This window comes from Laspinema sp. D2d (assembly GCF_025370755.1).
GTDB lineage: Bacteria > Cyanobacteriota > Cyanobacteriia > Cyanobacteriales > Laspinemataceae > Laspinema.
This window is the reverse complement of record NZ_JAMXFC010000002.1, coordinates 1-115343: the sequence shown is the minus strand read 5'-3', so window position 1 is coordinate 115343 and position 115343 is coordinate 1. Positions and strand designations below refer to the sequence as shown.

Sequence of the window (115343 nt, the reverse complement as noted above, 5' to 3'; positions counted from 1 at the left end):
AAAATTTCTCCTACTTCTCAACCCATTCAACTCCCCAGGTTGGGTTTAAAAAGTCTTAACTCTACCCATTTATTCTAAACTTAATTTATTTAAAATTAGGATGTATATCTTTAATTTATCTGTAAATTTCATTAAATTTATTAACAATTTTATTGTTCTGTATTTTGATTTTTAAAAAACTTAAAGGCAGCTTTAATCGTTTAAATTAGTTTGGCAACTTAAAACCAGCTTGTTGCCTCAATAGTGGCTCTATTTTTCAAAAGAATCTATATCTAAAGGAGGATAATGTAACTTCTTTATTTCTTTAGATAGATTTTCCGTCGGTTTATTTCCAGTGAGGAAACAAGAAAGAACTTGGGGTGGTCATCGATTTTCAGTAGGGGATTTTTGACAAAATAATGTAATTAGGAGTACATTTTTATGAATCTAATTAGCCAAATCGTAGAGCAGGCATTGGCGACGGGTTACCTTAGCCTTGAAGCAGAAGAAGATCTCCGTTTGTTGTTACAACAGACCCAATATGACCTCCAAGATTTTCAGGCGTTTATGGTATTGCAAAAGGAGGCGATGAAAGGTCGCGTTAGGCAAGAGTCTCGGGAGTTATGGCAATCTCATCGGCATCTAACCGCAGCAGTGTAACCTCAACCGAAATAGTCTGAATATCTGGGTTATTGATGTTTTTACCCTGGATGGGGCTTGGGGAGAAAATGGAGTCTAGTCCAGGGGTATCGCATGGGGTGAAAAACCGGGTTTAAGCTAAGCCAGGGGTTGCTAAAGTTGTTCAATTGCTGAAGGGGGCGATTTCAAACGTTTCATCCGATTAGGTTGGGTCTCTACCTGTCCCCTCGAAGCGGGATTGTCGGGACACAGACCCCTATCAGAGGTTTATCCCCTGCATCTTTCCCCCTCCCCAAAATAAAGTCTTGACTTTTCCCGGGAGGATCATGCTATAATTAAAACTGACTGTCCGGGATGTAGCGCAGCTTGGTAGCGCGCCTGCTTTGGGAGCAGGATGTCGCAGGTTCAAATCCTGTCATCCCGATTGCATCTACTTCGTCAATAACATGAACCAGGGGTTTAGAGTCTTCCTCATGAGAGGGCGTAGGTCGTACCCAGGGTGCGATCGCCTTCCAACCGGCAGAAAGAGGAGGATATCTAAAATTACCCCTGGTTTTTTTGGTCGCATTTTGTCGCTACAGAAAAATCAAACGATTGGGATGAGTATCCCGAAGAGGATGATAATAAATTGCCAGCCCTTTATAATAGACTGCATTTATGATAATTGGGCGATCGGCAAATTCCAAAACAGATCTATGTGGTGACAGGAGATTCGAGCAGGAACCCTGTAGAGGAGGCTACCTCCTATCTTAACGGATAACGGAACTCTTCCCTCTTTACAATAGTCCTCGAAACTACCAATTGGGTTGCCCATAGAAACGCTACAGATAGATAACAACCCGGATCCGTTTCCATTCTGTAATTAGGGGAACATCTGTTGTAGATTGAGCCAGGAGCAAGCGATCGCGCAAGCTTGATTATCTAAAGCTTAGGCGATCGCTCCCAAAAAAAGGCGAAAGAACAAACCCAATCCCTCAAAACAATTAACCTAAAACCCATTGAGGTTTGATGTGTTGAATCAAGTTAATCAACTGGTATCGCTATCAGGTGTCAAAATGAAATTATTAGTACGCTGGAGTGCAACTCTCGGTTTAATGGGAAGCGTTCTTCTGGGGCAATTGCTACCCGGAATGAATCGGGCGATCGCATTGCCCGCGCAAGAAATCATGAAAAAACTAGAATCAGTCCTAGTTTTTACGGTTACGAACGCAGAAGGTACGCCCTTAATTGCATCGGTTACCAATGATGAGCAGGAAGCTTCGATCGCCAGCTTCTTTATGAGTCAACGGGATGCCGAACAGTTTGTGCAAAAAATAGAACAACAAAATCCCGATTTAGCAGGCAATACTCAAGTTGTACCCGTTTCTCTGGCTAAGGTTTATGAATTAGAACAAGCCAATGCCAATAATCCCGAGCGCGTAGAATTTGCCTTCATTCCCGTCCAACAAGAGGTGCAATTTGCCGCTGAAGAACTCCAGCAGGAAGGTCAGGAAATTCCGCAATCCAATGGAATGCCTTTATTTAATGGCGTACCGCTCTTTTATGCAACAATTGGCCCACAACAAGGCTATTTGACCATTGAACAAAACGGTCAGCAAATGATTCCCATCTTTTTCAATCGAGAGCAGTTGGAATCGATGTTAACCCGGGTGCGGCAACAACAGCCAGATTTGGCACCCAGCATTGATGTTCGGGTCAGTAATCTGGATAAAGTTATCGAAGAGTTAGAAAATAATAATGACCCCGCAGTAACCAAAATTGTCTTGGTTCCTTCTACGGAAACCCTGGAATATCTCCAGTCAAGACCCCAACCTGAACCGGCCCAACCTGCACCCGCACAACCCTAACTCAGGCAGGGTGTACCCTTGACGAAAAGACCCGGAACGATTGATGCTAGGGGAAACGATCGCAGATAAAGGACTAAACAATCGATGAGCCGTTCATCTGATCGGGCAGTTTCTGGCTTAGAACTGTGGCAGTGGCGTCAGGAAGCGCGCGCCGCTGCCGAAGCTGCCAATGTGCCGGTGGAGGAGCTAGATTGGCTACTACTATCGGTGAGCGATTTGGATAAATTAGCCCTGCGTCTGGACTCCTACAAAGGGCGATCGCAAATTCCCCTCAATCGTCCCTTGGCCCAACTCAAGGAACAGTGGCAACAACGAATTAAGGACCGAGTTCCGGTCCAATATCTCGCCGGGGTGACCCCCTGGCGAAATTTTGCTTTAGGGGTGAGTCCGGGGGTCCTGATTCCCCGCCCGGAAACCGAGTGGGCCATTGATTTAGCGGTGCGATCGGCTCAATCCCTGTCACGCCCGCACCCGGAAACCTGCTTAATGGAGGGAAATTGGGCAGATTTGGGGACTGGCAGTGGGGCGATCGCCCTGGGTCTAGCGGAAGTCTTGCCAAAGGTCACCCTTCATGCGGTGGACCGTTCAGAAGCGGCCCTGGCGATCGCCCGTGAGAATGCATTAAATCTCGGATACGGCGATCGCATTCACTTTTATTACGGATCCTGGTTTGAACCCTTACATCCCTTCCAGGGACTCAACCGACTCCGGGGCATTGTCTCCAACCCCCCCTATATTCCCACCGCCATGCTTGGGGAGTTAGAACCAGAAGTCGCCAACCATGAACCGGCGATCGCCCTGGATGGCGGACCCGATGGATTAGACTGCATTCGCCATCTAATTGCTACCGCACCAACTTATTTATGTCCCGGTGGACTTTTGCTCTTGGAAATGATGGCGGGACAGGCCCCTGACGTCAGGGAGTTACTACAAGACCAAGGCAGTTATACCCAAATTGAGATATTCTCAGATTTAGCAGGGATTGAGCGATTTGCCCGAGCTTACCGCAGTTAACATTGAGGGTCCTAAACGCCACAATGACAGCAGTTTCAGAACAAGTCTTAATTGAGGCAGCCCTGGGGGGCCAGGTCGTGAGTTTTCCCACAGATACGGTCCCGGCATTAGCCGTCCTGCCGAATCGCGCTGAGTCCATTTTTGCCGTGAAACAACGCAGTCTGGATAAACCCCTAATTTTGATGGGGGCCACAGAAGCAGACCTCTGGCCTTTTGTCCGGAGTACAGAAACAGAGTTGCAAATTTGGCAAGAGGTCGCAAACCGACATTGGCCCGGTGCGTTAACATTGGTTTTACCCGCTTCTGCTGCGGTCCCCTCGGTGATGAATCCAGTTGACCCGACTACCATTGGGATTCGAGTTCCTGATCAGGCGATCGCCCGCCGGATTTTGGCTCAAACTGGCCCTTTAGCCACAACCAGCGCTAATCTGAGTGGGGAACCCCCGTTGCGAACAATGGCAGAAATTGATTTGAAGTTTCCCCAAGTGGTCACTTTGGAATGGGAACAGTCGGAACCGAACGCGACGGCCAGTGGGGTCCCTTCTACGGTGGCAAAGTGGATAGGGCCAGGTTGGGAAATTCTTCGTCAAGGTGTCATTCAGTTAGACTCAAACAGCGAGGATAGGGGGAGATAAGCGGGGATGCCATGTCTCTTTTAACCGCAATCAGCGTTCAGGAATTAGGTTGGAATTTCGGGCAAACTATGGACTGGATCTATTGGATCTATGCAATCGGTGCCGTGGGTTTTGGGTTTGGGAGTGGATGGCTGATGCGATCGCGCTACCGTCCCAATCCGAGTACCCCTTTTTCCTCAAGTCAAGATAAAAAGTTAGGAGATTCTAACCTATCGACTCGCCTCAAAGAGACTCAGCTTGATTATCTGCTGACTCGTCAAATGTGTCAGTTTAAAGCCGGTTTTCTGTCGCGAATTTCTCATGAATTGCGATCGCCTCTCAATAGTTTAATCGGCGTTCATCAATTAATTTTAAGCGATTTATGTGATAATCCAGCGGAAGAACGCGAGTTTTTGGTCCAGGCCAATAACTCAGTTCACAAGATGATTCAAATGCTTGATCGCATTATCGAAGTCTCTCGGATTGAAGAAGGTCGCAATCCCCTAAAATTGGAAATCTTGCATCTGGCGGATGTGTTTGAAGAAGTCCATTATTTGACTGAACTCCAAGCCGCAAACCGCAATATTTCCTTGCACATTTCTCAACCTGACCCCAAAATTTGTATTCGGGCGGACCAACGATGTCTGACTCAACTTCTAGTTACCTTTATTGATCTGGCGATTAATCCTCTTGGGAATGGTCGCATCGGCATTTCTGCAAAGGTTTCTCCGGGTTCTGGATCAAGCCAATCAATGCAGAGTACAACCCCGGAGGGTAATGTGATTATCTCCATAGATCTTCCCCTGCCGCCTCATTGTTTTTCTGAACCCCTGGATTTTCTGCAACTCCAAAAAAACCGCAAGGAACGGACTCCGGAAACTGAGGTAGACCTCTCTCCGGGTACAATTTTGATGATGAATCAGAGCATTTTGGAACTCATGGGCGGCCATTTAGAAAGAGTTGAAGCTCCCCCGGTACCGGAGGAGCTTCGAGGCGCAGAGGTTTCCGAAATAACTAGGCTTCAATGCTCGCTTCCACGAGTATTTCACGAGTCATAAGTTCTTCCGTGAAATTTTTGTTATTGTAGAGGACCATTGTCGTGGTTGAGTTTTCCTCAAACCCGATTCGTTCATAGAATCGTTGTTGATGAGTGGTCATCAGATAAACTCGCTCAACGCGATTCATCCGGGGATGGCTTAAGAGCGTTTCAACTAATTTCCGACCTAATCCCACCCCTTGATATTCTGGGTGAATGATTACATCCCAAATCGTAGCGCGATAAATCCCGTCCGAGGTGGCGCGAGCTAACCCAATCAGACGCTCTCCTTCCCAAACCGTAATTACGGGATCACTGTTGGCGATCGCGATGGCTAAATCCTCAATTTTTCGCTCTCTCGCCCAAAAAGCGGTGAGTTCAAATAGCCGTTTAAGCTGTTGGATATCTACATCTTCTTTGCGATCGCGAAATTGAATGTGACTGCAATCCATCGTCGTTTTCCTACTCACTTGATCTCTAGGTTTATTGACAAATCGCTCTTGAAATTGAGTGCTTTCTACTCTTTAACGCTATGGGTCAGGAAGTGACCCCAACTCAGGGTATTAATGGAAAGGTATAAGCTTTTGTGAATGAGAGGGGAGTATCGTTCAGCTCCTGCACTCCACGAAAGTTTCCTGGTTTTTAGGAAAGCTGAAAATAAGTGTCCCACTCCAACAACAAGAACTGGCTGTTTTCTCTCCCCCTCGGCAGTCGCGTTATAAAGTCGAAGCCAAAGGGTTCTACTGTTGATTTCTAAAATCCGATAATTTTTAATCGTATAACTATTTTTATAACATAACTGATAAATTGACTACCTTAATTTCCATTTTTTATATCATAATTTCTTGACATTTTGCACCAAAAGCGGTAACAAATAGTCCGACAGTTGTCTAGGGTGATCAACCCTTCCGGTTCAGGGAATCTCGCGGATTGCACAGGGGTGACGAGTGGGCTATTTCAGACCACTCCCCTACAAAAATTCTGCACTCTGATATCCACCGTCAAAATGCCCTTAAGGCTGGGGCTGCAAAAATAAAGCCCGCACAGGCGGGCTAAAACAGGGTTTTTGGAAACCGATCGCTTAGGACTGGTTTGCCAGCCAACGGGCTGCATCTTTCGCATGGTAGGTGAGAATTAGGTCTGCACCCGCCCGCTTGAAGCCCGTTAAGGTTTCTAGGACCACTCGTTCCTCATCAATCCAGCCATTGAGGGCAGCGGCTTTAACCATCGCATATTCCCCAGAAACGTTATAAGCGGCAACGGGCAGGTTGCTTGCCTGTTTGACGCGCCAGATAATATCCATATAGGCAAGGGCGGGTTTAACCATGAGCATATCGGCCCCTTCCTGGATATCCAGTTCAATTTCGGTGAGGGCCTCGCGACCATTGGCCGGATCCATTTGATAGGTGCGCCGATCGCCAAATTGTGGAGAGGAATCGGCGGCATCTCGGAACGGGCCATAATAGGCGGAGGCATATTTAGCCGCATAAGACAGGATGGGGATATCTTCAAATCCCGCCCGATCTAATCCCGACCGAATTGCCTGAACAAAGCCATCCATCATCCCTGACGGTGCGATGATATCTGCACCCGCATTCGCTTGGGCGATCGCCGTTTTCTTCAACAACTCCAGGGTGGGATCGTTGAGCACCCGCCCCGTTAAGTCGCCCACTTCTAAATACCCACAATGTCCATGACTGGTGTACTCACACAGACAGGTATCCACAATCACCAGGAGTTCGGGAACTGCTGCTTTCACCGCAGCCGTTGCTTTCTGGACAATCCCACAATCATGCCATGCACCAGTTGCCTCGGTATCCTTGTCCTCGGGAATGCCAAACAGGATAATAGCCGGAATGCCCAAATCATAGACTTCTTTAGCTTCTTCAACAATTTTATCCACCGAGAGTTGATAGACTCCGGGCATGGATGAGACTTCCTTGGCGACGGATTCCCCGGGGACTGCAAAGAGGGGATAGATTAAGTCGCTGGTAGTGAGGAGATTTTCTCGCACCATTCGGCGGAGTTGGGGATGCTGACGCAAACGGCGAGGGCGATGAGTTGGAAACATATCTGAATTAAGGAAGGAATACGCGACAGTTTCAAGATTTAAGTCTAGAGTTATCTGGCGATCGCTGGCGCATTTAGTTACGTTTTGTAACATCTTGTTTTCTGGGCGATCGGTGAGTTATTGGGAGTGGAGTCCCGCTATGAGCATCTCCGGGGGTGGTTCAGAAAAAAGCAGGAAAAAAAAGGGCAGACGCGATCGCATCTGCCCTTTTTTAATCCCTTGGACTGGATTAAGCCATTTATGCTTCCACTGCCACGGGTTCTGCCGTTGCTGCCACTGCATAAACGCTGATTTTTTTACCACTCTTGCCCTTGCGTTCAAAAGTGACAACCCCATCAATCAGGGCAAACAAAGTATCGTCACTGCCACGCCCGACATTTTGTCCAGGGTGAAACTTGGTGCCGCGCTGACGAACTAGGATATTTCCGGCGCGGACGACTTGACCCCCGTAGCGCTTGACGCCAAGACGCTGGGCATTAGAGTCACGTCCGTTGCGTGTACTACCCGTACCTTTCTTATGAGCCATAGTTCCTCTGTGTTACTTCAGTCATTTCAGGATTGAATGCTGGGAAGGGGTAGCACCGGGAAGGGCTGAATGGGAGGGTCCGTTGTCCGGACTGCGCCATCGCTGATGCCCCTCCAACTGACTCCTCGATTCCCTCTGTTCTTATTCTGCCTCAGTTGAGGAGGTAGATGAAGCGGGGGTATTATTTTCCGCTGAGGCTAACACCGCCCCATTCAAGCTGATCGAGTTGATCATCAGCCGAGTGATTTCTTGGCGATGTCCGCGTTTTTTGCGGGTTTTCTTTTTGGGTTTCATCTTATAGACGATCACCTTGCGACCCCGGTAATGCTGCATGACGGTCGCTTGGAGGGTCGCACCTTCTACAAAGGGTTGACCGATATGAACCTGATCCTCATGCTGAATCAGTAAGAGATTTTCCAGGGTAATGCTTTCTTCGGCATCTACGGGAAGTAACTCGATGTCGTAGAAACGACCGGGTTCTACTCGTAATTGTTTGCCGCCGGTTTCGATAATTGCGTAAGTCATAGAATTCTGGTGGAGTGTGCCGTACAGGTAGCCGGTTGATCGGTCTATAGATGAGCGATCGCCCCAGCTTTTATCAGGGCTGAACCTGATCCGAGCTTAATATAGACAGCCAATCTTTTATGGTTGCACGATCGCCGATCGCCTGTCAATGAATTGGCCTGGGCGATGGATGCAACAACTTGGAGGGTAGGGTTCCTAGGGTTGCAAACGATTAAGCGGTTGCCTCAACCTCTTCTTCCGCCTCGACTTCCCGAACAGGTTGCTTGATGGTGAGATAGCGGATCACGTCTTCACTCAACCGCATGGCACGTTCTAAGGGGGCTACTTGGCTGCCATCACATTCATAGTTCATTTGAATGTAGATGCCATCGCGATGCTTGCCGATTTCATAGGCAAGACGACGTTTACCCCGGTGTTGAGTCTCAACCGTGGTTACACCATTTTCTTGTAAGATGCCTTGATATTTGGCGATCGCCCCGTCGGTGAGTTCCTCACCGAGGTCGGGACGCAGGATGTACATGGTTTCGTAAATATACCGCATGGAAGGGAATCTCCTTATGGACTAAATGGCTTCTTCGCTCTTGGCGCGATCGCCCGCAGATCTTGTCAAACTGGCTGGTGTTCGGCCATTCTTGTGAAGAAGCAAGGCATGACAAGGTTTAGGGAGTCTCTCCCTTTTCGCCTTGATTTTACGCGCAATTTTTTATCTTATCATATCGATTTCGGATTTCTGCACCCTTGCAAAAAAACTCCGGTGACATTTATGGCAGGCGATCGCCTTGGACAGTCCGGTGATACCAAATCCGGTTATAAAAAGTCGATTTTCTCTTGAGCCCGCCTGTGCGGGCTTGGTTTGTTTAGCCCCACCCTTCAGGGGTTTTTTATAGATCTTTCACAATATGAGTTACAAACGAGGGAGTTAAAACTTGGGAGTGCGCACATCTTGCTTGCTATCGTCGCAACAGCCAGCAAGATGCGCCCACTCCTGTGCTGCTTTTTTATTAGATACCTGAACTCAGCACTCCGGGAACCCCTCTATCCACCCTCTCCCGAATTTGCTATTTCCCTCTTGTAGTCACAACAACCCCAAGGGAGAGTGATAGTTTTTTTATTTAACCGGAGTGGACTAATGAGATATTTTTTTTAGATGTGATGACAAAAGGAGATCTTTTTAACCCAACGACAGGATACCATTTGGGGCGATGAAGAGGGTGCTAAAGAAGTGCTTAAGACTAATTCTAAAACTCCTAAGACTAGGGTCAGAAGAGCCAAACATCACACTACGACAGAGGGCATAAATCAACGTTATGGCACAGCGCTACGTCCGAATCCAAACCCCAGAGGGACGGATTTACTATGGATTACTTCAATTGAGTAGAGGCGTTCAGTTGCTTGATGCGCCCCCCTGGTTAAAGGGACAACCGACTGAGCGGTTCCTAGAACCAGAAACGTATAGGCTTTTAGCGCCTTGCGTTCCGTCAAAAATTGTCGCCGTCGGCAAAAATTATGCAGATCATGCCGCTGAGATGGGAACGCCAGTTCCGAGAGAACCGCTACTCTTTTTGAAACCCCCCACTGCCGTGATTGCCGATGGAGACGAGATCGCCTATCCGCCTCAGTCTGAGCGGGTCGATTATGAGGGCGAATTGGCCCTTGTGATTGGAGAACGGTGCGTCGATTGTACGCCGGAGGAGGCAACCGCAAAAATTTGGGGCTACACGATCGCCAATGATGTGACGGCGAGGGACTTACAAAAACAAGATGGTCAATGGACCCGAGGTAAGGGATTTGATACCTTTTGTCCTCTCGGCCCTTGGATTGTCCGAGAACTCAGTGCAGGAGCCTGTTTACAGACCTTTGTCAATGACGCCCCCGAGCCGGTGCAATCGAGCATCATTGATAATATGGTGTTTCCTCCAGATGTTCTGGTCTCTTATATTTCTCAAGTAATGACTTTACTCCCAGGAGATGTGGTATTGACGGGAACCCCAGAAGGGATAGGGCCATTGCAAGTGGGCGATCGCGTCCGGGTCGAAATCGAAGGCATTGGCAGCTTAGAAAACACCGTTAGGCAACGCCTGACCCCATCGGCTCTCTAGTTAGTCGTCTGCTGCCTCAATTGCTGCACCAGCAGCCATCGGCTGCTGGTCAGTTCTAGGGAACCTGCATATGAACGGCTTCAGAAATCGTCGGAATTTCGGCATAGCGCCCCAACAAGGACTGCACCACAGAGTAAACCACCGCTGCGATCGTTCCCAAAAACAGCATATTAAACAGAGTCTGCACCGCTAAGGCAGGGAGGGCCTTTCCGAGCAGTTCCACTACAAAACCCGTGATAGCTAAAATAATATCGAGCAAAATCGCCTGCATGGTATTAAACCGAATGAAGCGGCTGATATTGTCGTTTCTAACTACAGCAAACAGCAGGACGAAAAAGATAATCAGTCCTGCAAATGGAATGCCATAATACAGGCTCATTAAAGGTTGTAGGGGTCTAAACAGATTGGCGAGAACGGGAAACTCTTGGAACAAAAAAACGCCAAATTGCACCCCCACAATCAAAGGCAGGAGGTAGGGCAAACTTGCAAAAATGCGATCGGGTACGGGGGTAGAACTGTTCCAACTCATCGATTTAATCTCCTGAGTATCAATGATTCATACTTAAATGCTTTCTAAGCTCAGGATAACGCAGCTAGAGGATTTGAGCGTTGAGATTTTAGATTTGAACTCCGCTGTGCCTTGATAACAATACCGGCTCAAGTCACGACATCTGGGGGCTAATAAACAAAGAAACGGGAGGGCGATCGCACCCTCCCGTTTTCAAATTTCACCTTTGATAGGGCATCCGTATCCTAGATTAGCCCTTGTTCAGACCTACTTCTGAATCGAATGAATCCAAACATTGCCATCAGGACCGCACACCTGGTCCATATAGCTGTAGGGATACATCAACCGGCGTCCTTCCGTATGGCTGTAACCCGTCAGTGCATCTCCCCAAGGGTCTTGCACAATAAACCCTTGGCGGTTATAGCCAATAATCGTGATGATATGCCCCGTTGCCGTAAAGTATCCGGCAATCACCACCGGACGGCGATTAATCAGCTCATTCTTCACCTCAGACCAGGTACTGGTCGTGATAAAGCGATGCTTGAACCCATAAGCGCGAACCAGCGCCGATAGAACACTGTGATCCGTTTGGGACCCGACTCCGCCATAGTTGAAACACCATTGCAACAGTTCATCCTCCAACTGACCCCCATGCTTAGACCGGAGGCCATAGTAATGAAACACCATCGCGATCGAGGTTACATTGCAGGTAGACCAATAGTACCGAGGATTATCCCGTTGGGAAAAATACGGCACATTCAGTTCGATTTGATTGGGAACTGGATCAAAGGTACGACCCCCACGCTGCATCAGCAGATGTCCCGGAAACAGATAACCCGTATTTCCAAACCCAGGAAACTCTTCGGTTAATGACGCTTTCAAATGTCCCGATTCGATCGCATAACTTGCCACCCCGTACACTCGTCCCAGGGGTAAAGTCACCTTATCCGTAGCACTCAACCGGGCCGCATCCACAGGTTGTTTCTTTAACGCCGTCGTCTCGCGAATTGTGGCTGTTAACGCATCGGAATCATAAGACACCACCTGATTGCGGTTCTTAATTTGAACGTGCTGCCAATACACATACCCCACATTGCCAAAACCGGGAATCGATTCACTCAAAGTTACCCGAAAATGGCCGGAGGTACAGGCATAGCCCGTAATTCCCAGGGTTTTACCCAGCAGCAACTCAGCTTTTTGTCCCGAAGAGAGATTCGCTGAATCGACAGGTTGCGCCTTAATTAACGTGGTTTTTGTCACCAACATTTGAGCAGGAGTTCCAGAAATCTGGACATCCTCAATATTAAAATTGAAGACTTTACTCCCTTTGCTGAGTTGAACATGACCTTCATAAAAATAGCCAAATTCACCGATGGGTTGAATCGGAGTATCAAGGGTGACCTTGAGATGACCATCTAACAATCCATAGCGGCTGACTTTAACGATCATTCCTGCCTTGACTAAGACTTTTTGTTGGGCGCTTAGACTGGCCGAATCCACAGGGGAAACCTTAAAAAAAGTATCCTGCTGAATTTTTAACGTTAAAGCTTCTCCAACTGTTGCTGGATCGGTGGTGACGGTAATATTAATCACGTCCGACCCAATTAGTTGACCTTTGGTATCGGTTCCTTTGAGGCGTAACCAGCGAGATCCCACGCCACTAAATCCGTTGTTGAGATCAACTTGCCAAGTCCCGGCACTGGGATTTAATTGGACCGGCAGGGAAAATTTATCTTCGGCGGATACGGTGACGGTGGCAATTTTTTGAGGGTCATAAGTGCCTTTGAGAATCACAGGCTTTTCAACTAAAACTTCCGTCGGACCTTGATAGCTGAGGCCAAACCCAGTGCTAATGGCGGCATTGCCCCGATTTAATTGCACAAAATCTGGGAAAAGATAGCCGGTATTGCCAAATTGTGGCAAGTTTTCAGTCAGAGAAATTTTTAAATGACCAGCTTCCATTGCATAGCTAGATACACCATAAATCTCACCGGATTTGAAGGAATATTGTTCTTCCGGGGGAAGTTGACTAGAGTCAATGGGTTGTTTTTTGAAGGGGTTATTTTGGCGGATGGTCAAGGTAATGGCATTGGGATCGTAGTCGATCGCTTTGCCATCTTTTTTGAGACTAACATGGGGATGATACAGATAACCACGGTTCCCAAATCCCGGAATTTCTTCGGAGAGAGAAACTAGAAAATGGCTAGAAATGCAAGCATAGCCGGTGATTAAAAAGGTTTGACCCGCTTGCAGTTCAGTTTGTTCGCGATCGCTCAGTTGCGAGGAGTCTTCGGGTTTGCCTTTTATTTTCGTAGTTTCAAGGAGGGTTAGCAACCCAAAACCTGGGGGGGGTTCGCTGGAGTTACCGCTGTTGAAGGTACAGTTAACCAGGTTGGGAATAAGTTCGATGTGTTTTTCATAAAAGTAGCCCGTTTCACCCACTGGGGCGATTCCTTTGGCTAATTGGACTCGGAAATGACCTTCGCTCAATTCATAGCTTTTAATTTCAACGGTTTCCCCTGCTTTGACTGCTACTTTATGGTTGGCAGTTAAGCTAGAAGATGAGGCGGTGGACACTTTTAAAAAAGTGTCTTGGAGAATTTTAAAAGTGAAGGAATTGCCTAAACTCATCGGTTCTGCTCACAGTAATATCAACAGGAGGAAGACTTCCTGCCTACCCCATAAGACCCTGTTACTTATGAGCGTATATTTTATCCGGAATAATCTTTTACCCTGACTGATCCTGATGAATTTAGGGGATTAATGGGGTGGCTATTAAATCCTCGGGACCAGAAACCGGCTTTTTGGCTGAATTTGCTGCGATTTACCAAAACTATTGAAAAAACCCGCTTTCTAACCTGGTTGGGTTAACAGAAAGCGGGTTTTTTGCCTAAATTTGTGGGAATTTGCCAAAACTATTGAAAAATCCGGTTTTTAGGCTTTATTTTACCCCCAAGGGAGTTAGAAATTAGGAGACTGCTGCCAGAATATCTTGAGCATGAATGCTGGTATTGACTGGCTCATAAAATTGAGCGATTTTGCCCTCGCTGCCGATCGCGTCAGTGACTCGCTTAGAAGAGTTGACACCCGAACAAGGCGATCGCCTTGGTTCGTCGATTCTAATGGATGGCAGCGAGAATATCGGGACCGTGTGTTTCAGTATTCAGATTGTCCCCTTCGTAAACTTGGGAGATCTTACCGATCGCATCAATGATGTAAGTGACCCGCTTAGAATAGGTGCCCTTTTCTACATCATAGGCTTTGGTAATGGAACCATCCGTATCCGCTAATAGGGGAAAGGGAAGACTAAATTTTTGAGTAAATTGTTGATGGGAAGCTTCATCATCTCGGCTGACTCCTAATATGCCGATATCTTTGTTTCTAAATTCGGAGTAAGAGTCGCGAAAACTACAGGCTTCTTTGGTACAGCCCGGAGTATCATCTTTGGGGTAAAAGTACAATACTAGGGTTTTTCCGGCAAAATCAGAGAGTTTGACGAGATTGCCATTGGTATCTCGGGCGGTAAATGCCGGGGCTGCTGTGCCAACAGGTAAGGTCATAAATGCTGTTTTTTCCTAACTTTGATTTCCAATAATTGTATCATCAAAGATGAATTTCGACAACCGAAAAAGAGTGGGGTAAGGGGGAGATTTCCGTACTAAATTATGTGAATAGGGAATGACTCATCACAATGGGAAAGGGTAGGGGAGGCGATCGCCTCTGGGGGAAGCCACTTCCTTAGTTGCCCCGGGGACTTTGGCGAATTTTTTATCAGGTTCGGGTGATTTTGTCAATCCGAATGAGACCCCGACAAGGAGTCCAATGAGGCGTGAGAGGGAAATCCGGTGGAGAGTTAATGCCGGAAGAAGCTCAACTTCAGGGCTAGAGAGGGTAAGATCGGAGTTAATCTAACCCGATCTAGGCTCTAGTCTTCCGAATCGCCATGACTGCCGTTCAACCCCAAAAAACCCACCGAATTGAATATCCCGAACGCACCTTAAAACGGGCGGCCAGGGGGATGAAGTGTTTGCCCTTTAAACTAGAATTATTTGTGACCATGCGCGATCGCAGTGTGCCTTTATTGGCAATCGTCGATTCAGTCGGCGTCCAAAATAACTATACGCGATCGCCTCAGAACGAACGCAGCGTGGAAAACGGCCTCTTGTGGCTGATTCAACTGGGTGTATTGCGTCGAGAAGTTGATGGGCAAGGGATTACCGATAGTTTCCGCCTGACGCCCTTGGGACGGCAACTGGTGGCGGGATGGGAACAGTCCCCGGGAGAAATTCCACCCCCATCCTGGAGCGATCGCCTTTATAATTTCCTCAATCGTTGGGTGCGATTTCCACTCTTTTAGCAAAACCACTGAGAAAGTTCTGCCATTATGAAAGCCATTATGGTTGTGGGGACCACATCCCACGCCGGGAAATCTGCGATCGCGACGGCCCTATGCCGAATCCTCTATCGTCGAGGGATGCGCGTCGCCCCTTTTAAAGGACAAAACATGGCCTTAAACGCCTACGTTACCCTCAAAGGCGGAGAAATCGGCTACGCGCAAGCGGTCCAAGCCTGGGCTGCGGGAATTTCCCCAGAAGTGGAAATGAACCCGATTTTATTAAAACCCCAAGGGGACATGACTTCCCAAGTTATTCTCCGAGGAAAAGCCGAGGGCCGAGTTGGTGCAGCGGAATACTATGAAAAGTTTTTTGATCGCGGCTGGAGTGCGATCGTTGAATCTTTAAATTCCCTTGCCAAAGAGTTTGATATCATCGTCTGCGAAGGGGCCGGAAGTCCAGCAGAAATCAACCTCAAACATCGAGATTTAACCAATATGCGCGTTGCCAAACATCTTAACGCGCCGACTATCCTAGTGGTCGATATTGACCGAGGCGGTGCCTTTGCTCATGTGGTGGGCACCTTAGCCTTATTAGACCCAGAAGAACGGGCTTTAATTCGTGGGGTGGTGATTAATAAGTTTAGAGGACAGCGATCGCTTCTGGACTCAGGAATTACCTGGTTAGAGGAATATACCGGCATTCCTGTACTCGGGGTAATTCCTTGGATCTCAGAAATGTTTCCCGCAGAAGACTCCCTAAGTTTATTAAATCCTCCCACCCACAAAGAAGAAAGCGAAATTACCATCGCAGTGATTCGCTTACCGCGAATTTCTAACTTTACAGATTTCGACCCCTTAGAAGCCGAACCGAGTGTAACGGTCAAATATATCAATCCCAAGCAATCTTTGGGCTATCCTGATGCAGTGATTATCCCCGGTTCTAAAACAACAATTGCAGATTTGCTCGTTCTAAAACAAACAGGGATGGCGGAGGAACTACAAAACTATGTAGCTGGGGGCGGCACTGTTTTAGGCATTTGTGGGGGATACCAAATGCTAGGCCAAGTAGTGGCAGACCCCGAAGGCGTTGAAGGGGTCGAAGGACGATTTGAAGGGTTGAATCTCTTGCCCATTAAAACCGTAATTACTAACCATAAAATCTCCCGACAACGGGTCGTTAATTCTAATTATCCCACCCCCGGTTTACCCGTTACGGGTTATGAAATTCATCAGGGTCGGACGCAACCGAGTGAACGGTTCAATGGCGCATTATCTCCCGATATTAAACCCCTATTTGATGATTTGAATTTGGGGCTGGTGGATAAAGAGCAATCGGTTTGGGGTTGCTACTTGCATGGGTTGTTTGATAATGGACCTTGGCGGCGGGCTTGGTTAAATCGCCTCCGCAATCAAAGAGGGTTAAAATCTTTACCCACTGGGATTGCTAACTACCGAGACCAACGAGAAGAAATTATTGATGCTTTAGCAACGATTGTCGAAGCGCATTTAGATTTAACCCCCTTGTTATAACGAGCAAATCCCTAGGTGTTCAAAGGGAAAAGAGAGAATGAGTCTGGGGCCGATCGCCTGGAGAAAAACCCAATGAAGAGTTACCCTTCACCGCCGCTAAAATTATGAGTGTAAATGTTATTTTTTTACCCGATCGCATTACCGTAAAAGCTGAGGTCGGAGAACCCCTATTAGAAGTGGCGAAACGGGCGGGAATTATGATTCCCACCGGATGTTTAATGGGGTCTTGTCATGCTTGTGAAGTCGAAATTGATGGCGATCGCACCGTTTGTTCCTGTATTTCCGGTGTGCCTGGGGGTAAAGAACAAGTCACCATTAATGTCTATATTGATCCCACCTGGTAAAGCATAAATCTCACCCGGTGCAATTCTCATCCTTCATCCCTTTCCCGCAATGGGAGAGGGACTTTAATTTTGCTCCCCCTCTCAACCCATCACAGAAGGGTTGGTATCATCAGAACAGAATTGTGGTATGCTGTTGCCTATCTAAATTGGATATTAGAAAAATATCAAACTCTTAGAGTGCGTCAAGCCTGCGTTTTTCCTCTGCTGTGCGGCTTCACTATGCCTACTTGTTTCATATCTTGCCGTTTAGGGAACAACATCCAGTTTAAATGCAGTAGCAGCTTAAATTGACTCAGAATCCCCCCTTTTGAGTTAACGGGTTAAAGATTTTAAATTTTAGAAAATTCTAGCTTATCTTAAAAGAAACACCCCAGGCGATTCCGATGCCTTGAACGGCGATCGCCCTTCTGTGCCGCCCCTTCAGTCTTCTGTCAAGTTACTATGCTGCAACCTAATTATTCATCCTTCTATTCCCCAGACTTAGAACAAGCAATCAACCGAGCGCCCATGCTTGTTTCTCCCGATACCCGCCTGATTGATGTCATTACCCAAATGGCTCATGCTAGGGCGAGTTGCGCCCTGACTGATGTGACTGCATCAATGGCATTCAGTCCCCTGGATGACGTAGGAGACGGCTGTGTATTGGTGATGGAGGGTGAGCAATTACGGGGAATTTTTAGTGAACGGGATGTGGTGCATCTGTGTGCTGCTGGGGTGAAAATTGTAGATATCACCATTGCCGAAGTCATGACGAAGGAGGTTATTACCTTACTTCAGTCCGAGTTTCGGGACCTGTTTCAAGTCCTCTCCCTGATGCAGAAACATGGGATTCGTCACTTGCCGATTGTTAATGAACGGGGCCAAGTGTTAGGTCTTTTAAGTCATGGTAGTATCCGAAAAGTGCTACAGCCGGTCAATCTCCTCAAAGCGCGATCAGTCTTAGAAGTGATGACTCGCGGGGTTGTGACGGCTCCTCCGACGGCATCTTTACTCTCCCTGGCGGAACTGATGTCCCGGAATAAGGTTAGCTGTGTGGTGATTACCCAGATGCCAGGCACCGTGATCCCTGACCTCCCCGAGGGTCCCCTTCACGGGGTCCCGATTTCTCCCCCAGGATCGGACCCTGAATCCCAGACTCGTGGGGAACCCGGACCCCTAGCTATTGGGATGGTTACAGAACGGGACCTGGTGCAATTTCATGCCCTGGATCTGGATTTAAACAGTACCTCAGCGGCGATCGTCATGAGTCAGCCCTTATTTTCCCTCAAAGCCAACGACTCACTCTGGAACGCTCATCAGATGATGAAACAGTGGTCTGTACGCCGGTTGGTCGTTGTCTCTGAACAAAGGGAACTGTTAGGAATTGTCACCCAATCTACCCTCCTGCAAGCCTTTGATCCAATGGAAATGTATCGGGTGATTGAGATGTTACAGCAATCTGTTGAAGAACAGCTTGTTGAACTCACCGAAACGAACGAACTCTTGCAAAAAGAAATTGTAGAACGTCAACAAGCTCAGGAAGAATTAAATCAGGCCCTTGCTAAAGAAAAGGAACTGAATGAACTGAAATCAAGCTTCACGTCAATGGTGACTCACGAATTTAGAAATCCCCTCACTTCGATTTTATGCGCCTCCCAACTCTTAGAAAGATTTGCCGATAAAATAACGGAAGAACAACGGTTTAATTATCTGCAAATGATTCAGAGAACCGCTGAATATATGGACCAAATGATTGATGATTTGTTAGTTTTGGGTCGGGTAGAAAATAAACAATTGGAGTATGAACCCCATCCCCTTGATTTAGTCAAATTATGTCAAGATTTGGTCGAAGAACGGCAATTTAGCGATACCCAAAGTCATTCTATTATTTTTCAGGCCGTCGGAGCGACTCACGATGCCTGTCTCGATGAAAAGCTCCTGCGCTACATTCTGGGCAATTTGCTCACCAATGCTTGCAAATATTCTCCTTCTAATAGCCCTATTTATTTTGATTTAATTTGTCAAGACAATCAGGCTATTTTTAAAATTCGCGATAGTGGGATCGGGATTCCCCTAGAGGACCAAAAACGCTTGTTCCAGTCCTTTCAGCGAGCGAGAAATGTGGGTACAATCCCGGGAACGGGACTGGGACTAACGATTGTAAAAAACTGCGTAGAAGCGCATCACGGTGAGATTACCCTAGAGAGTGAAGTTAATGTAGGAACGACCTTTACGGTAACGTTACCCTTAACTCCAGAATCAGTGGGTGATTGAGGGAGAATGTAGAAAGTTCCGGGTTTGATTACGGTTGAGCATAGTCGGCGATCGCATACTCCCGAAATCGTTCTAAATCCGCTTGAATCGTCGATTCTACCACGCGACCTAAAAACAAATTATCCATAATCTGTCCCAGAATTCCAGGAATGGCATAGGCGACGGTAAGCTTAACTACACTGCCTTCTTGATGGCGATCGTAAAAGCGAATTGCCCCGCGATTGGGCAATCCATCCACCGATTCCCACTGAATAATCTGGTTGGGAACAATTTTCAAAATTCGAGACAACCAACTAAATTCAAATCCCCCAGAGGCTAACTTCCACCGCGATAAATCTGGATCTTCCTCTAAAATTTGCACCGATTCAATCCATTTCATCCAGCGCGGCATCTGTTCTAAATCAGACCAGAGACCCCAGACATGATCAATCGGAGTATTGACTTCTACTAAAACGCTATGCTCTAGCCAATTTGTCATAAGAATTTAAAAGTTTAAATTAATAGTTTATCGGTTGAACTCGTTTTCTAAAACCAGTAGGGTGGGCTTTGGTCCACCCTACTTCTACAGTTTAGCGTTTCTTTCAATTAACCGATCGCCAACGGTTTAGGACTCGCCGTTAATTCATTCACTCGCCCTAAAATTGCTTTAGCTGCCTGCCGTCCCGAAAGGGTCGCCCCTTCCATACTGTCAATATAATCCTGTTGGGTATAGCTTCCCGCGAGGAAGAAATTCCCTACGGGAGTCTGTTGCGCGGGCCGATAGGGGTCCATCCCTGGGGCTTCCCGATAGAGGGATTGCGCCAACTTGACCACACTGTACCAGGTCATATTCAAGTCTCGGGACGAGGGGAAGAGTTTATGCACCTGATCAAGCACATGATGGGCGATCGCCTCGTTACTCTGCTTGATAAATGGATCTCCCGGGGTCAATACCAATTGCATCAATGAACCCTCCCCTTGGCGATAATAATCCGAAGGCGAAGTCAGGGCTAAATCTGCAAAACAAGAGAAGTCTGCATCGGGGGTATAAAGCAGATTGTCAATGCCTGCCGCTTCCTCCAACTGTTGACGCTTCGCCGCATCATGCATTTCCGTTACCCACCCATCAAAGCGCAATTGCACCGTAGCAACGGGCACCGCGTCGAGTTTGTAGATATTATCGAACTCCGGCCATTTGCGCCATGCCGGGGGTAAAACTTTCTGAATGCCAGGGATATCACAGGCGAAGACATACGCATCCGCAGTGATGGTTTCTTCCGTTTCCCCTTGCGCCACAATCAATCCCGTGACTTCTGTTTCCCCACTCTCTTCAGAAAAGAGAATTTCCCGGACCCGTCGCCGGGTATGGATTTTAGCGCCTCTAGCTTCTAAATATTTAAGAATCGGTTGATGAAGATAGGTATCTGGGGACCCTTCTAACATCCGCAGAACTGAAGCTTCTGTTTTTGCCGCAAAAAACTGGAAAATGGTCAGCATACAGCGGGCGGAAATGTTTTCCGTGTCGATAAAACCCAGCGCATAGGCGATCGGGTTCCACATCCGCTTGAGACTGCCATTAGAACCGCCATGTTTGCGGAACCAGTCGGCGAAGCTGATGCGATCGAGGGCGCGAATGGTGTTCATTGCCCCATCGAAGTCTACTAAACCCCGGACAATCGGGCTAGTCCCCAGGGCGATCGCATTGGTGAGTTTATCTTGTACCGAGAGTTGAGAGGTGGTGAAAAAGGCTTTTAACCCGTTGAAGGGTGCGCCAGTAATAAACCGAAAATCCAATTCCCCGGTTTTGCCACCCTCATTGACAAAGATATGAGTATGGTCCTTCAGGCGCAAGCTGTCGATTGCACCAACTTTTTTCATTAAGTCGAAGAGGTTGTAATAGCAGCCGAAAAAGACGTGCAATCCCATTTCCACGTGATTGCCTTCCGCATCTACCCAGCTACCGACTTTCCCGCCTACAAAGGGACGAGACTCAAAAATTTCTACTTCGTGACCCGCATCAACTAACTCAATGGCGGTGGACATTCCGGCTAGTCCCGCCCCTGCGATCGCTACCCGCATTCTGCCTATCCTGTTAATGGTTCTTTACAGATTGTAATATAAGTGGCGATCGCTGCACTATCCTCCCTCCGATTGCGATGTGACACAGGAAAGAAAAAGCCCCCCTTCCCAAGAGGGGTTGGGGGGATCCTTACAAAGGTACATTTTTTACGTTCAGGGTGATTTACCTAAGAGTAAGGGGACTTCCGGTCCCCTCCCCTTGGCAAGGGGAGGGTTAGGGTGGGGTCCACCCAGTTCGCAAAAAAACCACTTTTGATACCAGAATTGGCGATGAAACCCTGATTAGGTAAAGGATTAAACCTCTTTCCTCTAATCCAGGGTAAAGAGGACCCCACCCACCCCTCCCCTTGCCAAGGGGAGGGCTAAGAGAACCTAAAACTTGTTGAAAAATTTACCGCGTAAAAAACCTACCTTTGTAAGTTGGGGGGATCTCCCTAGTCCTATTAAACTTCCCTAATGGCGGGCGGAACCTTCTTGACGCGCAGCTTGTTGGACGGCGGCGGAGACTGCGGTAACGACCCGATCATCAAACACTGAGGGAATGATATTTTCCCGGCTGAGATCCGAGGGTTTGACTAAGGAAGCGATCGCCTTAGCGGCTTCCAAATACATGGTTTCGGTAATCGTATGGGCCCGACAATCAAGCGCCCCCCGGAAGATGCCGGGAAATGCTAAAACGTTGTTAATTTGGTTCGGATAATCGCTGCGTCCCGTGGCAATGACGGCGACATCATCCATGATTAATTCGGGTTGAATTTCTGGGATGGGATTTGCCATTGCAAAGACAATCGGATCCGGTGCCATTGATCGCACCATTTCCGGAGTTAATACCCCTGGGGCACTGACGCCGATAAACATATCCGTTCCTTTAATGGCATCGGCTAAACTGCCGCCTTTTTCTACTGCAAATTCGCGTTTTTCTTCGTTTAAATCGGTGCGATCGTGACTGAGGATGCCTTTGGAATCACATAAGGTCATATAGCGGGCACCGGCTTGGCGTAATAAACGGGCGATCGCCACCCCAGCGGCCCCAGCCCCATTCATCACAATCCGGATATCTTCCATCGCTTTCCCTACTAATTTCAAGGCATTGATAGAGGCGGCAAGGGTCACGATCGCCGTTCCATGTTGGTCATCATGAAACACTGGAATATCCAATTCTCGGCGCAAGCGGGCTTCAATCTCGAAACAGCGAGGGGAACTAATATCTTCTAAATTTACCCCCCCAAATACTGTAGCAATCCGTTTGACGGTTTCTACAATTTCATCACTATCTTGGGTGTCCAAACAGATGGGAAACGCATCAATTCCCGCAAAAGCTTTAAATAACATCGCTTTGCCTTCCATGACGGGGAGTGCGCCGCCAGGACCGAGATTGCCTAAGCCTAATACTGCCGAACCATCAGTGACGATCGCCACCGTATTTTGCTTGATGGTCAGATTATAGAGTTGTTCGGGATTGTTAGCAATTTCCATACAAATTCGCCCCACTCCTGGGGTGTATGCCATCGCTAAATCGGCTTGAGTTTTGAGAGCAATTTTATTTTCGATGCTAATTTTTCCGCCACGATGCAGATTAAAGGTGCGATCGTAAACGTTGAGCACTTTAATGTCTGAGATTCCCTTGATTTTTTGAACAATCTCTTCGGCGTGTTCGGTACTAGAAGCATCCACGGTAATATCCCGAGTCGTATGAGCACGGGTTTGTTCAATCAAGTCGATTTGGCCGAGATTCCCCCCCACGGAGGCGATCGCCTGGGTCACGGTAGCCAGGGTCCCGGCTCGGTTGAGAAGTTGCAAACGAATCGTTACACTAAAGCTAGAATTCGGTGTTAATGCTACCATCTTACTGCTGTTGTCCTCCAACAATTCACCAAACCTATTAGACGCTCTATCGCGCCTATCGGTTTTTTCTATTCAGGCTAATATCTTACCCTGATTTGCTCCTTGATGACGTCAGCAAAACTCTAAATTATGGGTTAATTTTGATAATTCTCCCACCCCAGTTTTTCTCAGGTTTTAAGATAAATTATTAAGTATTTCTAAGGAGCAATAATAAATGTTAAATTTGTGAGGCAAATTTTCCGGGCGATCGGGAGTGCATCCTTGACGAAAGTCTGCAATCACCTCGGGTAAAACTCTTCTAGTGGCGATCGGCAATTTTAAAGCAGCGGTCCCCCCTTAAATCGCTCAGAAAAAACCCTCTGAATTGCCTCACTAGGCTGAGAAATCATCCCCTCCAACCCGCCCTTCTTCATCCTCCCGGGATACCACGGGAGCAACAACGGTTGCCGGTAGCCACAGAGTAAATTGGGAACCCTGTCCTAACTCGCTTTCGACCTTAATATCTCCCCCCATCATTTGACAGAATTTCTGGGTAATCGTCAACCCTAAACCTGTCCCTCCATATTTACGAGTTGTCGAGGCATCGGCTTGAGTAAACGGTTTAAATACTTGTTCTAACTGTTCCCGAGTCATGCCAATCCCAGTATCTTTGACGCGGAAGAAAATCCATTCTTGACCTTCCACTTCATAAGGGGAACGGGATTTTACAGAAGAATTTTCCCCTTTTAAGGGTTTTTCTAAGGTACGCCTCACTCGGAGTTCAATTTGACCTTGTTTGGTAAATTTAGCGGCATTGCTCATTAAATTAAGAAGCATTTGCCGCACTTTGGTAATATCAGCATGAAAAGGGCCGATATCTTCCGGGCATTCAATGGACAACTGATTGCCATTTTTATCTACCAGGGGTTGAATCGTCGTAACGACTTCCCAAATGAGCGTATCAATGGCAAAGGTTTCTAATTCCAAACTCATGCGACCGGCTTCAATCTTGGAGAGGTCGAGAATATCACTAATTAATGACAGTAACTGTTTTCCAGCCCCGTGAATTTTTTGCAGGTCAGGAATGAAATCTGATTGACCCAAATCTTCGGCATCTTCTTGGAGAATTTCGCTGTAGCCGATGATGGCATTAAGGGGGGTTCGCAGTTCGTGGCTCATATTCGCCAGAAAGGCACTTTTAGCGAGATTTGCTGCTTCTGCGGCTTCTTTCGCCTTACGGAATTCGTCGGCGCGTTTGCGTTCAGTGTTGTCACTGACCATTGTCAGCAGACAGGGTTCTCCTTCCAGATCAATGGGTTCAATAGAGAGCAGTGCATCGCGAATTTCTCCTGATTTGGTGCGAAACTGGAGTTCTAGGTCACGGATTGAACCAAATTGCTCGATTTTACTGAGCATTTGGTTGAAGTAATCGCCTTGATGTATCCAGACATCCAGTTCTTCCCAGGTTTTGCCGATCGCCTCTGCTGGAGCATAACCCAGCAGGTGCAAAAAGGTGTGATTCACGTCCACAAACCGGCCCTCAGCCCGGGTACTGATGCTGATCCCCAGGGGACTGGCTTGAAAGGCTTTCGAGAAGCGTTCCTCACTGGCGCGTAAGGCGGCTTCAGCCCGAATCCGAGGGGTAATATCTTGAACGGTGGCTGTAATCCGAAATAGACTAATTTCGCACTGTTCATGAACGATGCGATCTTCCCCATCCCGGCGCATGAGTCGATATTCCAGGGAGTAGGGTTGCTCTTCAGTAATGGCTTTTTTAAAGGCTTTGCGCACTTCTGAGCGATCGCTGGGATGCACATATTTAAGAAACTGTTCGTGACTCGGGGTGAAACTGTGGGGTTCTTCTCCTAGAATCCGATATATTTCATCAGACCAGTGGAGTTCTTTGCGATCGCGGTCTAAATCCCAGTTGCCTACCTGAGCGATCCGTTGGGCATTATTCAGCCTTTCTTCCCCTTGCCGTAGCAACTCTTCCGCTTGTCTCCTTCTCGCCATGACTGCCGCAAAAATCAGGGCTGTCGCCGCCACCACTCCCATGAAGACTTGCAGGGAGAAAATGGCTTGTTCGGCGTTACTGGCGTGTTTGAGAAAGGGTCCACTTTTTCGGGCGATTCCCCAAATTGCCATACTCGCCACTAAGAGATTCGCCAGGACTGTCCCACGCAATTCAAAGCGCAGGGCCACCCACATCACCACAGGAAAGGGTAAATATTCTAGGGGATAGTCAGCGATATAAACCCGGGTTCGCGAACAAAACACCACCCAACTGATGGAAAGGAGCAAGATTGAGAGAAAGATGATTTCTAAAATTTTGGCCGCTAATACCCACCGTCGGGATTTGATATGGCTCGGGCGGAATCGGATCCAGGTGAAGAAGATTGGGGCAATTAACAATACTCCCATTCCATCTTCTAACCACCACATTTCCCACTGAGAAGCTGCATCCGTCCAGGTTTCCAGTCCAGCGAGGGTGAGGATCATGACACCGAGGCTGGCGTTAATTAGGGTCGAGAGGATTGCGCCGATGCCGATTAAACAGCCTACATCTCGCAGCCGTTCTAGGGCCGGATCAAACTCCACCTTTTGCAAGAGGCGCGTCCCTACGATCGCTTGCACAACACAGGCGATCGCCCCAAGGGCTGCTACCCAGTACGGTACTCCCTGGGATTGTGCATATAAAAACGCCCCGATTGCCACTCCGGGCCAAACTTTCACCCCCCATAACACCAGTCCAGCCAAGGCAACTCCAGCAGGGGGCCCAAATGGTAAGAGATTTTCCTCCAATCCGGGAATCCAAATCGCTAACATTGCCGCGATCCAGTAACTTGCAGCCAGGATGCCTATTGGGGTTAAGTATTGCCAGAACCGTCCCTGGGTCGGAATCATAAGTGTTCGATTCAAGGGGTAAGTGGGGAGTTGAAAAAAACAAATGCTAATTGACGAGAACTATTGATGAAAGCCACCACACTGGAGTGGGCGGAGAGAAAGTGCATCGCTGGGTTTAAACCGCCCCCTTCAAGGTTATGATAGCCGATTTAGGTAATAGAATTCAGATTATTCTATAGCGCCTCTTGCAGGAGTCTGACCCAAGAATTGAGCGGTGGGAGCAAGATGCTCCCTACTGCTAATCCGGAGCAAGATGCTCCCACTCCGTTTGGGAATAGTTCAATTCATTTAGACTCGCTATATTCAGCCTAACAAACCTTAATTCTCTCAGTCAAAGACTGTCAACCCTTCTCGACTCCGGGGCACTCCTCGATTTGCCTGACTCATTCGGTCCCTTGCTCCCCAGCCTCAATAGGGTCCCGATCAGGGTTCTCCTTTGATTCAGGCAAAGCTGATGCTGATATTTGATTATTTTGTTGCTTTGGGAAGGTTGTCTTGTTAAGGGATTTCGGGTTCATCGGTGACTAGGAAACGGGCAAAATTTTCTTTAGATTTATCCCCTAAATTTTGATTTTTAAAATTTCACTCCCTCTCTCATTCAATTTCTCATCTCTACTCAGAAAATTGAGCCGATTAGAGGGGATTTAGACAATGGCCTGTAATAGGTTTGAGTTGAAGAGTGTCCGGGGATCATCGGAGGCAAATCACGCCATGAGCCGATCGATATCACCAGAGCCAACGGGATGCGATCGCAGTCAAAGCCTGAAGCCAAGGTCATATTAGAAGAGACTATCCCCTATTTTACCTCATTCCTAATGAATACCCACTCTTTGATTCCTCCCACCAATTTTTCCGAACTATTCTTTCAAATTTATTGGTCAGGAAGACTCACCCCAGAACACCGACAATATCTCAGAGCGACCCTTTTACAAGAAAGTCTCAGCGACGAAGAACAGAGTGCAATTAATCGTCTCATCTACGCGGTCCGCCGGGGATGGTTACAATTAACGGACTAACTCACCTTGACCGATTTCGGAGTCGGCTGGATCTGCCCATTTAGGGCATCAGATCCGCGTAAACACCCGATATAAATCTAAATAGAGAAAAACCCCTTTTTATCCCCGATGATCAGTTTTACCTTCCGATGTTCCTTTTCACCTGTTAGTGCATTGGGATCGGAGTATCCTAAGACTTGGTAAACCATTAGATCTCCCGGATAAAAAACCCGATGTCTCGCCCCTAATAAAGTGACTCCAACGCGGAAATATTTTCAAGAATCCGAGTTGATAACCTTTACTAAACCGGCTCTTTAAGGAACAACATCTGTAACCACATCACCCCCCGTCATGATAATACTTTGATCCTGAAGTTTACCCACCGCCTTGGGTCCCGTGACTGTAAACGGTGGGTTAGCTTGGCGATAAAAAACATTGCCTTCAGCTTGGAACTCTTCCGTGGGAATTACCCAAGTCATGCGATCGGCTTTGAACTCGGTTGAGGGGCGATCGCGGACTCCGGTGACATTCCCAACTAGAGAAATGATGGAAGAGGCAAGTTCCAGGGTGCCGCGATCGCCCATTAAGGTCAAGGTTTGTTTCGGATGGACGATGGTGACCCGACGTTCGCTGGTAACGCTTTGAGCGTCAATATTCCACCGCATCAAGTCGCTGCTGATTGTCAGTGGGGGTTCACTCAAGGTAATCTGAACTTGTTGTTCTAGGGTCACCACATTCGTTTGCAGGTTCAGTTCCCCGCGATCGCCAATTGCCTTATCACTGGCGGGACACTCTTGGGGACTGGGACACAGATGACGGTCAATTTGCACCGGGCGATCGCTGATAATTTGGTCCGTCTCCATCTGCCATACCACCGCCTCAGAACGCATCTGTAAGGCGGGATTTTTCTGGGTTGTAGCCACGACATTGCCTACAAGTTCCATGCGTTGGGCTTGGCTTTTGAGCCTTGCTTCATTGGCGGTAATTTGTAGGTCCGGATGGGTGCCGCTAACGTTATTCCTAACGATTAGTAAATCTTGTGCGGGTAACCATTCTAATTCCTGCGCCTGGATGACGGCTTTATTTTGAAGTTCAGTGGCAATAATCTGGTCCTGGAGAACAATTTTCGAGCCATCACCATGCACCTCGCCCGTTTTTGACTCAATTTTATAAACCAGCTGACCTTCCTGGAACAGTTCTCCGGTTGGTGTCTCTAAATAGGTAATTTTCTGTTCATCATTATACCGAGCGGAGGGCGATCGCACTTTCCATACGATTTCACCCTCAGCATTGGCTTGTTCTAGGGTGACATCGTTAAAGGTTAATGCTTGATCTTGCCCTTCTTCTCCCTCGGTTACCTCTGGAGTCTTACCCTTTTGAAAAAAGGCACAACTCGGTAAACTCAGTCCCAGGAAGGCGTATAAAAGCAAAAGGAAAAAACCAGAATTTTTCACTTTTTAATAAGTAGTGTTGATGTCTGAATCCCCCAGGATTTAGCGGTCTTCCACATCATCCATCATGCCAATACTAGAAAGAGGCCGGTAGGTATAGTTCGGTTGTCTGGGGGTTTTTTGGATATCTTCTTTGATGGATTCTAGGTCAATGTAGCGATCGGCTACGTTAATCAAACTATCGCTCGTCATGGACCGTAGGCTAACCACTTCCACTCTCACCCCGCGATAGCTCACCGCATCTACAGAATAAGCAAGGTCGCCATCGCCACTGACTAATACAGCGGTGTCATAAGACCCTACTAAGGCCATCATATCTACGGCAATTTCTACATCCAAATTTGCTTTTTTAGAGCCATCGGGAAGCTGCACTAAATCTTTCGAGATCACGCGATATCCATTGCGCCGCATCCATAATAAAAATCCCTGTTGTTTTTCATTGGTGCGATCAACGCCGGTATAGAAAAAAGAGCGTAGGAGTCGGGAACCGGCTGTTAAGCGACAGAGTAGCTTGGTATAGTCGATTTCAATTCCCAACTGCAAAGCGGCATAAAACAAATTGGAACCATCAATAAAAATGGCAACTCGACCGCGATTTTCTAAAACCTGTTCCGGGGTAAATATGTTGTTGTTTTCTGGATGATGATGCAACATGGTTGTTATTCCTCAGTTTTTTTTATCGGGAAATTGATTTTTCATATGATCTATGATAGAGGGAATCGCCCGGTTGTTACCTGAATCCGGTGAACATCAGGCCATTGATGATATACCGGAACGATGCCCTAACGCCCCGATAATCCTTGCTTTGCCAATGGGGTAGGGATCCCTCTGCAACCCCACCCCCTATACTCGATAATTCTACTCGCTCTTTTTGGGTAAACATTGGCGATCGCCCCAGTCTAAGAAGACGCCGGATTGCTCAACTCTAGGCGAGCAAAGACGGGTTTGGCTTCTCCCAGCACGCGATCGCTGCTGAGAACCCCCCAACTTGAATGAGTCGGAAAGTTCAGCGCACTCGCGATCGAGGTTTGGTCATTAAAATCAATCGAATACCCCAGTTGCTGATAAATCGCAGTGCTGATATTCGGAATGATCGGAGAGAGTAAGTACGCTGAGAGCCTCACGGATTCTAAAACAGCATAGAGCACTTGCTCAACTGCCTGCTGTTCCCCCTGCTTATAGAGTTTCCACGGTGCCTGCTCGTCGATGTACTTGTTACACCCTCGCACCAAGGACAGAATCTCTTCGCATCCTTGGCTAAATTGCAAGCCCTCGTATGCACGGGTAACGCGATCACCTAACGTTACTCCCGCTGCTTTTAACCCATTGTTATCGCCAATTTCCTCGGGATTGACTTTCGGCACCTGACCTTGACAATATTTTTTGACCATGCCCAGGGTCCTATTCAATAAATTCCCCAGATCGTTGGCAAGATCTGCATTGAGAATATTAATAAATCGAGTTTCGTTAAAATCCCCGTCCCGCCCAAATTCAATTTCTTTCAAAAAGTAGTAACGGAGTGCATCGGATCCATACCGCTCCACTAAATCTAACGGGTCAATAATATTACCCAAAGTTTTGCTAATTTTCTGCCCGTCTTTCGTTAAAAACCCATGTCCAAACACCCCACCGGAAATGGGAACCCCTGCTGACATTAGCATAGCAGGCCAGTACACTGCATGAAACCGCAAAATATCTTTACCAATCAAGTGCAGATTAATCGGTGACCATTGGGATAAGGCATTCTCCAAGGTCGGTTCTTCATCGGGTTCTAGCAGGGCCGTCACATATCCCAATAGGGCATCAAACCACACATAAAGGGTCTGTTTTGGATCCACGGGGACCGGAAACCCCCAAGCGACATTGACCCGAGAAATGGAGAAATCTTGTAATCCTTGTTGGACAAAGCTTAAGACTTCGTTGCGTCGAATTTCAGGTCGAATAAAATCCGGACGCTCTTGATAAAGGGCCTCTAGTTGGGGTTGGTATTTGGAAAGGCGAAAAAAGTAATTCTGCTCATCGCGCCATTCAACTTCCCGATTGGGATGCATCGGACAGCGATTGTCTTCTAGCAACTCCCGTTTGTCTTTAAATTCTTCGCAAGCTACACAGTACCACCCCGTTTGCTGGCTTAAATAGATATCATCATTGTCCCAGACGCGCTGGAAAAATTCCTTGACGATCGCTCCATGACGGGGATTGGTGGTCCGACTAAACCTGTCGTAGGCAATGTTCAGCTTTTGCCATAATTGGTCAAATCCGGCTGCAATTGTATCGCAGTGTTCTTGGGGCGATCGCCCCGATGCTTCGGCAGTCCGCTCTATTTTTTGCCCATGTTCATCGGTTCCCGTAATCAGCAGGACTGATTTCCCCCGAAGTCGCTCAAACCTCGCTACAACATCAGCGGCGATCGTGGTATAGGCACTGCCAATGTGAGGCAAATCGTTTACATAGTAAAGCGGTGTTGTAATAGCAAATGTGTTCTTACTGGTCTTGGTAGAGTTCATGGATTCGGTTAAAAACGACCCCCATTCTTTTATTTCGATGGTAACATGAGGGACGGCAAACTTACATTCTACTCGACATTTCACAAAATTTTTAGCAAGAGTCGGCAGTTTAACAGGGAGTTATGCCTCTAAGATATAAAGATTTTATAAAAATTGTTTACCTTTATTGCCTATATTTTTAAAGATTTTCTATAGATTATCCTGAAAGGACACCCCCAGGGAAGGCGATTCGGGAATAAGTTTTCTGGCGATCGGCGGTTTTGAACGGCTACAGTCTCCCCCGTTTTTTTATCAAAAAACGACAACGATTGATCCCGCCAACCCCTGGGGTGCTGCCGTCTTTCTCTCCAGTTTTAGAACCCCTGACCTAACGGGCTTGATCCCCGGTAATCAGACCATTCTCCCATGCCACCCTATTAAGCCAGAGGAGAGGTTTTAACGGCAGCCGGACCCAAACCCTGAAGGCGTTGTTTCTCCTCTAGGGCGTGAAACTAGAGGGAGGCTTTGGACACTTCATGAGCACCGCAAGCGGAGAATTGCGCTGCTGGGGAACCCAATCCCCCTGATTTTTACTTTATAATTGTTTACAAAATCTCTCAGAAATGTAAAGCTGCGGGGAAGTTCTGAAATTTCCCACGCCGGTTAATTGATTGCGCCGCTGAAAATGTCCTTAGAACATAGGCCACTGCAAATTTCCCACGGGTTTCTCACGGCTTTTGGCACCCGCACCTTTGTCTACTACCGGGATCGCATTCCCCAAGAAGGTGCCGCGTTGATCGTGAGCAATCATCGCAGTTTTATGGATGCCCCCTTATTAATGGCAGGGACCGGACGCTCGATCCACTTTGCCTGCCATCATTATATGGGGCAAGTCCCGCTGTTACGAGAATTTGTGACGGAGTTGGGCTGCTTGGTCTTAGAGTCATACGGACCCCAACAGCATCGCTTTTTTCGTCAAGGGAGCAAGCTACTACAACAACAAGCGGCGATCGGGGTTTTTCCAGAAGGGGCAACGCCAATGGTCCGGTTAACGCCGCCGTCGGAAGTTGGGGAGTTTCATCGGGGGTTCGCCCATTTAGCCCTGAGTGCCAAGGTGTCGGAACTGGCGATCGTGCCGGTAGCGATCGCCTCAATGGAAGAACAAGTCCTTTCGGGTCTCCCCATTCGGATGTTGAGTCTATTTGACCGCACAGAACCTCATTTTCAACAAGACGGATTCCACCCCCTGGTGATTTATCGTCGCGTTAATCTCCTCGTCGGTCGCCCCTATTGGATGACCCCGGCGCAAAAACAGGGCTATCCCGGTAAATCGGGAAAACGGTTGGTGAATGAAATTACCGATCGCTGCCGGGAAGAAATTGCGGGTTTACTCCATCAAGGCTGTTATTAAACGGGGTTGAAAAGGAAGAATTTTAGGGAAGAAAGATATGGGTTCACTGATGCAGAATTTTAACGAGCGGTTTCATTTTTCAACCCCCTCGACTCACCAACCTGAGTTACCGTTGTTCGTTTATTTACCGGGGATGGATGGGACGGGAGAACTCCTGCGATCGCAAATTAATAAAGGTCTCTCTAACGCCTTTAATATCCAGTGTCTAGCCATGCCTGCCCATGATTTATCATCGTGGAATCAATTAACGGAAAAAGTCGTGGGTTTATTGCGCGCTCAATTTCGGCGCAGTCGCCCCGATACGGTTTATCTCTGTGGGGAGTCCTTTGGCGGTTGCTTGGCCCTGAAAGTTGCCCTCAATGCCCCAGAACTGTTTGATCGCCTAATTTTAGTCAATCCCGCCTCTTGTTTTATGGGCCGCGCTTGGCTCCATTTTGGCTCCCACCTGACCGGATGGTTACCACCCCCCATTTACGCCTTATCGGTCATGGGTTTATTACCCTTTTTAGCCGCCCTCGGTCGCATGGCGCGTTCCGAACGGAATGATTTGTTAGCAGCAATGCAGTCGGTTCCCCAGCCGACTAGCACTTGGCGAGTTAATTTACTCCGAGAGTTTGAAATGGACTCTCATGAGTTAAGTCGCATCCGGCAACCTGTCTTGGCGATCGCCGCTACGGGCGATCGGCTATTACCCTCCGCTGCCGAAGCGACCCGCTTAACCTATTCCATTCCCAAAGCTAAACAAGTTTTATTACCCGATAGCGGTCATGCTTGTTTACTGGAAACTGATGTCAATCTTTACAAACTTCTTAAAGACCATGATTTTTTAACCCATCCCACACCCATCAGTGCCGTCGCCTAAGACTAGGAATCGGCCTCTTGACTTACAATCTAAAACTATGTTATTGTGATTAATCTGGGTCACTAGCTCAATGGTAGAGCATCGGACTCTTAATCCGTTGGTTCGGGGTTCGAGCCCCCGGTGACCCATTTTTAATCGCCCTATCCACCCCAATGATCTCTAAACCTGAAACGGGTGGAACTCAAGGCTGTACTTACCACTCGAAACGGCTTGTAAAAAACCGGCATCTTCAAGGGTGCCGGTTTTTTAATCAATAGACCTCTTACAAAATTCTAAAAAGCCCCCCTTTTTTAAGGCCCCCCTTTTTAAGGGGGGTTGGGGGGATCAATCCTTTTTTTGCGAAAGATCCAATTTTCCGGTTCATTGCCGCAACTTCACCTAAATCGGTAAAAAATCGCACCCATAAACCAGAGAGTTTGACCTAGAATAAATCGAAAAAATTTTGAACCCAGGGTTTTACTAAAACTGCACAAACCGAAAGGGCTTAGTTACTTTTGAAGGATTATCAAATCCCTCATTGAACTAAACCGTTTAAGAATTAATCAATAACTTCCAGCCATCCCCGCTTAATCGCATGAGATAGGCGATGGAGGGCGGCCCGGTCTTCTTCATTTAGTCGGGTTACTAATCCAACATTAATAAGTTGGGTATGTTCATACCGGGTAATATAACCGGCTTTCCAAGCTTGAAAAAATACGTCTGAAATTCTGGATTGATAAAGCATAGCGTGAACTGGTATCACGACCAATAAAAAGTGATACTTTAAGTATTAACTAAAACTAGGGAATATCCAGTGATCTAAAGAAAAATAGGCTGTGATATTAATCGGGATTTTCCGTGATTTATATCACAACTCCACTCAACTTGTCAATGGCAAAAGAGGCGCGATCGCCGCCCCCTCTTTTGACTCATAAAATTCACTAATTTAGTGCAGGATTAATGAACGCCCCCGAGAGACTAAAAGCGTTGATCCCCGACTCAGCGAGACTGAATTGTGAGGACTTGGGGTGGGGTAGCATCTGGGGGATAAATCAAATCCACCTCGACCAGACGGCGATCGCCTGGGGGCATTTCTAAGGTTGCCAACGCTTCTCCAATTTGTCCGCGACGCTGCACCAAATGCCAATAGCGAGTAGTTGGCACTCCCAAATCATTGGTATAGCGAACGCGCACCGTTCCTCGGAAAAATACCTGGGGTCCTGGGGGTTCTAAAAACCGTAATCCTTGTTGGGTTAAAGTCTCTTCTTTCAATGCTGTCTGTAAACTCACCGTCACGGTTTCTGTATCATTCGTTTCATTAATCAGGGGTAAACGTAAACGGTATTCTAAGGCATAATTCCCATGAGCAAAATAGGCCGTATCGGGGTACCGGACTAACATCGGGGCACTTTGGGATTGATCCGTTCCCATTTGTCCTCCGGGTAAGGTCCCGATCGCATAAGAAAAGCTTTCTCCCGATCCAGGAATACTCAAAGCTTGAATATCCGGGCGATCGACCAATTGACCCATCCAACTAGACCCCTGGGACACGCCAGCAACTCGACCGTAGATTCTTTGGCCCTCGGTTTGGTCTGGGGGAGTGGGAGTGCGATCGCGCGGCGTTGCCACATCTGCGGTTTCTAAAAGCTGCTGCCATTCCTCCAGAGTCGGGGCGCGCTCATTGCCATTAGCATCCTCCCGCGCATACATCGCCAAACTCGCCACATAGACTCGCCCACTACTGGATAACCGCATTAAGGTCGAACGACCATTTAGAGGCGGTTCTAAGGTGCGAACGGGAATCGGCAGATTCTTCAAAATCTGACTCGACTGGGGCGGAATCACCAGTTGCGCGGGCCAAATATCTTGGCGCTGTCCCCGCAAGATTTCATTGGTCACCCGCCCCCCGGGTCCCGCGAAAACTTCCCCCCGAGGATTGGCAACTAAGGGCGGTAATTGAACAAACGGCGCATCGGGTTGGGAGAGATAACTTGCTCCCTGGAGGATATTCAGGATAACAGGTTCATTGGTGGGATTATGGACCAGAATTCCCACATACATGGGGGTTAAATCAGCGAGTTCTCGATCGCCAAATACATGATGAGCAAAGATGTCAAAGCGACCTTGAAAAGGGAAGTTGAGATGGGCAGAGGGAAACGCTTTGCGATCGGGCGGGAAGGTGGAGAGTAAAATGCCTTCGCTGCCGATTTTTTCGGGACTATTGCTATTAAACATCGGCACATTATCCAGACCGCCCGGTAAAGGCCGAACTTCCTGGGGTTGGACAATTTCCTGGGGTTCCGGTGCTGGTTGAGCTTGAGCAATCAGCAGACTTGACAAGAGAGCGAGGATATGCATGGAGTGAAATATTAAAGGGGATGCGATCGGTTTTCTATTGTAGGGGAGAACCGTGGTACACAAGCACATCACCCATCGTCCTCGGGTTTCGCGATCGGGTTTCTTTAAAAAATTGATAAAGCAGTTGGATGCACAGGTTTTGGAAAGTGACACACTAGAAGCAGCAATTCTGGAAAACTGACAAGCATTGGGATGTATGAAAAATCAGATCGGATTAAGCATTCAAGACTTGTTGAATCAGCAGCGATCGCAAATTCTTTCCCTAGCTGAAAAGCATGGAGCCTATAACGTGCGGGTATTTGGTTCAGTAGCGCGAGGTGAAGCGACGGAAGATAGCGATATTGATTTTTTAGTGGATTATGATTTAGAAAAAATCACTCCTTGGTTTCCAGGGGGGCTATTGCTTGATTTAGAACAGCTATTGAATCGCAAGGTTGATATCGTTACCGTGGATATGTTGAAAGAGCGGATTCGCGATCGCATTTTGCTTGAGGCTGTCAGGCTATGAAGCGAGAGACTGAACGACTACAAGATATTTGGGAGGCGATCTCAGCCATTGAACGATATGCGAATCAAGGACGGCAAGCATTTGATGAACAAGAACTCATTCAAGTGTGGATAGTTCATCATCTGCAAATTATTGGAGAAGCAGCAAATAGCCTATCTAGTGAATTGAGAAACCAATATTCTCAAATCCCGTGGTCCCAGATTATCGCCTTTAGAAATATTCTGGTGCATGAGTATTTCCGTATATCGCTTAATTTAGTCTGGGCCATTGTTCAGAATAATTTGCCTCCGTTGAAGGTGACGGTGGAAAGAATGTTGCAGGAATTGGGGCAAGAGTGAGGAGAGAATGCAGCGGTTAAAGGTACAGTTTAGGGTAGTGCTCTATTTTATTTTTTGGAGTTCCCTTTACTGTACCAATACTCTCTAAATTCTTGATAAAATATTCCCAAAAAAAGTCAGGAGTCAAAGGTTTTAAAAACTTTTGACTCCTGATGCTTGCAGATTATATCCTGACTTTTTCTACCCGATCGCTACTGACTTAGAAATCATCAATGAAGGAGCTGAGTCGTTGGAGTAAGGGGTCCACGGGTTTGGGGGGGGCGACGGGTTCTGGTTCTGATTCCGGTTCTGGGTGGGGTTCCGGTATAGGTTCCAGATAGGCGTGTTGAGGGGGTTGATAATTTCCCCGTTGATTGAGGGCGATCGCCAACTGTCCCACCTGCAAGCTTAATTGTTGCAACTGCTGTTCCAGTGCATCCAATCGACTCGCCTCCCTCGCCGCTACCCGTTCCTCTAAGGACCTCAATTGCCCTTGTAACTCCGCAATGGTGTCCGAGGCATCTGCTGATTTCCGCGTCGGTTTCACCGATTCGGGGACATACAAATAATGCCATAGGGCTTCTTTACACAAGTCGCCGAAACTCTTGTGCGGTTGGTTTTGTAACTCTTTCTGCACAACCGCTAACAAGGTTTGGTCGGCTACCTCATCGGTAAATCCGACCCGTTTCTTCGTCTTGCTTAACCAAAAAACCATTAACTTCCAGCCTTAGAGGAGCGAGTGTACGAAGAGGAGGCAAGTTGAGCCTCTCCATACAAATATTGTCCCACAGCATTCGCCGGACGTGAAGGCTGGGCCAGATGAACTTTCAAACCCGCTTGTTCAACTAACGGTTTGAGGGCATCAGAGAAAAATTCTCCGCCACCGCCGGTCAAAATCACGTCAGTGACCCGTTCCGGTAACCATTTAATCAACAAGTCAGACAGTTCGCGGGCAAATAATTCGCGCAGGTTGGGCAGAAAATCATCCAAATTCGTCGGTTTGGATGCCCCACGAGGACGGAAGAACCGTTGACCCCTGGGTTTATTCACGGCATCGATTAAGGACAAGGATTGACTATCAACGCTGATCGGCGCTTGGCTATATGCCTTTTCAACTTCGGTGCCGACTCGCTTGTAAAACTCGCTCATGGCAAAGGGTTCGCTCTTGGAGGCCCCGCGTGCGAACCGGAAATTATCGACCATTAAAAAATCAGCAGTTTGATGTCCGATATCCACGATCGCCACCGAAGTTTTGGCAAAATCTGGGGACACGCCTTTTTTATCCACTTTCTCTTGAGCTTCGCACCAGATCAAGCTGCCATATCCTTCCGGCATCACCCAAACTTTGGTGATATTCAGGGTCACTTGCTCACCGCGATAGCTCATCACATGAGGCGAAGTCAGCAAATTGGTAATTTCCTCTTTTTCCCGCTCAAACTCTTCTTGAGAATGATAGGGCAGACCCAGGACAACCACTAAATCATCTTTTAATCCAAAGTAAGCGGCGCTGGCAAGCACTTTCACCAGGGCATTTTCCACTTTCCGTTCTCCAACCCCGAGATTTGCGCCAAAGTCAGCCGCCAACTGACCGATCGCATAACCCCGCCCTTGATACTCCAACCACATATCCAACAAGGGATCTGTAGGCCGGGATTCAAATTCCCCACCGCGCACCTTCTCTACAGGGACCTGGGCCACATTAGACGGAATAAATACCACTTGGTTGGGGTCCCGGCTGACACAAGCTTTAGTCGCCGTCCGGCCCAAATCAACGCTCAGAATGGAAGTTCTAAAGGAATTACTAGACGCTTTGCTAGTAACTACCGTATTTGTAGGCTGTTGGATCGTCATTAAATTTTATAACCTCCCCTAAATTTACCAGTATCTTGCCACCAAACCCCTAAGATATCAGGATTTTGCTGTTTTTAAATCTTAAGACTATCTAGCAGTTCCTTCAATCACCGCGATACAGTCAATCTCAACGAGTACATCTTTAGGTAAACGTGACACTTGGACTGTGGCACGCGCCGGTGCCGTGGCTTCATCGAAATATTTAGCATAAACGGCATTCATGGCAGCAAAATCATTCATATCTGCCAAAAAAACGGTGGTTTTTACCACATCCTGAAAGGTTGCACCGGCAGCAGTAAGGATAGCATTTAGATTTGCCATCACTTGGATAGTCTGTTTAACCACATCACCCGCCCCGACTAGGGTTTCGGTCTGAGGGTCTAGGCAGATTTGACCCGCAACAAAGATGAACTGACCCGTGGCGACGATCGCTTGATTGTAAGGTCCAACGGGTGCGGGTGCTTGGTCTGTCTGAATGATTGTTTTAGTCATTGAGATTAGATTTTCAAGAACGGGTGATACCCGAACGGTTTATCTGGCTTGTGAATGGGAATGGAAAACACATTTTTAATCCGGTGTTCAGGGATATTTGACCGAGATTAACGATCGCATTCTCCCTGAGTCTTACGGTTGTGCTGCCGGTTCACTTCAACCCCTTCAGGACTGAACATTAAGTTCTCAGGAACGGCGCGATCGCCTCCTTCTTCCTGACTCCCAACTCCCTTGGGCTACTTTTTGTTCCCTCTGTTGATTGTCATCCCCTACTATTGAAGCTGATCGCCAGAACAGAGGGACTTCAAAAAACAGCCTTCCATAGTTTACCCCAAGGGGGACGGGTGGAATCGCGATCTATTTTAGCAGGAGCAGCAAAGGGAAGTCGCGGAGGCGATCGCCAATGGACAGAACCCCTTTAAATCTGAGTATAATGAACCGAACAATCCCGGCCCTGGTCCTTGGCTCGATAGAGGGCGCGATCGGCTTCATGAATTAAAGTTTCCAACGATGACTCAACTCCCGGGGTCACCGTAGCCATTCCCACACTCAAGGTAATGTATCCACAGGTGGGAGATCCCTGGTGGGGAATTTGTAACGCCTTCACTGCCTCGCGGATGGTTTCCCCCACGCAGATTGACCCATTCGCATCGGTATCCGGTAAAATGACTGCAAATTCTTCTCCGCCATAGCGCGCCACAAAATCTAAGGGCCTTTTGCTGGCTTTTTGAATGGCAACAGCAACTTGTTTGAGAGATTCATCCCCTGCTTGATGACCGTAGGTGTCATTATAGGGTTTAAAAAAATCGATATCGCATAGAATCAATGAGAGTGGGGTGCGATCGCGCTCCATTTGTCGCCATTCTCGTTCTAAATATTCATTAAAATGACGCCGATTGGATAACAGGGTTAATCCATCCCGAGTTGCCAATTGCCGTAACTGTTGGTTGGCTTCTTTAAGCTGTTCATACAGTTGGGATTGTTGGGTAGCAATTCCCACCTGAGTTGCCAATTGACTGAGTAACTTAATTTCGGACTGTTGCCATCGGCGAGGTGCGGCACAATGGTGAGCAATTAGTAATCCCCATAACCCGCTACTTTGGACAATGGGTACCATTAACAATGCCTTGACTTCCACCTCAGTTAAAAAATTAACCTGAGACTCGCTCACCCAAGCTTGAGTAATATCCTCAACCTGATAAATTCCCCCCAACTGTTCCGGGGGTAAATCTTGTTCTCCTAATAAGGGATCGCGAATCGTTAGCCCTAAAATCGAGCAGTATTCTGAATTAACGGATTCCGATACCATCACCCCGGTGCAATCGGAACCTAAACGACAAATTGCCACGCGATCGCACTGTAAAAATTGCCTCACCTGAACCACCGTCGTTTGTAAAATCTCTTTCAAATCCAGAGACTGTCGGATTCGCTCTTGCATCGCCGAGATTAATCGTTCTCGTTCCGCTTGTTCTCTTAAGGATGCTTCAATATGAACTCGATAAGTAATATCCCGAACGATCGCCTGTTGAACTTTCAGACCCTCTCCCCATTGGACTACACTACAACTAATATCCGCCCAAAGCGTTTCCCCATCTTTTTGGCGGAGTTGGGTATTCGGCAACCATCCGCCCCCAGTTTTGGCCGTTAAGGCAAACACTGCGCTCACTCTTTCTCGTTCTTGAGGGGGCAAAATTTGACTGGCATGGAGGGTGATTAATTCTTCTTTCGTATAGCCCAATAATTCCTCAGCTTTTTTATTGGATTCTAAAAAATTTCCCTCTAAATCTGTGAGTAATATGGCATCTCCTGCATCTTTCATTAAGGAGCGATATTTGGCTTCAGATTCGGCGAGAGCAGCTTGGGCTTTTTTCTGTTCAGTGATATCCAAGGCAGTTCCAAAGAGCCGAATGGGTTTTCCCGTTGTGTTAAATACGGCTTCGGCTCTGGCTTCAATATACCGAAGTGTGCGATCGCTTTGCCAAATTCTCAGTTCAACTTCATTGGCACTCCCTTGTTCAAGGACTTCTCGAATGAGCTTGCGCCAAGTTTTTCTATCTTGGTGATGGAGTTGCTTCACCAATTGAAGATAGCTTAATCCGGAATTTAAGGGTTGGTCAAAAATTCTTAAAAATTCTTCTGAAACCGTAACTTTTTTAGATTTTACCTCATATTCCCAGCTTCCCACATGAGCAACTCTTTGGGCGCGGGCGAGATTAGCTTCACTCTTCTGGAGGGATTCAATCAATTGATTTTTTTCTCGATCTGCATTTTTACGCGCCGTAATGTCTCGGACAATTGCCAAAACTTCATCATCTCCACTAGCAATCAGTCGCGCTTCATAGACGGAAAGTTCACCTCTGATTTCTAGTTGATACTCAAACACTTGAATTTCCCCGGTTTCCAAGGTTTGTCGAATATATTTCATGGAGTTTTCAGCAATTTGTGGTGGCATGACATCCACCACTTTTAAGCCTTGAAAAATTTGCGGCTTGATTAAGTTACTAAAATTAGCAGGTTTAAAATCTAAGTAGGTTCCATCTCCTTTCACACGAAACATTAAATCAGGGATAGTATTGAGTAAAGCTCGATTGGTAGTTTCACTTTTAATTAAAGATTCTTCGGCCCGCTTACGTTCGGTGATATCATGGGTAATTCCTAAAATCTGATAAATCTCTCCTTTTTCATTGAGCAAGGGAATGTACGCGATCGCCGCGCTCAATTGAGTATTATTTAACAGGATGGTGCATTCTCCTTTTTGAGGCATTTTTGTCTCAATGGCTTGCTGGAGTAGCGGGAGGTAGTTATCGGTAATTGCCGGTGGAAATAACTCTTGATCTCGGCGATTCAAAATCTGTTCTTCGCGATACCCACTGATTCGGATACCCTGATGATTAATAAATTGAATGCGGCGATCAGCATCATAAATGACAAAGGTATCTGGGAAGTTATCCACAGCTTTTCTGAACCGTCTTTCACTTTGTTTTAAGGCTATTTCAGCTTTTTTGCATTCAGTAATATTGATATAGGCGATCGCCACTCCATAATTGTCTAACGGAATCGGTACAGTTATCATATTTAACCAGTCTACTTCTCCCTCCCATGAGGCAATTTCAACGTGTAAATTTTGGATAACTCGATTATCATCATTTTTAATTAAAGCCAGTTTTTTAGAAAACTCTTTGAGATTCACTGGAGTTTGTTCGATTAAACTGAGGGGGTAATCTCTCTGAATCCTGATTTCCTCCGGAGAAGTTATAACCCCAGCATCTAAATAATTTAAGGCAGCCGGATTTGATTCAGTAATATTACCCTCGGAGTCTGTAAATGAAATTCCAATCGGTAAAATATCAAAGATAGTTTTATATTTTTCTTCCTGTTGTGTCAGCAACTTATCAATAGAGGAAGCTTGGCAAAGATTCTCAATAGTTGCCACAAATAGTTTTGGATTTCCTACCCCATCTCGGATCAGGGATAAGTTTTGTTTGACCCAGATTTCTGTTCCATTTTTACCAATTAATCTTTTTTTTATTTCATATCCCTCTCTTTTGCTGGCAATACACTCTTGCCTAAGAGCATCCTCTACTTGAAAATCTTCGGGGTGAGTAATCTGGCTATATTCCAGATGCAAGAGTTCTTCTTCCTCGTACCCCACCATAGTTTGTAAAAAAGGGTTGGTTTGCAAGAATTTTCCAGTCAAATCCCAAAGCGCTAACCCAATCGCCGAGCGTTCAACTATGATTTTGAAATATTCATTGTGAATGGATTCACCCGGGCTGACGGCATCAGGGGTTTGACTAAATTGGCGATCAAGGTTCATAACCCTACCCTTTATTTACTGCAAATTTTATTGCTCTTTAATAGGCTAAGTTCTACTATTAAATCTGGTGCAAGTTTACATTTTTCAAAAATCTATTCCAGGCTAAGGCTTGACTGAAAATACCCTAAAAGATTATTGTTAGGCTTTTTTAGTAATTTAAAGTTAACCTTAAAAGAACAATTAAGTTTTTGTGATGCAAAAATTTAATTGTTCTTTTAATAGATTTTTCAAATCCATTTATAAAAAAGGGATAGGTGATCCACAAAGAGTTTCTCATAGACAAGGGCGACCTATTTATTGCGAATAAACAACCCGTGATGGTTGAGTAGGGGAAGGGTGCAGGGTGAGCTTGATCGAGACTATTTTCTCTAGGATTCTAGCTCGGTGTTCTCATGACAAGGGAGGAGGAAACGGAAATAGAGTGAAACCGGCTGTCCTTCACTATCATGCCATTCCGGTTGAGCAGGGATTAAAAACTCTATTCTAAGTCAAGGTTGAGGGCGCATTGGTAGTTGGGAGTGGCAAAGGGTAGTGCAAATTGAACAATGGGGATTACCCGAGGGTTGATGATGACATTAATAAAAATCTGTATCACTTGGATTGATATAGCTTTGGGAGTTTGGAAATATTTCGTCTTTAAAGAAAAATAACAACAGAGCGATCGCAGCGTTAAGATTTTGAATAGCCCCCAACTGAGGGTTTGAGGAAGTTCTGGAAACTGAAGAGGAAAGATCATCAGGGCGATCCTCTGGATGGTTGGTTCATCGAGTCACGCGATGTCCTCAATCCCGTTGGACTGACTCTTTCTATTAAACGGCAAGGCGATCGCATCGGTTTGAAGGGACCCGGGGGAGTGGGAAACGAACTCTGATTTCCGTCAAATTCCCAGCAATTCAGACATTAGGATAGACTAAATCCATTGCAAAGCCCTGATCAGCGGCGCATCGCCTCTACATTGAGAGTTCGGTGTTATAGATTGCGGAAGTCCAGGGACAAAAAATAGACTTCTTACCGATCCCAATGAGGCAAGAAGTCTATCCGGGGAAATGAGGCGGATTTAATCGAATACGCGCTTATAAAGGGGGTGACGATCGCCTTAAATCCGGGGTCGAATCCCGTAGTTTCGATATCGCCAATAATCTTTAAGGATGCGATCGTGGTCAAAACAGAGATTGCTGGGAATGCGCCAAGACTCAAAACAGTCTAAATTTTTGGCATCATCTGCCGCCTGGGGTTCCCCCGTCGCCGTGGCTAAAAAAACCACACTCAGGGTATGCTGACGCGGGTCCCGATTTGGGTCAGAATACACATGAAATTGTTCAATCAGTTCGACATCTAAACCAATTTCTTCTTTTGCCTCACGGATCGCCGCCGTTTCTACAGATTCCCCATAATCCACAAAACCACCGGGAATCGCCCAACCTAAAGGGTCATTGCGACGCTCAATCAGGATAATGGGACGTCCGGGGCGATCGCCTAACTCAATAATGATGTCAACCGTCGGAGTGGGATTGCGATAGGTCATGGTTAGATTTTCCAGTTGAAAGGGTTAGAGTTGGGGGTTTAGCTTCGTGATCCGGAATTAGGGGGGATCAGGGCTGATTTGTCATCAAGTTTTGATAGGGCGATCGCCGCGATTGGTGACCCGTCCCATGATAAAGTTGAGAGTCGTTAGCCCAGTGAACGATTGGGCGACAACGCTTAAGTTATTTTCCAATGGTAAATACACCATGCCCTTCCCCAGATCTAGCGGTATTCTACTCCACCCCACCTCGTTTCCCAGTCGGTTTGGTATCGGTGACCTTGGCGAAGCGGCTTATCGCTTCGTTGACTTCTTAGCAGAGAGTTACCAACTTTACTGGCAGATTTTGCCGCTAGGACCTACGGGGTTTGGCAATTCTCCCTATTTGTCCTATTCCGCGATGGCAGGAAACCCCATGTTGATCAGTCCCGATCGCCTGCGGGATGACCAACTGCTGGCAGACTGGGATTTTAATCACCTGCCTGAGTTTCCCGCCGATTGGGTCGATTTTGACCAGGCGATCGCCATCAAAATGCCCCTGTTACAACAAGCTTGCCAAACCTTCAAAACTCAGGCTTCTGTCGAGCAACAACAGGAATTTCAAGAATTTTGCCATGAAAAAGCCTATTGGCTTGATGATTATGCCTTATTCATGGCAATTAAAGGCGCAATGGATGGCAAAAGCTGGTATCAGTGGGAACCTGACATCGCCAATAGGCAAACCGAGGCCCTCGACAAATGGCGGCGACAGTTAACCGCAGAAATCTTTTTCCAAAAATTCCTGCAATATCAATTTTTCCGGCAATGGTCCGACCTCAAACGCTACGCCAACGAACGCGGCATCCAAATTATCGGCGATATTCCCATCTATGTCGCTCACGATAGCGCCGATGTTTGGGCCAATCCCAACATCTTTTGTCTGGATGTCAAAACCGGAGAACCCGCAGGAATGGCCGGAGTCCCGCCCGATTATTTCAGCGCCACGGGGCAATTATGGGGTAACCCCGTCTACCTGTGGAAGCGCCTGGAAAAACAGGATTTTGATTGGTGGGTCAAACGTTTCCAATCCATGTTGAGTTATGTGGATATCATTCGCATTGACCATTTTCGGGGCCTAGAGTCCTTCTGGTGCGTGCGCCAAGGGGAAACCACCGCCATGAACGGCAAGTGGATTGCGGCACCGGGTTCGGCCTTACTGAAGACGGTGAGAGAACGGTTAGGGAGTCTGCCGATTATTGCCGAAGATTTAGGGGTAATTACGCCCGAAGTGGAAGCCCTGCGAGACGAGTTCGAGTTTCCCGGGATGAAGATTTTACACTTTGCCTTTGGATCTGGACCGGGGAATCCCTATTTGCCGATTAACTATTACTCGCGCAACTGTGTGGTTTATACCGGAACTCACGATAATGATACAACCGTGGGATGGTTTGAAAAACTCTCAGACCATGAACGGTGGGGTCTTTTATCCTATTTGGGACCCGTTTCAGAGGAAGGCATTCACTGGCAACTGATTCGAGTGGCATTGTCCTCCGTAGCGAATCAAGCCCTGATTCCCTTGCAGGATTTGTTGGGACTCGGCAGCGATGCCCGGATGAATACCCCGGGATTGGCAGAAGGCAATTGGGGATGGCGTTATCGCGGGGAAGTGCTGACATGGGACTTACGCGATCGCCTGAAAATGCTGACCGAAACCTATGGTCGTAGGTGCTACTAAAGAGTTAACCCTCAAGGTCGAACCCCAGAAGTGGAGGCTCCAAAAGACAAGAAACCGGGTTTCTGGCCTAGAGGGGTTGCCTTCTGGCTCCAAATTTTCGGAACAACCCCGGTTTCTAATCCCTACTCTCCCCATTCTCTAGGGTTCGGCTTGAACAATCACCTCTTCGGCAACCCCGGGTTCGCCCATCAGTTTCGCTTGCTCATCATTGACGGCCACGAGGACCCCGCCAGCATTGCCCGCTAAGACCACCAGTTGTTGTTTCGCTTCCCAAGTGCGTTCGGTTCCTTGTTGTAACGTCCCTTCAAATGCCGTTTTACCGTCCGCGATAATTTGAACCCAGGAACTGTCCTGAACAATCAGCCCAACCCTTACTGGAGCGTTAGAAGGGGATTGATTGGCCCCAGGTTTTTGAGTTCCGGGGGTTGAGGCGGTGGGTTTTTCAGGCTTGGGGGCTTCAGAACTCGCTACAGCCTGAGCCGTTTCCGGTGGTTGTCCGTTGGATTCCTGCATAGCTGTCGTTTCGACAAATCCTGATAACCCTTTGACTGCACCAATAATCAAAAGGATATAAATCAGGTACAGATGAATCGGTCGCACTTTAGGCATGGGTAAATAATACCACCGGGCTATTTTCTGCTTGCGCCAGGTTGAAAGAATGGGAAAGGTTTTCGCAAACTCAACGCCATTTAAACCCAAAGCTTCCGCAAACCGCAAGAGCAAACCCTGAACATAAATGGGTTCGGGGAGCTTATAGAGTTGCCCTTCTTCAATTGATCGCAACAGAGCCACTCGAATCATCGTTTTCGCCGCGACTTGTTCAAGGGTCATCGATTGAGACTCCCGCACTTGCCGTAAATAAGCACCCATCTCGGCCAGCTTGACCGATGGATCCTGCTGTGGTTTCAGGATAGCTTTAGGTTTATGCTTCTTCATCGGGTCGGTTCCTGAGTATCTGCTGGCAAATTTACGGATTTTAGGGAGACTTGACTTTGTAAGAAACATATCTCAGAGGGGTTCAAGGGGCGGTAGTAGCCGTGGGGCAAGGGAGCTTCCCCCGGTGGATTGAGATGAATCGAGCCGATCGCGCTGCGGTGTAAATGAATGACCGGGTATCCTAACAAGTCAGCTACCCGGCGAATTTGGCGATTTCTGCCTTCACAGAGAATCACTTCGAGCAGGGTTTGGGACTGTTCGGGGCGATCGAGGATGCGAACGGAAGCGGGTCGGGTTTTTTTGCCGTCTAGGACGACGCCGCGACGCCATGCTTCCAAGGTGGATTCCCGAGGTTCTCCAGCAACGGTCACCTGGTAGGTTTTGGGAATGCTATGGCGAGGATGGGTGAGTTGGAAGGTGAGTTCTCCGTCATTGGTGAGCAGTAATGCGCCAGTAGAGTCAAAGTCCAACCGTCCAACGGGATGGATGCCTTGGGCTTGCTGTAAGTCCCTAGGCAGGAGGTCGAGTACCGTGGTCCGACCTTGGGGGTCGGCACAGGTGGAAACAACGCCGGTGGGTTTGTTTAACAGCAAGTACAGGGGAGTGGGCCGATCGCCGGGGTTGACGGGGATGCCATCGACTTGGATGCGATCGCGTTGCGGATCGGCTTTCTGCCCGAGGTGGGCAATTTCGCCATTCAGTTTGACCCGTCCCTGTTCAATCATTTTTTCCGCTTGACGGCGTGAGGCAATGCCCCATTCAGATAGGATTTTTTGCAGTCTAGCATCCATGTTTTGGACGGCTGCGCTTGCTCGCTTTTTTCTAATAAGTTTTTAGGGGTTGAGTCCACCTGACAAGTTGCCAGACTGAACTATGTACAAATATTACAGGATCGGGGAGAATACAAGCACTCAGAACGGAAGAATAGGGGTTAGAAGCACTCAAATGCCCCAGTTGCCCGGTTGGGGGTGGTTCTGGATGCCCCAAGATTTCACGGATGCTTGCTGACCTCCCTGATTGTAGGGCCTTGCACCTGGGGAATTACATTGAGAATATTTATGCGCGAAAAAGAAATTATAAAATTAGCTTCTGTGTCTAGCGATCGCCCGGAATTATCCCCACCCGCAGAGGGTTTACTCGTGACTCAACCCCTGCGCCCCTCTACATCTCGCCTCGGTTGGGTCCTCTCCCGTGCGGTGCAATTGTGGTTGCGATCGCAGGTGGAATCCGTCAGGGAACTAGAGGTGCAGATTCAGGGAGGCGATCGCCAAATCCTCCAAGGAGTGATTCCCCAGGTTTCTCTGTGCGGGTCTGATGCCATCTACCAAGGTCTACACCTGAGTACCCTACAACTCCAGGGAAGCGGCATTCAAATCAATCTGAGGGACATTTTGCGGGGGAAATCCTTGCGTCTCCAAGACCCAGTACCCGTGGTTGTGCGGTTACATCTAACGGAAGCGGACCTCAATGCCTCCATGCGATCGGCTTTACTCGCGGATGCCTTCACTCCCTTATTCTTCCCCCAATTCGCCTCCGCCTTCTCCTGGAAGTCTGAACCGACCCTCACCTGGGAGGGCGCTGCCATTCTATCCTCAGAGCAAACCCTCACCTTCCGGGGGAATTTCAAAACCCCGTCCCAAGCGGCCCAACCCTTTCTCCTCCGAACGGGATTACAACGAGGCAACCCCTCAGAATTGCACTTTCTCAATCCAACGATTCAAATGCTTTTAGACTCAGGGGTAATCCCATTAGAAACCGTTATCTTACCCCTAGGGTCCGATGTGGCCCTTTCGGAACTCGCCTTTACCGAAAGTGGCTTAATCTGTCAGGGGCAATTAACCGTTCTGCCATAACGATTCCAGCATCAGGAAGACCCGTTTACTGCCCTGAAACCCCAACCCATTGCGATAACAAGGGCAACAGCAGCGTAATAAAGTAATAAACAAAAGGAGCGGTAAAAATATAACTATCCACCCGGTCTAGGATTCCCCCGTGACCGGGAATCAGCTTACCGGAATCTTTTACTCCCGCATCCCGCTTCATCAAGGATTCGATTAAATCTCCCATCAAGCTGGCAATCCCGAGGAGTAACCCGAATGCGACCCCAGTCCCTGCCCAGAACGGCCAATTGAGATACTTTGCCCCCAGGGTTGCCAAAATGACACTCCCCAGGATCCCAAATACTGCCCCTTCCACGGTCTTTTTCGGACTGATATCAGAAAAATGAGTGCGTCCCAACCACTTGCCCCCGACATAAGCGGCAGAATCCGCCATAGAAATACAAATAAACGAAAGTAAGGTCACACTCAACCCGGTGGGGAGGTCTGAGAAATGAGGCCAGGTTTGGGGCCAATAGCCACCGAAAGGGAGATTACTGGCTGCCTCCGACCCTAATGTGCGTAAGCGTAGCCAAAAACTGGGTAAATAACCGATATAAAATAGGCCAAGAATGGAGGCGGCTAAATCGGCGATCGTTGCCATTTTTGGCTTAAACAGGAGATAGAAACAAATACAAGTTCCGGCGATCGGCAAGAGGGCATCAGTCAACTGGGAATCTAAGGTGGAAAGCACGACTAACGCCAGACTTAGAAATAAACTCGTTTTTGCAGCGGGGTAAATCCCTTTAGCCCGGACCAGTTCCAAATATTCCCAATGAGCAATACAAACCAGAATAGAGAAACCCACCGTAAAGTACCAACCTCCTAGGAAGGTCGTACCTAGCGCTAGGATGAGAGCCACAATGGTACTGAGAATTCGAGACAAAGGCATAGAACAATTTTATAGTTAATCTAGTATTAGCAAAATAGGTGGCTTGCATCATTCACTGAACTCCTCCGTCGGGTCAGCATTTCCTGATATGGGAGAACCCATCCACCAATCTTTCCCGTTGGTTCACGGGGGAGAGGGTCATCAGTTTTTCAAGCTGCCAGAGGTCTAATTCAAGAGACTCCGGGAAACGGGGCTGAATTTCAATCCAGCTTTTCTCCACTTAGGATAAAGATCGGGTCAACGGCTACAAAACTTTGATGAGTTCCTCTTCCTTCTAAGCGGTTGAAGGAGGACTGAACAACCTCCACATTACGGACTTGTAACTCAGCAAAGCTTTCAGAAATGGCATACAAATTTTCCAGACTCGCCGCCGTGGCGACGACTCGCCCTTCGGGGAGTAAGTAGGACCAGACTTTTTCCAAGATGGTTTTAATGGGCCGCCCTCCTTCAATACAGACGCGATTCGGGGCATGGGGTAACTGAGAGAGACATTCCGGCGCACTGCCTTCGATGACTTCTACATTTTGAACCCCAAAGCGATCGCAGTTGGCACGAATTAAGGCGGCAACTTCCTCATCTCTTTCTACCGCTAAAATTCGACCGTTTGGACAGAGTAATCCCGCTTCCACAGGAATAGTGCCGGTTCCCGCCCCAATATCCCATAAGACAGATTCAGATTGTAGACGGAGGTGGGAGAGTAAAAGCAATCTAGTTTCTCGTTTGCTCATCGGAATTCCCGGCAACCGCTCGAATAAATCATCCGCAATACCCGGAGTAATATAAGGCCAAACTGGAGGATTCATAATCCAATTTAATGTAATACTTATAGTAATTTAAACAAATTTTTGAGTTTAATTTCATAAAAATTAAATTTAATAAAATATCAAACTCCAGTTTTATGAAAATAAACGTTTATTTTGTTTTGAAACATTATTCGCTTGAATAATTTTAATTAAAACAATCTTTTTAGTAGGCTAACTTGTAAAATCAGAGGATTAAATCATAAATTCAATCGTAATAGGTTTAACCAATTCTTAGATTATTTTTATCAAAGTTATCCAGTTTTAACCACTTTGAGGGTAGTTAGAGTGGGATCACTACATCCAGTGAGGATACCTCCCTGGGTGAGCACTTGTTGCAAATAGGCAACTGCCTCTAAGGTAATCATCTCTCCGGGCATCAAAATTGGGATTCCCGGGGGATATGGACATACTAACTCAGCACTGACCCTCGCGATCGCCTGGGTAATAGGGATTGCTTCAACGTCGGCGAAAAACGCATCCCTCGGGGATAGGGAAAGGGCGGGCGAGGGAGGCATCGGTTGAAGGGAACGCGATCGCTGGTTGTGGCAATAATCGTGGGAGAGAGTCACTAAACCTTGCACGAGTTGGTCAATATCTGCTGAAGTATTTCCCAAGCTGATAATAAAGGTTAAATGGTCCGGGGAGGGTAACTCGCAGGTGACCCCGAAACGGTCCTGAAGTATTTCATCGACTTCATACCCACTCAGTCCCCACTCCCAAACCCCCACCGTCAGACGGGTGCGATCGCCTGCGACAAATCCCGGAATTCTCGGTTCAGGCGGCGTTAACACCGATAAACCGGGGATTTGGGCAATCTCCTCCCGGACACGACGGCCCAGGGCTAGGGTTTGGGTCATTAACTCTTGACCCTGTAGCGCCATTTGTTGCCGCGCTGCATCTAAGGACGCCAGGAGTAAATAACTGGGACTGGTGGATTGCATTAACTGCAAACTTTGACTCAAGCGATTGACATCAATGCGATCGCCTTGGATATGCAGCATGGATGCCTGGGTCATGGCCCCGAGGACTTTGTGAATCGATTGCACGGATAGGTCTGCCCCTGCAACTAGGGCCGGAGTGGGTAAATCGGGATGGAAGGCAAAATGAGGACCATGCGCTTCATCCACCAACAGGGGAATTCCGAATGGGTGAGTCACCTGGGCGATCGCCTGAATATCCCCGCATACTCCCTGATAGGTGGGATACACCATCATCACTGCTTTGGCATCAGGATGGGCCGCTAATGCCTCGGCAACGGATGCTGGCGTGATACTCAGGGCTAAACCCCAGATTGGATCAAATTCAGGGGCAATAAAAACTGGCAATGCCCCGGATAAAATCAAGCCAGAAATTACCGATTGATGGACATTTCTAGGCAATATAATTTTCTCTCCGGGGCGGACTGTTGCCAGGATTGCTGCAATAATTCCAGCGGTGGAACCATTGACTAAAAACCAAGTTTTGGATGCACCAAAGGCATCGGCTGCCAGGTCTTGGGCAGCCGCGATCGCCCCGGTCGGGGCAAATAAATTATCAAGGTCCGGCAGTTCCGGTAAATCGGCTAAAAATACCGATGTTCCTAACAGATTGCTCAGAGATTGGGGAATTCCTCGCCCCCGTTTGTGTCCCGGTGCATAGAACGGCGCATCCGTTTTTTTCGCACAGCGGGCGAGGGTTTCTAATAGAGGGGCTTGATGGTGATCTGGGAACATGAATTAGAATAAGGGACGCGATCCGTGAACCAGAAAGTCAATTTTTTCAGTGAAATATGCCTCTTGATAGTTAAGTTCTTGGGCTATCTCCAAACCATTTTGAAAAGCTTGGATAGCCTGGGGATAGGCATTTTGGCGCTGATAAACTTGACCGATGCGATCATAAGTATGCATTATCCCATATAAGTTGTAGGCGCGACGCTCAACGATTAATAAAGCTTCATAAACTTGTAAGGCGGCATCAAATTGTTCGAGGGTAGTGTAGAGATTGGCGAGGCGTTCTAGGGCATCGCTGGCGATGTAAAATTGTTGTTGAGTCCAGGCGAAGGTATAGGCTTGTTCGTAGCTGGCGATCGCCGCTTGCAGTTGTCCGAGACGTTCATAATCCGTCGCGATCGCCAGCTTGAGTTCAGGGATTTTGCGAATATCTTCGGGATTATTATAAAGGGTAACCAATCGTTGTCGAGTGGCGATCGCCCCTTGGGAATCATTCGCCTGGGTGTAGATAAATGCCAGTTGTTCGAGGTAAGATAATTCTTGGAGGCGATCGCGTCGTTGTACTGCAAAGGAGAGTAATCCTTGATAAGGTGTTGACGCATTGACATAATCCAGTTTTTCCAAATAGAGGCGACCCATAGTTGTGAGGATGGATTCTTCTGCGGAGGCATCGTTGCGATCGCGGGCATCGATGAGCAATTGCTGATAAACGGTGAGGGCTAAATCCCGCGATCGCACCGTTTCAAATCCCGTTGCTAATCCTTGTAAAAGCGGCAATTCACAAACTTGAGGAGTGAGACAATACTCTTGATAAATGACCTTGAGTCTAGCATCAATTGCTTGCAGTGCCGTAATTTCTTGTTGTTCCCAGGCAGTCGCCCCCACCCGAGTTAAAGCCCGCACTTCCGGCAAAGGTCCAAAATAGCGCCATAACCGCAATTCTCGATACCAAATTGTAAAAGCTTCAGGCTTATTTCCCTCCCCTAACTTAGCGGAGGCTTCTGCATCTAAACCATTTAACGCCAATTCTAATTCCTGAAGTTGTTCCGGGGTTAAGGATTGATTTTTCTTCGGGGGATTGGGTACTAACGGGTCAGGGATGAGAACTTCCAAAGGATTTGGAGGCAACAAGGGGGGTGCAGAATTTTCCGGTTGGCCCAGGACGGTTAAAGCATTAATTCCGAAAAAAGTCAAGCATAAAATCCAGAAAAATAGCCCCAAATAAGCTGAGTTTGGGTGTAATCGGATTGGGCCGAGTGAGTAATAATTTCCTCCACATTTTCCTCCCGTTATAATTTTCATTTCGTTTCTTTTTGAACTCATTCAACTGGTTAACCGTTCAATTTAATCGCTTTACATAAACGGGGTACGGGACTGATTTAAAATATAGGAACCCTCGCAATTTGGCCGCCAATTTGTTAAATTGACAGTTGGACTGTTTAGATTTTCAAGGGTTGGAGGCGATCGTGAACTGGCGCAAATTTCAAATTTTCCCCTGGGTGATGGCATTGGTACTGGTGCTATCGACTGTATTAACCGCCTGTGCCTTGCCACGAGTCAACGCCCAAGAGCGAATATTTCTCGACTTGTCCCTAGAATTTTTGGATGAGTATGAACTGCCGAAAGGTCCATTTCAGGATACGCCCGTTGGTGGATTATCCGGTATCACCTACGATCGCCAACGCGATCGCTTCTACGTCATCTCCGACGATCGCGGATATTATGCCCCCGCCCGCTTCTATACCCTTAAACTAAATTTGGATTCTAACAGTTCCGATTCGCCCAAAATCGCCAGCGTCGAAATTGAATCCGTCACCTTTCTCAAAGGGGAAGACGGCAACCCCTATGCGATCGGTGAAATTGATGCAGAAGGCATCGCCTTTGCCTCCCCCAATAGTGTTTATATTGCCAGCGAAGGGATTGCACGCAAAGGGTTGGCACCCTTTATCCACGAAATCAACCTAGAAACCGGGCAATTTGTCCGGGATATCACCCTTCCCAAACGCTACACCCCGGATAGTGCGGAAAACCAAACCCAAGGTATCCAAGATAATTTAGGATTAGAGTCCCTCACCCTCAATCCCAGAGGATTTGGCGATGCCACCGTCGATCCCTATCGCCTCTTTACCGCCACTGAAGCACCCCTCATTCAAGATTTGGATGAAGTCGATGCTGAGTTACCTCCTAAAAACCGTTTACTTCATTATCTAATCTCCGATGGACCCCCACTCTTAATTTCTGAAAATCTTTACACCCTGGATGAGAGTGTTCGTTGGAGTCTTTACAAAGGGTTACCGGAATTATTAGCCTTAGAACAGGGAGGGCATTTGCTCAGTTTAGAGCGCAATTTTGGGTTTCTGGGTTTTGGTGCAAAACTCTTTGAAATTCAAACCGGCAGCGCTACAGATACTTCCCGAATTGCCAGTTTAAAAGGTGAATTGAAGAAGGTTGAACCCATTAAGAAGCGATTGCTTTTAAACTTACAAGATTTAGGAATTGAGTTAGACAATCTGGAAGGGATGACCCTTGGACCCCGGTTCTCCGACGGCAGTCAAAGTTTAATCCTGATCAGTGATGATAATTTTACTCCGGATCAAGTGAATCAGATTTTATTGTTTCGGTTAAAACTCTAGGGGTTTTTCCCGGAGTTTCAGGGATGTGTGTCAGCTTTATTCGGTAGAGTTCAGAAATAGCAATTTTATGAATCTGACACACTTACTCTCTGGAGAATTTACAAGCATTGAACTCAAAAAATTAATGCCCTCAGTGATCTGAAGGCATTAATAATTAATTAATATTAAGTGTTCACCGGAAGAAACATGAAAGTTGAAACCTTTAGACTCAGTTATCTCCGGATATTTCGGGATAAGCCTGCAAAAGTCGGTTCAGAAAAATAAGCCAGTTTTTTTGAGTTCCTCGGTGAACTTAGTCTATCATTTTAATCCATCCGCGTTTTACGGCGTGTAAGAGGCGATTAATGAGTCTATAGTCGGAGTCATTCAGTTCAGAATAACTTAACAACGCCAATTTTAACTGTTGACGATTTATCTCCGTCATTTCATGACGTTGCCAAACCGAAAAAAATAACTCAGAAACCTCTGATTTAGGTAAAATATCTGAATAATAAATCTTAGCCTTTTTCTCGGCATAAGAGAAGCTGGGTTTAACTAAAGATTGAGGGAAAGTTTGAAGACTTGCAAGAGCTTGCATAGACGATTCCTTGTTTTGATGAGTATTAAATTGCCCTTTTTCTAATCGGTTAAGAATTGGATGGGGGCGAATTTAGAGCAGGGAATTTAAGGGGGCAAGCCCTTGGGGATCACATGAAGCCGTCTGAAAATCTAAGTCATTTGGCTGCACTTTCCGCGAAAATCTTCGATTTTAACTTGATCCCTGCCCAGGTGATTAACATTGCTCCACTATGCCAAGGATAGTCTGATAGGTCTAAAAAAAACCTCTATCTAAAGAGGTAAGTTAAGGAAATGTAGAGGGGATAGGCGGGGCGGAGTCAGTAAGGAGGGTATGAAAAACTGTACTTGGGATTGAGAAGAAATTTTTATGAGCTTTGTAGCAATAAATGAGGTAACTTGCGTTAGTCCAAAAAGCTCTATGTATGAGTGCCTCAATCTTTTAAAATTTATAATATCTTGGAGATTAGAGGTTACAAGAGAGGAACGGAGGGAATCCCTCTAAGTTAGGACAATGACTCCCAGGGTTAAGGTAGAGAAGGGGAAAATCCCCTAGGCATGGGGTAAGTACCGACGCCCTTTGATTACAAGATGTAACGATTTCGGGGATTGTAGCGTAAGTCACTGCGGAAATTTGGTGAATCTTTGTTAAGTTGATAGAGCAAAAACCTTCTCCTATTTTTTTCTTGTATGCAAAGCTGTGAAACTTGTAAGCATCGAAGCACCAAAGATTGTCCAGTTCAGACTAAAGCGCTGATTGTGGGAGAAACGAGCCAACTGACGACGCAAGGATTCTGCGATCGCTATTCCCCGATCTTGGCAAACTAACCCCTCCTGTTCATCAGTTGGTTCTGAATCTCCCGTGAAACCAGCACTCCAGGTTTAAACTATCCAATCCAACGTCGCCATAGCTGCTTAATCCATCGCCGCATCCACCGGATCATACGCCCCAGAGGACTCAATGATCGGTGTACTGGGGGGGATGTCGGAACTCTCTGGGGTAAAGGCTCCTCTATCGCAAACTCCGGAACCCTATCTGTAAAAACATCTGTAGTGACATCTGTGAAAACATCTGTAGAGGTATCAGGAGGTTCTGGGGTGATTGTAGGCGGAGGCACAGGTTGCAATTCTAAAGCGTGCTCATAACTTCTGAGGGCTTCTTCCTGTCGCCCTAACTGTTTAAACGCAACTCCCCGATATTTCCATCCTTGCCAATTCTCTGGATCCAGGGAAATAGCGCGATCGTAGCTGGTAACTGCTTCTTCATAGCATCCTAATTCCGCTAAAGCATTGCCGCGATCTAACCAAGCTTCTGCATCATTGGGATACCGTTCTACTAGGCGATCGCAGGCGGCGAGTTTGGGATGATCCAAGGGAACTACCGGCTGACTCGGGACTGATTCGGGGACAATTTCCTTCGCTTTCTCCACAATCGGAGTTTCCACAGGTTCTGGCGTGGGCGGTTTGGGACTGGGGGGCCTCTCTTGCAACTTTGCCATCGCCGTTCGTCGCAACCGCTTCGTTTCGCGCCAGGTGGGTTTGAGGGCTAAGACGCGATCGTAACAGGCAACGGCTTCTTCATAGCGTTCTAACGCCGCTAATGCTTCCCCTTGGTTATGCCATCCTTGACAATAGTCCGGAGAAATTGCGATCGCCCGTTGGTAACTCGCCACAGCCTCCTCATAGCGTCCTAACTCCACCAAAGCATTCCCGAGGTTGTTCCATCCTTGGTAATAATCCGCCTTCAGGGCGATCGCCTTCTCATAACTTGTCACCGCCTCTTGATGACGTCCCAAACACTTCAGGGTCATCCCCCGATTATTCCAGGCATCGGCATAGTCCTCATCAATGGCGATCGCCTTCTCATAGCTCTCTAGGGCCTCTTGATAGCGTCCTAACTGATAAAGAGAACCAGCGCGATCGTACCAGGCTTTCGGATTATTCATCTGGATGACAATCAGACCCTCGTCCTCATTCTCCTCTGGTGAGCGAATAGAAGAATTAAAATTGTCTTGTGCTTCTGGCCCTGTCATTAACTAACTCTCTCCCTTCGTAAACCCTATCCAGTTGAAACACCCTGATGAGAGCCCTTATCCTGAGCGATCGCCTTTAATTAATGACCTGATAATCCGCAATTTTCCACTGACCATTGACCCGTTGTAAATTGTATCGGATTAAATTTGTGGCAAAACTAGCGCGATCGCGATCGGCTCGTCCATTTTCATATAACGTGTAATCTTCCGTAACCCTGGCTTCTAAGGTTGCCCGATTCCCTTCTGCAACCAACCGCTCTATTGATTCTACTCGCTGCACTCCATATTGATAGAACGCATTATTACTTTCTAACCAAGTCACAGAATTAAGAGAATCTGCATAAAGAATTCCCGTTGTCAAATTTCCCAATAATTCCCGATCAAATGGAGGCGCAAAAATCTTACCTTTAGCTGTTAACCAGTCCCGCAGCAATGCCCCAGCTTGCCTCTCGTCCAGTCCCCCTGTCTCTGATGACGGCTTGGGTACCGGATTGGGTGCCGGATTCGGTGCAGGGGTCGGACGAATACACCCCGCTTCTTCTAAATTGACCCCTTGTAACTGTGCATCTTGACGCTGCCAACCGCAAGTATTTGCCCCTGTCAAGACAGCATCCTTGAGATTGGCTCCTCGAATATCAACCTCCCGTAAATTCGCCTGACTAAAATTAGCCGCTTCTAAGTCGGCAGCAATCAGAATCGCTTTGGATAAATTCGCACTGCGAAAATTGGCATACCGCAAGTCCGCATTTCGGAGATTGGCCCCCTCTAAATTGGCTTCAGACAAATCGGCACCCCGCAAGCTAACCCGTTCTAATTGAGCATCGCGCAAATCGCATCCCGCACAGCGATTGGTGTCCAGCAGTTGCTGTAGGTGTGCTGGGTTAGCGGCAGCAACAGGTAAAGCCAACCCCAAGGGGACGAACAGAACCGTGATTATTCCTACATTTTTGATCAGCATAGACGAATGATAAGAGTAGTAACAGTTACCAGGGTTGAGGGCATAAGGGTTCCCGTATCAATAGGAGCCGGTAACATTTCCCCCCGAAAATCGAGCAACTGAACAATGACGAGATAGGCGATCGCCAGCAAAATGGAAATCGCACCCGTAATGATAGCTATAACTTTAGACCGATCCATTGTATTTTTTCCTCTTACTCCTTAAAACCATTCTATTTCGGAGTTGCGGCAGCACCTGAAAAAGCCTGAAAGTAACCGTTTGTAGCTACGAGCGTAATTGTGACTGCAAACGGTCAGCCCCACCCCCCACACTCTGACGAAAAACTGCCCAAACCTCCCTGATTCAGGTCCCATGTTGTGTTGATAGTCCCGACTTCAGTGCTCCTCTCCCACCCTTACAAGGGTAGGTTTTTTAGGGTCATGGTGATTCGCCTTAGATTAGCTGCACTTCCGGTTCCCTCCCCAAGACACAGGGGAGGGGACCGGAAGTAAAAAACCTACTCTTGTAAGACTCTCCCAAGCCCCAGACTTGGACGAAAAACTGCCCAAACAGCTCTAGTCGATGCTCCCATCGGTCCTAAAATCCAGTGTAATTGGGAGAATCTTGCCCCTGAAAGGATGTAAAATGAGGCAAAATTGGGTAAATTCGGGACAAGATAGAACTAAATTTAGGTTGCACGAAATTGGGAAACGGACATGGATTCTGTCGTTGATTGGCCTGCCGAACCGATAACCACTGAGCGAGTACCAGCGATCGAGACCTTTCAATTGCGAAAGGCTTACCGTACTGGGTTTTGGATGAACAAACAAATCGAAACCCTCAAAAACTGCACCCTAACCGTGTATGAGGGCGAAACCTTTGGGTTGCTCGGCCCAAATGGGGCCGGGAAAACGACTATCCTTAAAATTTTACTGGGCATTTTGCGTCCGAGTGGGGGTCGCGGGTTATTATTGGGGCAGCCTTTGGGCGATCGCGCTGTTCGAGAACGTATCGGTTATCTCCCAGAAAACCCCTATTTTTATAAATATCTAACCGGCTGGGAATTTTTGGCTTTTACGGCGAACTTATTCCAAATTCCCCCCAGTGAGCAACGCCAACGCATTCCCGATCTATTGGATCTCGTCGGCATCGCCAAATCTGCTGCGCGTAATAAGATCCTGGGTCACTACTCTAAAGGGATGTTACAGCGCATTGGCATGGCCCAGGCACTGATCAATAATCCCGATATTGTGTTTTTAGATGAACCCATGTCGGGATTAGACCCCTTGGGACGATATCAGATGCGGGAAATTATTGTTTCTTTGAAAGAACAAGGGAAAACAATTTTTTTTAATAGTCACATCCTCGCCGATGTGGAAAAAATTTGCGATCGCGTTGCCATCCTCGCCCAAGGTGAATTAATTTGCTGCGGTTCCCTCAAGGAATTATTGGGGACTTCTGACCTTTATTTTGTCAAAGGGATAGGGGGAAATTTAGAAGTGCTTAAACAGTGGTTACCGGACTTGGACTTAGAAGACGATCGCTGGCAAGGGCATTTAAAAGGGTCACCCCAGGATTTCCTCGCCAGCTTGCAACTCATGGGGGGTAAGCTGATTACCATTGACCTAACAGGTGCTTCACTCGAAGAGTTTTTTGTCCAACAACTGCGCGATCGGGGGATTACCGTCAGTCAATAAATTCACCCTGAAGTTCCTCCCTGTGAAAGAGGGCTTGGGCTGATTTCTCATGTTATTCCTAAACAGAAATCAACAGAACTCCTATTTTTAGGAAGAAATCACTCATGGCTGACTTAATAGAAACCGCCCAGGAACTCGGGCAATTCAATACCCTGATGACTTTAGTTGAATCCGCAGATCTCCTCGATTTGCTCAAGAGTCCCGGACCCTATACTGTTTTTGCACCCACGGACGAAGCCTTTGCCGCACTGCCTTCTAATACCCTCGCCAATTTGAGGGAGGATATCCCCAAACTGAAGAAAATCCTTTGCTATCACGTTTTAAATGGAGATGTGCGGACAGATAATCTGGAGGAGTTAGCTTCAGCAGAAACGGTGGAAGGTTCCGTAGTGGGGGTTGATACCTCTGACGGGATCCAAATCAACGATGCTAAAGTCTTGAGTGCCGATCGCCTCACGGACAATGGGGTGATTCATGCGATCGACAAGGTACTCATTCCCAGTCTGGTTTCGGTCTAAGATAGTCGCTAAAAATCCACACCCTAAAGGGTAGAAGCTCCTCGGACAAAGCCCGCCTGCGCGGGCTACTCTATAAAAACGACTTTTCCTACCTGGATTTGGTATCGGAGGCGATCGCATCTAAGAAGCCCACCCCCTCAACTCTCTCCATCCACGATAGGGGCGACGCCTCCTGCCTCGCCCCCATCATTTAACCCAAAATGCACCCACTGCGAGGGGGAACATTTAAACTCATCTGGTCATCCTGCCAAGACACTTGAGCTTTCCCATATAACAATTTCTCAGGATGAGAGTTCAATCCAGAGACATCCACAGTCTGCTCACAGGCATTCGTGCCGACATTGACGGCGACAATCAGTTCTTCCCCCGGTAACTGCCTTGCGAAGACATAGAGGGTTCCTTGAGCGCATAACACCTTGTAAGTGCCGGTCCGCAAAGCTGGATGAGCATGACGCAGCGTAATCAGTTGGCGGTGATAGTCGAATACTTCCCGGTCCCAATCTTCTTCCTTGGGAAAACCACGACGAGAGTCAGGGTCCAGACGACCCGCCAAACCGACTTCATCTCCATAGTAAATACTCGGAGCACCGGGGAAGGTTATTAACAGCAGAGTTGCCAACTCCACAGAAGGTTTATCATCTCCGGCAATAGAAAGCAGACGTGCCGTATCATGAGAAGCTAGAAGGTTAAGCTGAGTCAGTTGGATTTCCCAGGGGTACATTTCCAACAACTGCTGCATTTTTTCCGCATACTCTCCAGCAAACATGGGAGGGGTGGTTTGGTAGTCCCGGTCCTTGACTTGACTCAAATCAACGCGATCGCCCGCAGTAAAGGCAATGGTAGGTCCGGTAAATAAATAGTTCATCACCCCATCGAACTGAGTCCCATCCAACCAGGGACGAGCATCATGCCAGACTTCGCCGACAATGTAGGCATCGGGATTAATTGCTTTGACGCGATCGCGAAACTCCTGCCAAAACCCTTCCGTTTTCACCTCAAACGGCACATCCAACCGCCAGCCATCAATCCCAAACTTAATCCAATATTCTGCAATCTCCATAATGTATTCCCGCACCTCTGGATTGTCGTGGTTGAACACCGGCAAAGCCCGATTATCCGCCCATCCATCATAATTAGCGGGAAAATCGCCATTGTAAGGAGACAGGGGCCATCCGTGAATTTTAAACCAATCGACCCAGGGAGAATAAGGGCCATTTTCCAAAACATCATGAAAAAAGAAAAAGCCCCGGCTAGAGTGGTTAAAAACCCCATCTAGCACTACTTTAATATTGCGTTGATGCGCCTCTAACAACAATTCTCGAAACGCCCCAGTTTTCCCCAACATCGGATCTACCTGATAGTAATCATGGGTGTGATAACGGTGGTTACTCGCCGATTGAAAAATGGGGGTAAAATAAATAGCATTAATCCCCAAGTCTTGCAAATAGTCCAGTTTGTCTACAACGCCCCAGAGATTTCCTCCTTTATACCCTTGCAGGGTCGGAATAGCGTGCCAATCTTCCCAACGACTGTGCTTCAAGAGTAGCTCACGAGGCTGAGTACCTCGGGCGAATCGGTCCGGAAAAATTTGATAAAAAACCGCGTGTTTTACCCAATCGGGTGTTTGAATTTCCATAGATTTTCTTATGCCTCCACCGACAATGCTACAATCGTGGGCGGACAAAGGGATCTAACCTCCGGTAGAAAATCTCCTCCACAATATTGTAGGAGGTTAAGAAACGTAAAAGTTAATGAAATTTTTAGAAAAGTGACCCATACGATTCAAAAACTCGACGCAGTTCAGTCCGACAATTGTCAAGATTTAGTCCATATATCTGACCAATGGGCAATAATCGATCCCCACAGACCCAGCCCTGGCGGACAATTTACAGAAATAGGCACTGAAAGCTGAGGAAACGCTCGCTAAATACCGGACAAAGCCGCCACAAGAAGGAGACCCTGAGTATCCTGTTTGTTTTGGTGGGCTGGTTTGATGGCATCGGTAGGTAGTTCCAGGCAGAAGCAGGTCCGAAGTGTTCTACAATACTCCGTGCGGGTTTAAACCGCACGGAGTTTAGCGGTCTGGCTAGAACTTGTCCTCATCCCATAAATTTAGGAGAAATTATAACGATGACTGGTGAAATTTTCACGACTGCCTTTTTAGCCTTTGCTTTAGTCATGGTCGGTTTAGTCCTCGGGTTCGCCTTACTCAAAATTCAAGGCGCAGAAGAATAAGCCCCCAACACCGAACCCTATCCATAAAACAAGCGATCGCCTTCTTCAATATTCAGGAAGGCGATCGCTTATTTTATCCTTGAACCTCTCGAAACCCACACCCTAAAGGGTGGGGAGGAAAGCGGACAAAGCCCGCCTGGGGGGGCTAATCTATAAATCAGTGCGCGCTTGACACTTCAACCGGGGGACTATCTGGATCCGATCGCAAACTGTCTGCGGTGCTTTTGATAAAACTAGCTAGAGGCACTGCAATCAGAACCCCTAACACTCCTCCCAACTTCGCACCAATTAAAAGCGAAATTAGCACCCAGACTGGATTAAGACCCGTAAATCCCCCCAATAATCGCGGTGCCACGCCACTTTCGATGCTTTGCTCGATCGCCACGGACACGATTAAAACTTTCACCCCCAGCCAAAAATTATTAAACGCAACTAAGATACTCACCAAACTAATACTTAAACCGGCCCCAAACGGAATCAGGCTCAACACGCCCACCACTAAACCAAATAACAGACCAAACGGGACTCGCAAGACCAAAAATGCCAAAGTCATGGAAACTCCCATTAAAGACGCTACCGTGACTTGACCGACAAAATAATTATGGAAATTTTGGCCTAGGGAGAACCGCATCTCCTTCGCCAGACGAGGGGGTAACCATTGTAATAGGCCCTCCCAAAGGCTACGTCCGCGCCAGAGCATATAGAACGTTAAGATGACCGTCACTACGACATCAAATATGCGACCCACCGTATCCACGGCAAAACCCAGGACTTGACCCGTGAGGTTTTGCAACTGACTCGACAGGCGTTCCGTCAGTTGAGTGCTCAATCCACTGAGATCTACCGGCCAATTTCGGGCGATCGCCATTTCTTGCAGGGTCTGGAGTTGCGCGGCCCCAGATTTAATCCAAACGGGCAATCGGTTCGCTAACTCCGTCAATTGTTCTAAGGCGATCGGCACCAATGTGATCCCCAACCCTACCAACGTCAGTAAGGTCAATAGAAACACGAGAATCACAGCCGGGGTATGTTTGGCCCCATATCGCTCTAGGAGATTCACCGGATAATCCAAAATAAACGCCAGCAACGAGGCTGCAAGCAGGATACTGATGATCTTGTCAAAATAATCAAACGCCACCAGCAACAGCCAACTGTTGAGGAAAATTAAGGGGAAGGCGAATCCCAAAGTCAACCATCGAGGCATTGTTTCACTGATTTTCATAATGAGAACACTTAAAACAGGGGACAGCTAGACCCCAAAGAAGGCATCTTTTTAGTATCGTAGATGAGTGACCAGAGGGTTTGCTGAAAACACTCGGAGGCGTTTGTAGCGCCCACCCTATTCTCGAATTCTACCGAATCCTCTCAGACTGGTTGTAAAGTATCGTAAATTTCTACAATAGAAATGCCATATCCTGAGTTGATCGTAGACCCAACCCTAGGCGATCGCAATTGACGGAGGAACCCAACAGCGTGAACATAGACACAATCCAAGAGATTTTTGAGAAAGGCGGCGTATCGATGTGGCCCTTGTGGGTTCTATCCATCCTAGCAGTCGCCACAATATTAGAGCGCAGTTGGTTTTGGGCGACCGTCGTCAGCAAAGAAAAAGAAACTGCCAATCGCGTCCTGGAAGCCGCCCGATATGATTGGCGAGTCGCCCAGGAAGTTGCTAGACAAGCCAGCAAGCGCCCCATCGGACGATTTCTCCATTCCCCCTTGCGATTGCAAAATGCCGATCCTGAAGTATTTCGGCTGGCACTAGAGGCCGGGGCAGAGGAGGAAATTGCTATTATGCGCCGGGGTGATAAAGTATTAGAAGCCGTGATTGCGATCTCGCCTTTGCTCGGCTTGCTTGGTACCGTCCTAGGGTTAATTGAATCCCTCGGTTCAATCCGCCTGGGAGATATCGGAACCGGAGCCACCGCCGGGGTCACTACCGGCATCGGTGCAGCCCTAATCAGTACCGCATTTGGGCTGATTATCGCCATTACGAGTTTAGCCTTCTATCGTCTATTTCAAGCCTTAGTCGTCAACCAGGTCAAAATTTTCCGCAAATGCGGGAATGAACTGGAGTTGCTCTATCGCCAATATTGGAGCCAAATCCACCATAATCGCAGTGGTGCGCCAGAAACTCCCGCCGCCTGGGCCAGCAGAACGGTTCAAGACAGTGGGTTCACCGTTAAACCTGAAGGGTCTGTTAATCATAGTAAAGGCTACCCAGAAATCGGGGATCAGCCCCAGGATAGAGCCAACAAGATTGATGGCTTGAATTCCTCCGATCAGTCAAATTAGGTTAGATTAAGCGGGGGGAGTTCCTACCGCTTGCCATTCACCCCTTTGAATTTCTGGGAGGCGATCGCCCGATGAAGATTAACTATGAGTCCCAAATGGAAGAAGCTCGCATCGAGTTGATTCCGCTCATCGACGTCATTTTTTGTATTTTGACCTTTTTCCTCCTAGCCGCCTTGCAACTCACCCGCCAACAGGCGGTGAATGTAGACTTGCCCCAAGCAGAGACGGGGACGGTACAGATGCAAGAATTGAAGCTATTTGTCAGCGTAGACCAACTCGGACAAAGCTACGTGGATAAACAGCCTGTAACGCGGGAGCAACTGTATCAGTTATTGTTGACTTATAAAAGAGCCAGACCCGAGGGGTTGATTGTGCTTTCGGCGTCAAAAATGGCAAGTTATAATGACGTGATGCAGGTGCTAGATTTGCTGAGGTCTGTAGGAGGCGATCGGGTTGCCCTAGCCACCATCCCCAGTTCCAGCGACCTATTCCAGCTACCTGGTGGCGATCGGCCCGCTAATGGTTCAGCAGTGCCAAATCTGCTAGTTCCTGAAACAGGAGCGGAAAATGCGCCAGGGATGGGCGGAACGGGAGATGAGAATTAAGTTGGTTAAAAGTTTTTTGTACCCACTGATCCGTTCCTACTGAGGAGCTAATACAGATTTATCATTTTTTTAAAGAATGAGTGGTTGTGATCAAATTATTTTGTAGGTTTAAAATAAAAACGTAAGTAGTCATGCAAGAAAATAGCATATTCTGCTCCCCTGCAACTCTTGTTGTTGAGCAAAGGGCAAAGAATAGGGTGAAATTATTTTTGTCTCCCTGCTTAATTCTTTAAATTTAAAAATTAACAGAACTATAAGAGGCTTTACAATAATGAATAACAATACCCCGGAATTACGAGAGAAAATTCGTCAGCAATTTGACAGTGGCCCTTATCCTAGGCAACCTGTCGAAGCCTCGCCCAAAAACGATTATAATTGTCTATTTATTCATAATATTATTACAGCCTTTTATTTGAGGTATAAAAAAGTAGTCAGCCCCAAGAACAAAGTCATATTAGATGCGGGATGTGGCACCGGCTATAAAGCTTTAGCTTTGGCAGAAGCCAATCCGGGAGCTAGAATTATTGGAATAGATTTATCCCAGGAATCGGTAAAGCTGGCAAAACAACGCTTAGAGTATCACGGATTTAAAGATGCTGAATTTTATGTTATGCCCATAGAAGATTTGCCTAGTTTAGGGGTAAATTTTGACTATATTAATAATGACGAAGTTTTATATCTGTTTCCGGACCCAGCAATGGGGCTAAAGGCAATGAAGTCCGTCCTTAAGCCAGAAGGAATTATTCGGAGCAATCTCCACAGTTTTTTAGGTCGGTATTACTATTATCGTGCTCAAGACATTTTTAAAATGATGGGATTGATGGATGGCAATCCTGGAGACTTGGAGATTTCTATAGTACGCGATACTATGAGGTCCTTAAAAGATGACGTAGATATTAAAAGAAGTACCTGGCAGGAAAAGAAGCATGACGAGCCCGAGTATTATATGATGAACTATTTATTTCAAGGGGACAAAGGTTACACCATTCCTCAGATGTTTGCAGCCTTAAGAGCAGCCGAGCTAGAGTTTGTCAGTATGGTGAACTGGCGGGGTTGGCAGTTGCAGGACCTGTTCATCAATCCTGACGATTTACCTCCTTTTATGGCCATGAGTTTACCTGAGCTTTCCCCAGAAGAGGAATTGCAGTTGTTTGAACTCTTGCATCCTTGTCACCGATTACTGGATTTTTGGTGCACTCATCCTAAGACCGAGGACAGTAGCCCCTCAGTCGCAGAATGGACAGATACAGACTGGGAAAATGCCTGGGTGGAGCTGCACCCCCAGCTCAAAACCCCTCAAATTCGAGAAGATCTGCTGCAATCTATCGCCAATCGAGTCCCCTTTCAAATCAGCGGGTATATTACGCTCAACACCATTCGCCCTATAGGTTTGGAGAGTAGTCTATCCGCTTGTCTATTGCCTCTGTGGGAAAGAAGGCAGTCGATTAAGTCATTGACAGAACGATGGATTCAAATCAGGCCAGTGGATCCGGTCACCCTGGAGCCAGTCACAGAAATTATTGCCTTCGAGGAAGTTAAAACCCTTGTGAGAAATATGGAAGCTTTTCTCTATCTGCTTTTGGAGCGTTCTGCTTAAAAATGTCAAAAAATTTTTCTGGGGGTGATATGAACAACTCAGAAGGTGGGTAAGTTATCTCCAGGAGTTAGAAATCACCCATTCCACTCAGCAAGGAGACCTCAGACTATGAAGACCGAATTTAAAACTAAATTCCTGCAACACCTTAACCAAAAAAATAGAGAAGAAGGTTTCACCCTCATCGAACTTCTGGTCGTTGTTATCATTATCGGGATTCTGGCTGCTGTCGCTCTGCCCTCTCTACTGAGCCAAGCCAACAAAGCCAAGCAAGTTGAAGCCCGCAACAACATTGGTGCGATGAATCGTGCACAACAAGCCTATCACCTGGAAAATAACAACCTATTCGCTACCACGGTCGCTCCCCTAGGAATTGGTATTAAAGATAGTGCCAACTATACCTACACTATTACGGGTGGTGGTGCAGCATCGGCAATTCAAGTTGCCTCTATCAATGCTGCCACTACTGGAAAATCCCTCAAAGGCTATAAAGGTTTAGCATATACGGCAAGCGGGGTAAGTTCCACAGAAGTCCTGACCCTAGCACGCTTGTGCGAAGCGGCTGCTCCTGGAACTCCAGCTGGAGACCCGACTTCTACTGGATGTGCAACTGGTGACAAGGATCTGGGTGCAGGCGGCTAAGATTATTTTACGGTCTAGTAGCATCTTTATAATGTAGCTAGACGGTTAAAAACTTTCCTCTATAAGGGAGCTTTAGGCATTCTTCTGCCTCAGATCGTAAATCTTTTTAATAGGAGTGGGTAGTCGATAATACTGCTCACTCTAACTTATTTTTAGGGTAACCAGAGGAACAAAGTTCAAGTGTTAGAGGTTTCACAGCGTAAATATAGTTTGTAATTTTATGGTTACTCCATCCATCGATTGGGAGCAACAAGCGAATCAGGAACGGCTTGAAGGCAATTATACTAAAGCGATCGCCCTTTATGAACGCGCCATTGAAACTCAGCCGGAACAGATGTCGCTGTACTGGCACCTGGGTATTGTGTTTCTGTTGCAGGGACAGGAAGAAGAAGCACATACCACTTGGTTAATGGGTATGGCGGAGGGTTCGGAGGAACAGATCGATCTGTGGACCTCTGAACTGGTGCAGTTGCTGGAAATCGAAGCAATCCGGCTCGAAGCACAGAAAAATGAGTCCGCAGTTTGGTTGATTCGTCAACACATTTGGGAAATTACCCCCTCAAATATTCACAATGTGTTAAATCTGATGCAACTGGCAATTGCTGCCGAGACGTTAAGCGATGAGGAGCTTCAGAACTGGGAAATTATAGAACTGTTACAAACACAGGCAGCAGGTAGTATTAATAGCGATTTGCTCTTACAAGTATTGCAAAAGTTGCTAAACTTTGCGCCTCTACACCCTTCATCGATAGCATTTGCTAACGCTTGTCTCCCCCACCTTGATCGCATTTCTGGTTTTCGAGATGTCTTGTTAGAGACTGCGATGACACTTGCCTACTCCCATAAGCAACCTGATCATGCCATATCTCTAGCTAAATTAGCTTTAAAAGGGAACCCTCAGTATCCCGCTGAAATTTTGGGAAATCTAGCGGGTTTTTATGATTATGCCCATAATTATTCTCTAGCTATAGAAACAGCAAAACAGTGTTATGAGAGCATGGAGGCATTGCCGGACAAAGTTTTTGCGACCTACTTGCTCATCAAAACTTACATGGGTAGGGGGGGATATTGGAATGAAGCGGTTACTGCTCTCGATCAGCAGGAACAACTCCTGCTAGAACTGCTCCAACAACCGCCTTCGGTACTCGATCCAGTTAGAGCAAGGCGTTTGCTGACTTCCACATTTTTTTATCCCTATTTGCGGGATGATCCCGAGAAAAATAGACAGATTCAGAATCCGATCGCAGAATTATGCCAGTCTTATCTTCAAAGGGATTCACCTGAACGAGTAGATAAATATTATCAGCATTCCCAACAGCGCCGGGTAGAAGCAGGAGCAAAAGAGAAACGACTGAAAATCGGGTACATCTCTCATTGCTTAAGAAGTCATTCCGTAGGATGGCTAGCTCGATGGTTATTTCAACATCACGATCGCGATAAATTTGATATTTATGGCTATTTCATCAACTACCAGCCCCTCGGGGATTCTTTACAAGACTGGTATGTTTCTCAGATGACCCGCGCCTATCAAGTCGGGAGCAATAGCATAGAAATAACGGACCAAATTGCCAGGGATGAAATTGATATTTTAATTGAACTGGATAGTTTAACCCTGGATTCTACTTTTACAATAATGGCACTTAAACCCGCGCCGATCCAAGTGAGTTGGCTGGGATGGGATGCTGTTGGACTTCCGGCTATTGATTATTATATTGCTGACCCTTATGTTTTACCTGAGCAGGCTCAAAACTACTATCAGGAAAAAATATGGCGCTTACCTCAAACTTACATTGCCGTAGATGGTTTTGAGGTAGGAGTCCCGACTTTAAGACGCGGTCGCCTGGAAATTCCAACTGATGCAGTGGTGTATTTTAGCGGGCAAACTGCTTACAAGCGTCATCCCCATACAGTGCGGCTACAAATGAAGATTCTTAAAGCTGTGCCGAATAGCTACTTTTTGATTAAAACCCGAGCCGATGAAGAAGCGGTGAAAAACTTTTTTACCCAGTTAGCAGATGAAGAGGGCGTCGAAAGCGATCGCCTCCGCTTTTTGCCGACTGATTCCTCGGAGGAAATTCACCGGGCGAATCTGGGTATTGCTGATGTGGTACTCGATACCTATCCTTATAATGGCGCGACTACGACATTGGAAACCCTATGGATGGGGGTTCCTCTGGTGACGCAAGTGGGAAAGCAATTTTCGGCTCGTAACAGCTATACCATGATGATCAATGCTGGCGTAACCGAAGGGATTGCTTGGACAGATCAAGAGTATGTGGAATGGGGAATTCGTCTGGGGAGCGATCGCCAACTCCGCGAAGAGATCTCTTGGCGACTCCTGCGATCGCGCCAAAGTGCTCCCCTGTGGAACGCCAAGCAGTTTACCCTGGAGATGGAAAACGCCTACGAACAAATGTGGCAAAAATATGTCGATGGGACACCTTAGTTCCTGATCAAATCTAGGTCGAATTGTCCTGACCCTTACCCCCTCTTTTGCTTCGCGGATTTATAGAATTAAATAGTAGCACTATGAAGCAGAGTTGCCGGGGTAGCTAATCGCGTTAAAAGCGCATCGGTGAGTTCTAATCAGCATTACTTGAGCGATGGAAAATCTAACGAATTTGGAACAAACGGCTTACTCTAGCTGGATGCAAGGAGACTATAACGAGGCCGCCCAACTGTACGAACAGGCAATGATAGTGAATCCAGAAAAACTGGAACATTGCTGGTATTTGGGCCTGATGTTACTGTTGCAAGAAAAAGAAGAAGAAGCCCATACCACTTGGCTCTTAGGCATGATGGAAGGTTCCGACGAACAGACCGAAGAGTGGACATCGGAATTACTATCTATACTGCGCACAGAAGCGTTAAGACTCGAAGAATTAGAACAGGTGTCAGCGGCTTGGTTGATTCGCCAGCACATCCGGGAAATTGCCCCGACTGATATTCATAATCTATTGAATCTCATCAAACTGGCGATCGGGCAAGAAATGTTAACCGATGAGGAATTAGAAAAATGGCAATTGACTTCATTGATCGAAGCGATGCCTCCCGGCAATTTAGATCCTAATTTGTTGGTAAAAATATCACAACTCTTATTTGATTTTGCCCCTCTCCACCCTTATTCTCGCGAATTTGTGGGAGTTTGTTTGCCTCATTTAGAGGGTAATTCGGACTTTCGCGATCTGGTTTTAGTGACAGCGGTTAAGATTGGGTTATCAATGGGGGAAACAGACATTGCCATCCCTCTAGCCGAATTATGTCTAAGGATTAATGCTCCGCATCCCGAAGAAATTTTCGGACATCTGGCGAGTTTTTATGAAAAAGAACGCAACTATTCAAAAGCCCTAGAAGCTGCTAACCAGCGTTATGCTCTTTGCAAATCGGTGCCGGATAAAATTTCTGCGAACGATCAGGTCATCAAAGCATTACTGGTTGAGGGAAAGTGGGAAGACGCTTATCCCCGGATGAAAGAGCAGGAGTCTATGTTCGTTTCTTTCCTTCAACAACTGCCACAATTTCTCGATGCAGTCACAGCATCCCGTTTGCTGACGGCAACCTTTTATTTTTCTTATTTTTGGGATGAACCTAGGCGAACTAGGCCCATTCAGAATCAGGTGGCTGAGTTATTCCAAAGTTGTGCGCAAACTTATGCTCTCTCCAAAGGATATCAGCCCCCTCAACGCCCAGATCGAGAATCAACCAATACTAAGTCTTTGAAGATTGGATATCTATCCAATAGTCTGAGAAAACATTCCGTCGGTTGGATGGCACGATGGTTATTTCAGTATCATGATCATGAGCGGTTTGAAATTTATGGCTATTTTGTAGATTATCAGCCTGGAGATTCGCTCCAAGACTGGTATCTTTCTAAAGTTGACTGGGCCTATAAATTAGGAGCAAACAGTCAGGATATTGCTGCTCAAATTGTTGCTGATGAAATTGATATCTTAATAGACCTGGATAGCTTAACTCTACAGACGACTTATCAGGTGATGGCACTTAAACCGGCACCTATTCAAGTTACCTGGTTAGGGTTGGATGCTTCGGGACTTCCAGCAATTGATTACTATCTGGCAGATCCTTATGTGTTACCAGACTCTGCTGAGGATTATTATAGTGAAAAAATATGGCGCTTTCCTCAAACTTATATTGCAGTAGATGGGTTTGAGGTAGGAGTACCCACTAGACGACGGCAGGATTTGGATATTCCTGCGGATGCAGTCGTCTATTATAGTGGTCAAACCAGTTCTAAGCGCCACCCAGAAACAGCGCGATCGCAACTGAAAATTATTAAGGAAGTATCAAATAGCTACTTCCTAATTAAAACTTGGCCGGATGTAGATACTATAAAAGACTTTTTTAGAGAACTAGCAGATGCAGAAGGAGTGGAACGCGATCGCCTCCGATTTTTGCCAAATGAACCTGAACAAACTCACCGCGCTAACTTAGGTATCGTGGATGTGGTACTCGATACCTATCCCTATAGCGGTGCCACCACCACCTTTGAAACCCTGTGGATGGGAATCCCCATCGTGACAAGAGTGGGCGAACAATGGGCGGCTCGCAATAGCTACACGATGATGATGAATGCTGGAGTCACAGAGGGCATTGCCTGGACGGAGGAAGAATACATCAACTGGGGAATTCGTCTAGGCAAAGATTCCGAACTCCGAAAACAAATTCATTGGCGACTGATGAACTCCAGAAAAACTGCTCCTTTATGGAACGCCGAGAACTTTACCCGCCAGATGGAAGATGCCTATCAGCAAATGTGGGAAAACTATTTACAAAGTATTCGGGTTTGATAGGAATAGCTATAAAGAATTACAAACTTTTCTGATCCCCCAATAAATTAAGCCAGTCTCCAGTGATATGATTCCGAATATTTTTTATGATCGGAAGAGAATCCAAACCCTGATTGGCCAAATCAGGAAGCTGTGCCAGACTTTCAACGATATTATTTGCAAAATTATAGGATGGGTCATTCTTGCCATAGTGCAGCGTCAAATGCTCCAATAATTGCAGACTAAAGTCTGGAAAATCCAGCATATCCGCTAGGCAAGCTAATTTAAAAAGTTTTTCCGGTGTTTTGAAAGGGGTCGTGATATCTTCTTGAAGTAAATCTCGCAAGTAAAAAGCGTCTCCCCAAAGTAGTTGACCAGAGTTAGCCGTTGAGGTAATCGGCGATCGCGCCCGAACTCGACAACCCCCTTTCAAAGTAAACAGAGTAAAACCTTGACTTCTGAGATAACTATCTACTTCAGCAAAAAGCGGTTGATTGACATAAACTTCAGAAAACCACACTTCTGCTTGAACCGCCAAAACGCTTTTAGAGATAATCTGAGATGCGCCTTCCAATATCTCCAGTTCGGCACCTTGGACATCTAGGGTAATAAAATCTATTTCCTCAATGGCTTCGGATTGACAAAATTTATCGAGAGTAGTGGTTTCAATTTCTATGGAAAAATCTAAACTCGCAACTTCTGGAAGCTGGTGGAATGATTGTAAGTAAGATTCTTTGGGTAAATACAGGGAACTACACATGGGATTCTTGGTAACGTACAGTGTTGCTTCACCCACTGATTTTCCCAATACCAAGGGAATATGTTGCTCATTCCAATTAACTTGACGAGATTCTAAATCAGCATTGGCTTCATCACAAGCATCAGCATCAGCGTCAAATCCATAAATGCTCAGATTGGGGGCAAATATGCTCCATCCTAAGTTTCCATAGTCATCTTCCGGGCTTAATTTCCGAGATCCCACGTTACAGACTGTCATGTAAATTCGGTCTAAATGACAACTTTTCTTTAAGCTTTCAATCACTAAAGACATGAAGTAAAATCCTTTAATTGTAAGATACTTTGACGGTCAAGTTAATCAATCTTAATAAAATTGATTAACTTTTCTTTCGGGAACAGCAATTATATTCAGATTATCTTGACAATCTTCCTCGGCTATGATCGGAACTAACTCGGGTAAGTAGGGCCGATAAAGAAATAATTTATACCCCCGGCTTTTGAGATAGCTGGCAACAGGGAGGTTACTTCCTTTCGCCCCGGCGATGTTTTCATAAAGAATTACCGGGGCAAACTCCGATAAGATACGGTCACTGCCCACTAAAACGGCGAGTTCGTGACCTTCAGCATCAATTTTCATAAAATCAACTTGGGTCAGATTTTCTCGCTCGATTAGACTATCCAAAGTAAAGCAGGCAACTTCTTGATAAGAGCCGGTTTCTATTTCATCACCTATATTTTCCGCTACGATTTCGTTTAATTCACTCGACTCACTCAATGATAACCTGACTGTTCCGTTGCGATCGCTCGCTGCACCTGCACAAATTGTAACGGAGGAAAGATTGTTAACTCTACAACTTTCTTCTAAGCATTGAATACAACCCCCAAACGGTTCGATCGCAAGTACACGACCCTCTGAACCGACCTGGTGTGCAGCGCTAAAGGTATAAACTCCCACATTAGCGCCCACATCAATAACTGTCATCCCTGGTTTAATTTGACTACGCCAAAACTCCATTTCTTTCTCAAACCAGTCTCCCTGTGCAATCAACATACTGGTAACCATGCTCCGACCAGTCGGTTCAACCGCCAAGAGCAATTTTGTTTCAAAAGGTAGATAAGTAAATGGGCTTTCTATGGGCAAGTTAGTCCATTTTAATTCTAAGCTATCTATATTATAAACGCTAATAAGATAACATAAATTTTTCCAAAACTTAGCTGCTTCTATTTCTTGTGCCTCTCGCAAAATTAAATATAAAGTTTGAATTAATTCTGGAGAAAAGAAAAAAGGAATTTTTTCTTGAAGTTTGTTTACAAAACATAAACTTTTGGTGTTAAAAAATAATTGACGTTCAAAATTTATTTTTTGCAAGATATAAAATAATAATTTTTGAACACCTATTTCTAATAACTCAATTCTTTTTTTTGTATAGGTAATGACGACATCTCGACGACCGATTGATTCCATTTCCAATCGTTCAATTACTTCTTCTAACAACCAAAGCGTTTGAATATAGCCATTATTACATTGTAAAACTTCACTCAACCGATCATTCCTGGTGCAGTCAACTGATAATAAAGGGGATGGTAAGTAAGCAATACTGGGAGCAATTGTTTTCAAATCAACATAAGCAGATTGCATGGCCTCATCGAAAGTAGAGAGGGCCAAAGGAATCCCTGCATTTACTTCTCCATTCAAGGTAAACAGCAAGGCGAGGTGTGCCGCACAAAGAGGGTCATCTCCCTCCATCTCTGTCCCCTGAACTAGGGATTCATAGGCAATTTCGACATACATTTCTTTTAGAGATAAATCCTTGGATTGCTCTGCCTCTATTAAGGCTAAAACCGCAATATTATTTAGTTCTCTAGCCGATGTTGGATTTTCCCATGATGTATTCTTAATGCTTGCCTCGATATCGGGATTAGACAAAAATTCTGGTTTGATATTAGGAGAAACTTGTTTTACATATTCCCAATAATTAGTATAAAAACTAGAATTCTTCATAAAAATAACGCTCCAGCTACTAGCAAGTTTGAGTATCGAAGGGAATCTTGTCATTCCCGTTTATATTTATATTATCGCAGCATCCACGCGCCATCTTCTCCCCTGACAACTCGCCGATCGCTCAGGCTCTCTAAAGGGTATGGGAGGAGATTTTCGGCTTGAATCCGCACCGTGGTCTCCTTATTCTCATTTTTCATCAATATTTTACCATGAACACGAGGTAATAGTGCTTTCCACTCGGTTTCGGTTAATTCTGTAACCACAGAAATATCAGGGCCATCCTCTATGTCTAATTCTTCTTCCATCAAAAGACTCATAATTACTCCTGATACTGCGGCATCTACCTCTTCCTCTGTAATATTATTAGTATCTATCAGAAGAGTCATCACACTTTTGTCGGGGTGAGTGGCGATCGCCCGAATAACACTCGCCAATTCCTCAAGCAGAGGCTCTTCCGGCTGACTCCAGTCTGGAAAAATAATTAAGTTAACCGCTCTTAATCTCAGATTGTTAGTAAATTCAATCTCTTCTTTTTCTGAAAGATGCCCTGAACGGAACATCAATTCTATCAATTCAAGCAATTCCTGGGCTTCAGCAAAATCTGGCACAGCACGAATCACTTCACTGATTGATTGTTTTGCTAAAGCAATGTTATTCACCTTTAGGGCTATTTGCGCCACATACCACCCAATCCGCCAGTGATTACAACCTAAGTTAATGGCTTTGATAAATTCTGTAAGGGCAGCATCATACTTTCCTTGCCATTGGTATCTCAATCCCCACCAGAACATTAGGTAACCATCATTTTTGTAATAATCTTGATATTGGGAAATTCCGCCTTCTCCAGTTGCCAACAATGTGGAAGAGTTAGCAATTTTGCGATCTGCCTCAAATAACTCTTCAATGTTGTCCGAAGTCTGACTGACTTTAAATTCAGGAGCCGTATCGCCCAAAGATTCAATAAAACATTCTGCTCCAGAAAGTTGTTTGGCCTTTCCTGTCACATCTTCAAGAGAAATGAGTTGGTCAACTTGACGATAGCCCATCATCACCCCCCAAGGGCGATCGCTCTTAGGAAATTCTATCAGTTTTTCGTAGATGGGATTAAGTTTCTTCGCTGCATTTTCTGCCCCAAAAATTTGTTTAGCATATTCCCGTGCATTACCTCCCAAGCGCGCCCGTTCTTCAGGATGATGATATAAATATTCAATAGCCTGTTTGTACTCTAATTCACTGTGGACAATTAAGCCCGTATAGTCATTAGACACCAATCGTTTTATGCCCCCGTATGGGAAGACGACAGGGGGAACTCCAGCGAACATGGCTTCTTGCAAATTTAACTCTGCAGCTGCATAAGTATCCTCGCCAACGGGATAGCCGTAAATATCTAAATTCTCTAATACGGATTTGATATCTTCAACAAACCCCCTAAATTCAAATCGGTCCGCAGCGCCTAAAAGTCCTGCTTGCTGCTTGAAATAACTTTGGAAAGGACCCCCACAAACAATAAACCGGACATTTGGAATATTGATCGCTGCACTCATCGGGACATAATTGGGGTGCATTTTGGCTAAGTTAACAGTGCCAATGTAGCCGACATTAAAGCTGTCGTGAGGTTGGGGTTGCAAGTTAGACAATCGCTCAAAATCTGTTCCATCATAAACCATACCAATTTTGTGCAATCTAACTTCCGTTGGAAGACTGTGAAACACAGGTAACTCATAGGAGTAGGGATTGCAGGCAATGGCAAAATCTGAGAACCCGACCAACTTTTCCGTGATGACTTGGGGCGGGCGATCGCCTGCAATATGAAACCACATAAGTAGGCGCATTTCGGGTAGTGGTGACCGCAGAAATTCATAAAGCTGAGGATTATTCCAAAAATGAATTTGGACGATATCTGCGGTTTCTATTTCCTGCACAAGCGTTTCCCTGTCAGGCGCATTAATTACCATCATTCCCGCTTTGGTGACCTTTTCAAGGGCATCCGGCATACCAGGAGCTAATGAAATGACGCTATGCTTAAACTGCCCACTCTCAGAGGAATACTTAGCTGTTGCCATCATAGACAATGCGGCCCCGCCAATGCCCAATGATTGAATGATATGAAGAATTTTAATAGGTTTCATAATTCAGTATTTTCATGAATAGGCTTGCGATATACCCGAAGAGTAGAAAAAACCCCAGGGATAATGGGAAGTTGAGCTTGAGTTTGGGTGGGATCCGTGGGATATAATAACGGAATATCTATCACTTCACACCCATAAGTATTTTCCATTAATTCCTGACAGGCTTGCCTAATTCCCGGTTCTTTCTCCAATCCGTGATGAAAAAAGATGGCATCTCGATTTTCATCATTGAGCGGTGGTAAATAGTCGTGAAACACTAAGAGTCCTCCAGGTGCCAGAAGTGGATAATAATCCAAAACATCTTTTCGTACTCCTTCGTAGCTATGATCACCATCAATAAAAATGACTATGGGTAGGTTGCTGTCTCGCTCGAAGATAGCCTGTAATTCAGGAGCAGCTTGATGGGAGAACATCGGCAGATGGGTCACATCTAGTTCCAAGTTTTTAAGAACTTCGTATAGCTGAGGTTGTCCTCCAGGTTCTACCGCAAATCCGTGAAATGGGTTAGCAATCCGTTTAAAAGCTCGCCATGTTAGAAATAGAGAACTTCCCGCAAAAGATCCGATCTCTACAAACCGTGAAAGCGAGGAGACTTTGGGTATCAAATTTCGCAAAACGTAATATAACTGAAAGCGTTCATTACATGACATTTGGCTGTTCAGACCATGATTAACCGGATCGTCTTCTATAAATTCCTGAACTAATTCGGGGGGGAATAGGGGATTGATGGGAAATTTTTCTCGACAGTTACACCAGACTCCGGTTCCGTCAATCGGATGAAAATCAAACTTAATTTTACGTTCTTTTTCAAATTCGTGAATCGCTTGACGACACCCCGGCCAATGACCATAATCGTCAACCTGAATAATACCTTCATTGACGATGCGATCGTATAAATTATCCAAAATGCTTTTGGTCGATTCATACCAATCGCCATCCATGTGTAACAGGGAAATCATGCCAATGGCATTGCGGACTGTTGGTAAAGTATTTTGAAAATAACCTTTGACGGTTTGAACAATATCCAAAACCCCTAGTTTATGGCAAATCTCCACAACGCTGGTTTCTGGAGCTGCACAAGTGCCAGTTCCCCAGCCGGTGGCGTCGGCAGGAATGCCATTGAACTGATCGGCATCTGTAGGGACTGGCATTCCATCAAAAGAATCAAAAGCATACAGCCAACGACGTTGCTTTGTATAACGTTTGATAACACTGGCTAGTAAACCCGTGGACCCTCCCCCAGCAACGCCACACTCCACAAAATTACCGGGAATATTTTGCAAACAAATGTATTTTGCCAGAGAAAATAGAGAATATAACCGAGCTTCGCTCAACATCGTATAGGGACGAACAACTTGGAATAACTCCTGAAATTCTGCATCTTCGATCTCTCCCGACACCAGTTGCGGGTATTGCTCTACAAGTTTATCCAAAAGTTCCCGAGCTTCAGTATTTCTACGGAAATATCGAAGTTCTTCATACAGGCATTCTAGGGCGGATGCCAGTTGGTTTACTCGGAGAAAATAAAGGGAACGCAAATAATCCTGGCCGATTGTAGGTTGCTTTAAAGCTTTAGCTTGGTTCAGTAAATGAAATGCTTCTTCATGGCGATCGCCATTTAGTGCTTGGCTGGCTTTTTTTAGGAAATCACCCACAACCCCAGGCCAAATTTCGCCTAGCAATAACTGGGCTTTTTTGTGGTCAGGTATTAGAGTTAATAACTGATTCAGCGTATCTACCGCCGCTTTCGGACGTCCCAAGCGTAACAACGCGATAGCCTTCCCATAATTAAGGTGGGGAATATCTGGGTGAACGGCGATCGCCTTCTCAAATCTATCCAAGGCTTCTGCATTATTGCCATCATTCAGGCTGGCGATCGCTTGTTGAATCAGGGTAAGTTGACCCTGATTATGATTCACTTGAATTTGTCCGCTAAACATAGTTTTTTCGGTAAACTCATCGGCTTGATGGTCGCGAATTATAAAATGAGGGTGCTTAAGGGGAAACACCATCGCCTCTGTGGGCAAATTTCCTAGGGTGTTACTACCTTGGGTGTGAGTGGCTTCTGCTGTAAAGCCGATATTAGAAACTAAATTAACATTCGGGAGAATTGTTAATCCTCCTTGGGCCCAACAACAAAATTGCCAAGGATAATCCCAGGTATCTATTTCGCGATCGTAAACATTTTGAAAAATATGTGACCAGCAACGACTTGCGTGCTGGTCTTGCAGAATATCTTCAAGCCAATTTCCCTCTCGAACTTTCGGCCAAAGTGTCATTTTGTTATCATAATGCTGCCATGCTCGACGCCATGTTGCCCAACCCCAAGAATGTGCATATCGAGAAAAGTAGTAACTGTCATCTTTATGTGGGTGTTCAAACTGAAAATTATCTCCGGAAATCGCCATAATTTTCTCGTTATCCCGGTATATTTGTAATAATTCCCAACAGAAAGGAAAGAAACTTGGATGAGGAAGACAGTCATCTTCTAAAATAATGGCTTCTTCAACCAGAGTAAATACCCAATCTAGTCCGCTAAAAATTCTTTCCCGACACCCTAGATTTTTCTCAGCATAATTAGTCAAAACTTCGCAATCCCAGTCAACCCGATTTATTATTCCCCTTACCTCTATACATTTTTCTGCTTCTCCGGGACGATCTCGGCGAGGGCCATCAGCAATGACTAATAACTGATGAGGTTTGGCTTGCCGAATTAATTCAAATACTCTCTCAGTCGTTTTAGGTCGATTGAATATAATAAAACAAACTGCTTTGGGTGAATAATTTTTTTTCATTTTTATAAATGTAAATTATTTGAATTTTCCGTATTATTACAAGCCTTATGTGCTTGGTGATTAACAGTAATTTTTACCCTAATTTTTTAGTTAATTAATCCTTGAATTTATATTTTTTCTAAATCCTCTGATGTAAGTATCGGGATATTTTTAGGGATTGCATTGTTCTCTTGATGTTCATCCAATAAAATGCAACCCCTTATTTGATTCCACAAAACTGACCATTCTTTTTCGCTTAGTTCTCCTAGGGGAGCAATTACTAACTCCTCTATCTGTTCTAAATTGTGTTCCATAAATATTTTCATAATTACACTCGATAAAGCTAGATTAGCAGATTCTTCAGAAATATTTCTAGTATCAAGCAACAAGGCTTTATTTAAAGGATTGGGTTGACTAGCAATTTTAATAAGTATAGATTCAATTTTTTGCAAAAGTACATCCTCGGGTTGCGACCAATCTATACAAATTATTAAATTATTTTTTCTTAACTCAAATCGATTAATTAATTCTTTTTCTATATATTTTTTGATGCCAATTTCAATAATTTTCCATAAATTTTCGATACTATTTTCTATGGAAAAATTACTGCAAACTCGTTCTCTTGCTGCTTTACCTAGCTGGGATGCTAATTCAGGATCTTCTACTAATTTAATCATGCAATCAGCCATCGAGTCTATATCAGCTTCTTCAACTAAAAAGCCTGTCTTTCCATCGATCACTACTTCTGGAATGCCTCCACTCCGAGTTGCAACGACTGGTAAACCCGAGGCTCCGGCCTCTATAAACACCACCCCTAATGCTTCACATTCTCCATCAGATTTAGTCATGGAATGCTGGATAAAACCCCTCGCATTTCGCATGATTTCTGCTACTTCTGTCGGTGTCTTAATTCCTACAAAATTAATAAAAGGAGAGAGTTTAAGTGCTCTTGTTATTTGCTTACAAGTCTCTAGTAAAGGGCCAGTACCCACTACAATCAAACGAGCATCCGGGTGACGTTCTATCACTTTTTTAAAAGCTAAGATACTCAAGGGAGGTGCTTTGAGATCGACTAAGCGCGAGACGGCTAGAAAAATGGGGGGTGATGTGGCTGGATTCGCATCGCAAAATAGTGAGGTGTCGACACCATACGGATTAACGATCAGCTTGTCTTGAGGCGCACCCATCTCTAGCAACTGTTTTTGAATGAAAACCGTTGGTGCTATAACCGCTGCTGCTTTTTCAAACAGTTCTAAAAAGCGCGTTCCCATGCGCTCAAGTACATCATCAATCTGAGTATCGCCCCCATGAGTATGGACGACTAGGGGCAATCCCGCTTCTTCACAAACGTCGATAAGTCCTACGCCTACCGGAGCATATTCTGCTAGGACAGCTTCTACCTGATTATCCCGCAGGAATTGTTTTAGGCTCAACATATCCTGCAATGGTGGGGAACTTCTGTGAAGTACAATTACTTTCGCCGGTAAGCGTTCGATATGGGCGTGAATGAAGGTTTCAGAGTAGGCGTTTTCATTGGGATGAACAATACATATCACTGGCTCTTTTCGCTCGCTGAAGATAGAATCTATACTTTTGGGTTTGCGAGTAGTTTGACCCATTTTAAACATTCCTTAATAAAATATAATAGATAATATATTTGCCTAAAAATGAAGAGGTTTTCATATAAATTTATATCAAATATTAGTGGTTATTTTAGTAAAAACTTTAGTTGCTTTTGTCAGTTAATTAAAAAATAATTGACCTTTAATTAATGTTGTATTGACTGTTTAAAAGGAGCTTATAAAAAGTTTAACCGTACTAGAAAACACCGATGAGTTGATTGCTCCGATGGAAATCCCTACAAAAAGCAAACGAATTTTCTTCATCCGTCGTTAGCGTAGCATGTTATATTTTCTTTTTGGTATTTTTCCTCTGAATAACCCATTACTAATCCTATGCTTAGGTAAGAAGTTTATTTTTAGTCCAGTGCCGAATCTAAAAGTCAGCTTACCCTCTGGGCCTAAAAAAGCGATCGCCCCTCTACTAACTTTCCTTTGAAAATCCCCCATGTTCTTCTACAACGGCACTTTGCAAGACTTTAGCACCATCGAACTCTCAATTACTGACCCGGCTCTCCTATATGGGGCCACTGTTTTCACGACTCTACGGGTTTATGAGCAATCCTTGGATTCTCCCCTGACTGGATGGCGGGCGCACTGTCGGCGGTTGAAATCTTCTCTGGAACCCTTCCAGTGGCCTGAGCCGGATTGGGAGCGGGTGCGGGAGGGGGCGGAGTTAATGATGGCTTGGTGGCCAGTTTTGCGGATTGCGATTTTCCCGGATGGGAGAGAATTAATTCTAGGGCGAATTTTACCACAGGAGTTGGCGATTCGTCAAGAGGTTGGGGTGAAGGCTTGGGTGGCGGCGGATTCTTTGTTTATGCGATCGCTCCCTACTCATAAAACGGGCAACTATCTCTCCTCGTGGTTGGCGTTGCAAGCTGCTCAACGGGAGGGGTGTCAGGAGGCGATTCTCGTTGATGGTCAGGGGAATTGGTTGGAAACGAGTACGGGGAATCTGTGGGGATGGCGGGAGGGGCGGTGGTGGACGCCGCCTATTGAGGTAGGGATTTTACCCGGGGTGATGCGATCGCAACTTCTGAACTGCCTAGATGCTCAAGGTCATCCCGCTATCCTTGAACCCTGGACAGCCGACGTGGTGAGCGGGTTTGAAGCCTTAGCTTATAGTAATAGTGTGGTAGAAGTCATCCCGATCGCTGAAGTCTTCTCAGAAAACCAAACCCGCCTTTATCCCTCATCCCATCATGGGTTCAGCCAATTGCGTCAGCTTTTTCTATAGCAGTTGCCCCGCAAATTCTGATAATACGTTAACATTAGTTAACAGAGTAGAATAAAAATACCCCAAACACCCCCCAATCCAGAACTAGGAGGACCGCTGGTGAATAAAAAATGGAGAAACGCCGGACTATACGCAATGCTGGCGATCGTTGTCATCTTCTTGGCAACAACATTTTTTGAAAATCAAACATCAAACGAGGAAACCTGGCGCTACAGTCAGTTTATCCAGGAAGTTCAAAACAACCGCATTGATAAGGTAGTCATTACCTCCGATCGCTCCCGAGCCCGAGTCACCGCTCAGGATGGGAAAAAGGTTGTAGTCAATTTACCCAACGACCCGGAACTGCTCAATATCCTCACTGAGCACCGAGTCAATATTGAAGTCTCCCCCCAAGGCGATGAAGGCTTCTGGTTTAAGGCGCTCAGTAGCTTATTCTTCCCTGTTCTCCTCTTAGTGGGCTTAGTCTTCTTGCTCCGTCGTGCTCAAAATGGCCCTGGTTCGCAAGCGATGAACTTTGGCAAATCGAAAGCGCGGGTGCAAATGGAACCCCAAACTCAAGTCACCTTCGGGGATGTCGCCGGGATTGAGCAAGCCAAGCTAGAACTGAGCGAAGTCGTAGACTTCCTGAAAAATGCCGATCGCTTTACGGCGGTTGGTGCCAAGATTCCCAAAGGTGTTTTATTAGTCGGCCCTCCGGGAACCGGCAAAACCCTCCTGGCAAAAGCAGTGGCGGGTGAAGCTGGCGTCCCCTTCTTCTCCATTTCTGGCTCAGAATTCGTGGAAATGTTTGTGGGGGTCGGTGCCTCTCGCGTTCGCGACTTGTTTGAACAAGCCAAATCCAATGCTCCCTGTATCGTCTTTATCGATGAAATTGATGCCGTAGGTCGTCAACGGGGTGCGGGTTTAGGCGGTGGCAATGATGAGCGCGAACAAACCTTGAACCAACTCTTAACCGAAATGGATGGGTTTGAAGGCAACACCGGCATCATTATTATTGCCGCTACCAACCGTCCCGATGTCCTTGATGCGGCGTTATTGCGTCCGGGTCGTTTCGATCGCCAAGTGGTGGTCGATCGCCCTGACTATGCGGGTCGTCGGGAAATCCTCAACGTCCATGCTCGCGGTAAGACCCTCGCGAAAGATGTGGACCTAGACAAAATCGCCCGTCGGACTCCCGGTTTTACAGGTGCTGACCTGTCTAACCTGCTCAACGAAGCCGCGATTCTGGCTGCACGACGCAATTTGACCGAAATTTCGATGGATGAAATCAATGATGCCATCGATCGCGTCCTGGCTGGACCCGAGAAAAAAGACCGGGTAATGAGTGAAAAACGCAAAACCCTGGTTGCCTATCACGAAGCAGGTCATGCTTTAGTCGGTGCCTTGATGCCGGATTATGACCCTGTGCAAAAAATCAGCATTATTCCTCGGGGACGTGCGGGGGGGTTAACCTGGTTTACTCCTAGTGAAGAACGCATGGATTCGGGTCTGTACAGCCGGTCCTATCTGCAAAATCAAATGGCAGTGGCCCTGGGTGGTCGGATTGCTGAAGAAATTGTCTTCGGTGAGGAAGAAGTTACCACGGGTGCCTCCAACGACTTGCAACAGGTGGCACGAGTGGCACGGCAAATGGTGACTCGCTTTGGGATGAGCGATCGCCTGGGTCCAGTGGCCCTCGGTCGTCAGCAAGGCAATATGTTCCTGGGTCGCGATATCATGGCGGAACGTGATTTCTCTGAAGAAACCGCCGCAGCTATTGATGATGAAGTCCGCAACCTGGTGGAACAAGCCTACGGACGTGCTAAAGAGGTGCTGGTTTCCAACCGTGAGGTATTGGATGAACTCTCCCAACTCTTGATAGAGAAGGAAACCGTTGATGCCGACGAATTGCAAGAGTTGTTAGCCAACAGCGATGTGAAAATGGCGGCGATCGCCTAATCAGCGCACCCTTACAGGCAACTCGGCGAGGTATAAATAGTGGGCGGCCTGTAGGGGCGCTTCGCGAAGCGCCCCTAGAAAAGGACCCCAAAACGGGGTGTCTACGATCACTGTTGCACCACCTCCCAAATGGATGAAAAAAACCCGGTTTCTGAACCCGCACCAAAGGGCCAAGAAACCGGGTTTTTGCGATCGCTCTTGCCAAATTGTCCCAAATTGCGGAAAGAAACCGGATTTCTGAAGCCCTGCACCAGGACGAACAACCAGTTGTGCAAATGGCACAATCCTTTTCTGGTGGGGAGAGATTATCTCCCTAGAACCAGGATGATCAGGAAGTAGACGCTCTTGAAAGTGACACCACAATGAGAGACGCCAATCTGGGGGTTTGGTTATTCTCCGTTATAGAAAGTCAATCTAAAACGGAAGGAAGTCAATCATGCGTTTATCTACCTCAGTCTTGGTGTTCAGTCTAGTTGTTTCTACGGTTGCTGTGCAATTCTCTGGATTTGCTGCTGCTGCGCTGCAAAGGGGTGAGTCCGATCGCACTGCTGAGATTTTAATCTCTGCTGAGTCCCGCTGTGGTCTTCATGATGGTCGTCGCTGCGACGATCGCTCGTAGTCTAATTGTTATCGTCGAGATTTGGTCAATTTTATGGCCCGATCGCCTGGTCAAAATTGAGGTTTGGTCTATTTTGAAGAGAAATTCTTATTCCTTTATGGATCTGGCTGTCCTAAAGGGTGCAATACAGAAATGGCCGCATAATTAACAATAAAACGTTAATCTACCGCCTCACTTGAATACAGTTTACCGAATTCCCCAGATCCGAATGGTGCGATCGCCACTGCCGGAAGCGAGTCTACCCCCATCCGGACTAAAAACAATAGATTCGACCCATCGCGAATGTCCGGATAAGGTTTCTACCAGTTCTCCACTGGCTAAATTCCAAAGTTTAATTCGACCCGTTAACGTACCTCCAGCAATGGTGTTGCCATCGGGACTAAAGGCTACAGAAAACATGGTTCCCGCATGACCCGAAAAGGAACTAATTTCTTGCCCTTTATTCAAATCCCATAATTTAATGGTATTGTCTGCACTACCGGAAGCCAGCATCTTGCCATTGGGACTAAACGCTACAGAAAATACAGTTCCTACATGGCCCGAAAGTTGCTGCTTTTCGGTTTGAGCTAATCCAAATTCTGTGGGTTCAGTGCCGATCGCCCATAATTTAATTGAACCATCCTGGGAGGCACTAGCTAAGGTTTTTCCATCGGGACTGAACACTACAGAAAAGACTGTTCCTAAATGACCATTTAACGTGCCAATGGCTTCCCCTGATTCCAGATTCCACAGTTGAATATTCCCCTCTTCCGAACCACTGGCTAAAAGTTGACTATCTGGACTAATCGCAATGGAAGAAACGCCCAAAGATGTACCGGCGATGGTATAGAGTAATTCTCCCGTCGCTAAATTCCAAATTTTAATCGTTCCCCCATACCCATTACTACTACTGGCTAGGAGCGTTCCATTGGGGGCGATCGCCACTGATGAAACCATTTCTCCGGCATCAGAATGTCCAGTTAAGGTGCGAATTAAAGTGCCCGTTTCTAAGTTCCAAATCTTAATCGTGCCATCAAAACTTCCCGAGGCGATCGCCCGTCCATCGGGACTCACGGCTACCGATCGCACGTCTTGGGAATGTCCCGTTAACGTATTGGACAACTTGATATCATTAACCGCAATGGTTCGGGATAATTGTCGGTTGCCCGATGCAGAAGCCGGTAATATTTTCCCAGCTTCTGCCTTACCTGGGGCCGAATTGTCCGGGGAATTAACCGAGGCGATCGCCTCGGGCAAGCCTCCATCCGTCCCCATCCCTCCAGAAGTCGCTCCCGTAGCCTCTGAGAGCGATAAAACGTTCTGGGTGACTGCCAAAGTTGCTTGATCGGCGACTGCCCCCGCATTCCCTACCTTAGAGAGCCCAAACTGATACAAATTCACTTGAGTGACCGCAACCACCCCAAACAGCACCACTCCGCCCCCCAGGACCAATTGCATTTTCCACTGTTCCAGCTTATTTAACAGTCGGTTTGCGGGCTTCAACACCGTAAAACGGCCCCGGGATTTCCCTCGCGAATGCAACATCAAATCCAGTTCGGCTAACCGTTGCAAAATCACCTCGGTACTTTGGGGGCGTTTTCCCGGTAACCGCGCCATCAATTCATCGATAAAATCTGCTAATTTCGGGGAAATATGAGGGGCTGCTTGTCGCCAGCGTAATTCATCATTGAGCGGGTCATAAAAATCCAGGGGATGTTTCCCGGTCAGTAACTGCACAAATGTCCGCCCTAACCCAAAGAAATCCGACTGGGGAACCGGCTTGCCATTTTCCTGTTCGGGCGGTGCATATCCTTTAGAAGAAATCACCGTTCCCTGTTGTCCTACCGCCATTTTCGCCAGATAGGTTCCGCTGACTTCCCGGGCGGAACCAAAGTCAATTAAGGTTAATTGTTCAGTCCCAAAGGCTTTGATTTGCGCGGGGTCGCGCAGCATAATATTGGCCGGTTTAATATCGCGGTGAAAATACTGCTGATTGTGAACTTGATGTAAGATTTCTGTAAGCTGCAATAACCATCCGACTGCCTGTTGTTGGGTGATGGGTTCCTGGTTCCGAGTGGCTAACCAGTCCTCCAAATTCTCCCCCTGGATTTTTTCCATCACCAGGCAATGGACGGGGGTCTTGCTATATCGAGGGATAAAGGTAAAATAACCTCCCGGTTCCACGGCGGGAATCCCGGGGTGTCTGAGGCGTTGTAAAACCGCTGCTTCTTGTTTAAATAAAGTAATCGCCTTGGGATTTTGTTCCGTTAGCACTTTCAAGACCTTGGCAAACCCGCGATCGTCTACTTCAAAGGTTTGTCCAAAGCCGCCGGTCCCCAGTAGTTTCACGATCCGATAACGTCCTGCCACAACAAGTTCTGAACCGCATTGGCGACAAATGCGATTGTTAGCATTTAAGGGGTCTGCGGGTCTGGGACAGTAGGGGTTGATACAGTAGCTCATGGATGGCTACGGGCTTGCAATATCCCGGCTATAGGCTGATTAGGGATGCCTGGGCTTTTTAATATTAGACTTAATTTTAGGGCGTTCATATCATCCCGATGAATTAATTGAGCGGGAATCTTGACAACAAACGGCGGTCCCAGGTTGGTAAATGGTGTTATTTGCCCTAGGGGAACTGGGTAGAGTGGAAGAAGGGGGTTGAACGGGCAGATTGCCAGAAAATTTACCCGATCGCGAGGGAATGCTCTGTGCGGTACGCTCCTTCCATTAGGATAACAAGGAGCGCTGAGGAAAGGGAAACGCGTTTGATAAAGCAAGAATCACAGGTAGAGGACCGCAAGGATTTTGAGAGTAAGGGTTTTGAATTCTCCTAAGAGGCCAGATTGTAGAAACGTCAAAGGATGATGTCTGAAAAGTCCTGGTTAAAATTATTACAACACTATCGTGCGATCGCCGTGATTCGTGCGACCACCTTTGAATTGGGGTATGAAATGGCCCGGGCGGTTGCCAGAGGCGGGATTCACCTGATTGAAATTACCTGGAATAGCGATCGCCCTGAGGACCTGATCGATATCCTGCGATCGGATTTACCCGAATGTACGATTGGCACGGGTACTCTGTTAAATCAGGGGGATCTCAATCGGGCGATCGCTGCCGGTGCTCAATTCCTGTTTACCCCCCATACTGAACCCACCCTAATTCAAGTCGCTGCGGCTTCTGGAATTCCCATTATCCCCGGGGCCCTTTCTCCTACCGAAATCGTCACCGCTTGGCACGCTGGGGCCAATTGCGTGAAAGTGTTTCCCATTTCCGCAGTAGGTGGACCCCACTATATCCAAAGTCTCCACGGTCCCCTCGGTCATATTCCCTTAATTCCCACCGGCGGAGTCAATCTCCAGAATGCCCTCCATTTTCTCAAAGCCGGGGCGATCGCCGTCGGACTCTCCGGGGATTTATTTCCCAAACAGCTACTCGCTGAACAAGATTGGGATGCCATCTCGGACCAAGCCCGAATCTTGACCTTTTCTATCCAAAACTTTAATAATAATGAGATCAGCCCCTCCGGAAATTAACCCGTTCGGGATTGTAGCTAACTCCTAAATAAAAGTACCCATCCTACAACTGACGTACTCATTAACACAATACGCCATTTTCAACAACTCCGTTGTTGATATAAATTGACTTCCACAGTGAGGAACTATGAAAAAAAACATCAGATGCATCCGCCTGAGTCCCGTTCGTTTGTTGGGCGCAATCAGTGCCTTGACCCTCTCTGCGTTCTGTGGCTTTTCTCAACCCCAAGTCGCTCAAGCCGTAGAGCATGACCGGATTGCTAGAATGATGCTCGATTTGCAATCCTCCCCGGACCGCTGGATTCAAATCGACCTCACGGAACAAAAATTAATGGCATGGGAAGGCAATAAAGTCGTCTATGCCGTCAGTGTTTCCACAGGAACCGAAAACCATGCCACCCCTCCGGGAACCTTTGCCGTTCAAACCAAGTATGAAGTCACTCGGATGCAAGGGGAGGACTACGATGTTCCTGACGTTCCATTTACCATGTACTACTATGGCGGGTATGCCATTCATGGTGCCTATTGGCATAACAATTTTGGCACACCCATGAGTCACGGTTGTACCAATGTCGCCGTCAATCACGCGGAATGGTTATTTAATTGGGCCGAGGTGGGAACCCCGATTGTAGTTCATCATTAAAGGGAAGATTTATTTCTCATTAATCCGGAAACCACAGCAAGTCGTTACTACAAACTCAGAAAATCCTTCTTCAGTTCGTAGTAACGACTTCAGTCGTTCTCCCTAAACCTTGTTTTTAAGGGTTCTTCTGTAACCACAGAAAATTTCTCCACTTAGTTTATTTCTGCTTCAACACCACAAGGGTAATATCATCAAATATTTTTTGATCTTCAATAAATTCACGTAAGTTTTCAATCACAATTTTGCGAACCTCTTCCGCAGAATACTGCCAATTTTGAGAAACCACGTCGCAGAGTCGCTCTAACCCATACTGTTCCCGAGCCATATTAGAGGCTTCGGTAATTCCATCGGTATAGAGAACCACTCCATCTCCCGGATTTAATTTAACTTCAGCTTGAGTAATAAAATCAGCGATTTCTGTCACTAAACCAATTGGAAATCCTAAATCAAGCGTATCAATTCGCTCAATCTCTCCATGAGCGCGAACGATGATAATCTCTTCATGTTGTCCGCTAATCTGCAACACCCCATCCGCATAATCTAATAACACTAACGTTAGATTTTTATCAGAATTCATCCGCTCCACATTATCATAAATAGTGCGATTAATGGTACTGAGAAATTTAATATAATCCGTTTCATTATTGGCGAGAAGGGTTCGCACAGCGGTTTGCACCATCACCATCACCATCCCGGATTCTAATCCATGTCCGGTGACATCACCAATACCAATTTTGATGCGTCCGTCATAATTAAGAACATCATAATAATCTCCCCCAACTTCATCAGCCGGTTCCATAAACCCCGCAATTTCTAAATTAGAAATTTGCTGCAATTCTTCCGGGCGAGGAAGCATTTTCTGTTGGAGTTGCCGAGTGATGTCGAGTTCGGCACTCATGCGGAGATTGTCTGATTCCAGCCTCTCGTTCAGGGCGCTGATTTCCTCATTTGCAGAAGCGAGTTGGGCGGTGCGTTCGATGACTTTATCTTCGAGATTGCGGTACAGTTGAGCATTTTCAAGTGAAATAGCAGCTTGGGAGGAAATCACCTGCAAAAGTTCAATTCGTTCTGGGGTAAAAGCACCTGTGGCTAAATTATTTTCCAGGTAAATCACTCCGCTTAGTTTTCCCTGATTGATAATAGGTGTGCAGAGAATAGATTGGGTTTGCTGTTCTTCAATGTAGGGTTCATGAATGAAAATTCCCTGATGGCAAGCATCAGCCAGGATAACAGTTTCTTGAGTACGAGAGACATATTGAATGATAGAAGCAGGGATGAGAGGATTATTTTCCAAGGCGAGAGATTCGAGAATTTGAACCTCGCCATCGGATAATTTAGCGGCTTCTATCTTGAGTTGATTATTGCTAGATAAAACTAAAACTCCTTTTTGAGCACCCGCATTTTCAATCGCTAAATAAAGTAATTGAGCCAGGAGCCTATCTAGGTTAATTTCACTGGAAATGGCTTGATAGGATTTGATGACTGTAGAAACATCTAAGACTTGAGTGGTCGTATTTGAGGTTGAAATTTTATCGATGCTTCCTATGGTTGTTATCCCATCTGTGGGGGGTTTTACCAAGTTAGAGAGCAAATCGGGATACGCTTTTTCAAGCTGATTGACTTTAGCGATCGCCCCCCATTTTTGATAAGCATATCGAGCATCTATTAAGTAAGGCTTTGCTAATTTGGCTTTACCTTTCCCTAGATAAAATTGGGCTGCCAGTTCGTTGGCTAGGGCTTCAATTGGGAGTAATTCCTGTTCATGGGCTGATTCAATAGCGCGATCATAAAGTTCCACTGCCTCCCAGTCGTTTCCAGAAATTCGAGCCATTTCTGCCGAAACCAGTAAAAATTTATGTAAAAAGTTTTCTGGACAGTTTTCTGCCCAGTGCTTGAGTTCTTGATGGTTCTGATTAATGCTGGACCAATTGCTTTCTCTTTCGCTTAAGTTTAGAGTAGTGTGAAGCTTTAATAAGGTTAAGCATTCCCAAAATTTATGTTCAAAAATCAAGAGTAACCCTGCATGAGAATCAATATATTTTGAGGCTTCAGTTAAATGTTCTTTAGCTTCAAGATATTGTCCATCTAGGTAGAAGATTTGACTTAGATTTACTCCCCAAATATGTCTACCCGATCGGGTAACGCTTTTCGAGGAATTTTGTTGAAATGTTTGTTCGTTAAATTGAGAGTCGCTAAGGCTTGTCAAATCTTGGGTCAACCCCTGCAAAGCCCGAGCCATTTGTTGATAAAAAACTAATAAGTCTTCAAAAATTCTATAATTATTTTTTCCTACAAAGCTAATATAGTTGATTATTTTACTTTCATATTCGGTTAAACTGATTCCTTGAATAAAATAAATAACCGCAAGATGGAGAGCAGTAAAAGTTGTAAATACTATCTCTCCAAATTGAATTCCTAAAAAATAAGCTTTTTCTAAAAGGGTCAAACTGGTATTCAAAGGTTTGCTCCAATTATTAATATAAGCTCCCACGTTATTATATATTTTATGTTTGTAGGGAGAATTATAACCTTCAATCATTTCAAGGGCCAATTGCCCAAACTCGTAACCCGTTTGAATTTCATTAAAAGCTGCAATTAAAACCACGCCATAGGCACTATAGACAAATGCCGATATATCAGATTTACCAAACTCAATCGCTAAGTTGGTTGATGTTAAAACTATTAAAGGAAATAAGTTTGGGTTGGGTGAGCTTTGGATAATCGGAGAACATAAATTACTCATTAAAGTTAAAATAGCTTTTGATTTTTCACTGTTAAGCTCCGGCTGATGTATTAAATTTTTAATTAAATTTTTCTGACAATAGTTTTTGATTTTCTCTTGTTCTCGATTCAACATTTTTTTAATTTCTAAATCTGAATCAGGCAGGGAAATTCCCAACATACTTAATCCATGCATTCCAACTTTAATTGCGTTAAAATTTTGTCCTAAATTGGTATAAATAATAACTTGAATGTTGTAAATTGCTGCCCGATCTAAAACGTTATTGGCATTATTTAATATTTCTTGAAAATTGACTTCTGCTTGTTCAAACTGGGTCAAGAAATACTGACATTCAGCTTGATTTTTGTAAATTTCTAGGGTTAAGTGATAATGAGAGTCCCAACAGGGTTCGGGTAGCAGCCTTTTGGCGGTTGTAAAATATTTTAAAGCTGTTTCGTAAGCGGCGGCTCCTTTGGCTTTTTGACCCGCCTGAAGGTTCAACTCGATTAGTTGTAAGCCCTCTTGCCTTCCCCTGATCAAGGGTTGGCTAATATTCAAATGGTTGACTATCTCAAAAAGATGTTCGTCTCGTTCCCTGGAAGGGATATGCTCTAAGAGAAGTTGCCCAATTTTCAAGTGAATTTCTTGTTGGCGTTCTTCAGAAATTAGGGTATGGGCGGCTTCTAGGACGCGATCGTGTAAGAATTTGCACTCAATATTTAACGAGGTAGAGGGGTCGAAGTTGCGATCGCTGACTAACCATTGATAAATCTCACTCTGGGGAACGATTAATCCCTCTTGAATCACTCCGAACAAATCTGCGGCAGTTTCGGCTAGGGACTTTTCATAAACCCAAGACAATAGGGTGAGATTAAATCGGCTGCCGATACAAGCGGCTAACTGAATTAATTCCTGCCCGGTTGGGTCTAAATTATAAATTTTCTTGACCATTAAATCGACAACGTTAGCAGAAATTTGGGCTGATTTAATATCTTCTATCTGCCACTGCCATGCTCTAATCTGCTTATTGAATTCTAATTTTCCTTCATCGTACAGGGATTGCAAGAGTTGGTTGACAAAAAAAGGATTCCCGTTGGTTTTTTCTAGCACTAACTCAGCCAAGGGCTGAACAGGATCCGGGTCACTTTGGAGGGTGTCACCAATTAACTGAGCGATCGCCTCTCCAGTCAAGGGTTCCAAAACGATTGAATTAATCCGGGTTCCAGTGGATTCAATATCATCTAGGGTCAGCCTCAACGGATGCCCTAAGTTCACCTCATTATCCCGATAAGCCCCAATCACTAAAAAATATTCCTGATCGGAATGACTCATCAGTTCTTTCAGCAAATTCAAAGAAGCCGTATCAGCCCATTGCCAATCATCAATAAACAAGACCAGGGGATGTTCTTCATGACAAAAAACTTCGATTAATTGTTTAAAGACTAAGTTAAATCGATTTTGCGCTTCTGTAGGGGGTAAGGAAACAACTAGCGTTTGAGGGCCAACGATCGCTTCTAGTTCTGGAATTACATCAATGATTACCCGTAAGTTAGAACCGATGATAGTTTGTAGTTTTTCCTGCCACTGGCGGAGGATTTCTTCACTTTCCGTTAACAATTGTCGCATCAAATCAGAAAACCCTTGGAGAAAGGCAGCATAAGGAATATTGCGCTGGAAGAGGTCGAATTTTCCGGCAATAAAATACCCCTGCGATCGCACAATCGGTTTATGCACTTCTGCCACTAAAGCTGACTTCCCCAGTCCGGAATATCCCGACACCATCACCAGTTCCTTACCCCCTTGACTGACTCGTTCAAAGGCATTCAGCAAGGCATCAATTTCTCGGTCCCTTCCGTACAAGTGTTGAGGGATTTGAAACCGATTCACCACATCTTGACTCCCCAGAACAAAGGGTGTGATTGTTCCCCTCTGTTCTAGCTGACTCAAGCAACTTTCTAAGTCCGCTTTGATCCCCGATGCACTTTGATAGCGTCGTTCTGCCATCTTCTCTAATAATTTAAAAATTAGATCAGAAAGAACTAAGGGAATCTCCGGATTCACTTCCCGAGGGGGTAACGGCAATTTAGCTAGATGAGCATGAACCCATTCCATTGGATCGGTACATTCAAAAGGTAGGCAATCGGTCAAAAGTTGATATAAAGTCACCCCCAAGGAATAAAAGTCCGTGCGATAATCCAGCCTTCGATTCATCCGCCCAGTCTGTTCTGGGGACATATAAGCCAGAGTACCTTCTAATTGCCCTAAATTGGCAATCCCCTGCGTTTCTTTGGACAGCCGGGAGGCAATTGAAAAATCGGTGATTTTAACCTGCCCCGTTTCTAAATTAACAATAATATTTTGAGGCTTAATATCTTTATGAATAATTGACAATTCATGTAATTCTTCAATACCTTGAGCAATTTGAATCGCTACTTTTAGGCGATCAATTAAAGATAACCCTCGCTGCATAATCACTTCCAGGGCATTGTTACCCCCAAAATCTTGTTGAACAATGATTAAGCGATTTTGATGTTTCTCTAAACGCCGGTATTCTACCAGATGAGGACAATTCAGACCGTGAGCCAGATGATATTCATGGTTAAATTGAGCCAGTTCCCGGGGGGACGGATATTCTGGCCCTAGTACCTTCAAAATCACTCGCTCTTGATCGACCTCTGAATCGGCACGATAAACCCAGGTTTCAATAGTTTGATACAGTTGCTCTACAATCTGGTATCCTGGAATAGAAATCATTAGATTTTTTGGATAAATAAAGGATTTAGAAGTTGGTTTTTAGCGAAATCTCAAACAAAAATCTAGGCTTAAATAAAACGGGAAATCTCAGATTTAGTAGATGAAAATTTACAAAAATTTTTCTATACTTTAGCCTATGGATACTTCGGTGTCAAGTGCAATTGATAGAGCGGGGTTAAGCGAAATCTGACCGATCGCGACCCTAAATTATTTGAACAATTCCTCCACGTTTTAGGCTCTGGTAATGCGCACTGGGGAGCAAAAAGCTCCCACTCATGCCGCACGAATTGTCTTTTTTCTGCAAGACTCTATCCTGTATTGGAAAAGGCTGGCGGAGATTTTTTGGGGATTTTATGGGTTTTGTACAAAACAAAACCCAATTGAGGGATGACTTAATATTTTAACTCAATTGAACCACCGCTTCATCCTCCAATAGGAGTTGATTTGTAAATAAATCTTCCACGGTAATTCTCAAAAAACGCTGTTCATCGACTTGAAATAACACCTTGACCCGATCGCTCCCCGGATGTCCTGGAGGATTGAGTTTGGCAATACTTCTGGCCCCCTCTTTATCATTCAGAGGTTGTACGGCGATTTTGCCAGTTTCCAAGCGCTTGGTTACGAGGCGATCGCCATCAAAATAGACCTCAGTTCCTCCCGTATCTGCCCCTAATTCTCCAATAATTAACTCAATACTCGGCTGATTCTCCAAAGATGCCCCAAGCATTAATTCCACGGGTTCACTCATGGGATAGGGTTGTCCTTCGCGAACTAAGGGATGCCAATTATGGCATTGATTGCGCCGGTCCCAATAGCGAATACCATAACTGTGATAGAGGAAATCTTTGATTTCTATCCCTTGACTCAGTTGCAAAGCACCTTGAGCAACCGCTTCAAAGGGGCGATCGCACCGAATCTTACTCTCATCAAAATATTGCTTGACCCAGTTCTGCACCGCTGGAATCAGTGCCGTTCCCCCCACCAACAATACGGCATCAATATCAGCCCAATCCAATCCCTGCCGTCGCGCTTGCTGAATCACCTGATTCATGGCATCATCTAAAGATTCAAAAAACTCATGCTTTGCCAGAATTTCCTCAAAACCACTGCGGTCTAATTCTAAAGAATAAGTCTCCAAAGTTTCATCATTAAAATAGACCTCTTTGGCTTGTTTTTGTAAAGACAGTTGAATTTTTAATCGTTCCGCCAAGCGCGTCGTTAGGGGTGTTTTTGCCATGCCCTGAGTTTCGGCAAAATAATCGACTAACCAATTATCCAAATCAGTGCCGCCTAAGTTCTTCCCCGCTTTGGCTAAAACCCGAGCAGTTTTAACTTTTTGTCCTGAACTTTCAGCAAACAGTTTATCCCCCCATTTGAGCAGAAATCCTAGGGGTTGTTTCCCGGCAGTTTTATCGAGTTGAACTAAGGATAAATCCAGAGTTCCACCCCCAAAATCTACAACCAGCAAATTTTCATCATCGGTGAGTCCATATCCCAAGGCAGCAGCGGTGGGTTCATCGATGATTCGGACTTGTTCAACTTGCAGGGATTGGCAGACTTGTCCTAACCAATGGCGATAGGCTTCAAAGCTATCCACGGGAACGGTTAAGATTAAAGAGTCTACCGGAAGCGGGATTTGTCGTAGGGAGTTAACAAGTCCCGTAAGGAACCATTCCCCGACTTTCTCAAAGGTGACGATTTCGCCATCCAATTCGGGGAGGAACCCCTGGATATCGGTCCCGATGCCGCGTTTAAAGCTGCGGAAGAACCGGGGGTCCGTTTTGAGGTCCAGTCCCTTGTCGCGAACTTGTTGCGCGATCGCCACTTGTTGTCTTGTGGCATTCTCGACATACAGTAAGCTAGGAATTAAGGGTGGATTTTGACCCAATTGCCAGGATAATCCCGGCAGTTTTAGGGTTTCCGGTTGCTGGGTTGCAGAATTCCAGCGCGAGATGACCGTGTTACTTGTTCCAAAATCAATTGCGATCGCCATTGGGCTATAGGTTTCAGGGACAGTTCAAAATGTTTTAGCTAATATCCTATCGAACCACAGGACTGGGTGATTCTCTGGGTAAATTCACAGAGGGGTGATTTCTTAGGGTTGCAGAATCAGTCCTGGAGTCTCTACAATCCTCAATAATTTATCCCCAATCCACGATCCCTAATCTGACCCATTCTTCAGAGTAAGGCTCAGTTTAGAGCATAAAACCGGGGCTTTGGGACAACCGGATTCAGGCGGCCCACAATTAAGGTAATCCAACCCAGTCTTTCAGGGGGAACACTGACTCTAACAAGGTTTGCGTCGGCAGACCCAAAACCCTCTCTCAAAAATTGTTAAAAGATAATGCGAATTGTAAACTATCCGGAATGCTGGCGAGCGCTTACCCCATTTTGGGCAATAATATTAATAGGGAGTTAAAATGCCCGTTAAATCTGTAAATTTAGGGGGATTAAGTTGACCTTCCCTCTCTACTCGGCGGGGGGGTTATAGTCTACTTACTGCTGTAAAATGAAGAACCTGAACTCAAATCAGGAGGGGCAGTAAAATCATGAAACCTTGAGCGGGAGGGTTGCTTTAAGGATGAACGCTTTATGAGGTAGCAGTTTATAAGCCGCTCAGGACTGGATACCCGGGATGTAGCGGCACTTCATTGGACTCAGCCCCCTACTAACTCTCGTTAAATACTAAATTTAAAAATTTTTATGTAAATAAAAATTAACCAATTACTTAAAATTAAATCTTTATTTTTTAATTAAAAAAGGAAAGTCAGAGACTATGTTCGCCAACTTAAAGCTCCGAAATCAGATGGTATTGGGATATGGCCTGCCGATCGCCATTGCCATCACGGGATTTATGATCGTAACTTATGAATCTGCCCAAAAAGTCAGTCGGTCTTTTGAAAATGTGGAATTGATTCAAGCCCGACTCATCACCTTAAATGATATCACCAATACCGCCCTAGGGCTGGTGAGGGAGGCCCGAGGGTATCTCGTCAAAGGGGATGTAGAATATCTCAATCGATATTATACCACACTCAGTGAATTTGATAGCCTGGTCGATGAAGCTAAAGAACTCTATGTACTTCCCGAAGATCGAGAACTGATTCTGGAGATGATAGAGCTAACGAGAAGCTACATCACGTTTTTCACCGAGGTTAGAAACCTTTACGATGCTGGAAAAAAGGATGAGGCACTCGCCCTATGGTCCACCCAAAAAGGCACACAATTAGTCACTCGATTTAAAGAACTCACCGATGAGTTTGAAACCAAGCAAAAAACTTTGTTATTATCAGAAAATGAAGAGTCCAGCCGCACCTTACAAGCCTTAGTGATGTGGATTACTCTAGGCTGTGTCTTATTAGTAGGGATTGCCGTCATCGTAGCCCTGATCATTTCCTCCAGCATTGCCCGAATCATCCGCCAAGAAACCAATGCGATCGCCTCCGCATCTACCCAAATTGCCTCCACCGTGGAGCAACATGAACGCACCCTCTCTCAACAAGCCACTTCAGTTAATGAAACCAGTGCCACGATGACCGAATTAGGCTCCTCTTCCACCCTCACCGCCGAGCAAGCCCAATTCTCGGAAAACAATGCCAATCAAGTCTTGCAGCTTGCAGAATCTTCAGTGCAAGGCGCTCAAGATGTCTTAACCCTTGCCGATCGCGGCATTCAAGCCGTAGAGCGTACTCAGGAAGGAATGCAAGTTTTAACCGCCAAAGTAGAAGCAATAGCCCTCCAAATTCTCCGATTGAGTGAACAAACCAACCAAATTAGTAACATTACCAGTCTCGTCAGTGACCTGGCTGGGCAAACTAATATGTTGGCCCTCAATGCTGCTGTAGAAGCCGTTCGGGCTGGGGAAAATGGCAAAGGATTTAGTGTAATTGCTACCGAAATTCGTAAATTAGCCGACCAAAGTAAAACCTCCGCCCAGAAAATTAGTACCCTCATCGTTAATATAGAAGCCGCGATTGATTCAACGGTCAGCGTCACTGAAGATGGCAAAAGAAAAGCCCAGGAAAGTATCACCCTTTCTCGGGAAACTGCCGAAGCCTTTTCTAAGGTCGCCGAAGCGATTAATGATGTAATTTTGATTAATCAAGAAGCGTCCCTTAATGCCATTAATGATGTAGTTCTCAACTCCCGCCAAATTTCCCTGACCACCAAACAGCAAGCCGTCGCCATTAACCAGGTGGTCACCGCCATGAACGACCTCAATCAAGGGGCCACAGAAACCGTTAACGGTATCAACCAAACTAAAATTGGGATTCATAAATTAAATGAAACCGCCCAAAATTTGAATGCCCTCGTCTAAGTAGTATTTCGGATCAATTACCTCATTTTCTTCCTGGGAATAACAGAAATTTTTCGAGGAAGACAGTCTACATTCAAAATATTTTCTTGCTAAGTAAGTCCACCTATTGGGTTAAATTTATGGTTCCTCCTCTTTACTTCAAAAGGACCCGAATCCCCGTCTAAACTCCAATCGATCGGCTAGAATACTTTTAGGATAAGAGATTGGAGCCATTGGCTGAAGGAGACTGCCCCCATGTTCAAAGATTTGAAGTTAAGAGGCCGCATTTTTTTGGGCTTTTCAATTCCGGTCTTCTTAATTGTGGGATTTAGTGGGTTGGTGTATTCCATAATGACTGAAATATCTGAAAAATTTGATGAGGTAAATAGAGCGCAACGGGTTTTAGCTTACACCGATGAGATGGTTTTGAGTACGGCCATGATGGCGCGGCAAGTTCGCGGATATTTACTCATACAGAGCGAAGAGAGTTTATTAGAATTTCGGAATCAAAAAGAGCGGTATGAAGAGGCCGCTAGGATAGTAGAACCTCTCATCAAAGAGCCGGAACAAAAAGAGATTTATAGAGCGATGATTCTGGCGGGGCAAGACTATTATCAAATGTCTCTGAGAACTCTGGAATTAAAAAATGACAAGAGACATGATGAAGCGGTCAATCTTTACTTGAAAGAGTCTAAAACTTTGGTGGGAGGGCTGGATAACCTAGGATCAACCTTTAATGATAACGAGCAAAAAATCCTGGATAATTATACAGCGCAAGCCCAGGAAATTATCCGCTTTTTAATTGGCTCGGCAATTGTAACTACGTTATTATCTTTGTTGTTAGGGGCGATGGCTGCTTCTTTGATTTGGTCAACGATCGCCAAAACTAATCAAACCATTAATGAAAATGTTAATGCGATTGTTACCTCGTCGAGCGAAATTTCTGCCACTGTGGAACAACAAGAGCGCAGTGCCAGCTATCAAGCTTGTTCTGCCAATCAAACAACGAGCACCATGCATCAACTGGGCGTTTCTTCGGCGCAAACCGTCGAACAAGCTGAGTCTGCTGTACAAAATGCCCGTCAAATCTTAGGATTAGCCGAATCATCCGTGGTGGGTGCGCGAGATGTCTTATCCTTAGCCGAGTCTTCAGCCCAGGGGTCCCGCCAGGTCCTCACCTTAGCCGAAGGTGGAAACAAAACCGTAGACCGGACTTTAGAGGGAATGTCTATATTAAAAGAAAAAGTCGCAGCGATCGCCGAGCAAATCTGGCGGTTGAGCGAACAAACCAATCAAATTGGCTCCATTACTAATCTCGTCAGTGATTTAGCCAATCAAACCAATATGCTCTCTCTAAATGCCGCCGTAGAAGCAGTCCGCGCGGGAGAACATGGTAAAGGATTTGGGGTGGTTGCCGCCGAAATTCGCAAACTTGCTGACCAAAGTAAAAAATCTGCAGAGAAGATTAATCAGCTTATTTTTGCAATTCAGAGTGCGATTAATTCTACGGTGATGGCGACCGATGAAGGACGCAAAACTGCCGAAACTGGCATTGAATTGTCCCGAGATACCGCCGAGGCTTTTATTAAGGTTACTGAGGCGATCGAGGAAATCGTTTTAAAATCTTCCGAGGGGGTTGTTCAAGCGATTAATGAAGTAGTGTTACAAAATCAACAAATTTCCCTAGCCGCGATTAATGAAGTGGTAGTCAACAATCAACAAATTTCGTTAACTGCTAAACAGCAAGCCGTCGCTATTCAAGAAGTAGTTGAAGCCATGAATAACCTTAACCAAGGTGCAGTTCAAACCGCCAGTGGCATCACCCAAACCAAAGTTGGGATTCAAAAGCTCAATGAAGCGGCCCATAGTCTCAAAACCATTGTCTAATTCTAGGGGCAATTGGTAAATTGCCCCTAAAATTTAGTGCAATCGGCGATCGTTGCCTTATCCGGGAGGCCAACCTAGAGACCGTCCCGCGAGAAGATGTAGGTGTAAATGATTCACCGTCTGACCCCCCTCTTCACCGCAATTAATGACCACCCGATAGCCATTTTTGAGTTCCAGTTGTTCGGCAACGCGCTTGACGGTTAAGAGCAAATGACCCATCAAAGCATGATGATTTGACTCAGCATCGGATAATTTGGCGATCGGGTCCTTGGGAATCACCAAGACATGGACCGGCGCTTGAGGATTCACATCTCGGAAGGCGAGGCACAAGTTATCCTCATAAACGATATCAGCCGGGATTTCCCGACGGATGATTTTACTAAAAATTGTCTCAGACATAAAGGGTTGTTTGTTGTAAGTGCCGCTAGTTGCCATCTTACGGGAACAGGCGATCGCTGACAATTTCCACCGGCATAAAAAAAAGGCCCCTAACCAGTAGGGGCGCTTAATAGAGGAGAGTTGAATCGAAACTTGAGGATTAGCTGATAGCGAGTGCGGTAAAAATCGTCAAGGCCACAAGCAATATAGAGGCTGCACCGTAAGCAATGTAGCGCTTTTGTTGCTCCGGAGACGGATACTCGGCTTGATACATTTTCGGTTCAGTGGCAAAGTTGTTTAAGATTCCTTTTTCGTCAGAGGTGGTGTACATTTCAGTTCCTCGCTGGCGTATGTAAATAAATGTAACGTAATTTTAAGAAGTCTTCCCGTAACTTGAGTCAGACCACTAAGTGTGGTAGCAGACCCACTGTTTATCAACCCTTGCAGATTAGCTGATAGCCACAGCGGTAAAAATCGTCAAGGCTACGAGGACAACTGAGGCCACACCGTAAGCAAGGTAACGCTTTTGCTGATCTGGAGAGGGATACTCAGCGTGGTACATTTTAGGTTCGGTGGCAAAGTTGTTCAGGATTCCGTTTTCATCAGTGCTAGTGTACATTTCGTTTTTCCTCGCTGTCTTTATGTAAATAAATGTAACGCAATGTTAAGAAGTGTTGCAGTGACTTGACGCACAAGGTTAGGTGATGCTAATCACATCTAGCCGGAAACGCGGTCCCAAACTCTAAATTGTTACTTTTCCTCGGACGTGACACTTGCCACCCTTATGGAGCTAGGGCTGTTTAATTCTTAAGGCCAAATTACTTTTTTGCTTGTTCGTAAGCTTTATCTGGCAAGGGATACACCTGTTTTTTCCGGCTTTTTAACCTATGATTAGGACATCAGGCCGAAAACCCTTGGGCTGTAAAGCCTACGGCATAAGGAAAATTTTAGAATGAAACAGCCCTACCCTTATGGAGCGGGGCATATAGTTAAGGAGCCCTTCCCTTGGGAGAAGATAGATGTCCGGATCACTCCGATTCGATGATGAACTGCTGCAAAATTTCATGCAGAGATTTTATGGGTATGGCACCTACGCGGGGGATTATTGGTTTGTCGGCATGGAAGAAGGCGGCGGCAATTCGTTTAAGGAAATTTGCCAACGGCTTCAAAACTGGAATGGGCGAGGCAGAGTTGAACTGGAAGATATAGCGGCTTATCACACTCAAATCGGTGCAGAGCGATATTTCGGTCCACAACCAAAACTACAACCCACTTGGAACCGGCTCATTCGGATAGAATTAAGCGCAAAAGGGCTGGATACTCATAGAGAAAACGTCCGCCAATATCAACAAAAAAACTTAGGACGGCATACGAGCACGAATTGCTTGGTGGAGTTGCTGCCGCTGCCTTCCCCTTCAATAAATCACTGGCTGTACGCTCAACATTCCCAGTTATCGAAATTAGTTAACCGAAAGACTTACGAGGATTATTACGCTCCTCGTCGGGCCGAACATCTGCGCCAGCGAATTGCAGAGTACCAACCCAAAGCGGTTGTATTCTATAGTGTTGATCGTGTTTATATGGACTGGTGGCGCTTTATTGCCGGAGTTGATTTTATAAAAGCGGCTGAATGCGATCGCCTCTATATTGGAAAAACCGCACACACGGTTTTTGCGATCGCCCTCCATCCCGTCGCCAAAGGAGTCAGGAACGAATACTTTCATCAAGTTGGCAAGATAATTTCATCAACGGCGATGGCATAAATCAAAGCAACCTGGATTCTCTAGCTGTTGGGACCAGAAACCGGGTTTCTGCCATAACTTTTGCATCTTCACCTAAATTAATGAAAGAAACCCGGTTGCTCTCACTATAAAAACCAGAAACTGAAACCCAAGCGCTCGTTTGGGATTTTCGCTTATATTGGTTTAAGAAACCCATTCTTTGCTCCAGACCACGGCATGACAGGAGAATTTATGAATATTAAATTAGTGGAATCTTTAGCCCAAGTTGTTCAATCTCTTTCCCCAGAGGAGCGATCGCTCTTCGAGGAAAAGCTCAAAGCACAGCAAGAACAAACCTCAGCTGAGGGAAAAGAGCGTCCTTTTTATGAAACCGCTACTCCAGTAGAATGGGCTAAAGCGTTTCGGGAATGGGCGGAGAGTCACCCGCGCAATCAGCCCTATTTATCTGACGAAGCCATTAGCCGAGAAAGCATTTATGGAGAAAGGGGTTAATGTCATTTTTGATTGATACTAACATTCTGTTGCGGAGTGCCGACCCTAACCATTCTATGCACGCCGATGCTATTAATGCCACCACCAGTTTACGTAGTCAAGGGCATCAGCTTTGTATCATTCCCCAAAATTTAATCGAGTTTTGGAATGTTTACACCCGCCCTGCGGACAAGAATGGGTTAGGGCATACCCCAGGGGAAGCCGCCGCCGAAGTCAATCGGTTAAAAGGGCTTTTTTTGCTCTTACCGGATACCTTAGCCATTTATTCTGAGTGGGAACGGTTAGTGCTGAGTTATGAGGTGCGGGGTGTTAATGTCCATGATGCGCGGTTGGTGGCCGCTATGTTGGTGCATGGATTAACTCATATTCTGACGTTTAATGTCAAGGATTTTGCCCGGTATGGGGAAGTGACGGCAGTGCATCCGATGGAGATGCGATCGCACTAAAGTTAGTAGCTAAAATTGCGGCGATCGCCCTCCCTAATCCAGGCGCTTTAACCCTGACAATTATAAATTTTGCCCGCCCAAGAAACTGGTATCCAAGTTATCACTGGGGGATTTTCGCTCAAATTTGTCTACGAAACCGAATTTTTGAACCCGATTATTTGGTGTCAGTAGACCTCATCAAATCTCGCGCATGGGAAAAACCGGCTGTGTGGGATAAGTTTCACCACAGGATCCAAGATTTGCGGAATAAACTCGGTTTCTGAGGCATCGCTAAATCATATCGCGCTCAATATTTCCCCCCTATTCCCTTTTTACCCCGCCTTTCTTATAATGGTCCCAGCAGTCATCAGGACATCAGCCGTGCTTGCTACAGTTTGGAGTGCATCGTTAGTTGGGATTAATGCGGTCAAGGTCGGAGTCGAAATAGACGTCTCGGCGGGAATGCCGGGAATTGTCGTGGTGGGATTGCCCGATACCGCAGTGCAAGAATCTAAAGAACGGGTGAAAGCGGCCCTAAAAAATTCCAGTTACGCCTTCCCTTTGCGTCGGATTGTGATTAACTTGACTCCGGCAGATTTACGCAAGGAGGGTCCATGTTTTGACTTACCGATCGCCATCGGGATTCTCGCCGCCTCCGAACAAGTCAGCGCCCAACTCCTCGGAGATTTTCTCTTCCTGGGTGAACTCTCCCTCGATGGCACTTTACGCCCCATTGCTGGAGTTCTCCCCATTGCTGCGGCCGCCCAGGAGATGGGAATTACCGCCTTAGTCGTCCCAGAAGGCAATGTTGGGGAAGCAGCAGTAGTGAAAGGATTACAGGTTTATGGGTGTCGGCATCTGTGTGATGCGATCGCCTTGTTGAACAACCCGAGTCAATTCAAACCCGTCACCCTAGATGGAAAAGTCCCCTTTGCACCCCACCCCTTCGGGGGTTTAGATCTGCAAGATGTAAAGGGTCAAGCACATGGACGGCGCGCCTTAGAAATTGCCGCAGCAGGAGGACATAATTTAATCTTTGTCGGTCCTCCGGGCAGTGGGAAAACCATGCTGGCGAAACGGTTACCGGGGATTTTACCCCCCCTGAGTTTTGAAGAAGCTTTAGAAGTCACCCAAATTTATTCCGTAGTCGGATTACTAAAAAATCGCGGGGCGTTAATTGGCGATCGCCCCTTTCGCAGTCCCCATCACTCTGCCTCCGGTCCCTCTCTCGTCGGCGGGGGCAGCTATCCCAAACCGGGAGAAATTTCCCTCGCTCACCGGGGCATCTTATTCTTAGATGAACTCACCGAGTTTAAGCGGGATGTGCTAGAGTTCCTGCGCCAACCCTTAGAAGATGGGCGCGTCACCATTTCCCGCACGAAACAAAGTGTGGAATTCCCCGCCCAATTTACCTTAGTTGCCAGTACCAATCCTTGTCCCTGTGGCTACTTTGGTGACCCAATCCAACCCTGTACCTGTTCACCCCGTCACCGAGAACAATATTGGGCCAAACTTTCAGGACCCCTGATGGATCGGATAGATTTGCAAGTCGCAGTGAATCGCTTAAAACCGGAAGAAATTACTCGACAAACCACAGGAGAGGGTTCAGAAGCTGTCCGACAGAGGGTTCAGGCAGCCCGCGATCGCGCCCGAGAACGATTTAAAGCAGAACCCAATATCCGCTGCAATGCCGAAATGCAAACGGCTCAACTCCGCCAATGGTGTCCTCTGGATGAGGCAACCCGCAATCTCCTCGAAGGAGCCATCCGTAAGCTGGGACTATCGGCAAGGGCAACCGATCGCATTTTAAAGGTAGCCCGCACCATTGGGGACCTGGCTGGGGATGAGTCCATAAATATCTCCCATGTGGCAGAAGCCATTCAATATAGAACAATTGATAGAATGCAGTAAATAGCATTTTTTATTCGCTATTTTAAGGAGCTAACTCTCATGAAAACTATTCTTTCTTTGGCTTTGCTGGCGACTGTTGCGGTCGTTGATCCTTTACCGACTCAAGCTCAAAGTTTCCAACCCCTCAAGGGGGTTGAATCGATTGCTCAGGCAACACCAATGGTCTCCCAAGCGGAGGAATTTGTCTCTTTACTCGCCGAAGGAGAGTTTAACCAAGCTTTGCAGAAATACGATGCTACGGCTCGGGAAAATATTACCCCAGAAACTTTGAAAACAACTTGGCAAGATTTAGTAGATAAATCGGGTACTTTTCAGGAAATTGTGTCTACTGAGACGGTTCCGGGTGAGGAGCAAGACGTGGTTCTCTTAACGACTCGGTTTGAACAGAATACTGTGGTATTGTTCGTGATTTTTGATGGAGAGCAAAAAATCAACAGTTTCACTTATTAACCTGAGTTATCTTCTAACTTATTTCTGGAATTAGAGTAGCTAGGATTGCAGAAGTACAGTTACAACCGCTCCCTAAATCCAGGGAGCGATCGGTTAATTAGGGTGCGTCTATAAGCATGAGGTTTTCAGGGAGTCAAAGAGGGGGATTGATCGGCTCGTCATCAGCACTATTGGGGAAAAGGGGCTGATTTATCATCAAACCCAAAGCCCCTGGAAATGGACTAAGGAAACTCCCGTAAAACTACGGAGGAAAATTGAGTTTTGCTCCCTAGGCTTCATAAAAGATCATGTTAAATTCCTGGATTTTTAGTGATAAAATAAAAATATAAGAATTCAGTGGCTTTTAGAGTAAAGCCAACGGCTATGAGTCGAGTAAAAAGGGATTTAGGTTCTGATCTCAATCGCTTAGAGGCCAGTTTGATGAAAATCCAACTATTCCGCTTCGTCGTGAAGGGATGGCTGGCCTTCCTCCATGTGTCTCAGGACTTTTATATAGCACGGATGATTCTGCTTGGTGATCACGTTCCGTCCCCCCAGGGAAATCACCACGCCCCAACCGAGGGAGTCTGATATCAAGAAGCCAACGAATGGGGTCAAGGGCAATGGAATGGAAGTCCCTTACCCCCATTCAAAAACATAAACCGGCAAGGTGAGCAGAGCGTTCGGTCCCTGAGATGGAGCGATCGCACCCGGGAAGAGAATTAGCTTCATGCCTCAGAACGCCCTAGGCGATCGCTCCGTCTCATGTTTTCCCCGAATTGTCGTAAATCGTCATGATGGTTGGGTTGAAAATCAGGTAATAAACTGGGCAAAAAAAGATTGAGACGACTACGGACAGAATATGCAGACAGAGGGGGTAAAATGAGACAGTTGTATTCTGTGCCGGACGTTGATCGAGCGCTATACCTTGCCCGAAATGGGCGCACTGTGGACTGAGACCTATAAATTTAAAACCTGGCTTGAAGTCGAGCTGGCTGTTTGTGACGCTCAAGCCGAATTGGGTTATATTCCCGCATCGGCAGTGGAAGAGATTAAAGCCAAGGCTAATTTTGACCCCAAGCGCATCCTCGAAATTGAGGCCGAAGTTCGCCATGACGTGATTGCCTTTTTGACCAATGTGAATGAGTATGTCGGGGAAGCCGGACGTTACATTCATTTGGGATTAACCAGTTCCGATGTGTTGGACACTGCTTTAGCATTGCAGATGGTCGCCAGTCTGGATCTGTTGCTGTCGGAATTGGAAACCGCGATCGCAGCCATTCGCTATCAAGCGCAGCAACACCGGGATACGGTCCAAATCGGGCGATCGCATGGAATTCATGCTGAACCGATTACCTTTGGGTTTAAACTGGCTGGATGGTTAGCCGAAATGTTGCGCCATCGCGATCGCCTCGTGCGAGTGCGATCAGATATTGCTGTGGGTAAAATCTCGGGAGCCGTGGGAACCTACGCCAACATCGAACCCCGGATTGAAGAGATTGCCTGTCAGAAACTCGGACTCGAACCCGATACCGCCTCTACTCAGGTGATATCGCGCGATCGCCATGCTGATTTTTTACAGCATCTCGCTCTCCTAGCCGCTTCCATCGAACGCTTTGCCGTAGAAATTCGTAACCTCCAGCGCACTGATGTCCTAGAAGTAGAGGAATACTTTTCCAAAGGACAAAAAGGCTCCTCCGCCATGCCCCATAAGCGTAACCCAATCCGGTCTGAACGCTTAACCGGAATGGCAAGAATCGTGCGGGGTCATGCCGGAACAGCCTTGGAAAATGTAGCCCTTTGGCATGAACGGGATATTTCTCATAGTTCCGTCGAACGCGTGATTCTGCCCGATGCTTGCATATTAACTCACTTTATGTTGAGGGAAATTTCAGAATTGGTGAAAAATCTCCAAGTCTATCCCGAGAACATGAAGCGAAATATGAACGTTTACGGCGGCGTGATTTTCAGTCAGAGAGTCATGCTGACCTTAGTGGAAAAAGGCATGAATCGGGAAGCGGCCTATAAAGTCGTACAATCCTGCGCCCATCAAGCGTGGAATCAACCCGACGGGGACTTTCATGGGGCGATCGTCAAAGATCCCACGGTCACAGAGAATCTGTCACCAAAGGAAATCGAAGACTGTTTCGACCCGAAATACCAGCTAAGACACCTAGATACAGTTTACCAACGCTTAAACATTTAAAACCAGCCTAAAGGAAGTGAAAGGATGAACGATGAATTGAATAGTCAAGGGTTCGGTTCATCCTTCATCCTTCACCTTAATGTTCATAAGAGGTCGCGCATGAAACTCCGTTCCTTCATCGCCTATATTCTGGTGATAGTGGCGATCGTCTGGTCCATCTCCTCTACAAGTTTTGCTACCAAACCCCCACCCCAACCCACCAATTCAGCGGCAGAGTCCCTCCGATTACTGGCAACAAAGCGGGACTTTTTAATTGGAACGGCTATTAAACCCCAACCCTTACAAGACGACCCCACTTATCGAGAGGTGTTGGCCGGGGAATTTAACATCATCATCCCTGAGAACCATACCAAATTTTGGCGACTTCATCCAGAACGCGATCGCTATGATTTTACTCAAGTCGATGCGATCGTTCAGTTTGCCCAAGAACATGATATTAAGGTGATGGGTCATGCACTGGCATGGTTTCACGCTCTTCCCCGCTGGGTCGTGGAAGGGAATTTTTCCCGTGAGGAACTCATGGAAATCCTCCATGATCACATTCAGACCGTAGTGGGTCACTATCGAGGTCAGATTTATGCTTGGGATGTGGTGAATGAACCTGTAGAAGCCAATGGGAGCTTAAGAGAAACTATCTGGTATAAAACCATTGGACCGGAATATATTGATCTAGCGCTCCGTTGGACTCGTGAAGCCGATCCAGAGACCTTATTATATATTAACGACTATGCAGAAGGACTTAATGCTAAGTCTCAATCCTTTTATAATTTAGCAAAAGAACTCCGGCAAAGAGGAGCGCCCCTTGATGCAGTGGGATTCCAAAGCCACCTGGGATTTTTATCCACAAATAACCCTGAAGAAGTCGCTGAAAACATGAAGCGATATGCCGAACTGGGATTAGACGTGATGATTACAGAAATGGATATTCCCATAAATCAGTTTAAAGGAACTCCAGAGCAGCAATTAGAGGCACAAGCTAAAATGTACCGGGATTTCTTGAAGGTCTGTTTAGATGCCTCCAACTGCAACACGTTAGTGATGTGGGGATTCACCGATCGCCATAGCTGGATGACTGGGTTTACTGGGAGTAAAGACCCGCTAATTTTTGATAACTTCTATCATCCTAAACCCGCGTATCATGCCATGTGGGAAGAATTAAAAGGAAGCGAATAGAACAAATAGCATAATTCTGAAAAAATGTCTGTTTTTAGTCCTCAAATGACTCTAATGGGTCTGCACAAACCAACCTCTTTAAGGTTTGAGGAAATATTGAACAGTTCGCCACCGAGGTTCCGGGGTGTTTGTAACCCCCCGGAACCGACTTGATTGAAACCCAGCAAGAGCAGCGGGGGATTTTAAGCGGGGAATTGTCTGTCCTTAAACTAAGCTTTTGGCCGTGGCAGCAGTTTCGTGCAGTAACAACCGCCCCCACTGGTGGATAATCTGCTCAAAAATACCGCGTTCTGGGGTGATGAAGGAGGCGATTGCCTCCACTTCCAGGGTGTCCAGGGCGACTGTCGCTTGGGCTAAAGTTGCCAGCCGGTGTGCAGAATCCATCAGAGTAGAATTGTCACAGATCAAGGTCCCAATTTTTGCTAGATGGCCGATCGCACTGAGAACTTCTGGTCGAATCAAGCCCGATCCTGCCCTCTGAGACTCTCCTTCCTCTAGGTAAAAGGTAGAGGACTCATTGATCGTCTCCAGCGCACTTTTGAGGTCCGAGAGGTTCTCCACAGCGGCAAATCGGGCCAAAATAGTCAAAGAGTCGATAATTTCGACACCTCCTGGGTAGTCGCGCAGACTCCCCAGAGTTTGTTTAGAGTCAGTCCAATCTAACGGGGAGGAATTCCCCTCCCAGTTGAGCAACTGGTAGAGGAGGGCTGCAAACCGAGTTAGGGGGGTTTGACGATGCGATCGCCGGAACCAAGTCAGCACGCCAATCCCATCCTCAGCGACTTGATTTAACCAATCACTCCCACATTTTACGGGTTGCAACCCCAATTCACCCAATAACACGTGTCGGCGTTCTGGGATTCCTCGCCAATCTTCGGCACTGACGGGGGACCAAAGATAGGCCCTTAAATCTGGGTCGCGGGCGATCGCATACAGCAGATGTAGAGGGTACTCCGTGGAATGTAAATACCGAGATAAAGCACTCAAAGCCATTGCACGCTGAAAGGGGTTGCGGCAGACTTCCGCGATCGAGTGTAAACCCGCTTTTTCATCCCGTTGCAACTGCTGGAGTAGAGATTTCCGACTATTCGGCAGTGGCAACACGAGCAACTCATCCCAAAACACCGGATGTCCCTCACCGCGTCGATGAGTTTTCAGTGCAGCTATCCACTCAATCGGGTAAAACAGGAGGCGCAACGATCCGATGGTCACGAGCAAATTAAAGTAAAATCCGATTTCAACCCCTCGGGAAACTCCCGCTACGAACCGCACTCGGGAGGCAATATCTTTATCTTTGATAATATTGGCCTCGAATGCAGCCAGGGCTACAGCAATCATCAAAATCAACCCTATCCCAGCCAAGGCAGCCAACCCACTGCGTCCTGCTAAGGCAAAAGCTACAGACCAGATTATTCCTAAGAAAATTGCAAACCCGACCGTGAGTAACGAGGGATCAATTGCGATCGCCCCGAACATCTGTTGATAGGGTGGATTAATCTTTAGCAAATCATTCAAAATCACCAGATTGGTGAACAGGAAACTCCCTGCTAGGGCCAGGAACAACGCAGCTATCACACTACCGGCCAACCCCAAGGCCATAAAACTACAAGTAAGAATCAGTGCTGTTGCGAATACAATCCAGATCCAGAGGAAAAAAGCCCCAACTGCAAACCCCAGGGTAGTCCAAAAGAGGGTACGTTCCACCGCTTTGAGGGGAATTTCCTCCCCAGAGGTGAGATTCCAGACTTTCGGGCGGAGATCCCCGGCACCGGAAATGACTTTTTGTCCATCGGGGGTTACTGCCACCGATCTCACCCACTCTTGATGTCCAACCAGAGTATGCACCAGAGACCCTTCTTGGAGATTCCAGACTTTCAAAGTGTGGTCACTGGAAGCCGACACCACTTGCTGTCCGTCTGGAGTGACTGCTAATGCATTAATCCACCCCCCATGTCCGGTTAACTCATACCGGAGAGTTCCCTGATTGAGGGTCCAGACCTTGACCGTTCCATCGGCCCCCCCAGAAATCACCTGTTGTCCGTCTGGGGTGAGAGCGATCGTATTGACCCCTCCGGGATGTGCCATCAGACTGTGCCGTTCAGTCCCCGATGAGCGGGCCCATACCTTAATCGAACCATCCAGACTGGCAGAAATGATCTGTGTGCCATCGGGGGTGAGGGCGATCGCATTAACTCCTCCCGTATGACCACTCAAGGTTCGTACTAGAGTTCCCTGTTCCAGATTCCAAATTTTCACCATTCCATCGGTGGATCCAGAGATAGCTTGGGTTCCATCTGGAGTCACTGCCACTGTATTGACGGAACCGATATGACCCTGAAGGGTATGGAGTTTTTTTCCGGATTCAATATTCCAGACTATGAGGCTATTGTCTGCAGAGGCTGAAATTGCCAAGGCCCCGTCTGGGGTGACCGCTATATCTTCAATCCAGCGACTGTGATTTTGGAGATTATGGATGCGACGACCCCCGGAAAGGTCCCAAATGTTAACGGCGCGGTCTCTTCCCCCAGTAATCGCCCGTTGTCCCGGAAGTAAGGCCACGGCGTTACTTCCATTGCGATGACCCTGTAACGTTCGCACCAATGCACCTCTATCCAGATCCCATACTTTTAAGCTGCTGTCTCCGGTAAAGTCTCTCGCTGACCCGGACATCGCTTGGGTATCAGAGAGGGCCACGACGGACTCAATGGACCCAGTATGACCTTGATTTACAGCAATGGTATAGAGGAAAAAAGTGAAGGCCAGTAGGAACAAACATTTCACTACAGAGGCGATCGCCATTAGATAGAGGTTTCGATATCCCGGGACCTTAAAACTGCCCCGAAATTTACTCCATCCGCTTTGTCGATACAAATCAGGGGCAGCTTTGTACAAATAGCTACGGAGTACACTGGGACGAAAAAAGACCCAGTAGGCCAGCCGACCATAATGATAAGGATTTAACGGATTGAGGGATTCGGGTGTTTCTCCCCGCTCCAGTGGGAAAATGGTCATGATGATTTTACTATAGGGGTCAGTTTTACGCAGAAACTGTCAAGCTCTTTATCAGTCTTTTCACAGTATTCCTTTTCCGCTCCTCCTCGGGATCTGGGTTTGGTTAAATTTTATGAAGCCACTCTCCTGTTCCTCCCTTGCCCCACTCTTCACTAAACTTTTTTGAGCAAAATTAGCCCCTAATTATCCAAATTCTGATTTGATGAGTTCATTAAACATCCTTTTAAAATGTATAAAATTATCCCTATTTGCTTATTCAAAAAATTTAATCCCTTAAATCTAGGAATATCTATCCTTGATTTCAATCAGTTTGCTCTAAATATTCGCTATCCGGGTTACTTCAAAAACTGAGAAATATACCATGAAACTCAAGTACATTCTTTTATTTTCTCTTGCTTTAGGGTTGGTCATGACTATCGGATTTTGGCATCGGGCGGAATCAGTTCGGATTTTCAAGGGAGTTAGTCCCGGAGAAGTGGTACTGCCGAGTCCATCCGTTGTAGTGGACATAACTTCAGATATCCCTCCGTCTGAGGGGGAACAATTAGTAGATATCCAAGATATTAACCCAGACATTACCCTAGATATTCGCTATGCCACTGCCAATAATTTCTTGAAGGTCAAACTGTACTCTGTCCCTCGATGTCTTTTGCGAACTAGCATCGCTCAAAAGTTATCCCGAGTTCAAGAGCAATTGGAATCAAGGGGACTAGGGTTAAAAGTATTTGATTGTTATCGGCCCCTATCTGTAACCCGGAAAATGTGGGAAGTTTTGCCGGATCCGCGCTATGTTGCCAATCCGGCAAGGGGGTCGCGTCATAATCGTGGTGCAGCGGTCGATTTAACCTTGATTGATGCAAGGGGCAATGAATTAGAAATGCCTACGGACTTTGATGATTTTAGCGATCGCGCGGCCCGAGATTACGAAGGAACTGATGTTAGCCCTCAAGCCCGCCAAAACAGTCAATTACTCGAATCTGTGATGACTGAAGAAGGCTTTATTCCACTGATTACCGAATGGTGGCATTTTGATGCAGAAAACTGGCAAGACTATCCCTTGTTGGATATTTCTTTAGAGCAAATCAATCCGCGTTAGGCTTACTTGACTTCGACCAGAAAATCATAAGTCAACCCTCGGAAATGCGAGTCTAAAACTAGGAGATAGTCCCCAGTTGTGGGGAGAGTTCCACTCCAGTTTTCCAGCCCTGTATAGTGACCCCCTCCGGTGAGGTCATTTTGCTGATTGGGGTCATTGGGGATAAAAACAAAGGGTAACGCACCTTCGGAAACTGAGAGGGTCAAGGTTTGACCGGCAGATGCCTTGAGCAAATATTCATGACTTCCGCCGCCAATAATCCGCCCTTTGACTCGGGCTGAGGTGCCATTGGAGGGGAAATTAATCCGTTCTGTGATTTCAGAACAAGAACTTTCGGTGATACTTTTGGCAACCCAACCCTCCACGGGACTATTGATTTTAAACCAGCCATTTTGTTCTTCCGTAACGCTGAGATAGGTTCCATTACTCAGTGTCCCTAAAAGATTTGTGGCGTTTACTTCGGGACTGGAACGAACGTTAGCTGGTGGGTTGGGATCGGAGACAATGGCAGCGGTAATTTTGCAATTGTCTTGGGAGGGGGTAATCATGATGGGTTGGGGAGTACGGGGTGGGGGGGATGGGGAAGATGGGGGGGATGGGGAAGATGGGGGGGATTGGGGTGATGGGGGGGATTGGGGAGATTGGGTGGGGAGTTGGGTGACTGGAGGCAGTGATTGAGGGGATTGGGATGCGAAATAAGCACCGCCGAGTGCTGCGCCGATCGCACCTACAGTCAACACAATGATAAACGGTGTGTTCCCTTGCATAACATTTAGGGCATCTTAGCCAAAATAGAAGCACTCACCCACTCTAAACCCGAGAAGGGATAGGGCCTTTTATAGATTGATATGAAACCGGGAGAATGGCCCATTCTTCCATTAGGAAGGAATGCATCCGGAGGGTTCTACCCTTACAGATATATGTTTTTAACCCCTAACAAGTATTGAGGGGTAAAGTGAGCGGATGTAGAGGTAAGGGGTCTGG

92 protein-coding genes and 2 tRNA genes are annotated in these 115343 nt (G+C 46.3%); 44 read left to right on the top strand and 50 right to left on the bottom strand.

Annotated features, from left to right (window positions below; translation table 11 throughout):
• Positions 1–420 precede the first annotated feature (420 nt).
• The 6 genes from NG796_RS01985 (at position 421) to NG796_RS01960 (ending at position 5151) form a co-directional block, all read left to right on the top strand.
• Positions 421–639, top strand: coding sequence for a hypothetical protein (locus tag NG796_RS01985; RefSeq protein WP_261204239.1), 219 nt, complete (start codon positions 421–423; stop codon positions 637–639).
• Positions 640–968: 329 nt separating this feature from the next.
• Positions 969–1042: transfer RNA gene (locus NG796_RS01980), tRNA-Pro, on the top strand.
• 631 nt (positions 1043–1673) lie between these two features.
• The gene (locus NG796_RS01975; protein WP_261204238.1) at positions 1674–2465 is read left to right on the top strand and encodes a Tic22 family protein; all 792 of its coding nucleotides are present in this window, start codon (positions 1674–1676) and stop codon (positions 2463–2465) included.
• Between the two features lie 84 nt (positions 2466–2549).
• The gene (prmC, locus tag NG796_RS01970) at positions 2550–3479 is read left to right on the top strand and encodes a peptide chain release factor N(5)-glutamine methyltransferase (RefSeq protein WP_261204237.1); all 930 of its coding nucleotides are present in this window, start codon (positions 2550–2552) and stop codon (positions 3477–3479) included.
• A gap of 23 nt (positions 3480–3502) precedes the next feature.
• Positions 3503–4114 (top strand): L-threonylcarbamoyladenylate synthase, encoded by a 612-nt coding sequence (locus NG796_RS01965; RefSeq protein WP_261204236.1) that lies wholly within the window; start codon positions 3503–3505, stop codon positions 4112–4114.
• Positions 4115–4125: 11 nt separating this feature from the next.
• On the top strand, positions 4126–5151 hold the full coding sequence (locus NG796_RS01960; RefSeq protein WP_261204235.1) for a sensor histidine kinase: 1026 nt from the start codon (positions 4126–4128) through the stop codon (positions 5149–5151).
• Here the strand turns inward: NG796_RS01960 and NG796_RS01955 are convergent.
• The 5 genes from NG796_RS01955 to rpsF all read right to left on the bottom strand — a co-directional run bounded on the left by NG796_RS01955 (position 5108) and on the right by rpsF (position 8792).
• Positions 5108–5581 (bottom strand): GNAT family N-acetyltransferase, encoded by a 474-nt coding sequence (locus tag NG796_RS01955; RefSeq protein ID WP_261204234.1) that lies wholly within the window; start codon positions 5579–5581, stop codon positions 5108–5110. The genes NG796_RS01960 and NG796_RS01955 overlap by 44 nt on opposite strands.
• 629 nt (positions 5582–6210) lie before the next feature.
• The gene (hemB, locus tag NG796_RS01950; RefSeq protein ID WP_261204388.1) at positions 6211–7200 is read right to left on the bottom strand and encodes a porphobilinogen synthase; all 990 of its coding nucleotides are present in this window, start codon (positions 7198–7200) and stop codon (positions 6211–6213) included.
• Positions 7201–7438: 238 nt separating this feature from the next.
• Entirely contained in the window at positions 7439–7726 is a 288-nt protein-coding gene (rpmA, locus tag NG796_RS01945; protein WP_015146648.1) for a 50S ribosomal protein L27, read from the bottom strand.
• A 141-nt stretch (positions 7727–7867) separates the two neighbouring features.
• A complete protein-coding gene (gene rplU / locus NG796_RS01940) occupies positions 7868–8251 on the bottom strand; it encodes a 50S ribosomal protein L21 (RefSeq protein WP_261204233.1) in 384 nt (127 codons plus the stop codon).
• Between the two features lie 211 nt (positions 8252–8462).
• Positions 8463–8792, bottom strand: a complete 330-nt coding sequence (gene rpsF / locus NG796_RS01935) for a 30S ribosomal protein S6 (RefSeq protein WP_261204232.1) — start codon at positions 8790–8792, stop codon at positions 8463–8465.
• Between the two features lie 766 nt (positions 8793–9558).
• Between rpsF and NG796_RS01930 the strand changes: the two genes are divergently transcribed.
• A complete protein-coding gene (locus NG796_RS01930) occupies positions 9559–10350 on the top strand; it encodes a fumarylacetoacetate hydrolase family protein (RefSeq protein WP_261204231.1) in 792 nt (263 codons plus the stop codon).
• A 55-nt stretch (positions 10351–10405) separates the two neighbouring features.
• Here NG796_RS01930 and NG796_RS01925 read toward each other — a convergent pair whose 3' ends face one another.
• From NG796_RS01925 to NG796_RS01915, 3 genes are all read right to left on the bottom strand, one after another.
• Entirely contained in the window at positions 10406–10879 is a 474-nt protein-coding gene (locus NG796_RS01925; RefSeq protein WP_261204230.1) for a Tic20 family protein, read from the bottom strand.
• A 246-nt stretch (positions 10880–11125) separates the two neighbouring features.
• The gene (locus tag NG796_RS01920; RefSeq protein WP_261204229.1) at positions 11126–13489 is read right to left on the bottom strand and encodes a C39 family peptidase; all 2364 of its coding nucleotides are present in this window, start codon (positions 13487–13489) and stop codon (positions 11126–11128) included.
• 488 nt (positions 13490–13977) lie between these two features.
• A complete protein-coding gene (locus NG796_RS01915) occupies positions 13978–14418 on the bottom strand; it encodes a peroxiredoxin (RefSeq protein WP_261204228.1) in 441 nt (146 codons plus the stop codon).
• Between the two features lie 383 nt (positions 14419–14801).
• Here NG796_RS01915 and NG796_RS01910 point away from each other — a divergent pair, with 383 nt between their 5' ends.
• The 4 genes from NG796_RS01910 (at position 14802) to NG796_RS01895 (ending at position 19321) form a co-directional block, all read left to right on the top strand.
• Positions 14802–15215 carry an Npun_F0494 family protein gene (locus tag NG796_RS01910; protein ID WP_261204227.1) on the top strand — a complete coding sequence of 138 codons (414 nt, stop codon included), beginning with the start codon at positions 14802–14804 and terminating at the stop codon, positions 15213–15215.
• Positions 15216–15242: 27 nt separating this feature from the next.
• Complete coding sequence (gene cobQ / locus NG796_RS01905) at positions 15243–16724, top strand: cobyric acid synthase CobQ (protein WP_261204226.1); 1482 nt, start codon at positions 15243–15245, stop codon at positions 16722–16724.
• Positions 16725–16828: 104 nt separating this feature from the next.
• Complete coding sequence (locus NG796_RS01900) at positions 16829–17068, top strand: 2Fe-2S iron-sulfur cluster-binding protein (protein ID WP_261204225.1); 240 nt, start codon at positions 16829–16831, stop codon at positions 17066–17068.
• 441 nt (positions 17069–17509) lie between these two features.
• A complete protein-coding gene (locus NG796_RS01895) occupies positions 17510–19321 on the top strand; it encodes a CBS domain-containing protein (protein WP_261204224.1) in 1812 nt (603 codons plus the stop codon).
• Positions 19322–19349: 28 nt separating this feature from the next.
• Here the strand turns inward: NG796_RS01895 and NG796_RS01890 are convergent, their stop codons facing one another.
• The 4 genes from NG796_RS01890 to NG796_RS01875 all read right to left on the bottom strand — a co-directional run bounded on the left by NG796_RS01890 (position 19350) and on the right by NG796_RS01875 (position 26107).
• The gene (locus NG796_RS01890) at positions 19350–19799 is read right to left on the bottom strand and encodes an SRPBCC family protein (RefSeq protein WP_261204223.1); all 450 of its coding nucleotides are present in this window, start codon (positions 19797–19799) and stop codon (positions 19350–19352) included.
• Positions 19800–19906: 107 nt separating this feature from the next.
• The gene (gene zds / locus NG796_RS01885) at positions 19907–21379 is read right to left on the bottom strand and encodes a 9,9'-di-cis-zeta-carotene desaturase (protein ID WP_261204222.1); all 1473 of its coding nucleotides are present in this window, start codon (positions 21377–21379) and stop codon (positions 19907–19909) included.
• A gap of 453 nt (positions 21380–21832) precedes the next feature.
• Positions 21833–23224 (bottom strand): malic enzyme-like NAD(P)-binding protein, encoded by a 1392-nt coding sequence (locus NG796_RS01880; protein WP_261204221.1) that lies wholly within the window; start codon positions 23222–23224, stop codon positions 21833–21835.
• Positions 23225–23596: 372 nt separating this feature from the next.
• Positions 23597–26107 (bottom strand): MASE1 domain-containing protein, encoded by a 2511-nt coding sequence (locus NG796_RS01875; protein WP_261204220.1) that lies wholly within the window; start codon positions 26105–26107, stop codon positions 23597–23599.
• Between the two features lie 743 nt (positions 26108–26850).
• Between NG796_RS01875 and NG796_RS01870 the strand changes: the two genes are divergently transcribed.
• Positions 26851–27123: a hypothetical protein gene (locus NG796_RS01870; protein ID WP_317619256.1), complete on the top strand. Its 273-nt coding sequence runs from the start codon at positions 26851–26853 to the stop codon at positions 27121–27123.
• A 293-nt stretch (positions 27124–27416) separates the two neighbouring features.
• Here the strand turns inward: NG796_RS01870 and lptC are convergent, their stop codons facing one another.
• The 3 genes from lptC to metG all read right to left on the bottom strand — a co-directional run bounded on the left by lptC (position 27417) and on the right by metG (position 31060).
• Entirely contained in the window at positions 27417–28556 is a 1140-nt protein-coding gene (gene lptC / locus NG796_RS01865) for an LPS export ABC transporter periplasmic protein LptC (protein ID WP_261204219.1), read from the bottom strand.
• Between the two features lie 39 nt (positions 28557–28595).
• Entirely contained in the window at positions 28596–29207 is a 612-nt protein-coding gene (locus NG796_RS01860) for an NYN domain-containing protein (RefSeq protein ID WP_015146666.1), read from the bottom strand.
• A 245-nt stretch (positions 29208–29452) separates the two neighbouring features.
• Positions 29453–31060: a methionine--tRNA ligase gene (gene metG / locus NG796_RS01855; RefSeq protein ID WP_261204218.1), complete on the bottom strand. Its 1608-nt coding sequence runs from the start codon at positions 31058–31060 to the stop codon at positions 29453–29455.
• Positions 31061–31724: 664 nt separating this feature from the next.
• Here metG and NG796_RS01850 point away from each other — a divergent pair.
• The 3 genes from NG796_RS01850 (at position 31725) to NG796_RS01840 (ending at position 33440) form a co-directional block, all read left to right on the top strand.
• A complete protein-coding gene (locus NG796_RS01850) occupies positions 31725–32450 on the top strand; it encodes a lysophospholipid acyltransferase family protein (protein ID WP_261204217.1) in 726 nt (241 codons plus the stop codon).
• Between the two features lie 49 nt (positions 32451–32499).
• Positions 32500–33312, top strand: coding sequence for an alpha/beta fold hydrolase (locus NG796_RS01845; protein WP_261204216.1), 813 nt, complete (start codon positions 32500–32502; stop codon positions 33310–33312).
• 56 nt (positions 33313–33368) lie between these two features.
• Positions 33369–33440 (top strand) — tRNA-Lys (locus tag NG796_RS01840).
• 410 nt (positions 33441–33850) lie between these two features.
• Here the strand turns inward: NG796_RS01840 and NG796_RS01835 are convergent.
• A complete protein-coding gene (locus NG796_RS01835; RefSeq protein ID WP_015146670.1) occupies positions 33851–34036 on the bottom strand; it encodes a hypothetical protein in 186 nt (61 codons plus the stop codon).
• A 254-nt stretch (positions 34037–34290) separates the two neighbouring features.
• A complete protein-coding gene (locus NG796_RS01830) occupies positions 34291–35649 on the bottom strand; it encodes a DUF3370 domain-containing protein (protein WP_261204386.1) in 1359 nt (452 codons plus the stop codon).
• 196 nt (positions 35650–35845) lie between these two features.
• Between NG796_RS01830 and NG796_RS01825 the strand changes: the two genes are divergently transcribed.
• Positions 35846–36157 (top strand): nucleotidyltransferase family protein, encoded by a 312-nt coding sequence (locus NG796_RS01825; RefSeq protein WP_261204215.1) that lies wholly within the window; start codon positions 35846–35848, stop codon positions 36155–36157.
• Positions 36154–36495: a DUF86 domain-containing protein gene (locus NG796_RS01820; RefSeq protein ID WP_261204214.1), complete on the top strand. Its 342-nt coding sequence runs from the start codon at positions 36154–36156 to the stop codon at positions 36493–36495. The genes NG796_RS01825 and NG796_RS01820 overlap by 4 nt, the downstream gene beginning before the upstream one ends.
• 199 nt (positions 36496–36694) lie before the next feature.
• On the opposite strand, the gene NG796_RS01815 is transcribed toward NG796_RS01820, so the two are convergent.
• The 7 genes from NG796_RS01815 to NG796_RS01785 all read right to left on the bottom strand — a co-directional run bounded on the left by NG796_RS01815 (position 36695) and on the right by NG796_RS01785 (position 44366).
• Positions 36695–37189 (bottom strand): hypothetical protein, encoded by a 495-nt coding sequence (locus tag NG796_RS01815; protein ID WP_261204213.1) that lies wholly within the window; start codon positions 37187–37189, stop codon positions 36695–36697.
• The gene (locus NG796_RS01810; RefSeq protein ID WP_261204212.1) at positions 37189–38325 is read right to left on the bottom strand and encodes a ParM/StbA family protein; all 1137 of its coding nucleotides are present in this window, start codon (positions 38323–38325) and stop codon (positions 37189–37191) included. Before NG796_RS01810 ends, NG796_RS01815 begins: the two co-directional genes overlap by 1 nt.
• An 87-nt stretch (positions 38326–38412) precedes the next feature.
• Positions 38413–38817 (bottom strand): RidA family protein, encoded by a 405-nt coding sequence (locus NG796_RS01805; protein WP_261204211.1) that lies wholly within the window; start codon positions 38815–38817, stop codon positions 38413–38415.
• Between the two features lie 418 nt (positions 38818–39235).
• A complete protein-coding gene (locus tag NG796_RS01800; protein WP_261204210.1) occupies positions 39236–42634 on the bottom strand; it encodes a PAS domain S-box protein in 3399 nt (1132 codons plus the stop codon).
• Positions 42635–43112: 478 nt separating this feature from the next.
• Positions 43113–43370 (bottom strand): hypothetical protein, encoded by a 258-nt coding sequence (locus NG796_RS01795; RefSeq protein WP_261204209.1) that lies wholly within the window; start codon positions 43368–43370, stop codon positions 43113–43115.
• Between the two features lie 360 nt (positions 43371–43730).
• Entirely contained in the window at positions 43731–44159 is a 429-nt protein-coding gene (locus tag NG796_RS01790; RefSeq protein WP_261204208.1) for an NUDIX hydrolase, read from the bottom strand.
• Between the two features lie 84 nt (positions 44160–44243).
• Complete coding sequence (locus NG796_RS01785) at positions 44244–44366, bottom strand: hypothetical protein (RefSeq protein ID WP_261204207.1); 123 nt, start codon at positions 44364–44366, stop codon at positions 44244–44246.
• Here NG796_RS01785 and malQ point away from each other — a divergent pair.
• A complete protein-coding gene (malQ, locus tag NG796_RS01780; RefSeq protein ID WP_261204206.1) occupies positions 44365–45870 on the top strand; it encodes a 4-alpha-glucanotransferase in 1506 nt (501 codons plus the stop codon). The two genes, NG796_RS01785 and malQ, sit on opposite strands and share 2 nt — an antisense overlap.
• A 138-nt stretch (positions 45871–46008) precedes the next feature.
• Here the strand turns inward: malQ and NG796_RS01775 are convergent, their stop codons facing one another.
• Complete coding sequence (locus NG796_RS01775) at positions 46009–46806, bottom strand: helix-turn-helix domain-containing protein (RefSeq protein ID WP_261204205.1); 798 nt, start codon at positions 46804–46806, stop codon at positions 46009–46011.
• Positions 46803–47597 (bottom strand): pseudouridine synthase, encoded by a 795-nt coding sequence (locus NG796_RS01770; RefSeq protein ID WP_261204204.1) that lies wholly within the window; start codon positions 47595–47597, stop codon positions 46803–46805. The genes NG796_RS01775 and NG796_RS01770 overlap by 4 nt, the downstream gene beginning before the upstream one ends.
• 267 nt (positions 47598–47864) lie before the next feature.
• Between NG796_RS01770 and NG796_RS01765 the strand changes: the two genes are divergently transcribed.
• The gene (locus NG796_RS01765; protein WP_261204203.1) at positions 47865–48659 is read left to right on the top strand and encodes a DUF2993 domain-containing protein; all 795 of its coding nucleotides are present in this window, start codon (positions 47865–47867) and stop codon (positions 48657–48659) included.
• Positions 48660–48684: 25 nt separating this feature from the next.
• On the opposite strand, the gene NG796_RS01760 is transcribed toward NG796_RS01765, so the two are convergent.
• The 4 genes from NG796_RS01760 to NG796_RS01745 form a co-directional block, all read right to left on the bottom strand.
• Positions 48685–49575 (bottom strand): phosphatidate cytidylyltransferase, encoded by an 891-nt coding sequence (locus tag NG796_RS01760; protein WP_261204202.1) that lies wholly within the window; start codon positions 49573–49575, stop codon positions 48685–48687.
• 200 nt (positions 49576–49775) lie between these two features.
• Positions 49776–50378 carry a precorrin-6Y C5,15-methyltransferase subunit CbiT gene (gene cbiT, locus NG796_RS01755; RefSeq protein ID WP_261204201.1) on the bottom strand — a complete coding sequence of 201 codons (603 nt, stop codon included), beginning with the start codon at positions 50376–50378 and terminating at the stop codon, positions 49776–49778.
• A 251-nt stretch (positions 50379–50629) separates the two neighbouring features.
• Positions 50630–52090: an aminotransferase class I/II-fold pyridoxal phosphate-dependent enzyme gene (locus tag NG796_RS01750; protein ID WP_261204200.1), complete on the bottom strand. Its 1461-nt coding sequence runs from the start codon at positions 52088–52090 to the stop codon at positions 50630–50632.
• A 3-nt stretch (positions 52091–52093) separates the two neighbouring features.
• Entirely contained in the window at positions 52094–53389 is a 1296-nt protein-coding gene (locus NG796_RS01745) for a tetratricopeptide repeat protein (RefSeq protein WP_261204199.1), read from the bottom strand.
• Between the two features lie 128 nt (positions 53390–53517).
• Here NG796_RS01745 and NG796_RS01740 point away from each other — a divergent pair, with 128 nt between their 5' ends.
• Positions 53518–54720, top strand: a complete 1203-nt coding sequence (locus NG796_RS01740) for an esterase-like activity of phytase family protein (protein WP_263012085.1) — start codon at positions 53518–53520, stop codon at positions 54718–54720.
• A gap of 292 nt (positions 54721–55012) precedes the next feature.
• Here NG796_RS01740 and NG796_RS01735 read toward each other — a convergent pair whose 3' ends face one another.
• From NG796_RS01735 to NG796_RS01720, 4 genes are all read right to left on the bottom strand, one after another.
• Entirely contained in the window at positions 55013–55297 is a 285-nt protein-coding gene (locus NG796_RS01735) for a hypothetical protein (RefSeq protein ID WP_261204198.1), read from the bottom strand.
• A gap of 865 nt (positions 55298–56162) precedes the next feature.
• A complete protein-coding gene (locus tag NG796_RS01730; RefSeq protein ID WP_261204197.1) occupies positions 56163–57308 on the bottom strand; it encodes a tetratricopeptide repeat protein in 1146 nt (381 codons plus the stop codon).
• A gap of 76 nt (positions 57309–57384) precedes the next feature.
• Positions 57385–58266, bottom strand: coding sequence for a pentapeptide repeat-containing protein (locus tag NG796_RS01725; protein WP_261204196.1), 882 nt, complete (start codon positions 58264–58266; stop codon positions 57385–57387).
• The gene (locus tag NG796_RS01720; protein WP_261204195.1) at positions 58260–58445 is read right to left on the bottom strand and encodes a hypothetical protein; all 186 of its coding nucleotides are present in this window, start codon (positions 58443–58445) and stop codon (positions 58260–58262) included. Before NG796_RS01720 ends, NG796_RS01725 begins: the two co-directional genes overlap by 7 nt.
• 516 nt (positions 58446–58961) lie before the next feature.
• Here NG796_RS01720 and NG796_RS01715 point away from each other — a divergent pair.
• Together NG796_RS01715 and NG796_RS01710 are read left to right on the top strand one after the other, a co-directional pair.
• Positions 58962–59942 carry an ABC transporter ATP-binding protein gene (locus NG796_RS01715; protein ID WP_261204194.1) on the top strand — a complete coding sequence of 327 codons (981 nt, stop codon included), beginning with the start codon at positions 58962–58964 and terminating at the stop codon, positions 59940–59942.
• A gap of 104 nt (positions 59943–60046) precedes the next feature.
• Complete coding sequence (locus NG796_RS01710) at positions 60047–60460, top strand: fasciclin domain-containing protein (protein ID WP_261204193.1); 414 nt, start codon at positions 60047–60049, stop codon at positions 60458–60460.
• Between the two features lie 190 nt (positions 60461–60650).
• On the opposite strand, the gene NG796_RS01705 is transcribed toward NG796_RS01710, so the two are convergent.
• A complete protein-coding gene (locus NG796_RS01705; RefSeq protein WP_261204192.1) occupies positions 60651–62096 on the bottom strand; it encodes a glycoside hydrolase family 13 protein in 1446 nt (481 codons plus the stop codon).
• A gap of 494 nt (positions 62097–62590) precedes the next feature.
• Between NG796_RS01705 and NG796_RS01700 the strand changes: the two genes are divergently transcribed.
• A complete protein-coding gene (locus NG796_RS01700) occupies positions 62591–62695 on the top strand; it encodes a PetM family cytochrome b6-f complex subunit 7 (RefSeq protein ID WP_261204191.1) in 105 nt (34 codons plus the stop codon).
• 157 nt (positions 62696–62852) lie between these two features.
• Here the strand turns inward: NG796_RS01700 and NG796_RS01695 are convergent, their stop codons facing one another.
• On the bottom strand, positions 62853–63917 hold the full coding sequence (locus tag NG796_RS01695; RefSeq protein ID WP_261204190.1) for an AI-2E family transporter: 1065 nt from the start codon (positions 63915–63917) through the stop codon (positions 62853–62855).
• Positions 63918–64216: 299 nt separating this feature from the next.
• Here NG796_RS01695 and NG796_RS01690 point away from each other — a divergent pair, with 299 nt between their 5' ends.
• The 6 genes from NG796_RS01690 to NG796_RS01665 all read left to right on the top strand — a co-directional run bounded on the left by NG796_RS01690 (position 64217) and on the right by NG796_RS01665 (position 72639).
• The gene (locus NG796_RS01690) at positions 64217–64990 is read left to right on the top strand and encodes a MotA/TolQ/ExbB proton channel family protein (protein WP_261204384.1); all 774 of its coding nucleotides are present in this window, start codon (positions 64217–64219) and stop codon (positions 64988–64990) included.
• 71 nt (positions 64991–65061) lie between these two features.
• Positions 65062–65595, top strand: coding sequence for an ExbD/TolR family protein (locus NG796_RS01685; protein WP_261204189.1), 534 nt, complete (start codon positions 65062–65064; stop codon positions 65593–65595).
• Between the two features lie 271 nt (positions 65596–65866).
• The gene (locus tag NG796_RS01680) at positions 65867–67192 is read left to right on the top strand and encodes a class I SAM-dependent methyltransferase (RefSeq protein ID WP_261204188.1); all 1326 of its coding nucleotides are present in this window, start codon (positions 65867–65869) and stop codon (positions 67190–67192) included.
• A 108-nt stretch (positions 67193–67300) separates the two neighbouring features.
• Complete coding sequence (locus NG796_RS01675; RefSeq protein WP_261204187.1) at positions 67301–67831, top strand: type IV pilin protein; 531 nt, start codon at positions 67301–67303, stop codon at positions 67829–67831.
• Positions 67832–68051: 220 nt separating this feature from the next.
• Positions 68052–70277 carry a tetratricopeptide repeat protein gene (locus tag NG796_RS01670; RefSeq protein WP_261204186.1) on the top strand — a complete coding sequence of 742 codons (2226 nt, stop codon included), beginning with the start codon at positions 68052–68054 and terminating at the stop codon, positions 70275–70277.
• 157 nt (positions 70278–70434) lie between these two features.
• Entirely contained in the window at positions 70435–72639 is a 2205-nt protein-coding gene (locus NG796_RS01665) for an O-linked N-acetylglucosamine transferase, SPINDLY family protein (protein ID WP_261204185.1), read from the top strand.
• A 19-nt stretch (positions 72640–72658) separates the two neighbouring features.
• On the opposite strand, the gene NG796_RS01660 is transcribed toward NG796_RS01665, so the two are convergent.
• From NG796_RS01660 to NG796_RS01640, 5 genes are all read right to left on the bottom strand, one after another.
• Entirely contained in the window at positions 72659–73669 is a 1011-nt protein-coding gene (locus NG796_RS01660; protein ID WP_261204184.1) for an FkbM family methyltransferase, read from the bottom strand.
• 51 nt (positions 73670–73720) lie between these two features.
• Positions 73721–75358, bottom strand: coding sequence for an FkbM family methyltransferase (locus NG796_RS01655; RefSeq protein ID WP_261204183.1), 1638 nt, complete (start codon positions 75356–75358; stop codon positions 73721–73723).
• 71 nt (positions 75359–75429) lie between these two features.
• Positions 75430–77487 carry a glycosyltransferase family 4 protein gene (locus NG796_RS01650; protein WP_261204182.1) on the bottom strand — a complete coding sequence of 686 codons (2058 nt, stop codon included), beginning with the start codon at positions 77485–77487 and terminating at the stop codon, positions 75430–75432.
• Entirely contained in the window at positions 77484–80282 is a 2799-nt protein-coding gene (locus tag NG796_RS01645) for a TylF/MycF/NovP-related O-methyltransferase (protein WP_261204181.1), read from the bottom strand. Before NG796_RS01645 ends, NG796_RS01650 begins: the two co-directional genes overlap by 4 nt.
• Before the next feature lie 107 nt (positions 80283–80389).
• Entirely contained in the window at positions 80390–81880 is a 1491-nt protein-coding gene (locus NG796_RS01640; protein WP_261204180.1) for a glycosyltransferase, read from the bottom strand.
• A 448-nt stretch (positions 81881–82328) separates the two neighbouring features.
• Between NG796_RS01640 and NG796_RS01635 the strand changes: the two genes are divergently transcribed.
• Both NG796_RS01635 and ftsH3 read left to right on the top strand, forming a co-directional pair.
• Positions 82329–83120, top strand: coding sequence for an aminotransferase class IV (locus NG796_RS01635; protein ID WP_261204179.1), 792 nt, complete (start codon positions 82329–82331; stop codon positions 83118–83120).
• Positions 83121–83219: 99 nt separating this feature from the next.
• Complete coding sequence (ftsH3, locus tag NG796_RS01630; RefSeq protein ID WP_317619255.1) at positions 83220–85058, top strand: ATP-dependent zinc metalloprotease FtsH3; 1839 nt, start codon at positions 83220–83222, stop codon at positions 85056–85058.
• On the opposite strand, the gene NG796_RS01625 is transcribed toward ftsH3, so the two are convergent.
• A complete protein-coding gene (locus tag NG796_RS01625) occupies positions 85059–85340 on the bottom strand; it encodes a hypothetical protein (RefSeq protein ID WP_261204178.1) in 282 nt (93 codons plus the stop codon).
• A 154-nt stretch (positions 85341–85494) separates the two neighbouring features.
• On the opposite strand from NG796_RS01625, the gene NG796_RS01620 reads away from it, so the two are divergent.
• On the top strand, positions 85495–85677 hold the full coding sequence (locus tag NG796_RS01620) for a hypothetical protein (RefSeq protein ID WP_261204177.1): 183 nt from the start codon (positions 85495–85497) through the stop codon (positions 85675–85677).
• Positions 85678–85863: 186 nt separating this feature from the next.
• Here NG796_RS01620 and NG796_RS01615 read toward each other — a convergent pair whose 3' ends face one another.
• On the bottom strand, positions 85864–88119 hold the full coding sequence (locus NG796_RS01615) for a serine/threonine-protein kinase (RefSeq protein ID WP_261204176.1): 2256 nt from the start codon (positions 88117–88119) through the stop codon (positions 85864–85866).
• A gap of 404 nt (positions 88120–88523) precedes the next feature.
• Between NG796_RS01615 and NG796_RS01610 the strand changes: the two genes are divergently transcribed.
• Both NG796_RS01610 and NG796_RS01605 read left to right on the top strand, forming a co-directional pair.
• Positions 88524–89192 (top strand): bifunctional 4-hydroxy-2-oxoglutarate aldolase/2-dehydro-3-deoxy-phosphogluconate aldolase, encoded by a 669-nt coding sequence (locus tag NG796_RS01610; protein WP_261204382.1) that lies wholly within the window; start codon positions 88524–88526, stop codon positions 89190–89192.
• 127 nt (positions 89193–89319) lie between these two features.
• The gene (locus NG796_RS01605; RefSeq protein WP_261204175.1) at positions 89320–89835 is read left to right on the top strand and encodes a L,D-transpeptidase; all 516 of its coding nucleotides are present in this window, start codon (positions 89320–89322) and stop codon (positions 89833–89835) included.
• A 157-nt stretch (positions 89836–89992) separates the two neighbouring features.
• On the opposite strand, the gene NG796_RS01600 is transcribed toward NG796_RS01605, so the two are convergent.
• Positions 89993–95311 (bottom strand): AAA family ATPase, encoded by a 5319-nt coding sequence (locus NG796_RS01600; RefSeq protein WP_261204174.1) that lies wholly within the window; start codon positions 95309–95311, stop codon positions 89993–89995.
• 400 nt (positions 95312–95711) lie between these two features.
• A complete protein-coding gene (locus tag NG796_RS01595; RefSeq protein WP_261204173.1) occupies positions 95712–97304 on the bottom strand; it encodes an Hsp70 family protein in 1593 nt (530 codons plus the stop codon).
• A gap of 783 nt (positions 97305–98087) precedes the next feature.
• Here NG796_RS01595 and NG796_RS01590 point away from each other — a divergent pair.
• Both NG796_RS01590 and NG796_RS01585 read left to right on the top strand, forming a co-directional pair.
• A complete protein-coding gene (locus tag NG796_RS01590) occupies positions 98088–99629 on the top strand; it encodes a methyl-accepting chemotaxis protein (protein ID WP_261204172.1) in 1542 nt (513 codons plus the stop codon).
• Positions 99630–99959: 330 nt separating this feature from the next.
• Entirely contained in the window at positions 99960–101495 is a 1536-nt protein-coding gene (locus NG796_RS01585; protein WP_261204171.1) for a methyl-accepting chemotaxis protein, read from the top strand.
• 57 nt (positions 101496–101552) lie between these two features.
• Here the strand turns inward: NG796_RS01585 and NG796_RS01580 are convergent, their stop codons facing one another.
• The 3 genes from NG796_RS01580 to psb34 (NG796_RS01570) all read right to left on the bottom strand — a co-directional run bounded on the left by NG796_RS01580 (position 101553) and on the right by psb34 (NG796_RS01570) (position 102492).
• Positions 101553–101894, bottom strand: a complete 342-nt coding sequence (locus NG796_RS01580; RefSeq protein ID WP_261204170.1) for a histidine triad nucleotide-binding protein — start codon at positions 101892–101894, stop codon at positions 101553–101555.
• Positions 101895–102033: 139 nt separating this feature from the next.
• Positions 102034–102204, bottom strand: a complete 171-nt coding sequence (psb34, locus tag NG796_RS01575) for a photosystem II assembly protein Psb34 (protein ID WP_261204169.1) — start codon at positions 102202–102204, stop codon at positions 102034–102036.
• A gap of 117 nt (positions 102205–102321) precedes the next feature.
• Positions 102322–102492, bottom strand: coding sequence for a photosystem II assembly protein Psb34 (psb34, locus tag NG796_RS01570; RefSeq protein ID WP_261204168.1), 171 nt, complete (start codon positions 102490–102492; stop codon positions 102322–102324).
• Between the two features lie 400 nt (positions 102493–102892).
• Here psb34 (NG796_RS01570) and NG796_RS01565 point away from each other — a divergent pair, with 400 nt between their 5' ends.
• From NG796_RS01565 to NG796_RS01535, 7 genes are all read left to right on the top strand, one after another.
• Complete coding sequence (locus NG796_RS01565) at positions 102893–103636, top strand: hypothetical protein (RefSeq protein WP_261204167.1); 744 nt, start codon at positions 102893–102895, stop codon at positions 103634–103636.
• 210 nt (positions 103637–103846) lie between these two features.
• A complete protein-coding gene (locus NG796_RS01560) occupies positions 103847–104107 on the top strand; it encodes a hypothetical protein (protein WP_261204166.1) in 261 nt (86 codons plus the stop codon).
• On the top strand, positions 104107–104553 hold the full coding sequence (locus NG796_RS01555) for a type II toxin-antitoxin system VapC family toxin (RefSeq protein ID WP_261204165.1): 447 nt from the start codon (positions 104107–104109) through the stop codon (positions 104551–104553). Before NG796_RS01560 ends, NG796_RS01555 begins: the two co-directional genes overlap by 1 nt.
• Positions 104554–104913: 360 nt before the next feature.
• Entirely contained in the window at positions 104914–106443 is a 1530-nt protein-coding gene (locus NG796_RS01550) for a YifB family Mg chelatase-like AAA ATPase (RefSeq protein WP_261204164.1), read from the top strand.
• A gap of 39 nt (positions 106444–106482) precedes the next feature.
• Positions 106483–106893, top strand: coding sequence for a DUF3887 domain-containing protein (locus NG796_RS01545; RefSeq protein WP_261204163.1), 411 nt, complete (start codon positions 106483–106485; stop codon positions 106891–106893).
• 889 nt (positions 106894–107782) lie between these two features.
• A complete protein-coding gene (gene purB / locus NG796_RS01540) occupies positions 107783–109078 on the top strand; it encodes an adenylosuccinate lyase (RefSeq protein WP_261204162.1) in 1296 nt (431 codons plus the stop codon).
• 99 nt (positions 109079–109177) lie between these two features.
• Positions 109178–110251 carry an endo-1,4-beta-xylanase gene (locus tag NG796_RS01535; protein WP_261204161.1) on the top strand — a complete coding sequence of 358 codons (1074 nt, stop codon included), beginning with the start codon at positions 109178–109180 and terminating at the stop codon, positions 110249–110251.
• Between the two features lie 204 nt (positions 110252–110455).
• Here NG796_RS01535 and NG796_RS01530 read toward each other — a convergent pair whose 3' ends face one another.
• Positions 110456–113263 (bottom strand): WD40 repeat domain-containing protein, encoded by a 2808-nt coding sequence (locus tag NG796_RS01530; RefSeq protein ID WP_261204160.1) that lies wholly within the window; start codon positions 113261–113263, stop codon positions 110456–110458.
• A gap of 361 nt (positions 113264–113624) precedes the next feature.
• Here NG796_RS01530 and NG796_RS01525 point away from each other — a divergent pair, with 361 nt between their 5' ends.
• A complete protein-coding gene (locus NG796_RS01525; protein ID WP_261204159.1) occupies positions 113625–114359 on the top strand; it encodes a M15 family metallopeptidase in 735 nt (244 codons plus the stop codon).
• Positions 114360–114361: 2 nt separating this feature from the next.
• On the opposite strand, the gene NG796_RS01520 is transcribed toward NG796_RS01525, so the two are convergent.
• Positions 114362–115126: an SH3 domain-containing protein gene (locus NG796_RS01520; RefSeq protein WP_261204158.1), complete on the bottom strand. Its 765-nt coding sequence runs from the start codon at positions 115124–115126 to the stop codon at positions 114362–114364.
• Positions 115127–115343 lie beyond the last annotated feature (217 nt).

Excerpts from the sequence above, each read along its gene's own strand:
- NG796_RS01985 (WP_261204239.1), top strand. The coding sequence starts at position 421 with ATGAATCTAATTAGCCAAATCGTAGAGCAGGCATTGGCGACGGGTTAC.
- NG796_RS01975 (WP_261204238.1), top strand. The coding sequence starts at position 1,674 with ATGAAATTATTAGTACGCTGGAGTGCAACTCTCGGTTTAATGGGAAGC.
- prmC (WP_261204237.1), top strand. The coding sequence starts at position 2,550 with ATGAGCCGTTCATCTGATCGGGCAGTTTCTGGCTTAGAACTGTGGCAG.
- NG796_RS01965 (WP_261204236.1), top strand. The coding sequence starts at position 3,503 with ATGACAGCAGTTTCAGAACAAGTCTTAATTGAGGCAGCCCTGGGGGGC.
- NG796_RS01960 (WP_261204235.1), top strand. The coding sequence starts at position 4,126 with ATGTCTCTTTTAACCGCAATCAGCGTTCAGGAATTAGGTTGGAATTTC.
- NG796_RS01955 (WP_261204234.1), bottom strand. The coding sequence starts at position 5,581 with ATGGATTGCAGTCACATTCAATTTCGCGATCGCAAAGAAGATGTAGAT.
- hemB (WP_261204388.1), bottom strand. The coding sequence starts at position 7,200 with ATGTTTCCAACTCATCGCCCTCGCCGTTTGCGTCAGCATCCCCAACTC.
- rpmA (WP_015146648.1), bottom strand. The coding sequence starts at position 7,726 with ATGGCTCATAAGAAAGGTACGGGTAGTACACGCAACGGACGTGACTCT.
- rplU (WP_261204233.1), bottom strand. The coding sequence starts at position 8,251 with ATGACTTACGCAATTATCGAAACCGGCGGCAAACAATTACGAGTAGAA.
- rpsF (WP_261204232.1), bottom strand. The coding sequence starts at position 8,792 with ATGCGGTATATTTACGAAACCATGTACATCCTGCGTCCCGACCTCGGT.
- NG796_RS01930 (WP_261204231.1), top strand. The coding sequence starts at position 9,559 with ATGGCACAGCGCTACGTCCGAATCCAAACCCCAGAGGGACGGATTTAC.
- NG796_RS01925 (WP_261204230.1), bottom strand. The coding sequence starts at position 10,879 with ATGAGTTGGAACAGTTCTACCCCCGTACCCGATCGCATTTTTGCAAGT.
- NG796_RS01920 (WP_261204229.1), bottom strand. The coding sequence starts at position 13,489 with ATGAGTTTAGGCAATTCCTTCACTTTTAAAATTCTCCAAGACACTTTT.
- NG796_RS01915 (WP_261204228.1), bottom strand. The coding sequence starts at position 14,418 with ATGACCTTACCTGTTGGCACAGCAGCCCCGGCATTTACCGCCCGAGAT.
- NG796_RS01910 (WP_261204227.1), top strand. The coding sequence starts at position 14,802 with ATGACTGCCGTTCAACCCCAAAAAACCCACCGAATTGAATATCCCGAA.
- cobQ (WP_261204226.1), top strand. The coding sequence starts at position 15,243 with ATGAAAGCCATTATGGTTGTGGGGACCACATCCCACGCCGGGAAATCT.
- NG796_RS01900 (WP_261204225.1), top strand. The coding sequence starts at position 16,829 with ATGAGTGTAAATGTTATTTTTTTACCCGATCGCATTACCGTAAAAGCT.
- NG796_RS01895 (WP_261204224.1), top strand. The coding sequence starts at position 17,510 with ATGCTGCAACCTAATTATTCATCCTTCTATTCCCCAGACTTAGAACAA.
- NG796_RS01890 (WP_261204223.1), bottom strand. The coding sequence starts at position 19,799 with ATGACAAATTGGCTAGAGCATAGCGTTTTAGTAGAAGTCAATACTCCG.
- zds (WP_261204222.1), bottom strand. The coding sequence starts at position 21,379 with ATGCGGGTAGCGATCGCAGGGGCGGGACTAGCCGGAATGTCCACCGCC.
- NG796_RS01880 (WP_261204221.1), bottom strand. The coding sequence starts at position 23,224 with ATGGTAGCATTAACACCGAATTCTAGCTTTAGTGTAACGATTCGTTTG.
- NG796_RS01875 (WP_261204220.1), bottom strand. The coding sequence starts at position 26,107 with ATGATTCCGACCCAGGGACGGTTCTGGCAATACTTAACCCCAATAGGC.
- NG796_RS01870 (WP_317619256.1), top strand. The coding sequence starts at position 26,851 with ATGCGATCGCAGTCAAAGCCTGAAGCCAAGGTCATATTAGAAGAGACT.
- NG796_RS01860 (WP_015146666.1), bottom strand. The coding sequence starts at position 29,207 with ATGTTGCATCATCATCCAGAAAACAACAACATATTTACCCCGGAACAG.
- metG (WP_261204218.1), bottom strand. The coding sequence starts at position 31,060 with ATGAACTCTACCAAGACCAGTAAGAACACATTTGCTATTACAACACCG.
- NG796_RS01850 (WP_261204217.1), top strand. The coding sequence starts at position 31,725 with ATGTCCTTAGAACATAGGCCACTGCAAATTTCCCACGGGTTTCTCACG.
- NG796_RS01845 (WP_261204216.1), top strand. The coding sequence starts at position 32,500 with ATGCAGAATTTTAACGAGCGGTTTCATTTTTCAACCCCCTCGACTCAC.
- NG796_RS01835 (WP_015146670.1), bottom strand. The coding sequence starts at position 34,036 with ATGCTTTATCAATCCAGAATTTCAGACGTATTTTTTCAAGCTTGGAAA.
- NG796_RS01830 (WP_261204386.1), bottom strand. The coding sequence starts at position 35,649 with ATGCATATCCTCGCTCTCTTGTCAAGTCTGCTGATTGCTCAAGCTCAA.
- NG796_RS01825 (WP_261204215.1), top strand. The coding sequence starts at position 35,846 with ATGAAAAATCAGATCGGATTAAGCATTCAAGACTTGTTGAATCAGCAG.
- NG796_RS01820 (WP_261204214.1), top strand. The coding sequence starts at position 36,154 with ATGAAGCGAGAGACTGAACGACTACAAGATATTTGGGAGGCGATCTCA.
- NG796_RS01815 (WP_261204213.1), bottom strand. The coding sequence starts at position 37,189 with ATGGTTTTTTGGTTAAGCAAGACGAAGAAACGGGTCGGATTTACCGAT.
- NG796_RS01810 (WP_261204212.1), bottom strand. The coding sequence starts at position 38,325 with ATGACGATCCAACAGCCTACAAATACGGTAGTTACTAGCAAAGCGTCT.
- NG796_RS01805 (WP_261204211.1), bottom strand. The coding sequence starts at position 38,817 with ATGACTAAAACAATCATTCAGACAGACCAAGCACCCGCACCCGTTGGA.
- NG796_RS01800 (WP_261204210.1), bottom strand. The coding sequence starts at position 42,634 with ATGAACCTTGATCGCCAATTTAGTCAAACCCCTGATGCCGTCAGCCCG.
- NG796_RS01795 (WP_261204209.1), bottom strand. The coding sequence starts at position 43,370 with ATGATCTTTCCTCTTCAGTTTCCAGAACTTCCTCAAACCCTCAGTTGG.
- NG796_RS01790 (WP_261204208.1), bottom strand. The coding sequence starts at position 44,159 with ATGACCTATCGCAATCCCACTCCGACGGTTGACATCATTATTGAGTTA.
- malQ (WP_261204206.1), top strand. The coding sequence starts at position 44,365 with ATGCCCTTCCCCAGATCTAGCGGTATTCTACTCCACCCCACCTCGTTT.
- NG796_RS01785 (WP_261204207.1), bottom strand. The coding sequence starts at position 44,366 with ATGGTGTATTTACCATTGGAAAATAACTTAAGCGTTGTCGCCCAATCG.
- NG796_RS01775 (WP_261204205.1), bottom strand. The coding sequence starts at position 46,806 with ATGAAGAAGCATAAACCTAAAGCTATCCTGAAACCACAGCAGGATCCA.
- NG796_RS01770 (WP_261204204.1), bottom strand. The coding sequence starts at position 47,597 with ATGGATGCTAGACTGCAAAAAATCCTATCTGAATGGGGCATTGCCTCA.
- NG796_RS01765 (WP_261204203.1), top strand. The coding sequence starts at position 47,865 with ATGCGCGAAAAAGAAATTATAAAATTAGCTTCTGTGTCTAGCGATCGC.
- NG796_RS01760 (WP_261204202.1), bottom strand. The coding sequence starts at position 49,575 with ATGCCTTTGTCTCGAATTCTCAGTACCATTGTGGCTCTCATCCTAGCG.
- cbiT (WP_261204201.1), bottom strand. The coding sequence starts at position 50,378 with ATGAATCCTCCAGTTTGGCCTTATATTACTCCGGGTATTGCGGATGAT.
- NG796_RS01750 (WP_261204200.1), bottom strand. The coding sequence starts at position 52,090 with ATGTTCCCAGATCACCATCAAGCCCCTCTATTAGAAACCCTCGCCCGC.
- NG796_RS01745 (WP_261204199.1), bottom strand. The coding sequence starts at position 53,389 with ATGAAAATTATAACGGGAGGAAAATGTGGAGGAAATTATTACTCACTC.
- NG796_RS01735 (WP_261204198.1), bottom strand. The coding sequence starts at position 55,297 with ATGCAAGCTCTTGCAAGTCTTCAAACTTTCCCTCAATCTTTAGTTAAA.
- NG796_RS01730 (WP_261204197.1), bottom strand. The coding sequence starts at position 57,308 with ATGACAGGGCCAGAAGCACAAGACAATTTTAATTCTTCTATTCGCTCA.
- NG796_RS01725 (WP_261204196.1), bottom strand. The coding sequence starts at position 58,266 with ATGCTGATCAAAAATGTAGGAATAATCACGGTTCTGTTCGTCCCCTTG.
- NG796_RS01720 (WP_261204195.1), bottom strand. The coding sequence starts at position 58,445 with ATGGATCGGTCTAAAGTTATAGCTATCATTACGGGTGCGATTTCCATT.
- NG796_RS01715 (WP_261204194.1), top strand. The coding sequence starts at position 58,962 with ATGGATTCTGTCGTTGATTGGCCTGCCGAACCGATAACCACTGAGCGA.
- NG796_RS01710 (WP_261204193.1), top strand. The coding sequence starts at position 60,047 with ATGGCTGACTTAATAGAAACCGCCCAGGAACTCGGGCAATTCAATACC.
- NG796_RS01705 (WP_261204192.1), bottom strand. The coding sequence starts at position 62,096 with ATGGAAATTCAAACACCCGATTGGGTAAAACACGCGGTTTTTTATCAA.
- NG796_RS01700 (WP_261204191.1), top strand. The coding sequence starts at position 62,591 with ATGACTGGTGAAATTTTCACGACTGCCTTTTTAGCCTTTGCTTTAGTC.
- NG796_RS01695 (WP_261204190.1), bottom strand. The coding sequence starts at position 63,917 with ATGAAAATCAGTGAAACAATGCCTCGATGGTTGACTTTGGGATTCGCC.
- NG796_RS01690 (WP_261204384.1), top strand. The coding sequence starts at position 64,217 with ATGTGGCCCTTGTGGGTTCTATCCATCCTAGCAGTCGCCACAATATTA.
- NG796_RS01685 (WP_261204189.1), top strand. The coding sequence starts at position 65,062 with ATGAAGATTAACTATGAGTCCCAAATGGAAGAAGCTCGCATCGAGTTG.
- NG796_RS01680 (WP_261204188.1), top strand. The coding sequence starts at position 65,867 with ATGAATAACAATACCCCGGAATTACGAGAGAAAATTCGTCAGCAATTT.
- NG796_RS01675 (WP_261204187.1), top strand. The coding sequence starts at position 67,301 with ATGAAGACCGAATTTAAAACTAAATTCCTGCAACACCTTAACCAAAAA.
- NG796_RS01670 (WP_261204186.1), top strand. The coding sequence starts at position 68,052 with ATGGTTACTCCATCCATCGATTGGGAGCAACAAGCGAATCAGGAACGG.
- NG796_RS01665 (WP_261204185.1), top strand. The coding sequence starts at position 70,435 with ATGGAAAATCTAACGAATTTGGAACAAACGGCTTACTCTAGCTGGATG.
- NG796_RS01660 (WP_261204184.1), bottom strand. The coding sequence starts at position 73,669 with ATGTCTTTAGTGATTGAAAGCTTAAAGAAAAGTTGTCATTTAGACCGA.
- NG796_RS01655 (WP_261204183.1), bottom strand. The coding sequence starts at position 75,358 with ATGAAGAATTCTAGTTTTTATACTAATTATTGGGAATATGTAAAACAA.
- NG796_RS01650 (WP_261204182.1), bottom strand. The coding sequence starts at position 77,487 with ATGAAACCTATTAAAATTCTTCATATCATTCAATCATTGGGCATTGGC.
- NG796_RS01645 (WP_261204181.1), bottom strand. The coding sequence starts at position 80,282 with ATGAAAAAAAATTATTCACCCAAAGCAGTTTGTTTTATTATATTCAAT.
- NG796_RS01640 (WP_261204180.1), bottom strand. The coding sequence starts at position 81,880 with ATGGGTCAAACTACTCGCAAACCCAAAAGTATAGATTCTATCTTCAGC.
- NG796_RS01635 (WP_261204179.1), top strand. The coding sequence starts at position 82,329 with ATGTTCTTCTACAACGGCACTTTGCAAGACTTTAGCACCATCGAACTC.
- NG796_RS01620 (WP_261204177.1), top strand. The coding sequence starts at position 85,495 with ATGCGTTTATCTACCTCAGTCTTGGTGTTCAGTCTAGTTGTTTCTACG.
- NG796_RS01615 (WP_261204176.1), bottom strand. The coding sequence starts at position 88,119 with ATGAGCTACTGTATCAACCCCTACTGTCCCAGACCCGCAGACCCCTTA.
- NG796_RS01610 (WP_261204382.1), top strand. The coding sequence starts at position 88,524 with ATGTCTGAAAAGTCCTGGTTAAAATTATTACAACACTATCGTGCGATC.
- NG796_RS01605 (WP_261204175.1), top strand. The coding sequence starts at position 89,320 with ATGAAAAAAAACATCAGATGCATCCGCCTGAGTCCCGTTCGTTTGTTG.
- NG796_RS01600 (WP_261204174.1), bottom strand. The coding sequence starts at position 95,311 with ATGATTTCTATTCCAGGATACCAGATTGTAGAGCAACTGTATCAAACT.
- NG796_RS01595 (WP_261204173.1), bottom strand. The coding sequence starts at position 97,304 with ATGGCGATCGCAATTGATTTTGGAACAAGTAACACGGTCATCTCGCGC.
- NG796_RS01590 (WP_261204172.1), top strand. The coding sequence starts at position 98,088 with ATGTTCGCCAACTTAAAGCTCCGAAATCAGATGGTATTGGGATATGGC.
- NG796_RS01585 (WP_261204171.1), top strand. The coding sequence starts at position 99,960 with ATGACTGAAATATCTGAAAAATTTGATGAGGTAAATAGAGCGCAACGG.
- NG796_RS01580 (WP_261204170.1), bottom strand. The coding sequence starts at position 101,894 with ATGTCTGAGACAATTTTTAGTAAAATCATCCGTCGGGAAATCCCGGCT.
- psb34 (WP_261204169.1), bottom strand. The coding sequence starts at position 102,204 with ATGTACACCACCTCTGACGAAAAAGGAATCTTAAACAACTTTGCCACT.
- psb34 (WP_261204168.1), bottom strand. The coding sequence starts at position 102,492 with ATGTACACTAGCACTGATGAAAACGGAATCCTGAACAACTTTGCCACC.
- NG796_RS01565 (WP_261204167.1), top strand. The coding sequence starts at position 102,893 with ATGTCCGGATCACTCCGATTCGATGATGAACTGCTGCAAAATTTCATG.
- NG796_RS01560 (WP_261204166.1), top strand. The coding sequence starts at position 103,847 with ATGAATATTAAATTAGTGGAATCTTTAGCCCAAGTTGTTCAATCTCTT.
- NG796_RS01555 (WP_261204165.1), top strand. The coding sequence starts at position 104,107 with ATGTCATTTTTGATTGATACTAACATTCTGTTGCGGAGTGCCGACCCT.
- NG796_RS01545 (WP_261204163.1), top strand. The coding sequence starts at position 106,483 with ATGAAAACTATTCTTTCTTTGGCTTTGCTGGCGACTGTTGCGGTCGTT.
- NG796_RS01535 (WP_261204161.1), top strand. The coding sequence starts at position 109,178 with ATGAAACTCCGTTCCTTCATCGCCTATATTCTGGTGATAGTGGCGATC.
- NG796_RS01530 (WP_261204160.1), bottom strand. The coding sequence starts at position 113,263 with ATGACCATTTTCCCACTGGAGCGGGGAGAAACACCCGAATCCCTCAAT.
- NG796_RS01525 (WP_261204159.1), top strand. The coding sequence starts at position 113,625 with ATGAAACTCAAGTACATTCTTTTATTTTCTCTTGCTTTAGGGTTGGTC.
- NG796_RS01520 (WP_261204158.1), bottom strand. The coding sequence starts at position 115,126 with ATGCAAGGGAACACACCGTTTATCATTGTGTTGACTGTAGGTGCGATC.